This window comes from Halorussus aquaticus (genome assembly GCF_024218795.1).
GTDB classification, from domain to species: domain Archaea; phylum Halobacteriota; class Halobacteria; order Halobacteriales; family Haladaptataceae; genus Halorussus; species Halorussus aquaticus.
This window is the reverse complement of the sequence record NZ_CP100400.1, coordinates 166,549-275,004: the sequence shown is the minus strand read 5'-3', so window position 1 is coordinate 275,004 and position 108,456 is coordinate 166,549. Positions and strand designations below refer to the sequence as shown.

The window sequence follows — 108,456 nt, the reverse complement described above, 5'->3', positions numbered from 1 at the left end:
CCCACACCTACAATCCGGTTCCGTTCGTCTATCTGACGCCCGAGGGCGACGACGGTGGAACGCACGTCCGAGAGGGCGGGTCGCTCTGTGACGTAGCCCCGACGCTGCTGTCGCTCGTCGGCGTAGAACAACCCGAAGCGATGACCGGCGAGACCCTGTTGGAGTAGTCGAACACGTCGGCGGCGCGACAGCCCTCGGTCGGAGTCCGAACGCATTTGGGTCACCGACCTCGAAGAGTTCGGTATATTCTCGCCGTTTCACGTCGGTTTCGAGCATCCGAACCTGCTCTGGATAGTCGTCACCGGACTGCTGGCGTTCGTCGTCGGTCTCGGCGTCAACCTCTACCGTTCGACGGGCGACGCACCCGAGACCGAACTACGCGGTCCGGACGAAGACGCCGAGTAGTTCTATTCGCCGGTCCGGAACGAGAGGTCGAGCGCGTCGGCCGAGTGGGTCAGCGACCCCATCGAAATCACGTCGACGCCGGTCGCTGCGTACTCCGGCACGTCCTCGACTCCGATGCCGCCGCTGGCCTCCGCCAGCACGCCGTCCGAGAGCATCTCGACGCTCTCTCGGACCTCGTCGGGAGACATGTTGTCGAGCAGGACGATGTCGGCCCCTGCCTCTGCCGCCCGAACCCCGTCCGCCGGGCGCTCTACCTCCACCTCGATTTTAGTCGCGAACGACTTCTCCGCGCGGAAGCGGGCAATCGCGTCCTCCAGTCCCATCTCGGCGACGTGGTTGTCCTTGACCATCACCATCCCCGAGAGCGTAAGTCGGTGGGTGTCGCCGCCGCCCGCTGCAATCGCTCGCTTCTCGACGCCGCGAAGGCCCGGCGTGGTCTTCCGGGTCCCGGCAATCGCCACGTCGTCGCCGACTCCACGGGCCGCATCGACCGCCCGGCGGGTCTTCGTCGCGACGCCCGAGGCGTGGCCCGCGACGTTGACCGCGACGCGTTCGCCCCGGAGGACCGACTCCGCGGCCCCCTCGACTTCGAGGAGGGCGTCGCCCGGTTCGATTCGGTCGCCCGCCGCGACGGTCGCCTCGCACGCCACGCCGAGGTAGTCGAAGACGGCCGTCGCGGCGTCGAGTCCGGCGGCGACGCCCGACTGCTTGGCGACGAGTCGCCCCGTCGTCTCGCCGGGGACGTGGTTGGTCACGTCGCGGTGGCCCACGTCCTCCCGGAGCCACGCCTCGACTTTTCGGTCAGTCACTCGCACTGGCATCGACCTCCTCGTAGTCGCCTCCATCGTCGGCGTCGCTCTCTTCCAGTGCGTGGCACCCCACTGGTTCCGCCTCCGTCGCTCCGCGGGCCACCAGCAGGGCGACCACGCTGGCGTTCCGGAGTTCGTAGAGACTGCGACTCGTCCGGGTCCGGGTGTAGGCGTCCACCTCGCCCTTGAGTCGCCGGAGAACCGCGGTGGCCCGTCGGAGACCCTCGGGAGTCCGGCGCAGGCCGACGTACTCGTCCATCACCCGGCGGAGTCGGACGAACTTCTCGCGGGCGAACCCGGAGGGGAGGTCGGGGTCGCTGTCGCGCGGGTCGGGCGCTTCGACCTGCTCCGCATCGAACCCGGCCGCGGTCTCCCCGGCGCGCAGGCCCCAGACCAGTCCCTCCAGCAGACTCGTGGAGGCGAGGCGGTTCGCGCCGTGGACGCCGGTGCGGGCGCACTCGCCCACGGCGAACAGGCGGTCGAGGTCGGTCCGGCCGCGGTCGTCCACCGCGATACCGCCGCAGAGGAAGTGTTCGCTCGGTTCGACCGGAATCCCCTGACGCCAGTCCACGCCGCGGTCCTCGCACTTCGCCGCGAGGTCCGGGAACTCCTCGGCGAAGTCGAGCGGACTCACGTCCAGTCGGACCTCGCCGGTCGCCTCGCGTTCGTCGGCGACGGCGCGAGCGACCACGTCGCGGGGCGCGAGTTCGGCGTCCTCGTGGTAGTCGGGCATGAACCGCCCGCCGTCCGCGTTCCGCAGAACCGCGCCCTCCCCGCGGACCGCCTCGCTGACGAGGAAGGGGTCCTCGCCCGAGTAGGCCGTCGGGTGGAACTGGACGTAGGCCATGTCCTCGACGTCGGCCCCCGCGAGCGCGGCCATGGCGATGCCGTCTCCGGTCGCTGTCTCGGGGTTGGTCGAGTTCTCGTAGAGCGCGCCGATGCCGCCCGTGGCGAGGACCGTCGCGCCAGCGAAGACGGGTTCGGGGTCGGTTCCGTCGCCGTCTCCGTCTACGATTGCGCCGTGAACCCGGCCCTCGTCGGTGAGCAGGTCGAGCGCGGCGGTGTCGGACCGAACCGTCACGCGCTCGCGGTCGTCGAGGTAGTTCAGGAACGGGCCGAGGACGTGCTTACCGGTGCTGGCGTCCACGTGGAGGATGCGCTCCTCGGAGTGGGCGGCCTCCCGGCCGTAGTCCAACTCCCCGCCCTCGCGGTCGAAGGGCACGTCGAGGCTCTCGACCAGCACGTCCTCGACCGCGTCGCGCGACTCCTCGACCAGCGTCTCGACCGCTTCGGGGTCGGCGGTGTCGGCGCTGGCGGCCAGCACGTCGCGCGCGAACGACTCGGGGTCGCTCCGGGCGGTGGCGATGCCGCCCTGCGCCCAGTGGGAGGTCGTCTCCTCGGGGCGAGTCGCCTTCGTCACGACCAGCACGTCCGCGCCCTCGCGGGCCGCCGCGAGCGCGGCCGAGCAACCCGCGACGCCGCTCCCGACGACGAGCACGTCGGATTCGGCAGGGGCGTGGAGTTCGTCGGTCTCCGTCGCGGTGTCTGTCTCCCCGGTCATATCTCCAGCATGCGCTCCATCGCCACGTTCGCCAGTTCGGCCTCCCGCGGCGCGACCTCGATGACGTTGCGCTCGCGGCCCGCGACCAGTTCCTCCAGCACCCACGTCAGGTAGTTGGGGTCTATCTGGCGCATCGCGTTGCAGTCCATGCACGCCTCCCCGCAGAGGGGGACGACGTTCACCTCGGGGTGCCACCGCTGGAGGTGGTTCGTGAGGTGAATCTCCGTGCCGATAGCCCACGTCTCGCCGGGGTCCGCTTCCGCGACTGTCTCGCAGATGGTCGCGGTGCTCCCGGCCGCGTCGGCGGCCTCGACGACCTCTCGGCGGCACTCGGGGTGGACGATGACGTTGGCGTCGTCGTACTCCGCGCGGACCTGCTCGACGTGGTCGGTCCCGAACCGCTCGTGGACCTGACAGTAGCCGTCCCAGAGAATGATGTCGCTCCGGGCGACTTCCTCGGCGTCCTTCCCCTCGGGGTCCCACGGGTCCCACTCGGCGACGGACTCGGCCATCCCCAACCGATGGGCGGTGTTCTCGCCGAGGTGCTTGTCGGGGAGGAACAGGACCTTGTCGCCGCGCTCGAACGCCCACTCGAACACCTCGTGGGCGTTCGAGGAGGTGCAGACCGCTCCGCCCTGCTCGGCGCAGAACGCCTTCAGGTCGGCGTAGGAGTTCATGTACGTGACGGGTACGATGTCCGCGTCGGGCGCGGCCTCGGTGATTTCGGCCCACGCGGCGTCCACCTGCAGGGCCTCGGCCATCCCGGCCATCGGACACGACGCCTCCATCGAGGGCAGAATCACGGTCTGGTCGTCGTCGGTGATGATGTCCGCGGACTCGGCCATGAACGTCACGCCCCCGAAGACGACGTACTCGGCGTCGGCCTCGGCCGCCTCGACGCTGAGTTGGTAGGAGTCGCCGACGAAGTCGGCGTGTTCCACGATTTCCCGGCGCTGGTAGTTGTGGCCGAGGACGACGAGGTCGTCGCCCAACTCCTCTTTCGCGGCCTCGATTCGGTCCCGTCGCTCACCCTCCTCCAGTTCCCGGTACGCTTCGGGCAACTGTTCGAGGTTGTCGTATTTGAAGAGGCTCAGGTCGGTTTCGATGTCCGCCGTTTCCATTTTTGGCACAGTAAGCCACCTGCGGTTATCACAGACTTCGACCGCCAGTATTGAAAATAATTTCTCTTCATACGACCACTGTGAATCAGATACAGAGCTCTGAATAGCCCCCGTACAAAGAGAAAGCCGACGAAGCTCGCTACTGAATTTAAATCACTCCTATGTACCACCGTGTAGTGGAAAAGGAAGGGGAACAATCGAGGGTGAAAGTCATGGATTCAAAAACGAGGGCGCACTGCGAGAGCAGTTCCGAGCGTCGCGCACCCCCGCCGCCCCGGGAGCGAAAACAGTAACTGAATTGCTACGAAACCCCGGAGACATGAACGAGGTTCTCCCGCGTATCCGCGAACTGTGGGGTGACGAGGACGACTTTCAGGAGGGCGGCTTCGAGTACGTCACGTTCGTCATCGAGAACGACATCCGAGACATGGCCGCAGACGACTGGGACGAGGACGAATGCATCGAGGAGATGGCGGACATCGCCATCAACGCCCTCCGCGCCCTCGACGAACTCGGCGACGAAGCGCCGTCCGACGCCATCATGCAGCGACTCGGCGATAGGATGGAGGGAGAAGTAGACGAGATAATCGACGAGTACCGGACGATGTACGAGAACCGGGACGAGCGTGAACGGACTCTCGTAGACCGGTGACCGAGCACACCGTACCGCCTCGGCCCCGGACGGAGACCGAACTCAGTCTCGTCCGTCGTACACCACGTCGCCGTCCACCACGGTCAGCGCCACGTCGATGGTCTCGATGTCGTCGGAGTGGTCCCACGGCGACCGCTCCAGCACCGTGAAGTCCGCCTTCTTCCCGACCTCGACTGTCCCGAGTCGGTCCTCGTCGAACCCGGCGTAGGCCGCGCCGCGGGTGTACGCGCGGAGCGCCTCCGTCACGGAGAGGCGCTGGCTCTCCTCGGGTGCGTTGACCGTCTGGTGGACGCCGAACAGCGGGTCCAAGGGCATGCAGTCGCTCCCGAACGCGAGGTTCGCACCGGCGTCCACCAGGTCGGCGTAACGGTTCGACCGCTTGCGGCGTTCGGCCCCGAGTCGGTCGTCGTAGAGACCGCCCTCTCGCGCCCACTTGAGGAAGTTCGGCTGGACCGAGGCGACGACCCCGGTCTCGGCGAATCGCTCGACGTCCTCGTCGTCGGTCAGTTCGGCGTGTTCGATCCGGTGGCGCGCACCCGCCGGGTCGCCGGTCGCCTCGTAGGCCGAGAGGACTGCTTCGACCGCCTCGTCGCCGATGGCGTGGGCGGTCAACTGGAAGCCCTCGCCGTCGGCCTCGGCGACGAGTTCCCGGAGGTCCTCGGGCGAGACGACCCACTGGCCGGTCGCGTCCTCGGGGTCGCTCGTACCGTCTTCGTCCGCGCCCGCGGCGTCGGCGTAGGGTTCCGAGAGCTTCGCGGTCCGCCCGCCGAAACTCCCGTCGGTGAAGGTCTTGACGCCGCCGGTCCGGACGAACTCGCTCCCGTGGTTGGTCCGGAGACCGGTCTCCACCAGCGCGTCGAGGTGGTCCGACCAGTAGTTGAGTCGCACCCGGAGCGCGAGGTCACCGTCGAGTTCCATCCGGCGGTAGACCGCCGGGGCGCGCGACTGGCGGACCATGTCGTGGACGCCCGTGACGCCCTTCCGGTGGGCCTCGCGCTGGGCGGCGTCGAGCAGTTCGCGCATCTCCTCGGCGTCGGGTTCGATGGTCTCGTAGATTACGTCCACCGCCTCCTCCACGATGACGCCGGTGGGGTCGCCGCTCTCGGTCTGCACGTCGTCGTCGGGCATCTCGGCGGCGTGTCGGTCGAGCGCGACCGAGTTGACCGCCGCGATGTGCATGTCCTCGCGGAACGCCGCGACCGGGCGCTCCTCGGAGACGCGGTCGAGGTCCTCGCGAGTGAGGTACCGCGACTCCGCCCACGTGCTCTCGTCGTAGCCGAACCCCAGAACCCACTCGTCGGACGGTCCGTCGCGGTCGTCCCCGGACTCCCGGAGCGCGGCCACGCAGTCGGCGGGCGAGTCGGCCTCGGCGAGGTCGGCGTACACCAGCGAGCGCCCGAGGTGCTGGAGGTGGGTGTGGGCGTCGATGAAGCCCGGCAAGAGGACTCGGCCGCCGAGGTCCACCACCTCGGTCTCGACGCCCTCTAGGAATTCGACCTCGTAGGCGTCGGCCACTCGTACGATTTCGCCGTCCCGAACCGCCACCGCCTCGGCGACCTCGTCCGGGTCGCCGAGCGTGTGGAGTTCCGCGTTCGTGAAGATGTAGTCTGCCGCCGCGGTCATGTCCGAGACGTGCGCCGGAGAGGCGATAACCGTTGGGGAACCGGCGACCGAGTGGCCGACGACGGAGTTCGACTACGGGGCCGGGTCGAGTACCGTAACGGACCCGTCGCCGCTCACGACGACCTCGTACCCGAAGAAGGAGAACTGGGCGCGCCCGGCGTTTCGAGGCGTCCCGTCGTGGTGGTTCGCGAACAGGGCGTCCAGCGCGTCCGGGTCGATGGTCGCCGCCAGCGGGTCCATCTGCACCGGGTCGGCACCGGCGGCCGCCGCCACGGCCGCGACGACCCCTTCGCTCGTCCGTTCGTCCTCGTTCACTTCGTAATTCAGTACCGTCCCGCGACGTGCCGCTGATTGGTTCTCGCTCATGAATAACTCGGTCTCGCGGAGCAGGTCGATCTCCCGAGAGTTCGTTACTGGAACGACGGACTCCGGGGAGGTACCCTGTCCGGTTCGTTTCTGAACGGTTTTAAGTAGGGACTACTCTTCGCCGACGAGCGTCGCCGCGACCAGATTCCGAAGGCCGCGACGCATTCGCTTCGAGACCGCTCGCGGGGAGATGTCGAACTCCGCCGAGAGTTCTTCGAGTGTCGTCCCGCGGGGTTCGTCGAAGTACCCCGCCGCGAAGGCGGCGACGATCGTCCGGCGCTGCTCGTCGGTCAGGCCGTACTGGTCGCCCGCCTCGACCTCCGTGAGCGTGTGAATCCAGTCGAGTCGGAGGTCGATGTCGTTGTCGGCGGCGTACCGCTGGATACCCACGACCGCCTCCCGGTCGGGCGACCGGAGTTGGAACTTCCAGACGCCGTCGCGGCGGGCCACCTCCAGCAGCGTCGCCTCGGACTCGACGATGGCTTCGACGATTCCCGGTTCGTCGGTCCACGTCGCGCGAACGAGCGCCCCGTCGCTCACCCGGTCGAGCACTGCGACCTCGTCGATACCGCTCTCGTCCTCCAACTCCGAGACGAACGTCGCCACGTCGTCGCCCCAGACCCAGAAGAAGGGCAAGACACCGTCGCCCGTCGGGACGATTCTGTCGAGTTCGATCTCCATGTCGGGCGTCGCCGCGAGCGCCCGGCCGAGCGGGAACTCCTCGACGGGGACGGACAACTCCACGATGACGCTCATGCCGACTCGTGTTCGGCACCGACCAGTAAGGTCGTTGCGGTGTCGGGGGTTTCCGACCCCGAGTTTGCGGGCGACGAGGCGAGTCCGAACTCGACTCGTTCGTTCCGCAACCACTATGCGACGGGCGGTCAAACCGCGGCGCATGAACCGTATCATCGGTGAACGCGACCTCTCGGAGACGCCGTTCTCCGCCGACGACGCGCGAGCGACCTACCGCGAACTGGTCCGGGCGCGGGCGTTCGACGAGCGAGCGCTGGCGCTCCAGCGCAGGGGTTGGATGAGCAGTTGGCCGCCCTACCGCGGTCAGGAGGGTTCGCAGGTCGGGGCCGCGCTGGCGATGGCCGACGACGACTGGTTGTTCCCGACCTACCGGTCGAACGCGATGCAGATAGCCCGCGACGTGCCGATGAGCGACATCCTGCTGTTCCGGCGGGGCATGCCCGAGTTCCACTCGGGCCACGACGTGCCCAACTTCCCGCAGGCGGTCCCCATCGCCACGCAGATTCCCCACGCCGCGGGCGTCGGCATGGCGATGAACTACGAGAAGCGCGTCAAAGGAGACGACGCAGGCGACGAGGGCGCTGGCGACGATTCGGCCGTCCTCTGCTACTTCGGCGACGGCGCGACCAGCGAGGGCGACTTCCACGAGGGCCTGAACTTCGCGGGCGTGTTCGACGCGCCGACCGTCTTCTTCTGCGAGAACAACGAGTGGGCAATCAGTCTCCCCCGCGAGCGCCAGACCGCCTCGGACACCATCGCCCAGAAGGCCGACGCCTACGGGTTCGAGGGCGTGCAGGTGGACGGCAACGACCCGCTCGCGGTCCGAGAGACGGTCGCCGACGCGCTCGACTCGGCACGCGACGGCGACCCCGTGCTGGTCGAGAGTCTGACCTACCGGCAGGGTGCCCACACGACCAGCGACGACCCGAGCCAGTACGAGGATGCGGCCCGGGAGTTGCCCGACTGGCGGACCGCCGACCCCCTCGAACGCTACGAGGAGTACCTCCGCGAGCAGGACGTACTCGACGACGAGTTCGTCGCGGAAGTCGAAGACGAGGTGGACGCGCAACTCGACGAGGCCGTCGAGACCGCGGAGTCGGCCGACCCCGGCGACCCCCACGACGTGTTCGACCGGGTGTACGAGAACCTCCCGCCGAACCTCCGCGAGCAGAAGGCGTGGCTGGACTCGTTCCTCGCCGACCACGACGTGCAGGAAATCGACCACTGACGGCGTTCCCGGAGAATCGACTGCGGGCGCTCAGTCGAGCGCCATGTACGTCTTGGTGTCGGCGGCCCCGTCCATCCCCGAGATGTCCGACGAGGCGGCGTGAAGTACGTCGTACACCTCGTCGGCGTCGGCCTCCGCGATGACGTCGAACTCCCCCGCGACGATGTGTGCCTCCGTGATGCGGTCCAGTTTTCGGACCGCCTCTAACACGTCCTCGGAGCGTCCAGCGGCCGTTTTCACCATTATAAACGCGTGAACCATCGCACTGTGTGATATAGTACCATGCGAGAAAAACCTTTGGGGTGGAGAAAACTTATTCAAGTAGTGCCGCGTAAGCGTTACCATGCGATTCGTTATCATTGGGTCGGGGCGGGTCGGACTTCGCACGGCCCGCGTCCTGCGAGAGGAGGGCCACGAGGTCACGCTGGTCGAGCGCGACGCCAACAAGGTCGAGCGCGCTCGCAACGACGACTTCGAGGTCGTCAAGGGCGACGGCGGCCGCGAGGAGACGCTGAACCGGGCCGACGTCGAGTCCGCCGACGCCGTCGGTGCGCTCACGGGCGACCTCAACGTCAACTTCGCGGCGTGCATGGTCGCCAAGCACTACGGCTGTCGGACCGTCCTGCGCATCGACGAGGACTACCGCGAGGACATCTACCGGAAGTTCGCCAGCGACGTGGACGAGGTGGTCTACCCCGAGCGACTCGGGGCCATCGGCGCGAAGAACGCGCTCCTCGGCGGGAACATCCGCGCCATCGCCGACATCGCTCACAACCTGCAGGTCGTGGAACTCACCATCACCGACGACTCGCCGGTCGAGGGCTACTCCATCAGCGAACTCTCGATTCCGGCCGACTCGCGGATTCTGGCGTTCGGCAAGGCCGACGAACCGATGGGGATTCCGCTCCCGGACGACTCGCTGGCGGCAGGCGACCGGATGGCGGTGCTGGCCGACTTCGACGTGTTAGAGGACGTGCGACGGATTCTGGTCGGCGACGCCAGCAGAGCGAGCGCGGAAGCCATGACGGGGGGGAGCTAACGTGGTCACCGCGTACGTCATGGTCAAGGCGAACACCGGCGAGGCCGACAGGCTCAAGAACTCGATTATCGACCTCGACGGCGTGGTAGACGCCCACATCGTCGCGGGCGACGTGGACATCATCGCCAAACTCGACGTGGACTCGCCCGCCGACGTGAAGGGAATCGCGGCCAACGGGATTCAGAGCGTCGAGGGCGTCGAGGGAACCCAGACCTACATCGCGATGGACTAACGCGGCGGCCCGCCCGCGTCGCCCGGCCCACTCGCGCTACCGGGTCCGCCCGCGCCCTCCGCCCCTTCCACTCCGTTCTCGTCGTAGTTCTGTTGAGCGCGCTCGCGCAGGCCCGCGGCGGGTTCCCGGTACTCGTACCCGGGGATGATTCCCTGCACCCACGTCCCTTCGACGAATTCGGCTATCGCCAGCGCGTCCTCGACGGCCTGCTCTGGGTCCGCGGACTCGAACTCGACGGTGGCCACCGCCTCGTCGCCTTCGCGTTCGATTTCGGGCGGGGCGGCGTCGGCGTCGGCGACGGTGTGAGTGTCCTCCAGACGGAGTTCCAGCGTCTCGAACCAGCCGTCTTCCACCACGTCCGCGACCGTCTCGCCTTCGACCACGGCGTCGAGCATCGGCGTTCGGGCGACGACTTCGTAGCGGTGAGACCCTTCGTCGGCGTCGGCCACGGTGACGACGTTCTCGAAGGGTTTCTCGGAGGTCTCGAACTCGCCGTCTCCGGTTCGCTCGAAGTGCGGATGCTGTCGGAAGGCGCGTTCGACTCGCTCGTCGGTCATTGGACGGGCGTAGGGGGGTCGGAGGAATGTGGGTTTCGACTGTGTCCGGCGCATCCGGTATCGCGCCCGACTCGTCTCGGCCCGTGAACGACGAAACACCGTGAGCGAACGAGCGTAGTGACATAGCGAGCGCACGAGACGCTCGGAACGTCGTGCGCCGAGAGAAGTGCGAGGGATGGGATTCGAACCCATGGACTCCTACGAGAGCGGGTCTTAAGCCCGCCGCCGTTGGCCAGGCTGGGCAACCCTCGCCCACGAGGGAGTTGTCCGTTCGTACCGAAGTGGGTTTCGGTACGCGAGCCGGTGGGAGGTATTTTTCGGACCGCCGCGGATAATTCGCGTCCGGCGATACGTCGGTGATTAGCGTCGTCCCGACTCGCGTCGCGAAGGTTTACGGCCGAAGACGCGACGAACCTCGCCCGGACGCTTCGTGCGGTTGCGGGCAGATAGCTGGCGAGTCAGTCAGCACTGTCACTTCGGCGGTGCCGCGACGCGGCGGCACCGTCTCTACCCCGCGACCGCCAGTCCGACTACTCCGAGAGGACTGCGCCATCCGACTCCTCGATTCGGACACCTCGGTTCCGGGGTTCGGCGACCGACACCTCGCCGCCGACACCGACCGCCGAGAGCGCCTCGCGGGCCGCGTCGCGGGCCGCGGCCGCCGAACGCTCCCGGGTGACGGCGTACACCGCGGGTCCCCACGACGACTGGCCAGCACCGGCGACGGCCGCCGAGTCGCCGAGTTCCGAGACCAGTTCGCCGACCGGCGGGCGATAGACGCCGCCCTGCTCGTCGGCGTACCACGCGCCGTTGAGTCGGCCGACCTCTGCGACCGCCGCGCCGAACGCCTCGGCGTCGCCCGCCGCGACGGCGGGGAGGACGCGGCGAGTGACGACCCCGGCGATTTCGTCGCCGATAGCCGGGTCCGCGCGCTCGACGACCGACCGCATGCTCGCGTCCTCGTCGTCGCCGCTCCGGCCGGGGTCGGCGTCGGGGAGGACGACGACGAACCGCCAGTCGTCGGGGACCTCGTGACGGGCGACGACTTCCGGGACCGACCACTCCCCGCGCGGGGGTCGGTCGGTGGTGAACCGCTCGGTCGGGTGACCGGCATCGAAGACGAACCCGCCCGACTCGAAGGTGGCGACTCCCACGCCGCTCCGCCCGCCGCGGCCGAGTTTCGGTGCGCGCTGGCGGACCCGCGGGTCGCGGTCGTAGGCGCGTGCGACGGCGGCGAGGACCGCGAGCGCCAACTGCGTCCCGCTCCCGAGTCCGACGTGGCGGGGGAGCGTTCGCTCGACGGTCACGTCCGCGCCCGGAACGTCGAGCAGTTCGACCGCTCGCCGGGCGTGCCCTCGGGCGGTCTCGTGGTCGCAGCGAACCGTCTCCGCGGGGTCGGCGGTCACGACGACGCGCGGGGAGTCGAGCGCGACGCCGAGCGACCCGTAGAGTCGCTCGTGTGCCAACGCGAGATTCTGGAAGCCGAAGTGGAGTCGCGCTCCGGCCGAGACCCGAGCCATACCCGCGAGTTCGCGTGGAAGGGGGTTCGTCGTTCCGACAGTGGCAAAAACTGGTCAGGTCACGGCAGGTCGGCGAGGACGTGGTCCGCGACGCGCTCGACGCCGTTCTCGTGGCCGGGGTTCTCGGGAGGGTGCCGAACCGCACGGGCCACGTGCGCGACCGAGTGTTCGACCTGAAACCCTCGGACGCCCCGGCGTTCGAGGACGCGCGTCACGCCGTGTTGCTCGTCGGTGAACGGATACACCACGCAGGACGTGCCGCCCACCGCGGCCTCCATCACGGTGGAGTAGCCCGAGCAGACCACCACGTCGGCGGCCCGAATCCACGGCAGGAGCGCGGGGACCGCCTCCCAGCGGTCGTCGCCCACGAGCGTCACGTCGTGACCCTCGGTGCGCAGGGTCTCGGCGAGAACGTCGAAGTTCGTCGAGTAGACGCTCGGAACGACCAGCACCTCGACGTCGTTCTCGGGCGGCGGACACCCCTCGGGGTCGAGCGCGATGGGCGGGACGTGAGTCACGCCCGGCGGGTCGCCCTCGTCGGGCGGCCACACCGCCGGGTAGAGGAACGACTCGGCCGTGCGCAACTGATAGCGGTTGAGCAGCCACGTGAACACCTGTTCGACGGCCGCGTCGTAGTACGACGCCGCGTTGTGCGTGACCACGTAGAGCGGGGTTCCGGTCAGCGAGGCGGCCATCGCCCCGAACATGTCGTCGGTCACCAGCGCCGCGGGGTCCTCCCGGCGGAGCCATCTGACGAGGTCGATCACGCGCTTGGCGCTGTAGGGGAGACTCCGGGTGAGGACCCGGTAGAGCGACCCCTGCTGGTAATCGCCGATGTAGTCCACCGGCGCGGCCCGGAACACCTCGTACCCGTTGTGTTCGATGAATCGCGACCCGGGACCGCCGCCAGCGAGGACGATCTCCGCGCCCGCGTCTTCGAAGGCTTGAGCGACTGCCAGCATGCGAGTCGCGTGGCCAGCGCCTTCGGGATAGTGGGCGACGGCGACCGTCTGGTCCATGGCGTCCCTTCGACGGCCGCCCGAAAAGTATGTTCCTATTCTAGGATTTCGTCGGTTCGACGTGGGCTAGACTTCGAATCGCAGTCTGGCGTTGATCGGGTTCGTTCCCGATACGAGAAATCGGTAGCTGTGAACAGAGCTACATTAAACGAGCGGTAGATAACACGAGGTACGAGTCGTCGGGCGTCTGACCAACCGAGAGGTCAGCGTGCCGCGTCGAGAGTCGCCCCGCCGAGTCGGCGGTCCTCCTTCGCGGCGACGACGGCGTTCAGCGGCCGAACGTGTTCGAGTCAGACAGCAACGTTTGTTCGAGTGGGGGAACTTAAGCCCCTCCGGGGCTACCCCCGGATATGTCCGAGAAACCGGCCGACCTCCCGAGCAACGAGGTCACCGAAGGAGTCGAACGCGCTCCCCACCGCGCGATGTTCCGAGCGATGGGGTACGACGACGCAGACCTCTCGTCGCCGATGGTGGGCATCGCCAACCCGGCCGCCGACATCACGCCGTGTAACGTCCATCTGGACGACGTGGCCGCGTCGGCGTACGAGGGCGTCGATTCGGCGGGCGGCATGCCCATCGAGTTCGGGACCATCACCATCTCCGACGCCATCTCGATGGGGACCGAGGGGATGCGGGCCTCGCTGATTTCGCGGGAGGTCATCGCCGACTCGGTGGAACTGGTGGCGTTCGGCGAGCGCATGGACGGTCTCGTCACGATCGGCGGGTGCGACAAGAACCTGCCGGGGATGATGATGGCCGCGATTCGGACCGACCTGCCCTCGGTCTTCCTCTACGGCGGGTCCATCATGCCCGGCGAACACGACGGCCGCGAGGTCACCGTCCAGAACGTCTTCGAGGGCGTCGGTGCCGTCGCAGAGGGCGAGATGAGCGAGGAGGAGTTGGACGACTTGGAGCGCCACGCCTGCCCCGGCGCGGGGTCCTGCGGCGGGATGTTCACCGCGAACACGATGGCGTCGATTTCCGAGGCGCTCGGTCTCGCACCGCTCGGGAGCGCGGGCGCTCCCGCCGAGTCCGACGAGCGCTACGAGGTCGCCGAGCGCGCTGGCGAACTCGCGCTCGACGCCATCGAGAACGAGCGCCGCCCCTCCGACATCCTCGACAAGCGGTCGTTCGAGAACGCCATCGCGCTGCAGGTCGCAATCGGCGGGTCCACCAACGCCGTGCTCCACCTGCTCGCGCTGGCCGCCGAGGCGGGTATCGACCTCGACATCGAGGAGTTCGACGAGATATCCCGCCGCACGCCCAAAATAGCCAACCTCCAACCGGGCGGCCAGAAGACGATGCTCGACCTCTACGAGCAGGGCGGCGTCCCGGTCGTGATTCGGCGACTGGTCGAGGCGGGCCTGTTCGACGGCGACGCGCCGACCGTGACGGGTCGGACGATTTCCGAGGAGTTGGAGCGACTCGACCTGCCCGCGGACGACGACATCGACGCCGAGTTCATCCGCCCGGTCGAAGACCCCTTCCACGAGGAGGGAGCCATCAAGATTCTCACCGGCAACCTCGCGCCCGACGGCGGCGTCCTGAAGGTCACCGGCGAGGACGACTTCCACCACGAGGGACCGGCGCGGGTCTTCGAGACCGAGGAGGACGCGATGCGGTACGTCCAAGAGGGCCGCATCGAGTCGGACGACGTCATCGTCATCCGCAACGAGGGACCGCGGGGCGGTCCCGGCATGCGCGAGATGCTCGGCGTCACCTCGGCGGTCGTCGGCGCGGGCCACGAGGACGACGTGGCGATGGTGACCGACGGCCGGTTCTCGGGCGCGACCCGCGGACCGATGATCGGCCACGTCGCCCCGGAGTCGTTCGACGGCGGTCCCATCGGCGCGCTGGAGGACGGCGACCACGTCACCATCGACATCCCCGACCGGAACCTCGAAGCCGACCTCTCGGACGAGGAAATCGAGTCGCGACTCGACGACCGCGAGGAACCGGAACTGTCCTATCAGAACGGCGTGCTGGCGAAGTACGGCGCGACGTTCGGTTCCGCGGCGAACGGCGCGGTGACGAACCCGGGCGTGAAGCGCGACGACTGAGGCGTGATTCGCGACCGTTTTTGGTCGTTCGAGGCAGTCGAGTCACGAGCGCCTCCGCCGCTGAAACAGTCGAGGATTCGCGCTCGAAGTGGCAGTCGGACGGAACGACAGCCAGTCAGTCGGTCCTCTGAATCGGTTCGTCTGCCTCGCGGTTCCCGTCTGTCGCGGTTTCGCCGTCCTCCTGCGCCGCTGGCGACGCCTCGGAGTCGGCCGCGTCGCCGGACTGCTCGTCGGTCCCGTCGCGCGCCGGGGGCGACGGCGGTCGGTAGACGTAGCGGTAGCCGTCGTGGACGACCGCGAACTCCCCGGAGTCGGGGTGTTCGACCACCGCGTTGTCGGTGTCGATGGCGAAGTCCACGAGGTCGGCCAGCGTCTCGGCCTCGGCACGCGGGAGGTCCCCGGCCTGCTCGGGGAGTCGCATCGTCACTATCCACTCCTCGAAGTCCGAGCGGTCCGAACGGAACGCCAGCCACTCGCGTTCGGCGGTCGTCAGTCCGAGTCGGTCGCGGCGGCGGGCGGCGACCACCGCCGCGGCGCTTCCGACGGCGGCGACGAACAGCAGCGGTCCACCGACGCCGCCGAGTAGTCCCGGGTCGTCGCGCACGGTCACCGTACGGGTCTTCTCGTGGCGCTGGTCCAGCGGACCGGCGGACTCGACCTGATAGATCGGACCGTCGATACCGAGTCCCATCGAGTGTTCGACCGTCCTGTCGACTCGCTGGCCCTCGACGGTCCCCACGTACCTGACGCTCGCGCGAACGGTGGCCTTCGTCTCGCCCGGTCCGGCACCCAGTTCGCCCCGGATTCGGGACGTCCGGTTCCGGAGTTCGTTCGTATCGACTTCGAACGGGACCGTCACCGCCTCTCCCGGCGGGAGCGATTCGACCCGCTCGGTCGCCAGTTCGCGCTCGTCGCGCCAGTAGACGGTCGCGGAGTCGCCGCTCTCGCCGCCGACCGACCGCAGGACGAGCGTGACGGTGACCCGCGCCGAGAGGTTCCCCCGCGCGGCCCCCTCGTAGCGACTCCGGAACGTCCCGTCGAGGACCGGCGCGACCGACCGGAAGTACGTCGTCCGATTGGAGAGTCTCGTCCCGACCGAGAACACGGAGTTCTGCTCGGTGACGGTCGCTCCGTGGTCGAACTGTCCGGTCGTTCGCCACGACGAGACGATTCGTTCTTCGGCGTGCGTTCCCGGGGAGACGTACGCGCCGTACGTGACCCACCCGCCGAGCAGTGCGAGAACCACGAGTGCGCCCACGACGACGGCGTAGTTTCCGTCGAGCGACGCGCGTAGCCTGAGGGGCCAACGTGGCATCGAACCCCCGTTATCACTATCGTCACATAAGAGTACGGGGTAGTTTCGAAACGGGTTTTAGAGCCTCTTTTACTCGCTATCACGGGGCAGAACAGACCTCTCGAATTGTGTTTTAATTATTATATATTCTCCCAGGAATCCATTCTCCGGGGGTTACTCGGTCGGACTTCTGTACGCTGTTCGTGGGGTTGCACGCGACCCGACCGCGACACACTTCGTAACCGTCGGGGAGAGAGGCGTCGCTGCCATCACCGAAACGAGCGCCGGAGACGGGTCAGCATCGAAGTCGGCCGGTCGCGCGACCGGACGCGAATCCGGCCCGTGCCGACCACCGCGCGGCCGACGAGGTAGAACCCGCCGCCGAGCAGGAGGTCGATGACCGCTATCGGTGCCCACGGATGGGTCCGATAGAGCGCACCGAGAACCGACCGCGGGAGGACCGCGAGATAGCGGTGTTCGACCACGAATCGCCGGTAGTAACCGGTCTCGGGCGGTGCCGACAGGGTCACGCTGGCGTTGACGGTCGAACGTCGGCCCACGCGAGTCTCTCGAGGCGTGACCTCGACGCCCTCGCTGCCGGGTTCGAGGAAGACGACGACCGGAACCAGTCCGCCGTTCGGGACGCGGTAGGTCGCTTCCTCGGACCCGCCCTGCGCGATGACTCCGTGGCCGGGAGCGTCCCGCTCCGCGCTCACGACGCCGAACTTCTGGGGTCCGGCCGGAACGACCATACTCGCGGTGGCGGACGCGACGACGACGAGCGCGAGCGCTCCGACGACGAGACGCGTGTCGTAGCCGTCGGCGCGCGACCGGTCGCGGGTCCGCTCCGTCCGTCCGTCTCGCCTGAACGTCTCGACCACGTACGCGACGATACTCGCGCCCAACAGGAGATACGCGAGTCCCTGCGTACCGAGGAGCGACCGCGTTCCGAACAGCATCGCTACCCGTCGTTGGGCCGCGGAGAACGCGCCTCGCACGGTCTCTACGCCGGTCCCCAGTTGGGGTATCACGACGACGTGTCCGCCGACTTGCAGGGCCTCGGCGACGACTTGCGGTCGCTTCACCGGTGGTTCCTTCCCGTCCTGATCGGTGAAGGGGTTCGCGTCGCCGCGAGTGATGTAGCCGCGCTCGGTCACGTCCACGACGCGGTGGGTGGTGAGTCCGCCGCCGTGGAGTCGCTCGGCGCGGAAAACTATCACGTCGCCCTCCTCGGGCGGCCCCGCCAACTGCGAGGGGACGGCGACGAACCCGTCGCCGGGTTCCATCGTCGGTGCCATGCTGCCCGTCTCGACGTACCCGAGTAGCACGGGCTGGCCGAGAATCTGGCCCGCGACGAGCGCGACGATGAAGAGTGCGCCGAGGAGTTCGACGCCGACGGCGAGTAGGCGTTTACCCGACACGGTTCCCTACTTGTATTGAGAGGTACGTGGCAAAAACGTTCGGTCGGTCGCCGACGAGTTCGTCGTCCCCGGACAAACACCCGTAGTCGCCGTTGGTGCTCGTTTCATCTCTGGTCTCTCTCGGAGAGGACTCACCGATGGAGTCGAACCACCGCCGCCGGAGCCGATTCGCGTTTCGACTCCGCCGTGCCGTCGTGGGCCGGGTTACTGGTGGAGTACCGTCGCAGAGACGGATTACTCCTCGGGAGCCTCTGCGACGATGGTCAGCGTCGCTTCGTACTCTTCATCGCGGACGCCGACGCCATGGGTGTCGATCTCCAGTCCGCAGTAGAGCGAATCACCCACGCCGAGTAAGTCGGACGGGGTGCCCTCTGTCAATCGACGTCCCGTTTCTACGTCGAAGGCGGTTATCGACGGTTGTTCGTCCGTCGAGGACGCTTCACTGTAGACTTTGACGGCTTGGGTCCCCTGATTCTCGATTCTGAACAGGCCTTTATCGTCGCCTGCTGCATCCTTTCCGAACCGGTACACGGAGTCCGTCCCGAGTCCGTCCGGATCGGTCGGGGCTCCTTCCGGATACTCGTCTTCGTCCGGGCTTGGGATATCGAATCCGACTACATCCCCGTCCTTGTACGACCGTCTGCCCTCCCCCTGCTCGTACAGGGCGAGAAAGGCATTGTTGTCGTCGGCCGTTTTCACCGTCACCGTTCGCTCGCCAGACACGCTAGTGAACGCACTAGTGCTAAACGCGAGCGTCCCGCTCCCGGCGAGCGTTCCGAGTCCGACGAGGAGCCGTCGCCTTCTCATCTTCTGGAACCCTCAGTTAGACTCCACTACCGTCGGAGCTGTCACCGTCGGGACCCGCAAGTCCGTTCGTGGCGACGATAGTCATCGACTCGTCGCTGCTCGCGACCGACTGGGGGTCTCGCACGATGACTCCGACGTCTTCGAGCGTGTCGCCCGGACTCAGAACGGGCGCTTCGCTCGGGATGGTCTGATTGTTGTAGTTGAGGGTCCCGCCTTTTTCGCCGTCCTCCGAGTAGACGCTCATCCCGCTGGGGATGTTTTTGACGTACACCCGAACGTCTTGTGTACCCTGATTCGTGATGTCGAACAGGTCGTCGAAGATGGTCTCTGCGTTCTTGTTGAGACCCTGACCGCCGTTGTCGGTACTCGTCAGGTCGAGCTTGAGTCCGCCGCTGGAGAGGTTTTCGACGTAGTCTTTGGCGTTGGCTTTGACATTACCACTGTCGTCACGCGCCTTCGTAATCTGAAGGAAGGCACTGTTGTCGCTTGCCAGCGCGACGTCGACAGTGCGGTCCGCACTCACACTCGTGAACGCGCCCGTACCCATTGCGGCCGCCGAGCCGGCGGCGAGCGATCCTGCACCGATTAGGAATTTGCGTCGGTCCATGGTTGTGTCACCTGTGTTCGTGCGCGCCGCCGACGTCGAGTCACCGCGACCCTGTGCCCCGAGCCACTGCGGCCCGGAGGCCGAGTCACTGCGACTAGGTGTCGTCCGGCGCGCCCACTTCCAGCCTGAACCGCTACGGTATTCGTATTGATCTGTCAGACACGTCGCAGAGGAACTCAGACCGGTTTCGGGGGGTGCCTGTGGCCGGTTCTGAACACCCCAGAAACCGGTATCAGGACCAGTAACAGCCGATTAACTACGTCCTCGAAGTCGTTGGTAGGACTCGGGCAGAGGTATGTTAGGGAGCGCCATAAGTACGGAATCTGATACTGTAGAATCCGAAACGGTCTCGACCGAATCGCCGTCAGCGCTATCCGAGGAGGAGGTGTTCGAGGTGCTGTCGCACCGCCGGAGACGATACGCGCTTCACTATCTCGTCGAGTCGGGCGAGACCGAACTCGGGGACCTCGCAGAACACGTCGCCGCGTGGGAGAACGACAAGCGCATAGAGGACCTCTCGACCGGCGAGCGCAAGCGAGTCTACTGCGCGCTCCAGCAGTCTCACCTCCCGAAGATGGACACCGCCGGCGTCGTGGAGTTCGACAAACGTCGCGGCACTATCGACCCCTCGGACGCGGTCGAAGACCTCGACATCTACATGGACGTGGTACGAGGCGACGAGATTCCGTGGAGCAAGTACTACGTCGGCCTCTCCGCGGTGGCGGCCGCGCTGGTCGGCGCGCTCTGGGTCGGCGCGTATCCGTTCTCCCTACTCTCGGACACGGCGTGGGCGGCGTTCCTCACGACGATGTTCGGGGTCTCGGCGCTCGTCCACCACTACCACGCGAGGGAGATGAAACTCGGCGCGGGCGAGACACCCCCAGAGACCGACCGCGAATGACCCGGTCCCGCTTCCCGCTCGCACTGGCGCTGCTCGCAGTCGTCGTGCTGACCGCGAGTACCGGCGGGTTCAGTTCGGTGGGCGCCGACCGAAGCCTCGACGTCGCGGTCGCAGACGACGACCACGCGCTGCTCGAAATCGACCGCGGAAACGGGTCGCTCGCCAACGGCGTCCACCGGAACGTCCGCCTCCTGACGCTCCGAAACCAGTTCGGCGACGGACCGCTCGCCGTCCCGACGGTCCGCGTCGTCGGGAGCGGCGACCCGCAACCGCCGAGGGTCGGAAACGCGTCCGTCACGTCCGAGAGCGGCGGAACCGTGACGGTAGTCGTCGCGGACGTGACCTGCGCGAACAACTCGAACGACGCCGAAGTCTTCACCGTCCGAGTCCGTGCCTCCGCGAACGACGGCGACGTCTCCGTGCGTCTCTCTCGACGCGTCCGAATAGCGTGTACGGGCGACCCCGCCGGTGGGCGATCCAACCGAACCGCCGACCGGGACGGCTGACGACCGACCACTTCGGTCACGCGACGGTCGTCGTCGCGACGGTCGCCTCGTGACGCTCCGCCGCAGACTCCGCTATCGCTCGATGTCACGCCACTCGTCGGCCAGCAGTCCGAAGCGAATCACGTCCCGGAACTCGCCGCCGACGAACGCCTCTTCCCGGAAGACCCCCTCCTCGGCGAACCCCAACTTCTCCAGCACGCGAGCGGACGCCTCGTTCGAGGCGAACGCCTCGGCGGTCACCTTGTTGAGACCGAGGCGGTCGAACCCGTGGTCGAGGACAGTCCGAGCGGCGTCGGTGGCGTATCCGTTGCCCTGCTCGTCCGGCGCGACCCAGTACGCGAGTTCGGCGCGTCGATACGTCCGGTCGTTCGGTCGCTCGCGGAGGAGGTAGACGTGACCGACTCTGTCGGCGGCGGAGTCGTCCGGCGAGTCGGTCGCCTCGCTCTCGGGCGCGCCGTCGGCGTGGACGACGAGCGCGAGCGTATCGTCGTTCCTGCCGAGCGTTCCGCCGAACCGGCGGCGAACGTCGTCGGGACCCTTGGGGAGGGAGACGCTCCGGGTCGCGCGCACGTCGGGGTCGTTCTCGTGTTCGAGCAGGAAGGTCAGGTCGGTCTCGTCGGGGACGCGAAGCGTCACGCGGTCGCCTTCGAGGAAGGTCGGTCCGGGCATCGCGTTCGCACGACACAGCGCCCGCCAATAAACGTAAGGAATAGGATAGTATTCGGTCTCAGACGTCGATGCGCAGTAGTTCGTCGGCCCCCCGTTGGAACTCGAACGGGACCGACCGAATCTCGGTCTCGTACCCCTCGTCGGCCAGCGTCGCTCGCAGGTCGTCAAGTCGAGGGAAGCGTTTCCCGTCGAAGCGCACGAGGGGGTAGACGCGGACCTCCTCGCTCGCCACGCGGGCGAGTTCCAGCAGCGACCGCTCGTGGAACTCGTCGTCGAGTTCGTCCATGTACAGGAACAGGAGATGTGCCGAGAGGACCAACGAGAACGAGTCGGCGGCGAACGGCAGGTCCGGCAGTCGCGCCGCGACGTAGCGGTCGGTGTCGAACCGGTCGGCGTAGTCCGCGACGAATCGCTCGGAGGCGGCGGTCCAGTGGGCGCGCACGTCGGCCACGTCGTCGTAGAACTCCCAGACGAACTGGTCTTCGACCCCGTCGAACCCGGCGATAGCGGTGTCGATGTCCGCTTCGCACCGCGCGCGCAGTTCCTCTGGCGGGGTGTCGTACAGCATATCGACGCCGACCGCGTCGATGCCGCGCGCGTTGGCCTCGGCGACGAACGCACACGCTCCGCCCGGACAGTCGAGAACCGACTTCCCCTGCCACGCCGCGAGGTCGAGGTCGAACATGCGCCCGTACTCCTCCACCGTCCGACCGATGAAGGCCACGTCGTCGATCGCGTACCTGTCGGAGCCGTCCATGCCCATCAAGAACGTATTTTCCATTATAAAATTAATCTAGGAAAAGTGGCAAGCGTCGGGTTGGTGAACCAGTCGCGCGAGAAGCCGCGACGCAATAATATCAATCCTTTCTCCATACCAATTATCATAACTGATAAAAACATAACAGTAATAATAAGTGAAATAAACTCGAATGGGTGGCTATGCCTCAGTACGAAGCGTTCAATTCCGAAGCGGAAGTCAACGGACGGTCGGTTCGCTCGATCGTAGACGGCGTCGGACAGTTCTCCAGCACGTACGAACAGCGAGTCCTCGAAATCCTCGACAACCACGGCCTGCCCAACCCGACCGAGGGCGAGTGGTACTCGATGCAGTCGTACCTCGACGCCTTCGCCGAACTCGCCGAGACGGTCGGCCCGAAGACGGTGGCGAAGATCGGGTCCGAGATTCCGCAGGTCGTCGAGTGGCCACGGGAGGTCGAGACCGTCGAAGACGCGATGCACGCGCTCGACGACGTGTACCAGATGAACCACCGCGGCGGCGAAATCGGCTACTACGAGTTCGAGAAGACCGGCGATTCCGGCGGCGTGATGGAGTGCAAGAACCCCTACCCGCCGAACTCGACGAGGGACTGATTCAGGCGACCGCCGAGAAGTTCAGCGAGGACGGCGCGTTCGTCCGCGTCGAACAGACCAGCGAGGGGACGACCCGCACCTTCCAAGTTTCCTGGTGAGCGTCGGCCGCCGCGTCAGCGCGGCGACGTGTACTTCATGCCGAGGAACTCCCGCGCGCGGTCGGGGTCGGTGATGACCTCGCGGCCGAGCATCTCGGCGATTTCGACGGCCGTCTCGACGACCTCGGAGTTCTTCCGGACGAGTTCGTCCTCGTGGGGATACATCCAGTAGGCGTCCTCGATACCGACCCGGACGACGTTGGCCCCGGCGACGAGCCCCATCATCAGCATCGGAAGCCAGTTCCGCCCGCCGGGGTAGAGTCCGACCACGCTGTCCTCGACGGACTGGCGCACGTTGTATATCTCGGAGAGGACCTTGAAGTACGACCACGGGTCGTTGTTCGTGGTCTGGGAGTGGTGGGACCCGGCGCGCAGACACACGACGTACGGGTCCCACTCCAACTCGTCGTCCGCGATGAGGTGGTGTTTCAGGTCGCGCAGGACGTGCGTGTCGTACAGTTGGAAGATGGGTTTGACCCCGTTGTCCTCGTAGTAGCGGACGGCCTCCTTGATGGTCGAAATCGAGTGGAGCGACCCCGCGCCGAACAGTCCCGGCGGCAGGATTACCCCGCCCTGACAGTACTTGTTGCCGTCGCCGCGTTCCAGCAGGTCGCGGACGCCCGACACGTAGTCGGCGTGAGGGCTGGTCGTCCACCCCTGACTGAACGTCACCACGTCGCCGCACTCCTCGAACACCGGGTCGAGAATATCCACCAGGAGGTCGTTGTCGTTCCACTGCGGGCGGCCGTCCTCGTCGCGCGGGTGGACGTGAACCGCGGCGGCCCCCGCTTCGACGCTCTCGACGAGTTCCCGAATCTGTTCGTCTTTGGACTCGGGGACCGCCGGATAGTGGTCCCCGCCGGGTTGCCACCCCGGATACGCGCACTCGACGACGACCGGACTATCCATCGTGTCGATTCGGTCCTCCTCGTGGACCGGGAAGAACTGCTTGGCGGCCTCCTCGGTGAACGTCGGCGACGGCTCTAACTCGTCGAACGAGAGGTCGTCGTAGAGGTTCCTGTGGAGCGACTTCTCGTCCGGCCCACCGTTACCGGCGTCGGAATTCGACCTATGCGGAGACACTACATATCGACTTCCCGGACAATATACTTAAGTATTTTCTATAGTGAAAATAACTAGCCGATAGTCCGACGCGGTTCGCTCGTTTCGCGGCGAGCAGGTACGGGCCGACGAGCGACGCGAGGTTCGGTACCGAGCGTTCGCCGCTCGAAACCCGGACTCGTCACTTCTGGAATTTCCGGAAACGAGCCTTCTGCTTTAAGTCCCGTCGGCCTGATACCGGAACTAATGATAACCGATGCTCGCGTTCTCCGAACAGGCTTCGTCCCCCGAGAGGTCGAGCATCGAGACGCCGAAGTCACCCACCTCACCGAAATCCTCGCCCCGCTCACCGACGGCGACCCCGCCGATACCACCCTCCTGCTCGGCCCCTCGGGCGTCGGAAAGACGTGTCTCGCCAAGTACACCGCCGAACAACTCCGTCAGGAGGTCCTCGACGTGGAGTACCAGTACGTCAACTGCTGGCAGAACTTCTCGGAGTTCCGCACCCTCTACCGCATCCTCGAAGGACTCGGCAAGACCGTGGACATCCACCGCCAGTCCACGCCCCGCGACGAACTCTACGAGCGTCTCCGCCAGTACGACGGGCCGCCGTGCGTCGTCATCCTCGACGAGGCCGACCAACTCGAAGACAAGAGCCTGCTGTATCACCTCCACGAACTCCCGCAGTTCTCGATGCTGCTGGTCGCCAACCGCGAGCGAGAACTGTTCGGAAACGCCGACGAGCGCCTCACCAGTCGGCTGACGGGGTGCGAGCGCGTGCGCTTCGACCGCTACGACTCGGACGAACTCGTCTCCATCATGGACGCCCGCGTCAAGTCCGGACTCGAAGAGGGCGCTATCGACCGCGACCAACTCGCGACCATCGCCGACGCCGCCGGAGGCGACGCGCGGGTCGCGCTCAGTATCCTCCGAACCGCCGCGAGACAGGCCCACCAGAGCTACGAGTCGAGGATTACGGACGACATCGTGGCGGCGTCGATTCCGGAAGCGCGCGCGGAGCGCCACGAGAAGGACGTTGACACGCTGACGCCCCACCAGCGCACGCTCTACGAGATCATCGAAGAGCGCGACGCCGTCTCGCCGAGCGAGTTGTACGAGGAGTACCGCGACCGGATGGACGACCCCAAGACCGACCGCACGGTCCGCAACTACCTCTCGAAGATGGACCAGTACGACGTGATACGGGCCGAGGGGACGAGTCGAGACCGGACGTATCGGTCGGTCTCGGAGACGTTCGAGAACGTCGAGTAATCGAGGGAATCGCCGGAGAGTACCCACCCGTTCGTCGGCGCGATTTCGGGCGCGCCTCCTCACTCGACGCACGCGACGCCGGTAATCTCGAATCGCGCGCCGCCGTCGGCGCTCTCGGTGACGCGGACGTTCCAGCCGTGGGCCTCCGCAATCTGTTCGACGATGGCGAGACCGAACCCGGTGTTCTCCTTCGCGGTGGAGTACCCCCGCCGGAACACGTCGTCGTACTCGCTCTCGGGGATTCCTGACCCGTCGTCGGCCACGAAGAACCCGTCCTCTAATCCGCCGACCGTCACCCGCACGTCCGTCGAACAATGTTCGACGGCGCCATCGTCCCGTGGACGATTGCTCGTGGAGCCATGCTCCACGGCGTTCCGGAACAGGTTCTCCAGCAACTGCCCGAGGCGACTGCGGTCGGCCCGAACCGTCCGCGTCGCGTCGGTGACGAGCGTCGCCCCGTCCGTCGGGACGGTTCCCCAACAGGTGTCGGCTATCTCCCGGAGCGCGACCGGTTCCGTCTCGACGACCGAGTCTCCCTCGCGGGCGAGCATCAGCAGGTCGTCTATCAGCGTCTGCATCCGGTCGTGAGCGTCCGCCACCTCGTCGAGGTGGTCGCTGTCACACTCCGACCGGGCCAAGTCCAGTTGTCCGTTGGCCACGTTGAGCGGGTTGCGGAGGTCGTGGCTGACGACGCTGGCGAACTCGTCGAGTCGCTCGTGTTGGCGGGCCAGTTCCCGGCGGCCGTCGGCGCGAGTCAGCGCCGCCTCCACGTTCGTCGCGAGTATCCGGGCCAGCGAGACGTCCGTCTCGTCGAACGCGCCGACCGCGGTCGAACCGATGTTCATCACGCCGTGGTCGCCCAGCGGCAGGATGATTTCGCTGCGGATGGGCGTCTCGGGATTGTGCCGTCCCGGCTGTGAGGCGACGTCCTCGAACACCTCGCCCTCCCGAGATTGGAACACCTCCCACGAGAGGCTCTCGCCCGACTCGAAGACGGGCGGTTCGCCCACGAGGTCGCGGGCCTCGTCCGTCAGCGCTATCGGTTCGAGGGTGTCGTCGGTCTCGTCGTGGAGCCAGACCGCGTTGTTGGGCATGCCGAGTATCTCGCGGACGGTTTCGACCGCAGTCTCCGCGATGGCCTCGTGGGTGTCGGCCTGTATGAGGTCGCTCGTCGCGTCGTGGAGACGGTTGAGGTCTCGCTCGTGTTCCTTGCGCTCGGTGACGTCGATGTGGACGCCTACCATCCGTTGGGGGTCGTCGCTCTCGTCGTAGACGACGTATCCGCGCGTCCGGAGGAAGCCGTAGGTGCCGTCCTTCTTCCGGAAGCGGTACGTCTCGTCGTACGAAATCTCGGGATTCTCTACGGCCCGTTCGACCGCCGCGAAAACGCGGTCGCGGTCGTCGGGGTGGACTCGGTCGCGCCACCAGTCGGCGTCGGTCTCGATATCGGACGCGTCGTATCCGAACTGCGCGAGGTACTGCTCGTTGCGGGTGACCTCGTCCGTCCTCGGGTTCCAGTCGAAGAACGCGTCGGTCGAGGCTCGTACCACCAACTCGTGCTTCTGCTGTAACCCCTCGCAGTCGGACGTCTCGCGGATGGTACAGATGAGTTCCCCCCGGTCGGTCGTCGTGAGCGTGTGGTTCGCGACGAACGTACTGCCGTCGGCGCGCCGCCCGGTCGTCGTTCCCTGCCACGAACCCGTCTCCGTAATCGCCGGGAGAATCTCCTCACGAACTTGCGAGACGTCCTCGTCGCGGTATATCAACTCCCAGTGTTCGCCGACCAGTTCCTCGCACTCGTACCCGAACAGTCCCGCGTAGGCCTCGTTGACGTACAGGAAGTGCCCTCCCTCGTCGAGGATTCCGATTCCCTCCCGAGCGGTTTCGATGGCGTCGAGTTGGCGCTGGCGCTCCCACTCGGCGCGGGTCCGCTCGACGGCGTTCTGGATGCGATTGGCCAGCACCGTGTACTGGTCGGTTCCCCGCTCTTTCTGGAGGTAGTCGGTCACGCCCGCCGAGATAGCGTCGCTGGCGACTTCCTCGCTCCCCTTGCCGGTGAACAGGATGAACGGCAGGTCGGGGTGGTCCGCGCGGACGGCTTCGAGGAATTCCAGACCGTTCTTCCCCGGCATGTCGTAATCCGACACGATGCAATCGAACTCCCGTTCGGCGAGTCGTGCCACGCCCGCACCCGCGTTGCTCGCCGTCTCGACGGTGAACCGGTCGTCCTCGCGTTCGAGAAACTCGGCGGCCGTGTCCGCGAAGGCAGGTTCGTCGTCGACGTGGAGAACGCGGATCCTCCCTCCAGGTATCCGGCTCATTCGGTTTCTACACCGTGAGAGACGATCAGCAACCATAATTATGGTGGTAGGATTATCAGCAGTGAAAACGAAACGTCGGGGCGAACCCCCGCTCTCGGCCATCGCCGGTTCGCTCCTCCCCGCTGGCAGGAGTTCACAGAGCCGTATCTGGAAACGTTCGGAAGTAGCCGCGATTCCGCGTCTGACCGCTCACAGCGGTCGCCGATGGACGAACGATTCCGGTCCGGAACTTCCGGAAGACGCGCGCCGACGCTTATCGGGATACCCGAAGTAGTCGTGTGTATGCCAGCAAACCGACGGAGTGGTGGGAGACCAGAACCCGAACTGCCCGAGTTAGCGTCCGGGGTCCGACTCCTCGACGTGGCGGACGAAGAACGAGCGACCGGACCGCTGCACTCGCTCGTCCTCGACCACCTGCTGACGAACGGCGGAACCGCGGTGTGGGTGGACGCGGGCGGCCACGCGGTCTCGCAGTCGCTCGCCTCGCTCGCACCGAGTCCCCGGACCCTCGACCGGATTCGGGTCGCCCGCGGGTTCACCGCCCATCAGCACTACGACCTCGTCCGCGAACTTCCCGAACAGGTGGACGACGACACGTCGCTGGTCGTCTGTCCGGCGTTCGACCGGTTCTACCGCGGGACCGAGACGTACGCCGACGAAGGCGAGGACCTGTTACTCCGAGCGCTGGCGACGGTCGCGGGCGTCGCCGACCGCCACGACGTGCCGGTCCTCGTGACTCGCTCGACGCGCGACTCGTTCTCGGAACCGCTCGCCGCGGCCGCCGACGAGACGATTCGGTGCGAGCAGACGGAGTTCGGTCCGCGCTTCGTCGCCGACGAGTTCGAGACCCTCGTCTACCCGACGGGGAACGGCGCGGTGCAGACGACGCTCGCGTTCTGGAAACGAGTCCTGCAGGCCCGCGTGTCGGCCGCGGGGGCCGCCGAAACCCCGACGCCGGAGGTGACTGTCGATGGGGCGTACTAACCCGACGTTCCGCGACGTGCTTCGGTCGCTGGAGGACAGTTGGGCCGACTACCGGCGGGCGCTCCGGCGTCCCGACCGAGACCGGTTCGACCGACTCTGGGAGGACGCCCACGAACACGCCGACGCGGGCGGCTATCTGAACCACCAGAACCCGATGGTCGTGGTCCTGTTCTCGATGCTCCTCGCCCAGCAACAGCGCATCGAGGACCTCGAAGCGGAACTCGAAGGCGGTCGGCCCGCGGCGACGAGCGGCGACTCGGACGACTCCGACGACCGGCCCGCGACGTAGCGCCGCCCGATGCCCTACAAAATCGACTTCGTCGACGGTGCGGTCGTGGAGTGGTCGCTGACCGACGACGGCGCGACGAGCGAGCGGGTATCGGAGTACACGCCCACGTTCTACGTCGGCGTCGGCGAGGGCGACGACGAGTCGCTCGAAGACGCTCGGCGGACGCTGGAACAGTTCCCGACCGTCGCTCGGACGCGGTTCGAGGAGTGGCGACCGGGGTTCCGCCGCGAGGCCGAGCGAACGCTCCGCGTGGACTGCGCGAGTATCGAGGCGGTGACTCGCCTCGCGCGGTGGGTCCACGAGTGGGGCGACCCCGGCGAGTTCCGGTGTTTCAACGTGGACTTCTCGCGCGAGTTCCGGTACTGCCTCGAACGCGGTCGCTCGCCGACGCCCGCGAGGACTCCGACGACGCTCTCCGTCGAGGGCCGGGCGCACGAGTTCGGCGACGGGGAGGTCCCGCCGCTGACGGTCGGCGGCGAGCGGGTCGGGCGGTCGCCGGACGCGGCGCTCCCGCGCGTCGAGGAGATACTCGACCGCGAGGACCCGGACGTGCTGGTCGCGGACTCGGGGCGACTGCTGGCCGAGTTACGCGACCTCGCGGACCGACTGGGCTACGACCTCCGCCTCGGTCGGCGGCCCGGTTTCCAGCGACTCGCCCGGGAATCGACGTACACCAGTTACGGACGCGTCGGCCACTCGCCCGCCCGGTACAACGTGCCCGGCCGCGTCGTAATCGACCGCTCGAACACGTTCTTCTACGACGAGACGAACGTCGCCGGGTGCATCGACCTCGTCGAACGGTCGGGGAAACCCTTACAGGAACTGTCGTGGGCGTCCATCGGGAACGTCCTCACCGCGATACAGATACGCGAGGCCCTGTCTCGCGACGTGCTGGTGCCTTGGAAGGCGTGGCGGTCCGAGCGGTTCAAGACGACGCGCCAACTCCACGACGCCGACCGCGGCGGGTTCACCTTCGCGCCGGACGCGGGCGTTCACGAGGCGGTCCACGAACTCGACTTCTCGTCGCTCTACCCCAACATCATCTGCGAGTACAACGTCTCGCCCGAGACGGTTCGGTGCGACTGTCACGCCGACCGCGAGGACGTTCCCGGACTGGGCTACAGCATCTGCGACGAGCGCGGCTACCTGCCGGACGTCCTCCGACCGCTGGTGGACGACCGCGACGACATCAAGGCTCAGATGCGGGAGGCCGACGACCCCGAGCGCCGGACCGAGTTGGAGGGCCGGTCCGCGGCCATCAAGTGGATTCTCGTCTCGTGTTTCGGCTATCAGGGCTTCTCGAACGCGAAGTTCGGCCGCATCGAGTGCCACGAGGCCATCAACGCGTTCGCCCGGGAGATTCTGCTCGATGCGAAGGAGGCGCTGGAAGACGGCGGGTGGCGCGTCGTCCACGGCATCGTGGACAGCATCTGGGTGACGCCGCGCGAGGGCGTCGAACGGGAGTCGCTGGACGCGCTCGCCGAGGAGATTACCGCGGACACGGGGATTCGACTCGAACACGAGGCCGAGTACGACTGGGTGGCGTTCGTCCCTCGGCGAGACTCGGAGGTGGGCGCGCTGACGAAGTACTTCGGGTCGCTCGCCGGGGCGGACGAGTACAAGTATCGCGGCGTCGAGTGCCGCCAGCGGAGTACCCCGCCGTTCGTCGCCGACGTGCAGGAGACGCTCGTCGAGACCTTCGACGAGTATCGGTCCCCGGAGGCCGTCTGCGACCGTTTGGGACGGGCGCTGAAACGGTTACGGGCCGGTAGCGTGGACCCCGAGGAGTTGGTCGTCGAGCAGCGGGCCTCGAAGCGCGCCGACGAGTACGCCCGCTCGACGCGCACCGTCGCCGCCGCGGAACGCGCCGGTGAGACCGGCCGGGACCTCTCGCCCGGGCAGAAAATCGGCTACGTCGTCGCCGACGACTCGAAGCGGTCGCGCGACCGCGTCCGGTTGGTGAGCGAGGCCACCACGTACGACGCGGAGTTCTACGCCGACGCGTTGCTTCGGGCGGCCGAGAGCGTCCTCTCGCCGGTCGGATGGCGGCGCGACGATATCGCGCGGTACCTCGCCGACCGGACAGACGCGAGTCTCGCGGCCTACTCGGGGTCGTGACGGACCGTTTCGGGACTCCCGCGTCCCGAGTCGGACTCGTCTTCGACGTTCGGACGAACCGAGTTCGGCGGTCTCAGTTAGCGTTCCCACCAGTCGCTCTGGCGCTGGCCCCGACCGCCGTCGACGAACGGTTCTGGCAACTCGCCCTCGCCGAGACCCATCGCGTCCGACAGCCAGTAGCCGACGTGCCAGCCGACCGCGTCCACGTCGAGACCGCGCAACTTGATTCCGTAGTCCGAGAAGTACTCGGGCGCGTCGTCCGTGTCCGTATCGTACACCCACGGCAGTCCGCAGGACCCCTCGCGCATGCGCTCGCCCGCACAGTCGAACGGGTCGTCCGGGAAGCCAATCCGGACGTCCGCCGCCGACCGATTCGACGTCAGCACGAACGACACGTTGCTCGGGACCGCGCCCTCGGCACCCGACTCGTAGTAGTCGAGCGCGTGCTGAATCTGCTCGCGGGCGTCCTCGCGGTCGTGGCCCGGAAGCGTGGACACGTCCACGTGGACCGAGAGCGTGCTGTTGCGCCACGGGACCGTCCGGTCGGCGACGTCGGGTTGGGACAGGTACGTGTGTCGGGCTATCGCCTTCATCGTCGGCATCGGCTCTTCGCCGTGGTCGAGGCCGACGACGTGGCCGAACTCGTGTCGGAGAATCTGCCTCGTCGATTCGTTCGAGTAGCCAGCGACGATATCGACCCGGACGGGGTCGTCGGGCGTCTCCCACGAGTCGAGTTTCGGCGCACACCCGACCGTGGAGTCCGTCCCGCCGTCGCCGCACTCGGTAATCCGAGCGACGAGTCTGACGGTGACGTCCGCGTCGTACGCGTTCGACGCGCGGACGAACGTGACGTCGTACTCCGCGTACTCGCTCCCGTTACCGTTCCAGTACGCCAGCGTCCGGTTCACGAGCGGTTCGACGTTCCGGGACTGGTTGACGGTGTTCCACACCGCGACCGTCACCTTCCGCTTTCCCCACGGGTTCTCGACGCCCTCCGCTTCGGCGGTCGTCGTCGCGCCCGCGGTCGTCGCCGGTGCGGTCGGAGTCGCCGCCGTCTCGGTCGTCGTTGTATCGACCGGGGAAACAGTCGTCTCGCCCGTCGTGGGAGTCGGCGTCGTCTCCTGAAGCGCGCCGCTGCACCCGGCCAGAAGCACGAGACCGACCACGGCGACCACCCGCATATCGAACACGATTACGAGACGCTCGGGAGAGCGGACACATGAAAATGGCGGTCGGACGGAACGGACGCGCGCGGACACCTCGGCCCGTCGTCAACACCAAGAGCGAAGCGATAGACCGAGCGGCCGGGTTCTACATCACGATGGCCGGGGTCAGCGTGGCCGTCCCGAAAGTCGCGTTCGTCGAGTCGACGGCTACTGCCGAGCGGCGGGGGAACGTCACGTCCGAGGAGAGTGCCGAGATGCTGGCTACGGGAGAGTCGCCTGTCGAGGCGGAGTTGTCGTGGTCGGTGGGCGAGTAATCTAAGCCTCAATCGCGGGCGAGGAGATAGCCGACGAGAGCGCCGAGAATGATCGTCCCACCGTACGTCGGAATTAGGCCTATCGCGCCGAGTAAGAGTGGAGTCAAGAGAAACAGTAGGAGATCAGAGAGCAATCGAACGACTGGGGATGCTTCCGGTAGCGGCTCGAACAGATTCTCGCCAGTTACGACGAGGGCGATCTCGATTAGATAAAACGGAACGGGGAGCGCGAGTAAGCCGACGAGTGCTCCAGTCACGGTTCCACGGACCGACGACCGTTCCCCACCGAGAAGCTCCCACAGAAGCCACGCGAGAAGCGACCCGCCGAGGAAACCTCCGACGACGAGCAGCCAGAGGGAGCCGGTCGGCAGAGTAAACCCCCGCCCGGCGAGCCAACCCCGGATAGGCGCAGCCAGAACGAACAGTAGTCCAAATCCGCCACCTGTAACACCGAATGTCAACACGGGGTTCCGACGGACTTTCTTCACTAACGTCTGAGCCATAATAATCGAAAGATGAACGGAGCGGATAACTCTTGTCTCCCTACGCGTCCTCGGGTAGGTCCGAAGCTGTCTCTGTCGATGACGAAGGCGCAGAACTCGCAGATAGTGGTGTCAGAGCCGGACGCACGGCTCGCGCTAACCAGCTCGATTTCGTGAAAAAGCGGCGACGAGTGCCGCTAGCCTTTAATTTGGTATGGGACCGCCGAGATTCGAACTCAGGTCCAACCGACCCCATCGGCTGAGGATACCGCTACCCCACGGTCCCGTAGTGCACTCCGTGTGCATTTCCACAAAAGCCCGTCCCTGAGTTAAGCGCTTCGTTTCACGTCGAGCGATTTCGCTCCGAACAGGGTCCTCGATGCGCCCCCACCGACGCCCCTCTCGGGGCCAGCACTTCGACCCGTCACGCCAGACTGCCACTCCGAACCGTCAGTTCGTCTCGCACCCGTTCGGCCCGTCCTCGCTGGACTCGCGCGGGACCACGAGGTCGCCGTCGTCGCGGACCGCCATGCTCGCCAGCGCGTCGTTCTCGTAGACCGCGACGCCGTGCATCCGGCCGAGGACGTAGCCGTCGTGGTCGGCCTCGACCGCGGTCTTCCGGTCGCCGTGGGGCGTGCAGACGTCGGCGACGACGTCGCCCTCAGCCACCACGTCGCCCGCTTCGACGCGGTGACGCGCGATACCGGGCGCGTCGGTGTGAGGGTGGACCGCGCGCTTGACCGGGTACTCGACGGGTGCCTCGGGACCGACCGCGGACGGGTCGCCCGGGAGGACGCCGAGTTCGCGCATGACGTTCCGGACGCCCGCGACGCCCGCCTCGCGGGTGTCCTCCTCGACGACGGCGTGGCCGCCGAGTTCCGCGGTGAACGCCGGGATTCCGGCGTTGTTCAGCGCCGCGCCCGCGGTCGAGCGCTGGAGGTTCTGCTCAGTGTACTCCTCGGCGGCGTACTCGTTGACCACGGTCATTCCGAAGGCGTCCACGAGCGATTCGAGGTCGTCGGCGAGTTCGCGGGCCTCGTCCTCGGTCCGCTTCTCACCGTAGAGAACCCTGTCGCGAATGAGGAACGGCATCGACCCGACGTGGGCGGTGTGGAGGTCCACGAGGGCGTCCGCGGAGTCGGTGAACGCCTCGTAGACGCGCTCGTCCACGAGTTGTTGGACGCTCGGCGGGCGACTGCTCTCGGCGTCGGGGTCCGGGAAGTAGCGGTTGGGGTCCTCGTCGTCGTAGTAGGAGGTGCGGGTGTTGCGACGCAGGCCCGCGGGGTTGAGAGTCGGGACGCAGACCACGGTGCCCCGGATTTCGCCGGGCAGGTCGTCGGTCATCACGTCCTGCGCGACCGCGAGGCCCGTCACCTCGTTGCCGTGGATGGCGGCCGTAATCCAGAGCGTCGGGCCGTCCTCCTCGCCCTCCGCGACGAGGACGGGGAGTCGTTCGGGGGTGCCGGTCGGGAGGTCGGTCACGTCGAGCCACCCCGTGACGAGTTCGCCGGGGTCGGATTCGGCGGTGCCGAGTTGCATGTCGGGACGGTCACAGAGCGAGGGCAAAAAGATGGGTTTGGCGGCAGGAGAGAACCGGGGAGAGCGGACGCCGGTTCGGTACTCCGACCCGGCGCGTGCGGGCGCGTCGCCGCGGGCGACGCGCCCACCGCGCGAGAATCGAAACCCGGAGTCCCGACTACACCAGTACGCGTTCCAGTTCCACGACGACGCCTTCCTCGGCGTCCGCGTCGCCGACCATCGTCCCGAGACAGACCGCGGCCTCGTCCGGGGTGTAGCAGGCGACCAACTGCCCCTCGTCCGCCGGGTCCGCCGCGATGACCCCCGGCGCGTACACCTGCGCGCCCTGCGCTATCTGCTCGGCCGCGCTCGGCGCGACGGTGACCGCCGGGATGTGGGTCAGCGCGCGCTCGGCCGGACTGACGACCTCCCGGAGCCAGTCGTCTTCTCCGTCCTCGCGCCAGCGCGCCAGCGCGTCCGTGAGGTCCTCCATCGTCACCAGCGTCGAGTCGTCGAAGGGGTCGGTCCCGGTCCGGCGGAGGTGGCCCATGTGCGCGCCCGTCCCGAGCGCGAGACCGAGGTCGTGACAGAGCTTCCGGATGTAGGTCCCGCTCTCGCACCGAATGCGGAGGAGCGCCTGACGGTCTTTCACTTCCAACAGGTCCAAGTCGTAGATTTCCCGCACGCGGAGCTTGCGAGCCACCGCGCTCTTTCGCGGGGGCTTCTGGTAGAGCGGCCCCTCGAACTCCGAGACGATGGCCTCGACGTCGGCCGGTGGCTCGTCGTGGAGTTCCAGCACCGCGACGTACTCCTTCGCGCCCTCCAGAAACACCTGCGAGAGGCGGGTCGCCGCGCCGGTCAGCACCGGCAGACAGCCCGTGACCTTCGGGTCGAGCGTCCCGGCGTGGGCGGCTTGGTCTACCCTCGCTCGGTCGCGGACCCACGCCGCGACCTGATGGGCCGAGGGACCGGGCGGTTTGTCGAGGTTCACGACGCCGAAGGCGAGCAGTTCGTCGGGAGGTCGTTCGTCTGGAGGTCCGCGGAGCATGGCGTCAGAAGTCGTAGGTTGCGTCGACGGGATACTTCCCCTCGTCGGTGGCCGGGTCGTAGTCGCCCACGGCGGTCACGAGCATCTCCAGCACCGAGTCGGCGTTCCACCGCGCGGTGTTCACCGAGAGGTCGTAGATGGTGAGGTCGGTGATGTCGATGTCGTAGTACTCCCGATAGCGGTCGGCCTCGCTCCCCTGCCGCGCGGCGGTCTCCTCGCGGGTCTCCGCGACGGACTTGTCCTCGCGCTCGGCGATGCGCTCGGCCCGCACGTCCAGCGGCGCGTCGAGCCAGATGCGGAAGTCGGCGTGCTCGCCCGCCAACCAGCCCGCGAGTCGGGACTCCAGCACCACGTCCTCGCGCTCGGCCGCGATGGACCGGAGGCGTCGGTCGAGGTCGCGGTCTATCTGGTCGTCCTCCTCGGCGAGCTTGTTGAACTCCAGCGTGGTGTAGCCGCGTTCGTCCGCGAGTTCCCGGAAGATGTCGCCGCCGCTGACGTGGTCGAGGTCGAGCGCGTCCGCCAGTTTGGAGGCAGTCGTACTCTTCCCGCTGCCCGGCGGTCCGGAGACTGTAATTAGCATATCTCATCTCCGAGTGGAGGTATGAAAGAGGTTTTGAACTCGTCGCGTTCCCCGAATTCGCCGTCCCGCGACTGACGCCGCCGACGTGTCGGCCGCGCTTCGAGCGAGAGAGTGATGCGACTGGTCGATACAGTGTGGGACGAGCGGCGAGCGAAATGCTACTTCGGACCGGAAAATTCCGCGGAAGAAGGCCGCGCCGTCGAGCGACTCAGAAACGGAACGCGGGAGCAGTCGTCTACGTCGGCGTCGTCTGGATGTTCAGCGACTTCCGGATGAGCTGAGTGAAGCTCATCGAACAGAGGAAGTACCAGACGATCCAGAGCTGCATCGGGCCGAGTATCTTCGAGGTCCACCGCGCCTCGCCGATGAGCGGCGCGACGATGGTCCACTCGCCCGTGCTGACGTGGCCGTCCAGCACCATCCAGTAGATCCACAGGAACACCGGGATGGTGAAGAACATCGTCCAGACCATCGGGCGGAACTGCTCTTTGAACATGCCGAGCTGGTCGCCCATGGCGTCCATCTGCTCGTCGCGAATCTGTTCGAGCGCCTCGTCGTCGCCGCGCTCCTTGGCCTCCTTGCGCTTCTCTTGGATGGCCTTCATGCGCTCCTGATACTGGCTCATCTTGTCCATGTCCATCAGGTTCGCCTGCAACAGGGTGGTGAACAGCCCCGTCAGTAGCGCCACCGTCAGCACGACGAGGTAGAACGGTACCACCGCGTCGATGGGGCCGAGAACGACATCGACCGTCCCGCCGACGACGTTCCGGACCGACGTCTGCGAGTAGCCGAGGAACAGACCACCGGCCCCGACTGCCGCGAGTTTGTCCCACTTCGTCCACGACGACTCGTCGGCGTCCACGTCCGCAACGTCGGTGTCCACGTCGGTCGTCGTGACGGTGGTCGTCGGTTCGTCGTCGAGCGCCGCCTCGACCGCGTCGGGGTCCGAGAGTCGGAACTCGTCGCCCACGCTTTCGAGGACGTCCTTCTCGATGAGGCGACCCCACTGACCGCTCGTGAGTTCGTCGTTCACGTCGGCCCACGCGATTCGATCGGAGCCGGCGTCGGTGCGGTCGTAGACGACCGCTAAGGCGTCGGCCATCCCCGAATCGTCGGCGATGAGCGACTCTATCTTGTCCGCGGTCCGTGCCATTGTGACAGATTTGGAATCCCCCGGTTAATCAACTTTCGCTCTGTACCCGACTCGGACCGCCGACTCGCTGTCGGCCGAGAATCTTTCGCCGGTCGATGGCCAGTGGAATTATACGTCGGCTGTCAGACGTTGGCGTATGAACCGTCGGAACCTCCTGTCTCTCGTCGGTATGGCCGCTCTACCGTCTCTCGCAGGCTGTCAGGCGTTCGGCGGCGCGCTACGTCAAAGTCCTGTACAGTTCGAGGACGTTACGGTGTCGGGTCCGAACAACGTCGTGGTCGGCGAACGATTCTCGCTGTCGGTGTCGGTGACGAACGCGGGCGGACAGTCGGGCGAGTTCGCGGACGCGCTGACCGTCGGCGGCGACGCCGACGTTCCCGAGACGCGAATCCGAATCGCGGACGTGGCGTCGTCGGAGGCCAGAACGGTCGAGACCGGTCCGTTCTCGCTCGGGCACGCCGGAGATTACCGATTCGAACTCGCCGAAACTGGGGCGTCTCACGTCGTCTCGGTTTCGGGCCGGTCGCTGCGCGGCGGCGAGCAGTTCGCCCTCGACGACGGTCCCGCAGTCGGCCTCATGGGATTATCGCCGCACTCGGGCCTGTTCTACGATACTGCGAACGGTCGGGTCGTCCTCGCACCGGACCCCGACTCGGTGCTCGTGACCGTCGAAGCATCGGTGGAGAACCGAGGGAACAGTCAGGTTCGTGTCGCACCCGAGGACTTCTCGGTCGCGGAGGGCGAGGTACTCGCGGCACTCCCCCGGAACGAAGGCGATCTCACGGGTCTCGACGGCATCGACGGCGACCCGTTCGCCCGGGAGACGATAGAACCCGACGAGGCGCAAACGGGATGGCTCCTCGCGGAGGTTCCCCGCGAGCGAGCGACCGCGGGACCGGAGTTCGCGTGGAACCGAACGCGAACCGAGTCGGAAACCCGAAACGAGACGGTCTCGCCCGCGGGCGAGGACGCCGACGAGAGCGAGACGACCGTCGGGGGCGAAACGAACGCCGACAGCACGACCGCGGACGGCACGAGCGCGGACGGCGACTCGATTCCAGAGGCGCGGTGGCGGTTCGACCCCGTCGAACTCCCGCGATTCGAGGTCACTGAATTGCAGATGCTTGGCGAGGTGGAGTTCGGCGAGTCGGTCACCGTGACCGTGGCCGTCGAGAACACGGGGTCGGTCGCGGGGACGTACCGCGGCGGTCTCGAACACCGATACGCCGACGCGACCGACTGGCACCCGAGCGAGACGCTCGAACTGGACCTGTCCCCCGGATCGAGCGCGACGCGGACGACCGAAATCGAACCGCCGGAACCGGGCACGGCCCGGTATCGTCTCCGGCCGGGGTCGGCCGCGGCGAGCGTGGACGTTCACCCGGCGACGCGCACGCTGGCGGAGTCGTTCACGACGCCGGAGGGAGCGAGGCTCCGCGCAGAACTCGGAAACGACCACTTCGACGGACTGCTCGCCTCGTACATCTACGACGCGGGCGGGAACGAGACGTACCGCGCACCGCCGGGCAAGACGTTCGCGTTCGTCTCCGTGACGGCCGAGAACACCGCGACCGAGTCGGTCGAGTTCCCGGACGCGACCGCGTTCTCAGTCGCCGTCGACGGCGAGTCCTACTCGGTATTCCACCAGTCGTCCGACGACGGCGACGGACTCGCCTCGCCCGTCGACGGGCGATTCTACGCCCCCGAATCCGAGTCCGAACCGGGAGCGACCCACACCGGATGGCTGGTGTTTCAGGTCCCCGACGACGCGTCCACGGACGAACTCTCCGTGCGATGTTCGTCCGACGGCGACGCCTTCGTGTCGTGGTCGGCCTGACCGACTTCGGAGAGAGACCCGGGGTTCGGAGGAGATTCGACTGACTCCACTGCCGGGACACTCGAAGAAATGGATTCGAGGAAGTAGATATGAAGAACTGCGAGTGCAGAAGAGTGGCAACCGTGAAGTCGGGCGTTCTGCCGACGGACGTTCAGGCGTCGGCGTTCGCTTCGATGGCGTCTTTGACGTCCTCCCACACCTCGTCGGGCGTCTGGTCTCCGTCGATGCTGACCAGACTCCCCCGGTCGTCGTAGAACTCCACGACCGGCGCGGTGTTCTCCTCGTAGACGCGGATGCGTTCGCGGGCAGTCTCCTCGGTGTCGTCCTCTCGTTGGTAGAGGTCGCCGCCGCACGCGTCGCAGACGCCTTCCTCCTCGGGGGGACTGAACTCGACGTGATAGGTCGCACCGCACTCCTCGCAGACTCGGCGGCCGGTGAGTCGCTCGACCAGCACGTCCTCGTCCACGTCGAGGTAGAGTACCGCGTCGAGGTCGGTCATCTCCGAGAGGGTCTCGGCCTGATCGAGGTTGCGCGGGTAGCCGTCGAGCACGTAGCCGTCGGCCTCGTCGAGGGCCGTCTCGACGATTTCGTTGACGACCTCGTCGGGGACGAGTTCGCCGCGGTCCATGTACTCGCCCGGCGTGTCGTACTCCAGACCGAGGTGGCTGATGTCCATCTCCTTGTTCGCCCGGAGGGCGTCGCCGGTCGTGACGTGTTCGACGCCGAACTCCTCGACGATGTTGTCGCTCTGGGTTCCCTTGCCTGCGCCCGGCGCACCGAGTATCAGAATGTGCGGGTTCATACGTAAGGATGCATCGCCCACCCATAAAGGCTTAAAGAAAGCGGACGACCGTGACTTGGAAACTGTCAATGGGTACCACTCCCCGGCGCGGCCCGGCAGGTTTTTCATTTGGCCCTCACAATGCACGGTCATGCTTACGGTGCGGGCCCCGGCGACGAGCGCGAACCTCGGGAGCGGTTTCGACGTGTTCGGGGTGGCACTGACCCGCCCGGCCGACGTCGTCCGAGTCGAGCGCGCGAGCGAGACCACCATCGAGGTGACCGGCGCGGGCGCGGAGTTCGTCCCGACGGAACCCGCGGAGAACACCGCGGGAGTGGTCGCGCGCGAACTCGACGCCCCGGCCCACATCGAGATAGACAAGGGCGTCCGGCCGTCGTCCGGACTCGGCTCCTCGGCGTCGAGCGCTGCGGGCGCGGCGGTCGCACTCAACGAACTCTACGACCGAGGTCTCTCCCGCGAGGAACTAGTGTGGTTGGCCGCGGAGGGCGAGGCGGTCGTCTCGGGCGAGGCCCACGCCGACAACGTGGCCCCGTCGATTCTGGGCGGATTCACCATCGTCACCGACGAGGGCATCACGCGAATCGACGCCGACCTTCCGGTGGTCGTCTGCCTGCCCGAGACCGTCGTCTCGACCCGCGAGGCCCGCGGCGTCGTCCCCGAGTCGGTCGAGATGGACCAGATGGTCGAGACCGTCGGCAACGCCTCGACGCTGGTGGCGGGGATGTGCCGCGACGACCCGGAACTCGTCGGCAGAGGGCTGACCGACCCGGTCGTGACGCCCGCCCGCGCCGACCTCATCGAGGGTTACGACGCGGTGGCCGACGCCGCACGCGAGGCGGGCGCGACCGGCGTAACTGTCTCCGGGGCGGGTCCCGGCGTGCTGGCGGTCTGTCGCGACTGCGACCAGCGCCGGGCGGTCGCCTCCGCGATGGTCGGTGCCTTCGGCGAGGCTGGCGTGGACGCGCAAGCGTACCAGACGGGAATCGGGCGCGGTGCGGAGATACTCGGGGAGTGAGCAGGTCGCTATCGAGCGCGTACCGACAGTATCGTTCAGTACGTTTTCAGCCGGTCAGGCGTTATTCTGCGCCATCGCTCGCTTCAGTAGTTGCGGAACGAGGACGACTTCGAGGACCGCCATACCCAACACGAACCACCGAGTGATTCCGTCGAGGAACGAGAGCGCGACGAACACGAGCACTGCGGCACTGCTGAGACCCATCCCGTATCGGACGGCCGGGTTCTCGAACGGGGAATCCATGTGAGCACGAACACACCACGTATTTTTAACACTTTCTGTGATGGGTGATAGAGAAGAGTTGGTGCGGTTCCCACCGTTCGCCGCCCGCTCGGACGACGGTCCGGCGGTCGCTCAGTTCCCGCGACCCTGAAGCTTCTCTTCCTCGGGCAGGTCGGCGTTGGCCTCGCCTTTCATGCCCGACCCGATGTCCTTGCTGATGGCGGCGAGTCGCTCGGGGTCGTCCCAGTTGTTCGTCGCCTCCACGATGGCGTCGGCCATCGCCTCGGGGTCCTCCGCGCCGAAGATGCCCGACCCGACGAAGATGCCGTCACAGCCGTGGTGCATCATCAGCGCGGCGTCCGCGGGCGTGGCGATGCCGCCCGCCGCGAAGTTGACGACCGGGAGGCGCCCCTCCTCGGCGGTCTCGTGGACGAGCGGCGCGGGGGCCTCGATGTCGCGGGCGAAGGCCTCGCGCTCCTCGTGAGTCATCCCCTCGATTTTCCGAATCGCGCTCTTGATGTTGCGCTGGTGGTGGACCGCCTGATTCACGTCGCCCGTGCCCGCCTCGCCCTTCGTCCGAATCATCGCCGCGCCCTCTTCGATGCGGCGCAGGGCCTCACCGAGGTTGCGCGCGCCGCAGACGAACGGCGAAGTGAACTCGCGCTTGTCGATGTGGTACTTGTCGTCGGCGGGGGTGAGGACCTCCGACTCGTCTATCATGTCCACGCCGATGGCCCCCAGAATCTCGGCCTCCTTTGTGTGACCGATGCGGGACTTGCCCATCACCGGAATCGACACCTCGTCGATTATCTCCTCGACGTCCGCGGGGTCGGCCATCCGCGCGACGCCGCCGCGCTTGCGGATGTCGGCCGGGACGGCTTCCAGCGCCATCACCGCGACTGCGCCCGCGTCCTCGGCGATGCGGGCCTGTTCGCGGTTCACCACGTCCATGATGACGCCGCCCTTCTGCATCCGGGCGAACCCGCGCTTGACGAGTTCGCTTCCTCGCTTGAGTTCCTCGATGTCTGTCTCGTCGGCCATGTGTGAGACATCGGGACGCGTCCGGTTAATGCGTACCGATTACCAGTCCTTCTGCCGGTACCCCGCGAGTGCGCCCCGAGACCGCCAAAGCTTTGCGCCGGACGTGAGACGACTTCGGTATGCTCCCCGACCGGGCCGACCTTCCGGGCTACGTCGCGCCGCTCCCGGAGTCGCTGGAGGACCTCGCGCTCCGGTACGCGTGGGTCATCGTCGCGGTCAACCTCGCCGGGACCGCGTTCGGCTTCTGGTACTACGGCTTCCACCCACTCCCCCTGTCGGACCCGCTGATAACGCTACAGTTCGGGGTCGAACCGCCCGTGATGTGGCCGTTCGTCCCCGACAGTCCGGTCGCGACACTGTTCATCGCGGCCAGTCTCGCGCTCTGGAAACTCGGCCGGAACTCGGAGGTAGTCAACGCCCTCGCGTTCTTCGGCTGTCTCAAACTCGGCCTCTGGACCCCGTTCGTCCTACTGGCGTTCATGGACGGGTTCTCGTACAACTCGGTGCTGATGTACAACTTCCTGTTCTGGAGCCACCTCGGGATGGTCGCCGAGGCGTTCGTCATCCACCGCTACAGCGACTTCCCGGTCGGCGCGGTGCTGGTCGCGGTGGTCTGGTACGGCTTCAACGACGTGGTGGACTACTTCGTGCCGTTAGTCGGCACGCCCCACCACACGACCCTCCCCGGACAGGAGGTGCTGGCGAACGGGTTCTCCCACCCCTCGCCGACCCACGAAATCGCGGCGGCCGGAGCGGTCGTGATTACGATTAGCGCGACGTTTCTGGCGCTGGCGACGCGAGTGAAGAAGTTGGAAGCGCGGTGAGCGTCGTGGCTGTTACTCCTGATGGGTGAACAGCACCACGTCGTCACCGGCGGTGGTCACGCAGAGGTCGAGCAACCGGCTCAGTTCGAGGCTGTCGTACTCGCCCTCGCAGACGACCATGTCGTCGAACGACTCCTCGCAGGCCGGACAGGCGATGCTGACCGTGTTCCGGTACGTGTTGACGGTGCCGGCGGACTCGTACGGCGTCAGCGACGAGACGAGTTCCGAGAGTTCGCTCTGGTCCATGACTCGACTTCTCGGATGTTTGGAACCGTGATAGTTCTGTCGCTCGCTCCGCTCGCGTCTACTCCCCGTTCGCGGCTTCGCCGCTCACGTGTCCGAACCGCGTGGCGGCTCGCCGTTCGCGTGCGCCCGGACCCACAACTCCCCGATTCGGGACAGGCGCGTCCGGTAGGACTTCCCGTGTTCCTCCTGTTCGATGTACCCCTTGCCGCCCGGACCCAACCGGTCCACGTTGTAGATGACCTTCGACCGGAAGCTGTCGGTGTACTCCTCGTCGAGTTCGCTGGCCAGCGCCTCCGCGAGTTCCGAGACCGACTCGAACTCCCCCGCCTCGCCGAGTTGGAACAGGATGACCTCCTCGAAGGGCTTGACGTTGGAGAAGGAGGCGACCGGAATCTCCGCGATATGGCCGTCGCCGACGCGCTTCGCGCCGATGGTCGTGCCGCGCTCGTCGAACTCCGAGAGCAGGTCACGGGCGCTGTCGAGGCGGTGCTCGATGCGGTCGGTCTCGACTCCGTCGGCGGCCCCGGCGTCCCCGGAGAGGTCTTCGAGGAGGTCCGCCTGTCGCCGGAGTTCCTCGGCGAGTTCGGTTTCGAGGTACTTCTCCGGGGCGGTGTAGTAGGTGTGAATCTTCTCGCGGTCCTCCTCGCGTTCGACCATCACGGAGTGGGCCGCGGTGGCGAAGGCGAAGCTGACGGTCCGGGGCATCGCGGAGATGTTGACCCAGACCTCCCGATCCTCGTCGAGTTCCGCGTTTATCAGGTCGTAGGCCTGCTCGAAGGCGGCGTCGTAGTCGTACACGTCCGCGACGACCACGCGCTCGGTCGTCGCGCCGAGAAGGTTCTGGAAGTCCTGCTCCAACTTCTGAGAGAGGTTCCGGGAGTACTCGACGTTGGCCTCGCTCCCGACCGCACCCTCCAACAGGATGACGCGGTCCACGTCCAACTGGTCGCGCACGAGGGGCGCGATGAGCCGGTCGTAGTCGAACCCGACCGGGACGATGTGGGTCTGCATATGCTGTACTTAGCAGGGACGTTTATTAATCCCCTCAAGTGGTACACCGTTCGATTCAGGAGTAAGGGTTCGTAGAGTCGAAGAGAAACCGATAGGTAGTGACCGAGTGGCTGCTTACGTCTCGGTCGTCGTAGTCTCTGGCTCGGCAACGGTCGTTCCCTCGGCTGTCGCTGAGACGTTGACGAGGCCGATATCAGCGACGAGTTCTCCGGGGAACTCGTCGACTTCCATCGGCGTGTCGGCCTCTGGATCGAACCGCTCGTTAGCGTTGGTGTTGTTGTAGAGGACTGCGACGAGCACTTGGCTCTCCTCCAGCGGTTTGTCGAGAGCGACCGTCACGTTCTCGTGTGGTCCGGGACCTAGCAACGTCGAGTTACCCAGTCGATCACCGAGGCTCGAATTATTGACGGTTTCGGTCAGCGCACCGCCGAGCATGTCGGTCGCGTTCTCACCGACCACTGATTCGTTCACAGCGTGAATTACGACGAACCCGCCATTCGGCCGGAGGCGCTCGGCGATTACGACTTCACTTGCGACAACCGCACTCCCGTTCGATGTCTGATTCGTAAACGTCAAATTGGACGTCTGTGCTCCGTCTGCAACCGTCGTTGTTTCTTGGGCTGTGACAGCAGACTGGTCATCAACTGATTCGGCGCTAGGTATCATCAATCCCATCCCTATCGCGCTCATTACCACAATTGTGATTATCGTGACGGTGAGCCGTTTCTCTCTCATTCGGAACCCTCCTTTAAAGAGGAAGCTCCCCTGTTCTGTAAACCCACCAACTCGTTCCGGGCGTTATGAAACTATTTCTAAGAGAAATGGGGTAGTTCTCCGTCGGACTGAAGATTACATAACGGTAAGGGCCATATATATCAAACAGATGGATAATGGTCGATAGCACGCTGCGACGAGAAATTCACACCGCACTCATCGCCTCCACCTTGACCGGAGATACGATATCTTCCGGAGAAACCTCGTTCGGGTAGCATCTACACGAACAAAAAGTCCTATCTTCCTACACGCTACCCTACTGAGCAGAAAGAAACCCTTGTCTACGGCTTACTAGACGGACTGAACGGAGTCGCCCGCTCGCGGAACTTTTCGAAACCGCCCCGCGTCTTCGCGTAGGTCGGTCGTTACCTCGTTACTCTCCATCGGAGAACCGCCACCTTTACGCAGATCACCCGCACCCTTTCGAGCGATGAGTCTCCGGAGTGCAGTCGCCGCCCCGTTCCAGCAGAAGGGCACCGAGTCGATGCCCGAGAGCGAGTTCGTCGTCGCGCTGTCGTTGGACCGCGACTGGTTCTCGCCCGACCAGGCCGAGCGTCTCATCGACGTGGCGGCCGGGCAGGGACTGCTCGCGCACGACGACGGCGAGGTAGTCGCGGAGTTCGACGTCGCGGCGGTCGAAATCGCCGAGGAGTTCGTACCCGACGAGTCCATCCTGCAGGAGCAGTCCACCTTCGAGAAACTGCTCGACAAGGTGGTCTCGGCGGGGACCGACAAGCAGACCGCGGTGGCCGAAATCAACGACCTCCAGAGTCGCCTCGGCGTGACCATCGAGGCCGCCGCGGTCGTGTACGCCCGGCGGCGCGGCGTGGACGTCGGCCGCGAGGCCGCCGAGGCCCGCGAGGAACTGAAGGCCGACGACTGAGTCCGCGGGCCGACCGCGAACGCTCGAAAGCCGAAGGCTGATTCGGTCCCGCGCCAATCGTCGGGTATGGTCGAGGAGCGAACTACCGACGGCAAGCGCATCGCCCAACTGCTCTCTTCGGAGGTGTCGAGTCGCAAGGACTCCGGACTCGACGCCCTCGAAGTCGTCAACGCCGACGCCGACGTGGAGGGGTCGGCCGACGGCGAACTGGCCTACGAGGTCGCCCGCGAGTCGGGCGGGGAGTCCGACGTTCTGGCGGAGGTCTACGTCCACGAGGACCGGGTCCGCGTCGAGTTCCGCGAGGAGGCCGACGCCGCGGCCGAGAGCGCGGAGTCGGTGGGCCTGCGCGTCCGACCGAAGGCGGTTCGGCCCCCGCGGACGCTGGTCTTCGTCGAGGACGGCGCGGAGGTCAAGCGGGCGACCGACGTGTTCGTCTCGACGGTGGAAGCCGCCGAGAACGCGGCGTGAGTCGGTCGCGGTCCCGAGGAGAGAGAACGGTGAGCGGTCCGAACGACGGGGAGAGTCGAGCGGTCCGAACGACGGGAGGATCGGTCAGAGGTCGCGGACGATTCCGGGGAGGTCGGCCGCCAGCGAGTCGCGTTCGACGTAGGCGTGGGCGTCCGGATGGCGGTCGGGACTGCCCTCGTAGAGGACCTGCACGGCGTACAGTCCGGCGTTCCGCGCGCCCTCCACGTCGGCCTCGGGGTCGTCGCCGACGTAGACCGCCTCGTCGGGTTCGACGCCGAGGTCGTCGAGGACGGCCTCGAACGCGCGCACGTCGGGTTTCCCAGCGGCGAGGTCGCCCGTAATCGCGGTGGCGTCGAAGCGGTCTATCCAGTCGAACTGGTCGAGTTTGCTCCACTGTGCCTTCGACGGACCGTTGGTGAGGAGTCCGAGCGCGTACTCCTCGCGGAGGTCCGCCAGCAGGCCGGGTACGCCCTCGACCGGGCGGAGCGACTCGGCGACCTTCTGGCGGTAGGCGTCGGCGAGTTCCTCGGGGTCTACGTCGCTGTCCTCGGGCAGCATCTCGGCGAAGATGGGCGTCCGACTCTCGCTGTCGAGGTGCTTCGCGTGTGCTTCGAGGTACGCCTCGCGCGACAGGTCGGGCGCACCGACCGCCTCGGTACTCTCGGCCAGCACCGCCTCGCGCGAGCGAGCGGGCACGGCCAGCGTCTCGTCGAAGTCGAAGATGACGGCAGAGATGGTCACGCACGTCCCTTGGCCCAACGGCCTCTTGAGACCTACGGGAGCGACCGAACCGACGCGGTCGCCGACGGGGTATCCCCGGCGGTATCGCGGAGATATCGCCGAGACGGCGGAACTCGCGAAGGCAAGAACCTTGTCGGACCCATCGCAACGCTCGGTATGACCTTCTTCGACCGCCTCCGCGAGCGAATCCGGACGACCGGCGGCGTCCTCGCTGTGGGCCTGAACCCCGACCCCGCACGCCTCCCCGACGACTGCCGGGAGTACGACTACCCCCGACGGGCGTTCAACCGCCGAATCGTGGACGCGACCTACGAGCGCGTCGCGGCGTACTCGGTCGCGCCAGCGTACTACGCCGACCCGAAGGGGTGGACCGCGCTGGCCGAGACCGTCGCGTACGCCCGCGGTCGGGGCGTTCCGGTCGTCCTCGACGCGAAGTACGCCGAAATCCCGAACCCGGACGCCGACCTGCTCGACAGCGTGGACGCCGTGACGGTCTCGCCGTACCTCGGCCGGGACGCGCTCGCGCCCGTCCTCGACCGCGACCTCGGCGTCTTCGTGACCTGCCGGACGCCGAACGCGGGCGCGACGGACCTGCAGGACCGCGAGGTGACTGATGACTCGGAGACGGGAGACAGGATGACGAACCACAACGACGAGGGCGAGAAGACGGACGACGAGGACGAGAAACCGACAATCGCCGGGCGCGCGGCCGAACTCGGGGCGTCGTGGGCCGCCGACGCCGCGGCAGACGTTGGCCTGCTGGTCGGCGGCGACGGCGACACGGTCGAGACCCTCCGCGAGCGCGCGCCCAACCGGCCCTTCTTCGTGGTCGGCGGCGCGAGAAACGACCCGGAGGTCGCCGCGCACGCCGGTCCCGCGAGCGGCGAGAACGAGGGCGTCGGACTGGTGGAGACCTCGCGGGAGGTCCTCTACGCCGGTGAGACCGCCGGACGCGGGCGTCGGCGCGGGCAGGACGACTACGCCGCGGCGGCCCGGCAGTCCGCCGGGCGACTCGTGGGGCAACTGAACCGCCACCGCTGACCGACGAGGTCAGAATCGCATCACTTCGTCGTCGTCGAGGTCGTCGGGCCGGACCGCGCTCTCGTCTCCGCCGCTGCGCTCGACGGCGGCGGCACACTGCGCGCAGAGGCCGGTCGCCTCGCTCCAGTGCTTCTCGCAGGCCAGCGTCCCGCAGTTGGGACACGAGTGCTCGGCGTCGTTCTGCTCGCAAATCTGGCAGAGACCTGTGACGCTCATCGGTACTCGACTAGGCCGCGAACGTGTATGAGTCTAGGGGCGGGCAGAATCGAGGACGGGAAAATGGACGCCAGTTCGACCGGTCAGTCGTCGGCGAGTTCCTCGCGGAGCGCCCGGACTTCGGCGACGCGTTCGGCGTGGGCGTTGTGCTGGTGGATGGACTCGTCGTTGCTCTGTTTCATCGTCACCACGGCGTCGTCGGGCAGGTCCGGGAACTCGGTGACGACGCCCTCGGCCATGTCGCGCACGCAGTCCTCCACGAACTTGGCATTCGCGTGGGCCTCGAAGGTCATGTGGTCCTCGTCGGGGCGCTTGGCGAGGTTGTAGATGCGGGCGCTCATCGAGTCACGCGCCACCTCGATGAGGTCCATCAGGTCGGCCTCGGGCGCGCCGTCGCTCTCGACCGTGAGCGTGGCGTGGCCGCGCTGGGAGTGGCCCGCCTGCGGGACCTCCTGCAGGAACTCCGTGACCTCCTCGTCGCCGACCCCGAGGTCTTCGAGTTTCTCGCGGGCGGTCTGGCTCATCATCCCCTGCGAGCAGGGACAGACCGTCATGCCGGTCACGCGCGCACCGATCTCCTCGCGGGTGCCGTCCTCGGTCGCCGTCGCGCTGGCGATGATGTCCGCGGTGGCCTGCGTCGGGCGGTCGCTCTCGGGCGTCCGGTCCTTTATCATGTACTCGGCTTCCATCTTGACCTCGGCCTTCGAGGTGTAGTCGTGTTTGTCGAGCAGTTGCTCGGCCACCTCTCCGCAGAGGTCCTCGACGGAGTAGGTGGGTTCGCTCACGGCGTCTTCCAGAATCTCGTCCACGACCTCCATGTTGCGACTCATGTCCGCGCCTTTCCGCCAACTCGGCAGGTCCACCAGCACCTCGAACTCCGCGGTCAGCACGATGGGCCGCTTGTCGGGGCGGGCCAGTTCCACTAACTTCGTGACGCCGGTCACGCCGACGCGGTTCAGCCCCACGGTCACGTCCGGTTCGGAGGCTTGTACGTCCGGCAGTTGCTTTTCCATTACCTGAGCGTAGCGAACCCGCAGGATTAGGACTTTCCCTTTCGGCAGAATCAGGGGGTCGGATGCAAGTTCATCACAGTCTGGCGGGGCGTCGGACTGTGTCGCGCGCGATACGCAGTCGGTGGCGGCCCAGTGCTGAACGGAGTTACGACCGACCCTCTCAATCGAGTTTCCCGAGCGCTTGGAAGAAGTCGCTGGAGGGTTCGGCGATGCGGGTCGGGTCCGGGTCCGCCCGGACCGTGACCGTCTCCGGCGTCTCGAATCGCTCGCGCGTGCTGTCGCTGCTGACGTAGCCGAACGCCGCGCCGTCGGCCCGAATCTCGACCACGCTGTCGCTGGGAACCGCCAGCGGCGGCATCGACTCCGCGGCGCACATCTCGGTGATCACGAGCGCGTCGGCGTCGGGGTGGACCAGCGGTCCGCCCTCGCTCAGGTTGTACGCGGTGCTCCCGGTCGGCGTCGAAACCAGCACGCCGTCACCGCGTCCCGCGGTGAAAACGCGGTCGTCCACCCGGACCTCGTAGTCCAATCCGTTTCCGTGACCGCGCTGGGGTCCCTGCACGACGATTTCGTTGAGTGCCGGGTGGACCGACCAGTCGCCCTCGCCGGTGGCCCGGAGTCGGGGAACATCCCGCGAGGGAATCGTGTCGGTCTCGCGATAGCCAGCCACGACCGCTTCGACGGTTTCGACCGCGTCCTCGGGTGCGACGCCGTTGAGGAATCCGACTTCGCCGAGGTTGACGCCCAGAATCGGCGTCGGCCCGGCGCCGCGGGCCGCGAAGAGGAACGTCCCGTCGCCCCCGATGGAGACCACGAGGTCGCAGGCGTCCATCTGCTCGACCGGGTGGCCCTCGTCGTCCAAGTGGCGGGCGGTCGCGTCGTCCAGTCTGACGGTCACCTCCTCGGGGAGTGTTTCGCGTATCCGTTCGGCCAGAACCGCGGCGCGGGAGTTCCCTTTCTGGGCGACGATGCCGACTCTCATCGTTGGCCCTTCTCGCCCGCCCGTCAAAAGTCCGCCGACGCGGCGGCGAGAAACATTGAAATGCGGTCGGTCCGAGGTGCCCGGTATGCGCCGCGCTCGACCGACGAGGAGGTGGCTCTCGTGACCGAGGACGACGACTGGTTCGAGCGCGCACTCCACGAAGACGACGAAGACGGCGGGGAGGGAGACGAGTCCCCGACCGCCGACGCCGAAACCGAGGAGACGGACCGCCCAGATGCCGAAGCCGACGACGCCGACCTCGCAGACTCCGAGGCGGACGAGACCGGCGGCCCCGGCGGGGGCGACCCCCCGGACTTCGGCGGGAAACGGAGCGACGACTCGGACGCGCTCGCGGACAACTCTAACGCGACGACCGAACCGTCCGAGAGCGCCCCCTCCGGCGGATTCGCGGACGCCGACCCGTACGACGCCGAGCAGGAGGACGGCGACCTCTTCGACGAGGACTTCGCCAGCGCGTTCGAGAACGCGCCCGGCGGCGGCGGTGCAGGTTCGGCAGGGGGCGGCACGGGGCCAGCGGGAGGCGGGGGAGGGCCGTCAGGAGGCGGACCCGCCGACGCGACCGGCGGCGACGCGGACGGCGGTTTCGGCGGCGGCGGCGAGTTCGGCATGGGGTCCGGCGACGGGGAGGGGTTCGGCGGCGGATTCGGCGGCGGCGAACCCTTCGAGAGCGAGGAGTTCGACGACGAGGAGTTCGAGTCCGACATCCCCCGCATCGACGTCGGCATCGAAGGTCTCGACAGCATGATTCAGGGCGGGGTCCCCCAGCGGTCGCTCATGACGACCGTCGGGTCGGCCGGGACCGGGAAGACGACCTTCGGTCTCCAGTTCCTCCACGAGGCCCTCGAACAGGGCGAGAACGCGGTGTTCATCACCCTCGAAGAGAGCCACGACCGCATCGTCAGCACGGCGACCGAGAAAGGCTGGGAGTTCGACGAGTACGAGGAGGAGGGCAGTCTCGCGGTCATCGACCTCGACCCCATCGAGATGGCGAACAGTCTGACCTCCATCCGCAACGACCTGCCGCGACTGGTCGAGGAGTTCGGCGCGACCCGTCTCGTGCTGGACTCGGTGTCGCTGCTGGAGATGATGTACGACGACCAGGCCACCCGCCGGAACGAGATTTACGACTTCACCAAGAGCCTGAAGGAGGCCGGGGTGACGACGATGCTCACCAGCGAGGCCAGCGAGGACAACGCCTACGCCTCCCGCCACGGCATCATCGAGTACCTCGTGGACGCGGTGTTCATCCTGCGGTACATCCGGAGTTCCGACGACTTCCGCGAGACGAGGCTGGCGGTCGAGATTCAGAAGATACGCGACGCCAATCACTCCCGCGAAATCAAGCCCTACTCCATCACGAACGAGGGCATCAGCGTCTACCGGCAGGCGAACATCTTCTGAAACGGGGGTTTACTCCGCCGGGCGTCTCGGTTCGGTCTCGTTGAACTCAGAAGTCCGAAACGAGTTCACGACGTGACTGTTCTCCGTGGCCGCGGACTCCTCGGCGAACGCGGTACCCCGAACCCGGGATAACCGACGAGTGCGGCCGGCAGTTCCCCGCCGGGTCTCACAGCTGTCAGTTACGTTCCGTTTCGGACGGGTCGGTACGGAGGCCCGCGGTAAGTTTCCTGAAAGTACCACGATGGAGTCGATTGAGCGGCGTCCTTCGAGTGGGCTATCACTCCCGTCCGAGTATCAGCCCTCGTTTCTCCGATTCGGCCGCCTACGTTCCGGATTACCGACGCGGGTATCAGTTTATAACAAAGTGGAATGCCGGATAATCGGCGTCCGGCGACGGGCGATTTCCACCGTCGCCGAAGGAGGAACCTATGTCAGAGGACACGAACACGTCACGTCGGTCGATTCTGCGAGCGGCTGGCGGCGCTATCGTCGCGGGTAGCAGTGCAGCCGGAACGGCCGCTGCAGGTGGTAAAGGTGGGAAAGGCAGGAAGAAGAAGAAAATCTGCCACTGCCCGCCGGGTCGAGAGGGAAGCAACTGTAAGACGCTCTACCTGCCGAAGAAGGCCGCGAAGAAACACGTCGAGAAACACCCCTACGACCACTGGGGCGCGTGCACAGAACACGAGAAGAAAAAGAAGAAGCGGAGGAAGGGCAAGAAGAAGCGAAAGAAGGGCAAGAAGAAGGAAAAGAAAGACGACCGGTGAGCGACTCCTCGGGAGTCACTATTTGTCGGTTCCACGGACGGACCGCCGACGGAGTCGAGCGGTGCGGAGAACTGCCTGCATCGACCGCTCCGAGGGCGTCCGTCTACCGAACCACGGTCACCGGCATCGTCGCGCGTCGGACCACCGTCTCGGCGACGCTCCCGAGCAGGATGCGCGAGACGCCCGAGCGCCCGTGGCTCCCCATCACTATCTGGTCGAAGCCCTCGTCGTCCGCGTACTCCACGATGGTCCGGGCGGGGCGTCCGGGTTCGGTGGCGGTGTCGAGGGTGACGCCGTACTCGTCGGCGACCGCTTGGGCGTCCTCGAACAGTTCCTCGCTCTCCTTCTTGGCGTTCTCGTACCACTCCTCGGACCCGCCGGGGATGCCGACCGGGCCGCTGTACCCCGTATCGACGGGGTCGATGACGTGGAGGACCGTGAGGTCGTGGTCGCCGAACTCCGCCAGTGCGTGTTCGAGGGCGTCGTCGGACTGGGTCGAACCGTCGATGGGAACGAGAATGCGCTTGGCCATACCGGATATTCGACCGGCGTCGCGTTAAACTTTCAGGACGCCGACGGTGTCGGACGCGTGACCACGCCCGGTAGCCTGACGGAAACGGTGGTGCCGCCGTCGCGCTCGAACGACACGTCGCCGCCGAGCGCGCTCGCGCTCCACTCGACCACCCAGAGACCGAGACCGCTGCCGTGTTCGAGGTCGTTCTCGCCGCCCTCGGTCAGGACCGCCACCTCGTGGTCGGGGATGCCCGGTCCGTCGTCGCGGACTTCGAGTACCGCCGAGCGCGGGGTCGCCTCGGCGTCGGCGAGAGCGATTTCGACGCGAGGGTCGTCCCCGCCGTGTTCGAGCGCGTTCTCCACGAGGTTCGAGAGCAGGAGTCGGACGATCGCGGGGTCGGTCTCCAGTTCGAGTCCCTCGGGAACGTCGGTCTCGATTCTGCCGTCGGGGTACTCCGTCCGAAAGTCGTTGGCCACCTCCGCGACGAGCGCGTGCAGTTCGACGCGCTTGCGGTGGCGCTCGCCCTCCATCGCTCGCTCGAACTCCCGGGCCTTGTCGCCGAGTTCGGCCAGTCCGCGGCCGTTCCTCAGCACCGTCTCGGCGTGGCCTTCGATGGCGGGGTCGTCGGTCCCGTCCCGAATCAACTCGGCGTAGCCGTTTATCTTCGAGAGGTCGTTGCGGAGGTTGTGTCGCAGGACGCGGTTGAGGACTTCGAGGCGCTGTTTGCGCCGCCTGTCCGCGGTCACGTCCTGAAAGACGAGCGTGTAGCCGACGCGAGTCCCCGTCGAGTCCGCCACCGGCGAACTGGTGACGCTGTACTCGCGACGCTCGCCGTCGGTGCGGACGGTCGCGGACTGCTCGTGCGCCGACAGGTCGAGTTGCGCGCCCACGAGGCTGTCGAGCGTGTCGCCGACCCCGGCAGTCGCGTCGGGGTCGAACACGCGCTCGGCCTCCTCGTTGACGTCGATGACCCGGCCCTCGCTGTCCGCGATGACGACCGGCGTGCCGAGGTCGTGGATGGCCGCGCGCTCGCCGATGCGTCTGGCCGCGGGCGTCTGCTCGAACATGTTCCGGCGGAAGAACGCGTAGAAGTCGAACCCGAGGTGAACGGCCAGCGCGGAGGTAGTCAGGTCCAAGGCCGGAACGGGACCTATCTCGAACAGCCACGCCAGATTCGCCGCGAACGGCGCGATGAGCGAGAGCGCCACCGCGATGGTCTGGCCGCGGTAGAGTTCGCCGTAACTGACGAACGCGTCCACGAGGACGACCATCGCGCCACCGCCGAGGAAGTAGAACGTGAGCATGGTCACGAACAGCCACGGTTGGTGGGTGTAGGCGACCGTGGCCGCACCGAACACCGGTTCGACGTGGTAGTTGCTCCACGCGAGGTGGTGGAGCGGATTGGTCGCGACTAGCAGGACCGACGTGGTCTGCATCGCGGCGACGAGACCCATCCACTTCGAGCGCACGAGTTCGCCCCGCCCGGTGTATTCGAGGACGAACGCGAGGAAGAACACCGTGATGAAACTCTTGCCGAACCAGATGGGAATCTCGAACACCCACCGGAGCGTCGGGTCGTGAACCGTGAGCGCGACGCCGTACGCGCCGGTCCAGATGGCCTCGCAGACTATGGTGGCGATGAACAGCCACCCGCCGGGTTCCGCGCGGTAGGGCCAGAGGTGTCGCAGGAAGTACAGCGACATGGCGAACGCCGCGAGGGGGCCGAGCGCCAGCCACGTCGGTGACAGGTCCATCTCGGTTGCTACGAGAGACCCGACCGACAAAAAGGTAGGCCGGAGGCGTCGGGCGGGCGGAGTGCGACAGAGACAACCCGAGAGGTACGAGACCGGACGTGGGGGTCAGTCCCGCCCGTGCTTCGTCACGCACTTCGAGAGACCGATTATCTCGACGGGTTCGGAGTTGTCGGGCGAGTAGACGACCATCTGGCCCTTCTCCATGTAGGGGACCTTCCCTTCGAGTTCGGCGGGGATGTTGACGCTCTTGATGGCGTCCTCGTCGCCCAGATTCAGGACGACGGTGGTGTTTATCTGCTTGAAGACGGCGTCGTCGATGTCCTGTGGGTCCTGCGTGATGAGGAACAGGCCGAGGCGCTCCTTGCGGCCCTGCTTTGCGGCCTCCGTGAACTTCGTGATGACCTTCCGGGACTGCACGCTGTCGGCGTCGGTCAGGAAGTTGTGGGCCTCGTCCATCCCGACCACGAGCGGCGTCTCCTTGATGCGGGTGTAGGTCGGGTCGTTCGAGAGTTTCTCGTCCACGAGCAGGCTGGCGAGCGCCAGCACGACCACCTCGGTCGCCCGCGAGTCGTTGAGGTGGTAGGTCGGCACGACGCTCAACTGACCGGGTTTGACGAACTGCTGTATCTGGTCGGTGATGGGCCGGGCATCTTGGTCGAACACGCTGTAGAACGCCGAGCTGATGGCCCGGCGCTTCACCGCGTCGTAGGTCGCCTCGTGGACCCGACCGCTCTCGTCGAGTTCCTCGCGGAGCGCGGGGTCGTCGATGTAGTCCACGAAGTCCTCGTAGGTGCCAGCCTCGCCGTACTGGTCGAAGAACCGGTCGAGCAACAGTCGCAGGGCGTTGTACTGGTTGTCGTTGAGGCTCGCGCCCGCGACCAGCCACGGGCGGCGCGCGACCATCGAGAACGGAATCGTGAACGCGACCTGCTCGGCCCGGTGGTGGTCGGCGGCGTAGGACCCGCCCCCGACCTTCGGGACGAACGCCTTCGTCTCGTCGTGGCCGCCGTGAGCGACGTTCTCGGACTCCCACCGGCGCTCGTCCTCGGCGGTCACGTCCGGGTTGTCGTCGTGCATCTGGGCGTACTCGTCCTGCGGGTCGAACTGGACGACTGCGGCCCGGCGGTCCGCGCCGTCCTCCATCTCGTAGCGGCGCTCGTCGGCGAGGAACTGCCGGAGGACGTTCTTCGCGCCGTGGGTCTTCCCGGACCCGGTGCCTCCGGCGACGAGGGTGTGCCGGAAGACGAGGGGGTCGCCGTCCTCGTAGTCGTCCTTCAGGCGGTAGTCGATGGTCGGCGGTTCGGCCGCGGTCCGGACCTTCTCGCCGCCGACCGAGAGGTGGCCGAGGAAGACGCCGTCGCCCGGCATCTTGAGACCGGTCTTGATTTCGGCCTTGTCGCTGGCCTCCCGGACGACAGATTTGGGCTTGGGCACCCGGTCGGTCATCCGGCGCTTGAGGTCGGCGTCCGGTCCCTCGCCGTCTCGCGGCCCGTCGCCGCTCGATTGTTCCGAGGCGCTCTGCGCCTCGCCGTCCTCGTAGAGAATCGCGACGGGTTCGAGGTCCGCCATCAGTTTGTAGTCGGTCTCCTCGATGTCCTCGCGGCGCATCGCGCGCTTGGAGTGGATTTCGGTCGCGTCGTCCACCCGGTACTCCTGTCGGTACTCCAGCGCGCAGATGCGACAGAACAGTTTCTCGCCGTCGGGGTAGCCCACGAGCAGGTACTTGCCGACCCGCACGTCCTCGCGGTTGTCGGCGGTCACGTACGCCTGCAGGTGGGTCTCGTCCTCCTCCTCGCCGATTCGCAGGCCCTCGGCCGCCGAGAGGGTGCCGATGCCGCGGTCGGTTCCCACGGGGTCGGTGGCCATCGAGTCGAAGCGGTCGTCGCTCCGCGTCGCGGCGCTCGACGTGCCGGTGTCGAAGTCGCCCACGCCGTCGAGGTCGGTCTCGGGACCGTCCGAGTCCGGGTCGTCGGACTCGAAGTCCGAGAACCCGGCGTTCGCGTCGTCGGAGGGGTCCGTCTCGAAGTCGTCGGTCTCGGGGGTGTCGGACTCGGAGGCGTCCGAGTCGTCCCTACTGAAGTCGCCGAGGTCGGTCATCGTTCCCCGGCAATGGGCGCATGGGACAAACAGGTTTCCCTCCGGCGCGGGCCGCCGGTCGTCGCGGCGTCCGACTACAGTCGGGGTAACACGCACCACAGGGCATACTTCGCGGAGGCGGACCGCTTTTATCTGCCCGCGCCCTACGTCCGGTCATGCTACTCATCCGTGGCGACGCCGGGGGCACGACGCTGACTGGCACGCTGTACGAGCGAGGCGAGCGAGCGCCGCGGTTCAAGGGTGCGCCCGACGAGGACGCCCCCTACGTCTGGGTCTGCGACGAGTTCTATCAGGTCGAGAGCGGCGGGACGGTCCAGCAAGTGGACGGCGAGGACGTCAACGTGGCCTTCGAGTCGCCGATGCCCCGCGGGTTCGACACGCGCGAGCAGGCGACCGATGCCGCCCGCGAACACGTCAAGACCCAGTTCGCCCGCATCGGGATCGACCCCGAGGACGTCGAGGTGACCGTCGAGAAGCAGGAAATCGAGACGGCCGAACCGCAGTAACTCTCTCTTCGGTTTCAGTAACCGCGTCCCCACCGGACCGCGTTGTAGTTCTCGTCGAGTTCGGTGTCGAGCGAGCGCTCGAACGACGTGACCAGCGAATCGACGCTCCCGCGGTCGATGGCCGCGAGGTCGTCGGCCTTCGAGATGGCACGGGGCGGTCCGCGATGGACCGCGATTTCCCCGAGAATCTGGCGCTCGATGGCCTCGCGGAGTTCGGGGTCGTCGGTGAACACTCTCGGGGCTTCGACCTTGAACACGAGGTCCCTGCGGGGGTCGTACACCACGCAGAACGTGACCTGATACTGCTCGGGGTCGAGACGCCGGTCGATATCGTGGCCGCCTTCCGCCGCGAAGAACTCGTCCATGCCGCCCGTCGAGACGAACCAGTTGGTCAGCGTCAGGTCGTCGGTCAGGCGCTCGAACTCGCCGTCCACGAGTTCGCGGCGTTCGAGAATCTGGGCGAACAGACCGGCGTCGTGCGCCCACGGCACTGGCCCGAAGTCGGTCTCGCGCTTGAGCGTGCGGACCACCGACTTCGACGAGACGTTCTTGACGAACCCGGCCAGCGGGACGCCCCGGTCGGCGAACGTCTCGACCAGTTCGACGTAGTTGTCCAGAATCTGCCGGACGAGCGGCGACTCCTCGAACAGGTCGGTCAGGACCGAACTCCGGTACTTCCACCGGAGGACGCCCTTCGGGTAGATTGGACCGTCGAGCAGGAGAAACTCCGAGACGCGCTCGGCGTGTTCGAGGGCGTGACTGCTCTCGGCGAGGTAGAGCGCGAGGGCGTGAACCACGTCCTCCTCGTACTGGTTCTGGGGCAGGTGCGTGTGGACGATTCGGCGCTGACTCCCGTCGTCGTACTCCTCCCACTCGGTGCCGAAGTTCTTCGAGGTGTCGTTCGAGTGGAGCGCCTTCACCACGGTCCGGGAGTCGTGGAGGTCGAGGTCCGACGGCGTCGCGCTCATCGCGGCGTGGGCCACGTCGAGGACCAGTCCGTTCTTGAACGGCTTGGGGTTGAGCGTCCCGGCGTCGAGACCGTGGGTCGTCTCGAACGGAGCGTCTTCGAGGGCTATCTCCTCGGTATCCACCTGTCGGCGGGCCAGTTCGTCGACGGGTTCGAGAATCGCTCCGTCGTCGCCGACCAGCGGGTCGAGGAAGTTCTCCCAGACCGTCTCGGCGGCGTCCCGGTGGTCCTGGTCCTCGGCGTCGTAGTCGATGCGGTCGGCCAACCCCGCGATGCCGTCGAAGTGCACCGGGTCGAGCGTCATACCATCCGCATGCGATTGCAGCGGCAAAAACCCCCGCCGTTCGGGTGGCCTTTTTCAGGGCCGACCGCGTACCAGGGGGCATGACCAGATTCGACGCCGCGACGCCGGAGGAGCGACAGCGACTGTTCGCGGAGGCCATCACCGCCCACCGCGAGCGCGGGAGCGCCTTCGCCACCTTCGAGGCCGACGCGGACGCGTCCGCGCTCGACGCCGACGCGGGCGAAACCGGGGACGCGGACGCCGACGAACCGGCGGACGCCGACGACCCCGAGCGAGCGCCGCCGTGGGTTCAGTTCGGCGACGGGACGCTCAACCTCGACTGCACCGACGCGGAGTTGGACGCCCTCAAGTCCGTCCTCGGGGAGTTCCCGGCCTTCAAAATCGACGACCTCGTCCGGCCCGAGGAGACCGAAGGCGTCAACGTCCGGGTGTCGGCGCTCGCCGACCCGAACCGAGTCGCCCAGTGCGTCGAACGCATCTTCCGCGAGGTGTACGACCAACCCGAGTCGTTCCGGGCGTGGGTCGGCGCGGTCTGACTCGCTTCACGGGATTTATCTCCGCCGCGTCACACGGAAATCAGTATGACTGTCTGCGAGGACATGTGTTCGATTACGCTCGACCACGCGGGCGACAAACTCCGCTACTTCGTCCGCACAGACCCCGAGGCGGGCGAGACCGACGACGTCGAACTCCTCCACCTCCGGGACGACCTCGACTGGACCGACCGCCGCCAGCGCGAGGTCGAGTCCGAACTCCTCGAACTCGTCGCCAGCGAGAGCTACGAGGAACTGATGAACGCCGACAACGTGAACCAGATAATCAAGGTCGCCGACACCAAGATACTGTTCACGGGATTCGTGGACGACGAGGTAGTGATAGCGAGTTTCGAGCGCGGGATTCTCCCGGTTCTGCCCGACGTGGTGGCCGATTTCCGGGAGTACATGCTGCGGCGCGACGTGTCGTTCATCTCGCTCGACGGGTAGTCTCAGTCCAGTTGGACGTACGTCCGGGTGGTCCCGACGCCCTCCACCTCGTGAATCCCGCCGGTGACGATTCGCTGGAGGTCTCGCACCGTCTCGCCCTCGATTTCGGCCACGATATCGAAGTCGCCCGAGACGACGTGGGCCAACGTAACTCCCGAGAGGTCGCGGACGGCGGCCGCGGCGTCCTCCGACGCTCCCGTTCCGGTGATTATCGCTACGTAGGCGCGAACCATGCCACCGATACGGCGAGTGCGACCAAAGTACTGTTGCCGGTTCGCACGGGCCAGCGCGGCGGTCGGAACTGAACCAGTCGCGGTCGGCATCGTCGCGGGAGTCCGGGTAATCGAGGTGCCATCGCGCCCACCGCGCGAGGGTCGCCGACCTGCCACACGAGGTTTCCGTCCGCGGGTCCAATTCTGATAACATGAGTTTCATCGCGGAGTTCTCGATTCCGGCCGACGACTTCGCGCTCCGGACGGCCCTCGACGCCGCTCCGGATATGCGGGTCGAGGTGGAGCGTCTCGCCACCCACAGCAGGGAGTGGGTGATGCCGTTCCTCTGGGCGTCGGGCGGCGACCTCGATAGGTTCGAGGCGGCGATGGCGGACGACGAGACCGTCTCGGAGGTGGCGACGCTCGACCGACTCGACGGGACGGCCCTCTACATGATAGAGTGGAGCGAACCCGTCGAGCGACAGGTGGACGCGATGATAGACGAACACGCCATCGTGCAGGAGGCGGTCGCTGACGACGAGTGGTTCCTCAAACTCCGGTTCGCCGACGAGGACAGACTCTCGGGGTTCTACGACGAACTGGAGTCGGACTTCGAACTCCACCGGAAGTACCGGACGACCGGACCCAAGGAGGGCGAGTTCGGCCTGACGCCCGAGCAGCGCGAGACGCTAGTGCTGGCGTCGGAGTTGGGCTACTTCTCGGTGCCGCGCGAGGCCACGGTCGAGGACATCGCCGACCGCCTCGGTATCTCGACGAACTCGGTGTCCCAGCGCCTCCGACGGGGTCACGACGCGCTGGTCCGCAACACCCTACTCGTCAACGGGTAGCGACGCGCCGACCGATCGGGGCATTAATATCGAGTCCGAGTTCTTTTACTAGCGTTCTGTCAACCGTTGGGACGATGAGAGTGATGCCATCAGTCGAGTCGCGAGCGTCGAGTCGTCGTTCGAGGGGTGACGGGGGTTCCGGAGACACATGGGCGTAGCGACCGCGTTCGAGATAACCGTTCCCGCATCGACGCTCGCGCTGGCGGAGACGTTCGAGCGCGCTCCCGACGCGGCGTTGCGGATGGAGCGAACCGTCGGCGAGGCGGGCGACCGAACCGCGTCGTTCGCGTGGGTCTCGGGCGTCGAGTCCGACCGCCTCCCCGACCTGTTCGCGACCGACTCGTCGGTCGCCGACGCGCGGCGACTCGGCGAGGACGGCGACGCCGACCTGTTCGAGATTCGGTTCGACGCGGCCATCTGCCGGTTCGCCGAGCGCATCTTCGACCGCGACGGCGTGATACTCCGCGCGACCGCCACCGACGGCGTCTGGCGGTTCCAACTCAGGTTCGCCGACCACGGCGACGTGGGCGAGGTGTTCGACGACGAGTTCCGCCGGGAGTACGAGGCGACCGTCACTCGACTCTACGGGTCGGGCGAGGCGCCGACCGCCGGACACGGCCTGACGGACAAACAGCGACGGGCGCTCTCGACCGCCTTCGAGATGGGCTACTACAGCGTGCCGCGGAGCGTGGACCTCGAAGCGGTCGGCGAGCGACTCGACATCTCGCGGCAGGCGGTCTCGGAGCGACTCCGCCGCGGTCACGAGCAACTGGTCGCGGACTTCCTCGGAAAAGGTCGGGAGTAGGACGGAGCCTTCAGGACTGCCAGTACGCCGGGGTCAGCAGGACCAGCACCGGCAGGATTTCGAGCCGTCCGATCCACATCAGAAACACCATGAACAGCTTCGAGGTCCGCGGGAACCGGAGGTAGCTCTCCATCGGCCCGACGATGCCGAACCCCGGACCCACGTTGCCGAGCGTCGCCGCGACCGCACTCATCGCGTCGAGCGCGACGAGGTCCAGTCCCGTGCGCGCGGCGTCGAAGTAGACGAGCATCGCCGCGACGAAGAAGATGACGAGATACAGCAGCGTGAACGCGTAGATGCCCCGGACCGCGCGTTCGTCCAGCGCCCGGTCGCCGAGTCGGACCGGCCGGACCGCCTCGGGGTGGACCGTGGTGAACAGTTCGCGCTTGAGCGACTTGAGGACGACCAGCCAGCGCACGATTTTGACGGCGCCGCCGGTCGAACCCGCCGACCCGCCGACGAACAGCATGACGAACAGCACGTACTGGGCCGGAGTCCCCCACTGGGCGAAGTCCATGCTGGCGTACCCCGTGGTCGTCACGAGCGAGACGACCTGAAAGACGGCGTGACGGAGCGCCTTCTCGGCGTTTCCGGAGAGCGGTCCGACGGCGGTGAGTTCGGGCGTGCCGCCGGTGAACAGGAGAATCGCCACGAGTCCGGAGAAGACCGCCAACACGCTGGCGTAGAACCGGAACTCGGTGTCCTCGCGGAACGTGTCGAAGTCGCCGTTGAGCAGGTGCCAGAACAGCGCGAAGTTGGTCCCCGCGGCCACCATGAACGGGATGATGAGCCACTGGACCGCGGCCGAGAACGCCTCGATGCTCCGGGCCGCGGGAGAGAACCCGCCGGTCGGCATCGTCGTCAGCGCGTGGGCGACCGCGTTGTACAGGGTCATGTTCGGCGCGAGGTCCGCGAGGTGGAGCGAGTACAGCAGGACCATCTCCAGCACGGTGATGGCGAAGTAGATGCCCCAGAGTGCGCGGGCGGTCTCGGCGATGCGTGGCGTGAGCTTCTGGATTCCCGGGCCGGGCGCTTCCGCGTCCATCAGTTGCGCGCCCCCGACCGAGAGTTCGGGCAGGATGGCGACCGCCAGCACCACGATGCCCATCCCGCCGAGCCACTGGGTCTGCTGTCGCCACATCATCAGCGCCCGCGAGTGCCTCTCGAAGCCGATGGACCCCATCACGGTCGCTCCGGTGGTGGTGAACCCGCTCATCGACTCGAAGAGCGCGTTGACCGGTTGGCCGACGGTCCCCTGCCCGGCAATGACGTACGGCGACGCGCCGACGAACGACACTACGAGCCACGTCAGCGCGACCATCAGGAACCCCTCGCGCGCTCCGAGGTCGGGGTCGTCGTCCAAGCGTTCGAGGCTCCAGCCGATACCGACCGCCAGCGCCATCGACGCGAGGAACGTCACCACCCCCTCGCCGTAGAACACTGCGAGCGCGAGCGGGAACACCATCGCCACCGCCAACCACTTGACGACGGTGCCGACCAGACTGCAACTCGCCCGCCAGTCCACGCGTACGTTCATCGGCGACTCACCCGTAGCGTAGACGCAGGCCCGCGAGTCCCCGTCGTTCCCCGCGTCATAGCTGTTCGGTCACGGCTTCCAGCGCGTCTCGCTCCACGAAGACGACCACGTGGTCGCCCGACTCGACGACGGTGTCGCCCCGCGGAACGACGAACTGGTCGTCGCGGGTGATGGCACCGACGACGAACCCCTCCGGGAGGTCGGCGACCGATTCGCGTATCGGTCTGCCCACGAGAATCGAGTCGTCGTCCACCTCGATTTCGATGACCTCTGCCCTGTCGTCCTCGATGAGCGAGACGTTCTCGGTGTGGAGTTCGCGGGTGAACCGGGTTATCTCCTCGGCGGTGACCTCGCGGGGGTTGACGCCCACGTCCACGCCCACCGTCTCGAAGAGACTGACGTACTCGGTGGTCTCGACCACCGCGACGGTCCGGCGCGCACCGAGTTGCTTGGCCAGCACCGAGACCAGCAGGTTCTTCTCGTCGCTCTCGAGGGCCGCGACCACGGCGTCGGCCTCGTCCACGTGTTCGCGCGCGAGGAACTCGGCGTCGGTCGCGTCGCTCTCCATGACGACCGTGTTGGGCAACTTTTCGGCGAGTTCGCGGGCGCGGTCGGCGTCCCGCTCGATGAGTCGCGGGCTGAGACCGCGCTCCTCCAGCAGCCGGGCGACGTGGTAGCCGATGTCGCTCCCGCCGATGATGACGAGGTCCTCGTTGCTGGAGGGCGTCTCGCGCGGCGCGATTTCGCGGGCGAACTCCTGCACGCTCTCGGGGTTCCCGATGACGACCACCTTGTCGTCGGCCCGGATGCGGGTTCCCCCGCGCGGTATCTCCACGTCGCCGTTTCGGAGGATGGCGGCGAACGTCAGCGAGTCGAACCGGTCGGCCTCGCTGACGGTCTGGTCGGCCAGCGGACTGTCGGCGCTGACCCCGAACTCGGCCATCTGGACGGTCCCCCCGGCGAACGGGTCCACGTCGCGCGCGGCGGGCAGGCCGATGACGCGGACGATGTCCTGCGCCGTGAGCAGGTTCGTACACACCATGAAGTCCACGCCGAACGCGGTCCGGTCGGCCGCGTGCTGCCACGTTTCGAGGTAATCGACGTTCTTGACCCGCGCGATGGTGAACGGGTCGTCCACCGTCTTCGCGGTGCCGCAGGCGACCAGATTCGTCTCGTCGTCGTCGGTGCTGGCTATCATCATGTCGGCCTCCTCGATGCCCGCCTCTCGGAGCGTCGAAATCGACGTGCCGTCGCCCTGAATGGCGAGGACGTCCTCCGAGTAGGTCAGCGCGTCCACTCGCTCGCCGTCCACGTCCACGACCACGACCTCGTGGGTGCCCGCGAGACTCGACGCGATGGAAGACCCGACCTCGCCCGCTCCGACGATGATAACACGCATCAGTAGCTAACTCCAGTTGTTGAAATCCTTTACAAGCCCCACCGTATGATTATTTCCTTTCTCGAACGGGGCCGAGAACCGACGGGTCGGCGTAGAACCGCGATCGCCCCGAAACGTCCGCGGCGCGTCTCCCCTCAGAAGGGCGGCGGGTGCGCCGTCCGTTTCGTCACCGAGACCGGGAACCGCTTGGTCGTCCCGTCCACCACGAGGTTGTCGTAGTAGAGGTCGAGGGTGGCGGGATTGACCGCGTTCCCGTGGCCGACCCCGACCCGGACGAGTCTGGCGTCCTCGCCGAACCGCGCGACGACGTCGTCGAAGGTCCGGCCGTCGTAGCCCGACTCGACAGCGGTGTACTCGAACCAGCGACTCGTCCCGCCGGTGTCGCCCCGCATCCGGGCCAGCACGTCGAACGTCGCCCACTCCTCGGCGGGGTCGCCGCCCGCGTCGTAGGTGAGGTACATCCCGTGTCGCCCGTCGCCGTTCTCGACCACCAGAAACGTCTCGTCGGGCGCGAGTCCGCCGGAGTCGTCCGGGTTGACGTTGTTCGGCCCCTCGTAGTAGTCGTAGCTGAGACTGCCGAGACCCCCGAGCGTCGTCTCGGCGCTCGGTGCGGCTATCGACGCCGCGTAATCGACGGTGGAGTTGCCGTCCGAGGTGACGTGTATCGGGCGGGGGTGGGCGTCGTCGCGCATCGACTCGGCCGCCGCCTCCACCGTCGCGGTGTACGCGCCGTCGCCGTTCAGGTCGAACAGCGTGACACCCGGCGAGAGCGACGTGTCCACCTCTTGGCGGGCCGTCCGGTCGTTCGGACCGCTATCGCCGGTCGTCGCCGCGTCGGCCGTCGAGTCGCTCCCGACCGCGGTTTCACTCCCGACCGCCGCTCCGCTCCCGACTGCCCCACCGCTTCCGACCGCTGCTCCCGTCAGGGCGGCCACCCCTCGCAGGACCGCCCGTCGCTCCCGATTCATGGTGTCTGGCACGACGTGCGTCGGTTTATGCTTTCGTCCTGAGTCGTCGCGCGTCCCCGTTTCGACGCGACCCCCCACGCTCTCTCAGTCCGGGTTCACGTCCAGCGTCACGGTCACCGGGCCGTCGGCCTCGTCGAACGCGATGGCGCCCGAGTAGCGGAACACGTCGGACCCGGAGTTGACCGCGCCCCTGACGGCGCTATCGGACACCTCGTCGCTCGACTCGATGCTGTCGTCCGGTTCGACGCGGCCGCTCACTCTGAACTTGTACTCCGCTCTCGTATCCTCCCCTTGGATGGTTATCTTGTTCGGGAGTGTCTCCTCGTCGTCGGTCGTGTCCTCCAAGAGGTCGCCGTCCACGAACACCTTCCCCGGCCCGTTGAGCTTCACGTTCCCGACGTCCCCGGTGAACGCGAAGCTGTCGCACCGCTCGGCGCTGACCGCGCCCTCTGCGAAGTCATCGCCCACCGCGTCGTACTCGTCGCTCTCGTACGTCCCGCCGCGTTCGAGGCTGCCGGACACGCGCACGAAGTAGCTGAACGTCTCCTCTCCGGCCGCACAGAACGTTATCTCGCGCTGGTCGTCGTCGCTCGCGCTCGCGGTTCCGGCCAGTCCGGTCCCCGCGACTCCGGCGGCCGCAGTTCCTTTCAGGACGGTTCGTCGGTCGATTCTCGCGTCGGTCGATTCGTCGTCTCTCTCCGCGTCGGTCATTGGTTCCACACCCCATCTGGACGTGGGGTCGCCATCGGTTTCAAGCCGGACGCTCCTCAACCCAGATTTCGCCGCCTTGAGACCGACTTTACCGGAATTCAATCGAGAAACGTCCTGTTTCCGAACGCAACGCGCGATGGAACCGCCGTCACGGCGGATTTCCGGGCGCAACAGGTCGAAGACTCCGCTGACCGAAGGGAACTCCGTAACCGAAGGAGACTTCACCAACCGAATTTCGGTCGGTGGCTATGCGGAGGTCGAGTGGCTACGGGAGTTCGCTAACGGCGACAGTTGCGGACTCGAACCGCAGGTCGCGCGACCGACGATGGAACCGAATCGGGCCATCACATTAGTGAGCACACGTCGAGTACAGTCTTCGAGGGTACGGGATGGCGGAACACACTCGGACACTCGGATTCAGGGTCGCGTTCGCGCTGGGACTGGGGACGATGATAGCGGCGGGTATCTTCTCGCTGTCGGGGACCGCGGTGGCGGTCGTGGGGAGCAGCGCGGTCATCTCGTTCGTCCTCGCGGCGGTCATCGCGGGCATCACCGCCGCGTCGTACTCCGAGTTCGCGTCAATCTACAGCGAGAACGGCGGCGGCTACCTCTTCTCGTCGCGCACCTTCGAGGACGACAGACTCCTGTTCGCGGTCGGCGCGTCGCTGTTCATGGGCTACTGCGCGACCACGGCGTTCTACCTCGCCACGATGGGCGAGTGGTTCCACCAGTTCATCATCCCGCACGGGATTCCGATTCCGCACGGGGCGGTCGCAATCACGACCGCGGTCCTGCTCGGCTACCTCAACGCGCAGGGGACCGAGGAGAGCGGGACGTTTCAGGTCATCGTGACCGCCGCGAAGGTGGCGGTCCTGCTGGTGTTCATCGGCGGCGCGTTCGCGTTTCAGGGGCCGACCGAGGCGGTCGGCACCTTCGCCGGGGAGTTCAAGACGAACGCGGGCGGCATTGTCTCCATCGCTGCGGTCGCGTTCATCACCTTCTTCGGGTTCTCGGCCATCGCGGCCAGCGCGGGCGAGATAATCGACCCGCGCAGGGTCGTCCCGAAAGCCATCGGCGCGAGCATCCTGACGGTGACGATACTCTACATCTTCGTCATCGTGGCGATGGTCAACTCGCCGATTCCCGCGGAGGTCGTCGCCCGGCAGGGCGAGACCGCGATGGGGAAGGTCGCCGCGGCGTTCCTCGGGAGTTTCGGCAAGTGGCTCATCGTCGCCGGGGCCGTCTTCAGTATGGTGTCGGCGTCGAACGCCTCGATTCTGGCGGCGTCCGGCATCGGGTCGCTGATGGGCCGACAGGGCCAAGCGCCTCGCCGATTCAACCGCATCCACCCCGAGTACGGGACGCCGTTCTGGAGCGTCGTCACGGTGACGGGCACGATTTCGGTCCTCATCCTCGTGTTCATGTCGCTGTTCCCGGCGGAGGGCGGACTCGGCCTGCTCCACCTCGGTCTCGACGCGCTGACGGGGTTCGCCAACCTCAACCTGCTCGCTCCGCTCGCCGTCGTCAACGTCGCGCTCATCGTCTCTCGGCGTCGGTTCCCCGACATGGACCGACCGCTGGAGGTGCCGCTGACGCCGTGGGTCCCGATTGTCGGTATCCTCGCTAACCTCGCGCTCATCACGAACCTCCCGCCGAGGGGCATCGTCATCGGTCTCGGCGTCGAACTCGCGCTCGTCGGCGGGTACCTCGCGTGGGGTGGCGCGCCCGACGTGGAGGAACTCACCAAGGAGGCCGTGGGGAGACATCAACCCGTCCGGACCAGCGGCGGCGAGTCGGTCAACCGGGGCGGCGGGTCGGTGGCCCAAGGCAGCGAACCCGAGGAGACCGACCCCACCGAATCTGGGGAGACCGAAGCCGTCGAGTCCGAAGGAGTCTCCGATACCGAGGACCGCTACCGAGTTCTCGTTCCGGTGGCCCGCATCGAGCGCGCGCCGGTCCACGTCGCACTGGCCGCGGCGCTGGCGAACGCGCGTGCCGAGAATCCGATACTACAGGTCGTCAACGTCACCCACATCCCCGAGCAGACGCCCTACGAGATGGTCCAAGAGGACGCCGAGAAGCGCGCCGACAGACTCGTCGAACGCCTCGAATCCGCGGACGTGGACGCCGAGTACACGGTCGAGGGGCACATCTCGCGCGACATCGGTTTCGACATCAACAAGACCGCCCGCGAGGACGACGCGGAACTCATCCTGATGGGCTATCCCGAGGAACACTACGAGGTCACCGAGACCGTGGAGTACGACGCTCCCTGCGACGTGGTGTTCGTCCAAGGCTTCGAGGTCGAGGACCTCGACGACATGGAGACCGTCACAATCGGCGCGGGCGGCGGTCCGCACCACGACTCGATGGTCGCGCTGGTGAGCGCGCTCGGCGAACGAGGCGCGAACGTCCACGTCGCCACGGTCACTCCCCGCGGCGGCGGCGGGACCGCCGAGGACGTCCAGCGGACCCTCGACGCGTTTCCGGCGGACCTTCCGGTCGAAGTCCACGAGGTCGAGGCCGACACCGTGGCCGAGGGACTGGTCACGACGGCCGCCGAGAACGGCGGACCGCTGTTCATCGGGGCGTCCCGTACCCGACTCCTCAGACGGTGGGTCCTCGGTTCGACGCCCGACCGGGTCATCGACCGGGCCGACGACCTCGGGGTCCCGGTGGTCGTCTACGCCAAGCCGACCGGTCTCAGAGACCGGGTCAGCGAGACGCTGTTCCCGGTGAGTCGGTACGTGCGGAAGGTCTTCGGATAGGACTTCGTCGGTTGTCAGGGCCGACGGCCGACCGGTCTCGGGGCCGAGATACCGTAAGACCGAGTCGCTCAGCGACTGTCGAACGAGAGGGGTTCGGCCGACTCCCACCGGGGCGCGAACTTCTCGCGGACGCCCGCCGCGAACTCGGGGTCCTTCATGTCTATCATGGCGAACGCCTCGCCCGGATTCAGGGGGTTGGCCACCTCGATGCACACTTCCACGTCGTCGATGAAGTTGAACGTCCCCTGCAGGCCCTCGGCGGTTCGGACCGCGAACTTCGGATGGTCCGAGAGGGTCTCGGTGTAACGCTTGCCCACGCTCGGCGGGAGCGTCTCCACGAGTTCGGGCGACATGAGCAGCGACACCTCCACGCCCCGGTCGAGCGCCGCTTCGAGGTGCTGGGAGACGAGTTCGCCCACGTCGCCGAGGTCGAACTGGGCCGAGGAGGTCCCGGCGACCATCGCGATACGGTCGTCGGCCGCGTCGAGGCGTTCGACCAGCAGGTCCACCGACTCCTCGGCACCGACCGCGGCGGTCCAGAACCCCTCCTCGACGTGTTCGGTCGCGTCGAGTTCGTCGGTGAGGTCGTCCACGATGTCCTCGTACTGCTGGGCCTGCTCTTCGAGTTCGGCGAGTTTGTCCTCCAGCAGGCGGTTCAGCGCGGTGTCGGGTTCGACCGCGACGTACTTCTTGGGCCGACTCGCGTTCTGAGAGCGCGCGAGATTGTGGGTCTCCAGACTGCTCAGCACGTCGTAGATGCGACCCATCGGCACGTCGCTCGCGCGAGACAACTCTTTGGCCGTGGTCGGCCCCGCGTCCAACAGCGCCCGATACGCCCGCGCCTCGTACTCCGAGAGACCGAGGTCTCGTAGGCTTGCCATGTGAGTGGCCAGACGCTCTGCCCCTATAAACTCTCGTGTCGTTTTCAGTTTAAACGTACTCACACGTTCCACGCCGCGGACTCGTTCGGCGACGGCGAGACGCGAACGCAGGACTACCCTTCGGCCGTACCGTTGCCGTCGAGTTCGGGGTCGAACAGGTCCTCGATTCGGCAGTCGAAGTGGCGGGCCAGTTTGAACGCGAGTTCGATGGAGGGGTCGTAGCGCTCGCGCTCGATGGCGTTTATCGTCTGGCGGGTGACCCCGACGGCCTCGGCGAGGTCGGCCTGACTGATGCCTTCGGCGTCCCGCCGGTCTCGAATCTCGTTCTTCATGAGCGAGAGCGAAGGACGCCGTAGATGACCGCGAACAGGACGTAGACGCCGATGAAGCCGTAGAGAGCGGGCCAGACCGCGTCCGGGAGGGCGTAGTCGCTGACCCGCGGGAGGAGTCGGCCCACCGACGCGGTAATCGCTAATACGGGTGCGAGTATCGTGAGCGTCCACCTGCTCGCCCGCTCTTCGAGTGCCCTGTCGCGCTCGTCGAACAGCGTCATCGAGGAACCGAACAGGACGGCGAAGAACCCGAGGACGGCGACCCAGTAGACGACTTCGCTGACTAGCGGGTAGCCCAGTACCTCCCTCAGCAGGAGCGCGACGGCGACGCCGCCGAACAAGACGCCGAACATCAGGCGACGGTACTTGCGTTGCTTCGCGAGCGGACTTCCTCGAGACGTCGTAGTTCGTGTCATGGCTGGTGCAGTGTAAAGCGGGCCTGTCGTAAAGCGTGCTTTACAGTAAAGGATGCTTTACACTCATACTTAGTTCTAGGGGTGACACGTCGCTCGCCGGAAGACGCTCCGGAGAAGGGCCGAACCGAGAGACTTCGCACTAACGGGCCGCGGCGGACGCCCTACTCGGTCAGTTCGGCGACCGTCTCGCTCAGTTCCTCGGGCGTGGTCACGGGGTCCGAGCGCTCGCCATCGACGACCACGTAGGCGCTACCGCGCTCGTACTCCTCGCCCTCGACGCCCGGAATCACGACCTTCTCGTGGTCGGCGACGCGCATCGCGGCGCGGTGGAGGTCCGACCCGGCGTCGTCGGTGACTTCCACGACGAGGGGGTCCCGGCAGAGGCGGGCCGCGGCGGTGGCGTAGGCAGCGACCTGCACGCCGAAGCGGTCGGCCGCGTCGGCGAACGCCGCGACGGCACCCTCGGCGGCCTCCCGGTAGCGGTCCTCGCCGGTCAGGATTGCGAGGTCCACGAGCGCGTCGGCGATTTCGGCGTTGTGGTCGAGCGGTCGCAGCGGCCGGTCGAGCAGGCCCGGTCCCTCGCGGGGACCGTCCACGAACGCGCCCGACTCGCCGTCTTCGCGGAGTTCGTCGAGCGCGTAGTCGGCCACGTCGCGCGCCGCGTCGAGGTACGTCTCGTCGCCGGTGACCTGCCGGGCGGTCGTGAGCGCCGAGAGGAGGTGGGCGTGGTCGGCGAGGAGGCCCGACTCGCTCCGCTCGCTCGAATCGCTCCCGGTGGCGTCGAAGTGGGTCACCTCGCCGTCATCGACCAGTTCGGACGTGAGGTAGTCGAGCGCGCGTTCGGCGTACGTGCGTGCGCGTTCGTCGTCCGTGTAGGCGTGGTAGGTCAGCAGGGCGTCGGCGGCCATCGCGTTCGAGTCCGCGAAGGCGGTCGGGTCTACCGCGGGCGCGTCGGCCGCCTCGCGGTCGCTCGGTTCGAGTGCGTAGTAGTCGGGGCCGTCGGACTCGGAGTCGGCGGCGTGCGCCTCCTCCGCGCTAGTTTCGTCGGTACCGTCCCCGTCTTCGCCGATACCGCCGTCGCCCCCGCTATCGGGGACGTCCGGCGAGTCGCCCGGCGCTTGGCTTCCTGCGAAGGCACCCCCGTCCGCGGAACTCCGTTCCGCGCTATTCCACAGGGTCGTCGTCAGGTACTCGACGGTCCGCTCGGCCGGGTCGCGGTAGTCGTCGTCGCCCGTGTAGAGGTAGGCGTTGGCGAACGCCCGGACCAGCGCGGCGTTGGTCGAGAGCAGTTTCTCGTGGTGAACGTCGGTCCAGTCGCGGCCCTCGGCGAACCGGAAGAACCCGCCGTCGTAGTCGTCGTAGAGGTACTGGGTGACGGCCTGAAGCGTTGCGAGGGCCTGTTCGCGCTCGCGCTTGAGCGCGAACTCCACGGTCCGAGGCAGGGGGAACTTCTCGCTGTCGCCCCACCCGCCGAACTGGTCGTCGAACTTGTCGCCCAACTGCCCGGCGATGAGGCGCTCGATTTCGGGCGAGAGTTCCCCGGCGGGCGGGTCCTCGCGGAGGCTCCGCGGGATGCGGGCGGCGTCCTCGCCCTTGTGGGTCCAGAGGTCCCGGACGCGCTGGACGACCTGCCGCGTGGCGTCAACGTCGAGGTACGTCGCGCCGGTGAGCAGGTCGCCGTCGGGCGTGGTGAACACCGTCGAGGGGAACCCGCCCATGTTGTACCGCTCCCGGACGCGGGGTTGTCGGTCGATGTCCACCCGGACCGGGACGAACGAGTCGTTGACGTTCGCGGCGACCATGGGGTTGCTGTACGCCTCGCGGTCCATCTCGTGGCACCACGAACACCACGTCGCCGACAGCGAGAGCAGGACGGGTCGGTCGGTCTCGCGGGCCTCCTCGAAGGCCGCCTCGCCCCACTCGCGCCACTCGACTTTGGTCTCCTCGGCGCTTTCGTTCATGATGGATGGAGGTTGGGAACGGGCCGGGATGGGTCTTGCTATGTCGGCGAGAACGCGAGGAGGCGACGAGACGCGCGGAGTCGCTGCTACGGCCTCGCGGTCCTCGGAGTTACGAAAGGGCAAAAGAGCAGAAGGACCGTGGAGACGCGGCCAGCGCGGACGCGCCGGAACGGTCGCCGAAGTCCTCCCGCGAACGCAACAGCAGGGTGCCCTCCGCCGGACGGCATCATCGGGCCGACCCCGCGGTCCGTGAAGTCGCGACCGTCGGGCGGTACGCCGCCAGACACGTGCACGACTAACACCGCCCGCAGAAGCTCAGACGGATGTTCCGTCTTCCCGTACTTAAAGGTGCTGTCGTGGCCGGGACGCGACGGTCGGTCGTTCGACCCCCGTACGCCTCCCGTTCGAGACGTGAGTTCCGACACGGACGCTCGCCCTAGCGGGACGCTTACAATCCCGTACCACGAAGGACGACTCGTGCAGCAAGACCGGCTCCTGTTCGGACTGGCGGCGGTCCTCGCGGGCATCGCCACGCTCGAATTCGTGCTGGCGTTCGTCTACACCCCCGCGCTGTTCGCCATCGCCGTCCCGTTCGCGGTGGCCGCCTACCTCGTGTGGTACCACGCCAGCGGTCGGCTACGCGAACAGGTCGTGAGCGGCCGGGCCAGAGAGTACCGCCGGGCCGAGTCCGAGACCGGCGGGTTCGGTGCGGGACCCCGCGACTCGTTCTCCGGCCGTCGAGGCGGGTTCGACGACGGCCGCGGCGGGTTCGGGGCGCGAGGGTCCCGCGAGCGGCGGCGCGCTCGTGGCGCGCGAGGCGCTCGCGGCCAACGGGCGGGCGGCGCGCGCACGGTCGGCGACACCGGACCGAGCGCGGCCGAGGCCTATCGCGTCCTCGGACTCGACGCCGACGCCGACAGCGAGGAGGTCCGTCGGGCCTACCGCGAGAAGGTCAAGGCGGTCCATCCCGACCGCGAGTCCGGCGACGAGGAGGAGTTCAAGCGCGTCAAGGAGGCCTACGAGGTGCTGGACGCCCGGAGCTGACCCGAGGTCGGTCCGAGCGAAGGGCGTCGAGCAGGGAGCGGTCCGACCGACGAGGAGGCGGATTCACGTCGTGACTGGCGCGGACGCTGTCCCCGACTCTCACCAATCGGATTTATTACGGATGGGTCATAACACCTCGCTAACTTTCACCCCGCCATGTCAGCGAGACCCCCGAAGTACCGTCCCGTCGCCGTCGTGACGCTCCTGCTCGCGGCGGCAGTCGCCCCGTCGCTCGGCGCGGGTTCGGCCGCGGCGACCGCCGAGAGCAGTGCCTCGTTCGAGAAGACCGTCGTCTACGAACAGCGCGGCGACGTGGCGAACATCACCATCGAAACGTCACAGTCGGCGACGGTGAATCTGGGGTCGGCCGAGGACAGTTTCTGGATGCAGTTACGGGTGGGGAAGGGGACGACCAGACTTCGACTCAACACCTACAAAGCCGGTGAGTCCACGAAGTACCCCCTCTCGGAGATGGTGTGGGCGGCCAAAGGTTCGATTCAGAGTCGTGTACTGCGGACCGCCCCGATAGACGCGCCCCTCGACACCGCCGAGTACCAGATGAACGTCACCATACAGGGACAGGAACGGGCGCTCGGCACGTTCGTGGTCGAGGAACGCTCGACGAACGGCGTGACCGCGCGCATCGCACCCCGGCAGGTAAGCATGGCCGAACGGAACTCGAGGGCCGCGCTACAGGAGGTGTCGGTGCCGCCGTGGAACGAGTCGGTCGCGCACGACGACTGGTTGCTCGTGCACGTAGACGCCACCGGCGTCCGCGGTGCGCTGAAGCGACCGCGATTGGACGGTGACGGCGAGGCGGCCCTCAGAGTCGATTTCACCCAGACGAACCCGCCGATGAACGGCGACGGGAACGAGTTCACCGGTGCGTCCGTCGAGCGACTCGTCACCGGCAACGACCACGAGGGGTTCTATCTCGTCGTGGACACCGGAGACGAGGGCATCGAACCCGGTGACAGGTATCGCGTCTCGTTCGTCGTCCCGGCAAAGAGTCCGCTCGCGGAGAAACGCCAGAACGTCTCGACGGAGTTCCGGGTGGCGGAACGGCGGGTGAACGTCGCGCGAAACGGTCCCGGAGAGAAGGTCATCGTGGAGAACGAGACCACTATCACCGGGAAGACGACGCTGACGCCCGGCACGACCATCAACATCTCGGCCCGCGACACGGGCACGGACCCCTTCCTCTACCCCCGGACCGTCACGGTCGGGAAGGACAGGACCTTCCGGACCACGTTCGACTTCTCGGAGTTGGAACCCGGACGGAACTTCGAGATTCGACTCGTCGACCAGAAACGGACCATCCGGGCGATGGTCGCGAAGAAGGAGACGACCACACCGCCACCGACAACGACGACGACAACCACGACGACGGTGACGACGACGGTGACGACGACGCCCACGACTACCACTACCGCAGAGGGTCTCACACAGGCGGCGATGCGCGGTACCGAGCGACCGCTGAGCCAGCAGGCCGAGCGGGAGTCCGCTGACGAGGGCGATAGCGGCGGTCTCGTTCCGGTCCCCGGATTCGGCGCGGCGACGGGCGTCGTCGCGGCGTTGGCGGCCGCCCTGTTGGCGGCCCGGAGGAGCTAGGGCCGATGTTTTTTATACGGGGACTGAGGATATGAACCCGAATACGGTGTCCCCGCGGTGAAATCATGTTGCAGGGATTGGACCAGTCGGAGTTCGGCGAGTTCGTGGCGGCCCTCTGGGAGCGGCAGGGCTGGCAAACACAGGTCAAGCGCGACGACGGACGGGTGTTCGTCGCGGTCCAGCGACCCGCGACCGGCGAGGAGGGCCTGCTGTGGGCCATCCCCGACAGCGAAATCGGCGGCCAACAGGTCCAGCAGTTCGCCTCGCTCTGCCAGCAGTACGAGGTGGACGAGTCGGCTATCGTCACCGCGGGCAGCATCTCCGACCACGCCAGCAAGGTCTCGGAGGGGTCGGGCGTCGAACTGCTCGACGGCGACGGAATCGCACAGATACTCCAGCGCAAGGAGTGGACGGACCTCGCAGAGCAGTACGGCGAGAGCGCCGAGACGACCGACTCGTCCAGCGAGAGCGGGGGCGACGACGACTCGCCGATAGACCGAGTACGGGCGGTCGGGACGCGCGCGTCGTCGTTCGTCTCCGGGGCGCTGGGCGGCGGAATCCCGACGAAACCCGTACTCGCCGTCGTGGTCGTCGTCGGCCTGTTGGCCACGGGCGTCCTCTTCGGTCCGTCGCTGCCCTTCCTCGGCGGCGGCGGTGGCGGTCCCGTCTCGGCCGAGTCGGTCGCGCCTGCCAACAGCACGACCACACTCAGCGTCACGTGGAACGCGAAAGTCGTGAACGAAATCGACCCCAACGAGAGCGACGGCAAAGCCTACTACCCGCCGGAGGGCGAGCAGTTCGTCCTCGTGAAGATGAGCATCAACAACACCGGCGAGCAGAAGGTGACGGTGAAACAGTCCGGGTTCAGACTCCGAACCGACGAGCGGACCTACCGCCATCAGCCACTCCACGACCTCGACGGCTTCGTGGACTTCCCCATCTCGCCGGGGAACCGCTACCCCGGATGGACGGTCTTCTCGGTCCCGGAGGGGACGACGGCCACCTTGACCTACGACTACAACGTCACCGACGACCCCGTCACGGTCGAGTTCTCCCGGGATTCGAGCATGCCCATCAACGTGACGCGCCGGTAATCCGCAGAACCGCAGCAGACTCTATTTGCGACCGGTTAACGCGACAATGGGCGGCAAGCTTTTGATGTCGCCGCCCCAATCCGGTCGTATGTGCCCTAACCGGGCCGTATTGCAAAGCGCCCTCGAACGCGGCGAACAGGAGGGCGGCAGCGTCGAGTTCAAAGAGCGACTCACCAAGGAACTCCACCTCGCCGAGGGCCGGATGGAGAGTCTCGCGGCCCAACTCCGCCATCGAGTGCTGTCCGGCGACGGCGAGGCCACGTACGTCGTGGGCGTGACCGACGACGGCGGTATCGCCGGAATCAGCCACGAGGACTTCTCGGAGTCGATGGACGTGCTGAGCCTGCTCGCCGAGGAGGCGGGCGCGCACATCGAGGACGTCCAGACGTGGGGCATCGCCGACGACGGGTCCGCGACCGAGCGCGACGAACTGTTCGTGAGCAACCGCAGCGAGGGCCACGACGCCGACGGACTGGTCGGCGTCGCCACCGTCCGCGAGGGCGCGATGCTCGACACCGACAGCGAACACATCGTGGTGGGGACGGCGGGCCACGTGGACCACGGCAAATCGACGCTGGTCGGCACGCTCGTGACCGGCCAACCCGACGACGGCGAGGGCGGCACGCGGGGCTACCTCGACGTGCAACCGCACGAAGTCGAGCGCGGCCTGTCGGCCGACCTCTCCTACGGCGTCTACGGTTTCGACGGCGAGGGACCGGTCCGGATGGACAACCCCCACCGGAAGTCCGACCGCGCTCGCGTGGTCGAGGAGAGCGACCGACTGGTCTCGTTCGTGGACACGGTGGGCCACGAACCGTGGCTCCGGACCACGATTCGGGGACTCGTTGGCCAGAAACTCGACTACGGCCTACTGACCGTCGCCGCCGACGACGGGCCGACCAAGACGACCCGCGAGCACCTCGGGGTCCTGCTCGCCACCGAACTCCCGACCATGGTGGCCATCACGAAGGCCGACATCGTGGACGACGAGCGCGTGGCCGAGGTCGAGCGCGAAGTCGAGCGCCTGCTGCGGGACGTCGGCAAGACGCCGCTCCGCGTCGAGCGCCACGGCGTGGACGCGGCGGTCGAGGAGATAGACGAGAACGTCGTGCCGGTCGTCACGACCAGCGCGGTCACGATGGAGGGACTCGACGCGCTCGACGAACTGTTCGAGCGCCTGCCGAAGACGACCGCCGACTCGGGCGAGTTCCGGATGTACATCGACCGGACCTACTCGGTGACGGGGGTCGGCGCGGTGGCCTCCGGGACCATCATGTCGGGCGAAGTCGAGGCGGGCGACGAACTCCTGCTCGGCCCGATGGCCGACGGCGCGTTCCGCGAGGTCGAAGTCCGGTCCATCGAGATGCACTACCACCGGGTGGACAAGGCCAAGGCGGGCCGCATCGTCGGCATCGCGCTGAAGGGCGTCCGCGAGGCCGACGTGGAGCGCGGGATGGTCCTGCTCCCCGCGGACGCCGACCCCCAGCCCGTCCGGGAGTTCGAGGCCGAGGTCGTGGTGTTGAATCACCCGACCCGCATCGGCGACGGCTACGAACCCGTCGTCCACCTCGAAACCATCAGCGAGGCCGCGGAGTTCCACCCCCGAGGCGGCCAACTCCTGCCGGGCGACTCGGGCGCTACCACGGTCCGGTTCAAGTTCCGGCCCTACCTCGTCGAGGAGGGTCAGCGGTTCGTCTTCCGCGAGGGCCAGAGCAAGGGCGTCGGCACCGTGACGGGACTGAATCCGGGCGACGACGCCGACGACTGACCCGTGGACCGAGACCGCGCCGTCGAACTGGCCACGATACTTCTCGCTGGCGTCCTGTTCGTCCTGAGTGCGATCGGTCTCGTCGTCGCGGTCCGCGGCGGCGACGGAGTCGTCTCGGCGCTGTTCGGGGTCTACCTCACGGGGCTCCTGCTCGCGGGCGTCCTCCGGGACGCGACGAACGCGCGGGGCTGGCAACTCGCGTTCTTCGGCGGCGTCGCGGTCTGGGGCGGCTACGAGTACGCGACTGCGGGCGACCTGTTCTCGCTGTTGCTCGCGGTGGTCGGAGTCGCGATGGTCGCCGCGAACCTGCGCGACCTCCGATAACACTGAGACACCGACGCTTTTTACGTCAGCGTTCGCACACTCCGGCATGGCCCGACGCCCTCCCGAACGAGCGCAGCTCGACGTCACGGCGCTCTCGAAAGTTCTCGTGAGTCTGCTCTTTCTGGCCGCGCTGGCGGCCGCGGTCTCGCAGGTTCTGGCCGGAGACTTCGATACCGATTCACTGCTGACCAACGTGGCCTCGCTCTACGTCACCGGGACGCTCGCAGTCGGTGTCTTCCGCGGCGCGACGGACGCCCGGCGCTGGCAGGCCGCCTTCTTCGGCGGACTGGCCGCCTTCGGTCTGGTCCAGTACCTCGCGTCTGGCGACCGATTCCACCTGCTGTCTATGGTCGCAGGTGGGGCGATGATTCTGGGCCTCCTGTTCGACGTTTTCCCGGAGTAACTACCGCCACGGCACCTCTCGGAGTTCCGCGAGCGACGGCAGCGAGTAGTGCGGTGCAGGGTCCGGTTCCGCGTCCGCCTCGGCGGGCACCCAGACCGACTGCAGTCCCGCCGCGTGCGCCCCGGCCACGTCCGACGACAGGGAGTTGCCGACGTGGACCGCGCGGTCGGCCGCGGAGTCCAACTCCGTCAGCGCGACCTCGAAGGGTTCGGGGTCGGGTTTCGCGGCGGCGTCGTGGCCCGCGAACACCACCGTCTCGAAGCGGTCGGCCAGTCCCGCGGCCTCCAGTTTCGTGGTCTGCATCTCCGGCGGACCGTTGGTCACGACGCCGAGCGCGTGGTCGTCGGCCAGCGCGTCCACGACTTCGACCGCGCCCGGCAGGCACTCGACCCGCGACTGGTCGCGCTCCGCGGCGAAGGCGTCGGCGACCCGGCGGCCGAGGTCGGGGTCGCGCCCGTGACCCTCGGCGATTTCCGCGAAGCAGTTCGCCCGGCCCTCGACGATGGAGACGCCGGGACCGAGGTGGTCGCCGAATCGGTCGAGGTACTCCGTCACGTCGAAGAACGGTTCGACGCCCGCGGACTCGAAGGCGAGGTCGAGCAGTCGCTCGGTCGAGCGCTCGTACTCCACCAGCGTCCCGTCGAGGTCGAAGAGGACCGCGTCCACCTCGCCGGACGTTCGGTCGGCGGCGACTCGGTCGCCGGACGCGGAGTCGTCCGAGGTGGAATCGTCGGTAAGCGCGGATTCGTCGTCGGAGGTATGGTCGTCCGCGGACATGTCGTCTATCGGCTGTCAGACCGCACGGTGAAAAATCGTGTCGATAGCCGACCGCACGGGTTCCGAAAGAGGCCAACCATTAAGTCGAGGCTGTGATAACTGAAACCGAATGGCTGGCGAAGATGTCGGCGAGTCGTCGGATGCGCCCGGCGATTCGCTGGAGGGGTGGCTCGACCGGAAGGCCGAGGAGTTGGGCGTGAGCCGAAGGGAACTGCTCGCGCGCCTCCGCGACGGCGACGCCGAGGGCGACGACGGCGAGGCGTTCGCCGCGCTGCGCCGGGAGTTCGGCGAGCGCCTCTCGGCCACGCAGGAGGAGTTCGAGACCCAACTGACCGAGGTGGAGACGGACCTCGCCGACGCCGAGAGCGACTTCGAGGAGAAGATTCAGGACGTGCGCGAGCGGGTGGTGCAGGTCAAACGCGAGACCGACGGGAAGGCCCCCGCCGACCACGACCACGACGACCTCCGCGAGCGGACCGAGGCGGTGGCCGACCGGGCCGACCGCCTCGCCGACGAACTCGACGCGCTGTCCGAGACGGTCTGGGACCTCGACGAGCGGGTCGAGAACGGGTTCGAGAACTACGAGGACGTGCTGGAGTACCTGACCGACGCGACCGACGACATCGAGACCAAACTCGCGACGCTGGCGGAGGTGACCGTCGAGTTGCGCGACCAGACCGAGACGCTGACCGCGCGTCACGCCGCGCGGGCGGCGGCCGACGAACTCGCCCACCTCGCCAACCGCCGGGGCGTCGAGAGCGCGAAGTGTGGCCACTGCAAGGAGACGGTCCACGTCGGCCTGCTGGCCGAACCGAAGTGCCCCCACTGTGCGAGTACGTTCAACGACGTGGAACCCAAGCAGGGGCTGTTCGGGTCGGCCAAACTCGTGGTAGGCGACCCGCCCGCGCTGGAGGGCGAGCGCGCCGACTGGGACCTCGGGAGCGTGACGGACGCCGACGGCCCGGACGTCGGCGACGAACTCGACGACATCCTCGGGGAGGACGGCGACGAATGAGCGACGACGACCAGAGCGACGATGGTGAGAGCGAACAGCGCCGTGACCGCGACGAGCGCGACCGCCCCGACGAACCGCTCGGCGACCTCGCCGCGGAGGTCCGGAAGCGAACCGGAAATCGGCGACCGGCCGACCGTCACTCGGAAGACCGGCCCTCGAACGACCGTCTCCCAATCGACAGCGCCTCGACCGACTCGCCCGAGTCGGCGGACGGCGCCGACAGGGACGGCCCGCTCGCCGACGTGGCCGCGGAAGTGGACGAACGGCGGCGCGAGGGTACGGACGAGGCCGACGCCTTCGAGTCGGTCGAAGTCGGGGCGTTGGACGGCGAGGAACTCTGGGACCGGTTGGCCGAGGCCGAGGACGACGCCGACGGGCCGACGGTGACGGTCGCGTCCGACGCCGCCGACCCGACCGAACCCGCCGCCGACCGCGACGTGCGGACGATTCCCAAGGCGACGTGTCACGGCTGTCCGCACTTCGGCGACCCGCCGGAACTCGCCTGCACCCACGAGGGGACCGAGATTCTGGCGATGCCCGACACCGACCACTTCCGAGTGGCCGACTGCCCGGTGGTGGTCGAGGGCGAGGAGGACATCGGCGACATCACCGCCGGGAACGCGGACGGCGGGGAGTGACGGCCGACCGGATTATCCCGACCGAGCGCCAACTCGGACCGTGTTCCAGAATCTCGGCGAGGTGGCACTGAATCTGGTCGAGCAGTACGGCTACCTCGCGGTGGCGCTGTTCACGTTTCTGGAGGCGTCGCTGCTGTTTCCGCTCCTGCCGAGCGAGGTCGTCGTGCCGGGCGCGGCGGCGCTCCTCGTCGGCGGTCCCGCGACGTTCGCGCTGTTCGTCGCGTCGGTCTGCGTCGGCACGACGGCGGGGAGTCTGTTCGCGTTCCACGTCTTCGGCGAGCGCGGGCGCTCTGCGCTCTCGGGCCGGGGCGGTCACCTCCGGATGTCGGAGGAGCGACTGGAGCGCGCGACGGGGTGGTTCCGGCGGTGGGGCGAGAGTTCGGTCCTCTGGGGCCGCCTGCTCCCGATTCTGCGGTCGGTGGTCTCGGTTCCCGCGGGTCTCGCCGGGATGGCCCGCTGGAAGTTCACGCTCTACTCGGCGACGGGCGCGCTGGCGTTCGGGGCACTCGTGGCGATAGCGGTGGAGACCGGACTGAGTCTGGTCGGCATCGCGTGACGGGGAAATCGCTCCACCCGGCCAGCGCAACGGACGCACAAAGTTCCGGAGAGCGCCCGAGCGTGTCGCTTATCAGGAACCGACCGCTACACTCGGTCATGCAATTCTGCGACGAGTGCGGTTCCATGATGAAGTCCATGGGGTCCAAGATGGTCTGTACGAACGACGACTGTCAGGACACCACCGACAAGGACGAGGAGAAGGCCGCGGAGTTCGTCTCGACCGAGGAACAGGGCGACTCCGAGGTGATAGAGACCTCAGAGGACGCCAACTTCGAGGGCAAGCCCACCGCCGACGACGTGATTTGCGACGAGTGCGGCCACGGGAAGGCGTGGTACACCATCAAGCAGACCGGGGCGGCCGACGAACCGCCGACGCGCTTCTTCAAGTGTCAGGAGTGCGGTTACCGCTGGCGCGAATACAGCTAGACGCGCCGTACTGACCGAACAGTCGGAACAGTCGTGTACTCGCGGGCGTTCTCCCCGGCGAAATACTCACCCCACTGCGACCGTAACGAACGATAATGGCGCTCATCGGCAGGGTCGAAACCGACTCTCAGCCCGGACAGGGGGCACTTCAGACCGTCCCGGAGATGGTACTGCGACTCGAAGACATCCGCTCGGACCACGACAGCGAGTGGCGAGTCATCTTCTGGGCGTCCGGCGACGACTTCGAGGCGTACGAGGCCGCGTTCGCCGACGACCCCGACGTGGCGGACTACGAACTCCTGACCGAACTGCCGAACCGGCGCCTCTATCGCGTCACGCTCGCCGAGGAGACCAACCAGCGAGCGCTCCACCCGATAGTGGTCGAACAGGACATCACGATTCTCGACCTCACGATGACGGCCGAGAAACTGCGCCTCCTCGCTCGCTTTCCGTCGCGCGAGGCGCTGGCCGCGTTCCGCGACGCCTGCCACGAGCGCGACATGGAGTTCCACCTCGAACAGCTCTACGACGAGGAGTCGGTCACGAACGACGGAGGCGTCGAGAGTCAGTACGGCGTCACGGAACCCCAGCGCGACGCGCTACTGCGCGCGCTGGAGGCAGGCTACTTCGACGTGCCGCGCGGGACGAAGATGGCGGCGATAGCCGACGAGATGGGCGTCTCGACCACGGCGCTGTCGAGGCGACTCCGACGCGGCCAGCGCAACCTCCTTCGGAACACTCTCGCTCAACAGACGAATACTTAAACCGTTGACTGGGTGAACGCCGCGGTGTTCGGTCGTCGGAACCGTACGCTATCCCATGACATCTACGAGTAACGCCAGCGACGGATGGCAGACCGAGGATACGTACTACTACCGAGCGTCGGGCGGCGAACCGCTTTCGGAGGCGGTCGTCGCCGCGGTCGCGGCGTTCTCCGACCGGAGTTCCGTGGGGAGCGACGCCGACGAGGCGCTCGAACCGCTCTACGGGACGATAGACCCAGACGCGCTCGACGTAATCTTCCGTGATACGACCGACGAACCCCGGTCGGGCACGGTCGAGTTCGCGTACAGCGGCCACGACGTGACCGTCAGAAGCGACGGACTCGTAACAGTCACCGAACAGTAGTGGCGTCGTCGCTCGACCGGTGACGCGGACGCATTGACGCCGCTGGGGTCAGCCTCGGCCGTCCGACCGCGACCCACGACCGCTGTCGTCTCGTTACTTCGTTCGCCCCTACGTCCCTCACCGTCGTCTACCATCGCTGGGAGTTCACCTCGCTCGCGGAGAAGTCGGAGACGGGGCACTGGTGGAACCGCGAGCGCGTCGGGGGCTACGTCCGACCTGCCCCGGCAGACGACCTGCGGACCGGACGCCGGATGCGTCGGCGCGGCGGTCGTTAATCGCGCCGGTCGGACTCCCCGCTCGCTGGCGGCGTCTTCGAGACGACCTGTCCGAGGAGGCCGCGGTGGTCCGCGACCTGCCGGTAGACGTTCTCTCGGAGGCGGTCGTAGTCCTCGAAGTTGCGGAGGAATCGGACGACTTGCGTCAGGTCGTCGCGGACCTCCGACCGGACTAACGCCTGTTCGAGCGACTCCCCGCAGGAGTACACTTCGCCGTCGGCCAGCAGGTGCGAACACTCCTCGTAGTCGTCGGGCAGTCGCTCGCGCTGTTCGTCGGTGAGTTGCGAGAACCCGACGATTCGGAGGTCCGACCGCCGCTCGAAGAAGTCGGCCCACCACGTGCAGAACCCGCAGTCGTCGTCGTAGACGAGCGTCGCGTCACTCATGGGCGAGCGAACGGGCGTCGGGAACTAATTCCTGCTGGAATCGTCCCTCGGCAGTCGTCGGCGTCGCGCGCAAGTTACCTATCGTCAGTGTTTCGAGAACCGCGTCTTCAGGTCGAAGCCCGAATTCAAGTTACAGCAAACGCCAAGGTATAAATATCGGCGCTGAATGTCTGACAGTGGAACAATGGGAGCGGACGTGACGGACCTCGTGGAGACAGTAACCTCGTCCGAGGAACCTACCGAAGTCGAGAGCATCTCGAACCACGAGTTGCCCGCCGAGATTCGAGCGCTGATAGACGAGTACGACGCCTTCGAGGGAAGCCGAGACCCGTTCCTCTGGAAGTGGGTCCACCGACTGACGCCCCACTTCACGTTCTCGTTCGTTCCCGACGACCGCGTCACCGAGGTGCGGACCGCCAAGACCCTCGGCACCGTCTTTATCACGATTCTCGACGACTTTCTGGAGAAAGACCGCGACCAAGAGACGTTCGACGAGGCGGCCAAGATTCCCCGCTCGGCCTACGAGATGGACCCCGACAGGGAAGGGGTCCAGTCCGAGCAGTTGCGATTCGCGAAGCGAGTCTGGGACGACCTCCGAGACGTTCTCGACGACGCGCCCCGGTCGGAGTTCTACCTGCCGCTGTTCCGGTTCGACACCCAGCAGGCGGTGGACGCGATACGGTACTCCTATCTACTCGGGCGGTATCCCGAACTCGCCAACTACCGGGAGTTGACCCTCCACGAGTCGCACAACGTCATGATGTTCGCGTACGCCGACATCGACCTGATGTTCTCGCCGGTGCTCCCGACCGACGACTTGGCGCAACTCCGGCGCATGGTGTGGCAGGCCCAGATGATGGCCCGCATCGGCAACTGGGTGGCGACGTGGGAGCGCGAGATTCGGGAGACCGACTTCAGTTCGGGTCCCGTCGTCCACGCGCTCGAAGAGGGACTGCTGACCTACGACGAACTCGACCGACTCAGAGACGACCCCGAGTACCGCGAGGAGGTCGTCGAGCGACTCAGAGACGCCGACGTGGACGCGGCCTTCTTCGAGCGATGGCAGCGCCACTACGAGGAACTCGAACGACTCGCCGCGGACCTCTCGACCGTCGACGCCACGTCGTACGTCGAGGGGATGGAGACGGTCCTCCGGTACTTCATCTGGGGCAAAGGTCGGGTGTGAGGTCGGCGGCCAGAGTCACTCCGTCGGACGCGTGACCTCCACGTAGGGCGCGGTCTCGACGTGGTTGACGACGCCCATCGACTTCGTGGTCCCGGCGATGGACTTCTCGGCCTCGATGTACTGGATGTCGTTCTCGTGCTTCCACGTCCGGTACATGTGCTGGGCGTCGTAGACGAAGAACTCCGCGAGGTTCGTCTCCATGGTCTCGGGGTTGTGGATGTACGTCACGGTGTCCTCCTCGAACGAGACGTTCTCGCGCGCCCAGTAGTAGAGTTCCCGGACCTGCGGCGCGTCGAACCACCGGAGGAACGCCTCGGTGTACACCAGCGCGAGGACGGGCCGGTCGCGCCGGTTCGTGATGTCCCGCAGCACGCGCTTGACGAACGCCATCGACGCGGTCGTGCTCTTGCTCATGAGTCGACTGAGCAGGCCGCTGGACGACGCCGCGTAGACGTTCCGGTGGTCGGCGTAGGCGCCCCAAGCGTTGAACGAGTCGAGGACGAACAGCGAGTCCGAGTCGAGCAGGGCCGGAATTTCGTCCTCGTCGGCCGGGAGCATCGACTCGAACCGGGTCGGCGCGAGCGACGGCGACGGAACCAGCCAGATGCCCATGCCCGAGTCGATGGCGCTGGCGGCCATGCCGACGACCAGTCCGTCCACGAACGCCCGGCCGTCGTGTTCGAAGAGGACTCCGCTCCCCTTGGTGAGACCGCCGCTTATCTCGTCGAGACCGTCGAACCCGGTCGATATCACGTCGTTTCCGATGCCGAAGTCGTGGGTCCGGTTCTGGGGCGTCAGGAACACGCCGTCGTCGCCGATGCCGAGTTCGTACTCGCGGGTGTCGTGGTCCACGCCGCGCATCTTCACGACCCGGAGGAACCGGCGCGGGTTCCCCTCGACCGGACTCCGCCGGAGGCGAACGACGCCGTGCGTCGAGAACTCCAGAACCGTTCCCGGCGCGAGTCTGTCGTCCGAGTCGTCGCCGGAGACCAGCGATTCGGCCGTGAGTAGCGACGTCGCCCCGAACTCGTCGGTGAACAGTCGAACGAGGTCGAGGATGGCGCGCTGGAAGAAGTGCGAATCGTCGCGGATACCCGCGAGACTCGCCGTGCTGTCGAAGACGACCCGGTCGCAGGGCGCGAACCGCGAGAGGTACTCCTCGACGTACTGCATCTCGAACGGCGCGGAGTACCCCTCGCCCAGAACCTCGTCGCCGTCCGTGGTCTGCATCGTCAGGTTCTGCTCGCCCTCCTCGATGGTTCGCCCGGTCCGGGCGTGGACGTGGACGATGGTCAGGTTCGGATGGTCGAGTTCGAAGTCGAACCCCTCGAACGACGACCGGAGTTCCTCGGCCGTCTGCTCGGTCGAGACGTAGAGACATCGGTCGCCGTCTGCCAGTCCCGCTTGGAGGAACTGCATCCCCAGCGTACTCTTCCCGACGCCCGGCCCGCCCGAAATCAGTATCGACCGATTTTCCGGAAAACCGCCGTCGAGGATTCGATCTAGAACGTCGCTCCCGGTAGAGACGGACATTTCTCGTTCGCTTCGGTACCGCGGCTTGAACTTAACACTTTACTTCGGTGGATTCACCGAAGAACACTAGTTAAAATAGCTTTTGGCCGATACACCCTCGGCCGAGATACGGGCACACATTAACTCGGATTCGAGTGGCAATTTTCACGGGTTCCCGACGTTTTAGCCCCACCGGCACGAACAGCGTGGTATGCAACTTCACGCCAGAGACGTGGGTCGAGACGTCCGCGAACTCGGCGCACTTCTCGGAGACGTACTGGAAGCCCAGACCTCGGCCGAGGCGTTCGACGTGGTCGAGTCGGTGCGCACCGAAGCCATCGACTACCGGCGCGAAAACGTCGAGAGCCGCGACGCGCTACGGGCCGAACTCGCCGACTTACCGCCCGAGCGCGCCGGTATCGTCGCCCGCGCGTTCGCCACGTACTTCGAACTCATCAACCTCGCCGAGGAACGCGAACGGGTGCGGGCCATCCGGGAGGGGTCCCAGAACGGAACCTTAGCCGACAGCGTCGCCGACACCGCAGAGACGCTGGCCGAGGCGGGCGCGGACGAGGCGGAGGTCCAACAGGTACTCGACGACGTGCTGGTCGAACCGACCTTCACCGCCCACCCGACCGAGGCCCGGCGCAAGACGGTGAAGGCGAAACTCCGCGCGGTCGCCGACGACATCGAGACGCTGGACGAGCGACGACTCACCGACCGCGAGGAGTCGGCCGTCGAGCGCGACCTCGAAGCCGAGGTCACGAGTCTGTGGCAGACGCCACAGGTCCGCGAGCGCAGGCCGGAGGTCACCGACGAGGCGCTCAACGTCCAGTGGTACCTCGAAAATACGCTGTTCGACGTGGTGGGCGAGGTGTACGACGAACTGGAGCGCGAACTGGGCGAGGAGTTCGACTCGCTGGACATTCCCAAGCTCTTCGAGTTCCGGTCGTGGGCCGGGAGCGACCGGGACGGCAATCCGTTCGTCACTCCCGACGTGACCGCCGAGACGCTCGAACGCCAGCGCGAGGTCGTGGTGTCGCGCTACCGCGAGGAGTGCAAGCGCCTCTCGGGCGTCCTCAGTCAGGACGACGGGAGCATCGCCGTCAGCGAGGAGTTCGAGGCGCGCCTCGACGCCGACCGCGAGCGCCTGCCCGGCGTCGCCGCGGAGGCCGAGGAACGCTACCCCCACGAACCCTACCGCCAGAAGCTGAAACTGATGCGCGAGCGCCTCGACCGGGTGGGCGACGTGCGGCCCGGCGGCTACGACCACAGCGACGAACTGCTGGCCGACGTGGACGCCATCGCCGAGAGCCTTCGGGAGAACGGCGCGGGGGTCGTCGCCGAGGACAAGGTGGACCCCTTCCGGCGGCGGGTCGCCACGTTCGGTCTCTCGCTGGCGAGTCTCGACCTGCGCGACCATCAGAAGAACCACACCGAGGCGGTCGGCGAGGCGCTGGCGCGGGAGGGCGTCGAGTACGAGGCGATGGACGAGGACGAGCGCGTCGAGACCCTGACGGAGGCCATCCTTCAGGACGACCCGATTATCGACGTGTCGGACACCGACAACCTCTCGGACACCGCGAGTCGCGTCCTCACGCTGTTCGACCGGACCGCCGACTGGCAGGCCGAGTACGGCGTCGAGGCCATCGACACCTACTGCATCAGCATGACCGAGGAGCCGAGTCACGTCCTCGAAGTCCTGTTTCTGGCCGACCAAGCCGGAGTCGTGGACCTCCCGGGGTACTCGGGACTCGACGTGGTACCCCTGCTGGAAACCGAGTCGGCGCTGTCGGGCGCGCGCCGAATCATGGGCACGCTGTTCGAGAACGACGCGTACGCGGCCGCGGTCGAAGCCCGCGGCGGAACGCAGGAAATCATGCTCGGGTACTCGGACTCCAACAAGGAGAACGGCTTCCTCGCGGCCAACTGGAGCCTCTACCGCAACCAGAAGCGCCTCGCGGCCATCTGCGACGACTACGACGTGCGCATGCGCCTGTTCCACGGCCGCGGCGGGTCCATCTCTCGGGGCGGCGGTCCGATGAACGACGCCCTGCTCGCGCTCCCCAACGAGACGGTGACCGGCGAGGTCAAGTTCACCGAGCAGGGCGAGGCCATCGCCGAGAAGTACGCCAACCCCCGCATCGCCGAGCGCAACCTCGAACAGATGCTCGACGCTCAGTTGCGCGCCCGCCACGAGGCCATCCGCGACCCCGTCGAGGAGGTGCCCGACGAGTGGGTCGAGGCGATGGAGACCGCGGCCGACGCCGCGCGCGACGGCTACCGGGACCTGCTCGAAACCGAGGGGTTCGTCTCGTACTTCGAGGACGCGACGCCCATCGAGGTCATCGAGGAACTCAATCTCGGGTCGCGCCCGGCCTCCCGGTCGGGCGAGCGCACGGTCGAAGACCTCCGGGCGATTCCGTGGGTGTTCTCGTGGACGCAGGCCCGGTGCATCCTCCCCGGGTGGTACGCGCTGGCGGAGGGGCTAGACGCCTACCTCGACGACGGGGGTGACGTGGCGACGCTCCGAGAGATGTACGCCGAGTGGCCGTTCTTCCGGACGACGCTCGACAACGCCGCGTTGGCGCTGGCCCGGACCGACCTCGAAATCGCGAGCGAGTACGCCCGACTCGCGCCCGCCGACCGCCGGGAGGCGTTCTTCCCCCGAATCGAGTCCGAGTACGACCGCGCGGTCGAACTGGTGACCGAGATCACGGACCGGGACAGTCTGCTCAAGCGCGAGTGGCTCGAAGGGAGTCTGGAGCGGCGCAACCCCTACGTGGACCCGCTCAACCTGCTCCAGACTCAGTTGCTCTCACAGTCGCACCTGACGCCCGAGGAGGAGCGCACGCTGCGACTGACCGTCAAGGGAATCGCGGCCGGGATGAAGAACACGGGGTAGCGTCGCGCGCGCCCAAACCGACCGTCCTCAGAGCTTCGAGACCGTCTCGTCGAGTTCGGATATCATCATCACCTGTTCCTCGGTCGCGGCGGCGATGGTGTCCACCTCCTCGGACACCCGGTCGGCCTTCGCGGCGGCGTCGTCTATCATGCTCGCGACCTCCTCGGTGCTGGCGGCCTGCTGGTCGGTCGCGTCGGTGATTTCGCCCATCCCGGTCGCGGTCTCGGTCGCGGCGTCCACGATGCGCTCTAACTTGTCGCCGGTCTGCTCGACCGCGTCCACCGTGTCGGCGATGGACCGCTCGCTCTCGCCGAGACTGTCGAGGGTGCTCTGGGCGCGGTCCTCGATGCGCTCGACCATCGACTCGATTTCGGCGGCGCGGTCCTGTGACTCCTCGGCGAGCGTCTTGACCTCCTCGGCGACCACCGCGAACCCGTCTCCGGCCTCGCCCGCGCGGGCGGCCTCGATGGAGGCGTTGAGCGCGAGCAGGTTGGTCTGGTCGGCCACGTCGTTTATCATGTCCACGGCGTCGCCGATCTCCTCGACCGCGTCTTGAAGGGCCTGAGCGTCCTCCACGATGCTCTCGCGGGTCTCGTCGGTCTCTCTGGTCGCCTCGATGGCGCGCTGGCCGAGTCGCTGGCCCTCCTCGGCGAGTTGCTGGGCCTCGCGACTCTGCTCGCCGACCTCCTCGGCGCTGGCCGCTATCTCCTCGATGGTGGCGCTCTGCTTGGACACCTCGCTGGCGATCTGGCTCATCTGGTCGGACTGCTCGTCGGTGAGTTGGCTTATCTCTTGGGCGCTCGCGTTGACCTCCGCGGTCGAGTCGTCGAGGTCCGCCACGGTCGCGCGGGTCCGGTCGCCGATGGCGTCGGCGCGTTCGAGGTCCTGCTCCAGTTGTTCGGCGTCCTCGCGTAACGCCTCGACTTCCGAGCGCGTCTCGGCGTCGCCGAGTTCGTAGGCGTCGAGACCGACGCTCACGTCGAGCGCGAACAGTCGCGCTAACGACGTGACCTGTTCGAACGTCTCGCCGACGCGAGCGTCCACCTGCTCGACCAGCGCGTCGATGCTGTCGCCTTCCGAGTCGTCGCCGACGACCGCGCCGCCGTCGGTCTCCGCCTCGGTCTCGCTCGGCGCGAGTTCTCTGACGGTCTGCTCGACCTCCGCCCGCAACGTCTCTCGCAGCGCGGGCAGGACCGCCTCGAACCACCGGGCGTGACCGCAGAGATACGCCGACGGCGGAAGGTCGAGTTCGTCGTGGGCCGCGCCGAACCGTCCCCGCTCGGCGAAGAAGTCGGCATCGTACGTCTCTCCGGCCGTGCGGCCGATTCTGGAGTCGGCCGAACCCGTGCCGAGGTCGGTCAGCGACGCGCCGAGGTCGGCCAGCGCCGCGGCCTGCTCGTCGTCCACGTCTTCGCGGGGCGCGTACGCATCCCGGAGTCGGTCGGCGACTGCACCGTCTCGCTCGTCGAACGGGAGCGACGAGAGCGCGTCGGCGTCGGCCGCGTCGAAGCCGACCAGCGATTTTCGGGCGTCGAGTTCCGCCGACGAGACGGCCACGGTCGGTGCCGCCTCCTCGAATATTCCAGACATTTTGTTGCTTGCTTAGTGTACACGATTGTATTTAAATTATTCCCGTCTCCGACGACGGCGACAACCGTTACGAACGTCGATACTGTGACTCCCAACGGTGGGAAAATGAGCGACGAACACGACACGAATCTCGACCGGCGGAGTTTCCTGAAGAACAGCGCAGTGGGAGCGTTCGGCTTCACAGGGTGGGCCGTGCAGGACGGAGACGGACAGGACGGAGAGAACGGTAGTGGTGACCGACCGCTCTACGTCCGCCGGATGGTGTTCCCGTTCCCGGAGCGACTCGACGGGGACCTCCGGCGGAAGATAATCATCATGACCGACCGGAAGGACACCCGCCCGGACTCGCTAGAGGACGTGAACGTGGACGCGGTGGACAACTGCAACTTCAGCGGCGACTGGCCGCCCGCGGAACTCAACGTCTGGGAGGGAATCATCGTGGACTGGAAGAACGCCGGAAGGATGGTGGGGTTCTACGGCGGGAACCCGACCGTGGAGGCGACGCAGTTGGTCGAGCGCAACACCATCTTCGTCGAGAACCAGCCGACGAACATCCCGCTCGGGACGCCGTTCATCGTCGACACCGTGGACAAGTGTCCCGGCGACCTCGTGGGCGTCGAAGCCACCAAGGTGCCGGGAATCGAGGTCCAGACCGGCCCGGGCGAGAGCACGGGCGAGGCCACGAACGACAGATAAGTCGCTGTCAGACCGGCTCCAGTCCGGACTGCCAGTCGTCCGGTCGTTTTCTCCGGCGGTCGTCGAGGCACTCCGGGAAGCGAACGCTTTTAGCGCGCCGCGGACCGAACCGGAACCGTGCGCGAGCGACCGAACCGACGCGCCCGCCCGGAGGTGCGACGATGAGCGCGGACGACGCGAGCGAGACGCGAGTCGAGGTGTACCCCGGACGGGAAGCTATCGTGGAGTTCGACCTCGACCTCACCTTCGAGTGCGTCGAGGAGTGTACGTGGTGCTGTCGCCACGGCGTCCTGCTGTACGACGAGGACTTCTTGGAACTGGCCGAACGCGCGGACCTGAGCGCGGCGACGACCCAGTTCCGAGGGGAAGACTTCGTGATTCGGGAGGAGAAAGACCGCGACGACCACGTCGCCGACGACGGCGCGGCCTGCTACTTCCTCCGGGAGGACGGTCTCTGCGAACTCCACGCCGAACACGACTGGAAGCCGACGCGATGCTCGGTGTTCCCGCTGGCGGTGTCTCTCGAAGACGGCGAGATTCACGTCACCACCCGCGACGAGGCGTGGGAACACTGCGAAGGGATGAACGTGAGCGAGCGCCGGGTCGTCGAGAATCTGGACGCGTTCCTGCCGGAGTACCTCTGGGAACTGGACGACCCGGACACGAAGCGCGAACTCTGACCGGCGACTTCGTTCGCACTCGACCCGTGTCACCGCGTCCGGGTATCTGGCTCACTCCGCCGCTTCGTCTATCTCCTGATGGACGACCCAGAATCCGATGAGGAGGCCCAGCAGCAGGACGACGTAGACGCCAGCGATGGTGATGGCCTCCGTGGGACCGTAATCGTCGGGCTTGAAGGTGATAATCTGGCGCACGACCGCGATGAGACCCGCGTGTATCACCGCCATGACGACGCTCTGGGATTCCACGTACGCGACGACCGTCTGGTAGAGTTCGACGATGACGAACAGGTAGAGCACGATGTCGATGCTCGACCGGACGAGCGAGAGCGTCGCCGTCGTGTCGGTCACGTCGCGGACGAGTATCGACCGACCGATGACGAAGCCGAGGTTGACGACGCCGAGCAGGAGTAAGAGGGCCAGAAACGCCGCTATCACCGTCTGAAGAATCGTGATACCGCGTTCGAGCAGCCCCGTAAATCGGGTCGCCTCTATCCGGTCCATTCTGATGTAAGCGTCTCGGTCGCCCGGCGGAAGTCAGTTCCGCCCGGAAACCGCTCGAAGTCCGCGGGAGCGCTCGATACGCTTCCGAGAGACGTACCGTCCCGACGGGTCCCTCGCCGCTGGTCTCGTCCCGTAGACTCCCCTGCCAAGGTTCAAATACGGAGGCGCGACCAGTCCCGCCCGGACGCCTCGCGCGGTCGTCCGGAACCCGGCCCGGGGACCGCCAGTCCGACTACCCCGAGAGGGCTGAGCTAGACACCGAGTAGACGGGATCTGTGCGCCACTAACAACGTAGAATCGAGGTCGCGCGCTCCCAACCCGTCTGACTGCGTAGCGTGCCGTCTCGGCTGTCGGACGTATCCCACTCGGTCGAGCGTCAAGACGGGAGCGGACACAGACTCGCGGTCAGCACCGCGGTTTCGTCGGTCTCGTTGCGCGCGCCGTGGACCGCCCCGCGTTCGTGGAGGACCACGCCCGGGGCCTCGACGACTTCCTCGTCGTCGCCCTGTATCACGGTCACCGTACCGTCGAGGACGTGGAAGACGTTGGTCGCGTCGGCGTGGTCGTGGGCCGAGAGTTCCGCGCCGGGACCGAGCGCGAACGCCTTGACCAGCACGTCGTCTGTCACGGCCAATTCCGCGTCGAGAACCTCGCCCTCGTCGGGGTCGAGGTCGGGATAGCGGTCGAGTGCCATGCCGCGGCAAACGCGTCGGCGGCCCTTAAAAGTCGGTCCGGCGAGTCGGTTGCGGAGTCGGATAGCGGCAGCGTCGAACGCGATAAGTCCCGTACGTAGTCTGTAGCAAAGCGTGGGACGCAACCGAGAGGCCGGGTAGAGTCGAGTCTGAGCTATCGGTCGAATCGAAGTCGGCCGGGGCCGGGTCTGCCCGGCCGGGCGGTCGCCCCGAGAAAAGCGGGACGACCGCGTGGTTCGCAAGGGATAGCGCAGTCCGGCGGTCGATGGGTGCGGACGTGTGCCTCTGACGCGGCCAGATAGGAACGACGAGCGGACGCCGAGGCGGTCGGCCGTGGCGCTGACGGAAACCGGGCCGGTGGGCGGGTCCGGCCCGGCCGGGTGTGTGCGTCGTCGCTCGTCGCGCCGGGATGTGCGGTTGCGGTCGGACGCGCACCGCCGGGAGCGGAAACGACAGTGCGCCGGTCGCTACGACCGCATCAGTTCCAACGGTCGCGTCCCACTTCAACCGCGGCGACCGTCCAGATGGTTCAGGTCCGTTCACTGCCGGGATGAACGGTTGTGAACAGTTTAACTGCCGCGTAGGGGACCCGGCGGAGACTCAAGCACGGACTGAACCGAGAGAAGCCGGACGTACGGTTCGCGGTCTCGTTACGTTCGGTGTTCGCCCACGAACCCGGTCGAGAAGGCGATCCACGCCAACACGCTCACGAACAGAATCGGCGGCAGGATAGCGAACCCCCAGAGCGGATCGACGCCCCACGCGAGCAACAGTACGACGTCCGCCAGTCCCAGCGCCAAGAACGGCAGGACGGCCAACGCCGCCCGCGTCCGGTTTATCGACCCCGAGGACGGGAAACGGTTCTCCATGTTCGGAACAGTGGTCCGGACGGACAAAAAGTGCCCGCTCGCCAGTAGGGAGACCGCGTCCGCATCACGCCTCGTGAGGACCGTCTGTCGGAGCGGGTTCGCGGGGAACAGTGCTTTGACGAATGGTAACGTACGACTCGGTATGGCAACTGCGACCCAACTCGAAGCCGACCCCGGCACCGAAATGGGCGTCTGGTGGCTCGACCTCGGCGGCGTCAACGCCTACCTCGCAGACGACCACGGCGACCTCGTGTTGGTCGACGCCGGAACGCCGCGGAACGCCGACCAGATTCGGGACGGCATCCACGAGGCGGGCTATCGAGTCGCGGACGTGGCGCGCGTCCTCGTCACGCACTACGACTTGGACCACGTCGGCGCGCTGTCGAAACTCGGTCTCGACGCGCCGGTGTACGTCGGCCGGGCCGACGCCGAGATACTGGTCGGACGCCGGAAACCCGACTGGCGGAACCACAAGGGACTGCTCCAGCGGGTGAGCGACGCCCTCGTCTCGGTGCCCGACCTCCCCATCAGACCGGTCGAGGACGGCGACGAAATCGGGAGTTTCACCGCCTACCACACGCCGGGCCACTCGCCCGGCCACACGGTCTACGTCTCGGAGGACCCGAGCGTGGCGTTTCTGGGCGACCTCGTTCGCGAGAGCGACGGCCGACTGGAGGCCTCGCCGTGGGCGATGAGCTACGACACCGACGCGGTAAATCGGAGCGTTCGGCGGTTGGCCAGCGGCGTGCCCGACTTCGAGATGGCCGCGATGGGGCACGGGACGCCCATCATGCGCGGAGGCAGCGAGCGACTGCGGGAGTTGTCCGAGCGAGTGTAGCGAGTTGGGGACGGTTCCACACCTCCCCGAGACTTACGTGCGAGTGACGAGTGACTCGAACCGATGAGCGACAGAGACGCAGTTCGTCGCGCCTACGACGAGATGGCAGAGACGTACGCCGCCGAGCGGTCCGAGCGGGGACGGGGAGTGGAGATTCTGACGGCGTTCCTCGACGACCTACCGGATCGCCCTCGCGTGCTGGACGCCGGGTGCGGTCAAGGGACGCCGGTCCTGCGGCGACTCGCCGGGTCGGCCGACCCTGTCGGTCTCGACTTCTCGCGCGAGCAGCTCGGACTCGCGCGCGAGAACGTCCCCGGCGCACCGCTCGTCCGTGGCGACATGACCGCGCTCCCGTTCCGCGACGACGCCTTCGACGCCGTGACCGCCTACCACTCGCTGATTCACGTGCCGCTCGACGACCACGCGACGGTCGTCGAGGAGTTCGCGCGCGTCCTCCGGCCCGGCGGGCGCGTGCTGTTGACCGAAGGCGTCGAGGAGTGGTCCGGGAAGAACCCCGACTGGTTGGACAGCGGCGTCGAGATGCGGTGGGACATCGCCGGAGCGGAGGCGACGAAGTCGCAGTTGAGAGACGCCGGATTCGCCGTCGTCGGGGAGTGGCGCGCGACCGACAGACTGGCCGACGACGAGGCGGAGAAGCCGCTGTTCGAGGCTCGGTTGGAAGAAGAACCGCAAGAGTAGAGCGGGGTCGCGGGCGTCTCAGGCGGCCAGTTCCTCGGCCACCGCCTCGGCCGACAGCAAGGCGGGGTCCACGATGAGGTCTGCCTGTCCGCGCGCGAAGTCGGGCAGGTCGTCGTCGGTGTAGACGACCACCTGCACGCCCTCGTTGAGGTCCTTGGCGACGGGGATGACGGTCGCGCCCTCCGTCTCGGTCAGGACGAGGGCGTCGGCGTCGGTGATTCCGGCCTCTTCGAGCGCGGGCCGGTTCGCCACGGTCTCGATTCGCGTCAGTTCGACGCCCTCGGCTTCGAGGGCGTCGCCCAGTCCGTCTTCGTCCGGTCCGACGAGGATTGCCTTCATCGTCTCTGAATCACTCGTACTCGATGGTCGCGGGCGGTTTGTGGGTCACGTCGTAGACGACTCGCGAGACGTTGTCGTTCTGCCCGGTGATACGGCTCTGGATGCGCTGGAGGGTCTCCCAGTCGATTTCTTGGGCGCGAGCGGTCATGCCGTCGCGGCTCTCGACGGAGCGGACCGAGACCACGTAGCCGTGGACGCGGTTGTCGCCCTTGACGCCCGTGGCCTTGCCGAGGACCGCGGCGAACGCCTGCCACGGGTCGTACTCCGCCAACTCCTCTTCGACGACGTGAGTCGCCTCGCGGGCGACCTCCAACTTCTCGTCGGTGATCTCCCCGAGGATGCGGACCGCGAGACCCGGACCCGGGAACGGCATGCGCTCGGAGATTATCTCTTCGAGGTCGAGTTCGCGGGCGACCTCGCGGACCTCGTCCTTGTAGAGGTCCCGCATCGGTTCCACGATGCCCTCGAAGTCCACGACCTCGGGCAGGCCGCCGACGTTGTGGTGGGACTTGATGGTCCCCTCGCTCTCGATGCGGTCGGGGTAGATGGTCCCCTGCACGAGGAACTCCGCGCCCGTCTCCTCGGCGACCGTCTCGAACTCCCGGATGAACTGCTCGCCGATGACGTGGCGCTTCTCCTCGGGGTCGGTGACGCCGGCGAGCGCGTCGAGGAAGCGGTCTTTCGCGTCCACGATGCGGAGACTGTCCATGTAGGAGAACGTCTCGCGAATCTCGTTGGTCTCGCCCTTCCGCATCAGGCCGGTGTCCACGTAGACCGGGGTGAGCTGGTCGCCGACCGCCTCGTAGGCCAGCGCGGCCGCCGTCGAGGAGTCCACGCCGCCCGACAGCGCGATGACGGCGTCGGCGTCGCCGACCTGTTCGCGAATCTCTGCTATCTTCTCGTCGATGAATTCGTCCGTGTTGACCATCAGGCTTCGACCTCCTCGGGGTTGTTCGCGTCGGCTTCGGAATCCGTTTCGTCGTCAGTGCGCCCGTCGCGCCGGTCGAGGACCGCGTCGAGCAGTCCGACGAACGGCGGACTCGCGCGAGTCGGTCGCGACCGGAACTCGGGGTGGAACTGGGTGCCGAAGAAGTACGGGTGGCCCTCCAGTTCGAGTATCTCCATCCGGTTGCCCGACTCGCCGGAGAACACGAGGTCCGAGTCCTCGAACTCGTCGAAGTACTCGGGGTTGACCTCGTAGCGGTGGCGGTGGCGTTCGGTGCAGGAAGTGCCGCCGTAGACCTGCTCGGCCAGCGTCCCCGCCTCGATGTCGGTCTCGTGAGCGCCGAGTCGCATCGTCCCGCCGAGGTCTTCGAGGTCGTACTGCTCGGGCAGCAGGTCGATGACCGGGTGGGGCGTGTCTTCCTCGATTTCCGCGGAGTGAGCGCCCTCCAGTCCGAGGACGTTCCGGGCGTACTCCACGACCGCTAGCTGGAAGCCCAGACAGAGACCGAGGTAGGGCACGCCGTTCTCGCGGGCGTACCGGATGGCCTCGATTTTGCCCTCCGTGCCGCGGGAACCGAATCCGCCGGGCACGACGATGCCGTCGGCACCGTGGAGGCGCTCCTCGTGGTCCTCGGCCATCTTCTCGGAATCGACCCACCGGACGTTCACGTCGACGCTCTTCTCCAGTCCGGCGTGCTTGAGCGCCTCGTTGACGGACATGTAGGCGTCTTCGAGGTCGTACTTGCCGACGAGCGCGATGTCCACCTCGCCGTGGGTGTCCTGCGTGACGAGGTCACGCCACGTGTTGTCGCGTTCTTCGGGCGGGAGCGCCTCGTCGGAGAGGTCGAACCGGTCCATCACGTACTCGTCCAGTCCTTCCTCTTCGACCATCAGCGGGACGTGGTAGATGTCCTCCACGTCGGGGTTCGAGAACACCGCGTCGGTCGGCACGTCGCAGAACAGCGCTATCTTCTCCTTGGTCGAGGGGTCGAGTTCGTCCTCGCACCGGCCGACCAAGATGTCCGGTTGGAGACCGATGGACCGCAGTTCCTTCACGGAGTGCTGGGTCGGCTTGGTCTTCTGCTCGCCGTTCTTCGAGTAGGGGACGAGCGTGACGTGCGTGAGGAGGAAGTCTTCCTCGTCCTCCTCGTGGGCGAACTGCCGGAGGGCTTCGAGGAACGGCATGCCCTCGATGTCGCCCACCGTGCCGCCGACTTCCACGATGCAGACGTCGTGGCCCTCGGCGGCCTCGCGGACGCGGCGCTTGATGTCGTCGGTGACGTGCGGGATTATCTGGACCGTCTTCCCGAGGTAGTCCCCGGCGCGCTCTTTCTCGATGACGTGCTGGTAGGTCTTCCCCGTCGTGACGTTGTGGTCGAACGTCATGTCGATGTCGAGGAATCGCTCGTAGTTCCCCAGGTCGAGGTCCACCTCGCCGCCGTCTTTGAGGACGTACACTTCACCGTGTTGGAAGGGGTTCATCGTCCCCGCGTCCACGTTGAGATAGGGGTCTATCTTGACCGCGGTCACGTCGAACCCGGCGTTGGCGAGCAGACGGCCGGTGCTGGCGGCCGTGATGCCCTTGCCGAGTCCCGACATGACGCCCCCGGTGACGAAAATGAACTTGTTCCCGAGAGAAGGGTCGTAATCTGTTTCCGGTTCGGTCGGCATACCGAGTGTCGGCGTGCGTCGTTCAAAACGATTTCGGAGCGTCCAAGGGGCGTCAGACGGTAGCACGGTCGGAGACCGGGACACCGCGTTCTATCCCCAAGCTTCTTTGCGGGATAGTCGGGACGGTCAACTAATGCCAACGGAGTCTACGCGCCGGACCTTCCTCGGCGCGCTCGCGGCCGCGGCGACGGGAAGCGTCGCCGGTTGCTCGAACAACTCTCCGCCGTCCCGTAACGAGACGCGGTATCCGGTGAACCAGTCCCACGAGACGACTCTCCCGGCGCGCGACGCGTCGGACTCGACCGTCTCCGACTCGGAGAGCGTCTACACTCGGGTGTACCGGAAGACTTCCGACGCCGTCGCGTTGATTCGCACGCCCGACGGCTCGCAGGGGTCGGGGTTCCTCTACGACGCCACCCACTTCGTCACTAACTACCACGTCGTCGGCGAGGCCGACCGCGCGAGCGTCCAACTCAACGAGACCACCTCCCGAATCGGGCGAGTCGTCGGCCGCGACCCGCGGAGCGACCTCGCGGTCGTCGAACTCGGAAGTACGACCCAGACGGACCCCCTCTCGCTCATCGAATCCGAACCGACCATCGGGACCAGAGTCGCCGTCGTCGGGAGTCCGTACGGTCTCCGCGGGTCGCTCACCTCCGGCATCGTCAGCGGTATCGACCGACAGGTGCCGAGTCCGGCGGGCGACTACCAGATTCCGAACGCCATCCAGACCGACGCGCCGGTCAACCCCGGCAACTCCGGCGGTCCGCTGGTAGACCTCTCGGGGCGGGTACTCGGCGTCGTCAACTCCGGCGGCGGCGACAACATCGCGTTCGCCATCTCGGCGTCGCTGGTCCGTCGCGTGGTCCCGGCGCTGATCGAGGACGGCGAGTACGACCACCCCTATCTCGGAGCGCAGACCACGTCCGTGACCGAACTGGTCGCGCGGGCGAACGAGTTCCCCAACCCGAAGGGCGTTCTCGTCGTGGACGTTCCGTCGGGCGCTCCGGCCGAGGGGCAACTCAGACCCTGCACGGGCGTCCGTCGCGTCGAGGGGTTCCGCGTCCCGGTCGGCGGCGACGCCGTGCTCGCCATCGACGGCGAAGCGGTTCGCACCCCGAAGGCCCTCCACGCGTATCTCGCGCTCAACGCGAGTCCGGGCGAGACGCTGTCGGTTCGCGTCCGCCGCGACGGGTCGATTACGACCGTCCCGGTCGAAATCGGCGAGCGGCCCGAACTCGTCGTGTGACTGCTCTCGGTTACTCCTCGTCGTCCCAAAGGTAGGTCTGCCCGCCGCCCTCGTACGGTTCGTTCTTGGGATGAGTCGGCCCACCGCCGATTTTCTTGGCGTTGGCCCGGAGTTGGAGGACGAACGCGAGCAGGAAACAGACGTTCGCGGCGCTCCGGTACGGGAACTGCTCGAAGAACGTCGGGCAGTTCGGAGCGCACCGGTAATTGTTCGCCACGGCGAACGGGACCATCCCGAGGAAGACCAACGGATACGCGATTTCCTCCTCCAGTTTCAGCGAGTCACCCATCCGCACCGACGGGATTCCGAGCAGGAACCCGAGGCCCGACACGAGGAGGACGAGATTGACCGCCGGGAGCAGTTCCATACCGAAGCGTGACACTTCGCCGATATATCCTTATCGTTCTCCGAGTTCCTCGGCGAGGAACCCGCCGACGGCGTCGGCCACCTTCGCGTGCTGGCCGACGAAGAAGTGGTCCGCGCTCAGTTCGACCACGTCGTACTCCAACTCCCGCGCTCGCTCGACGACTGGTTTCCAGTTCACGGTGTCGTCGCGCGTCCCGTAGACGACCTGTACCGGCGCTTCGATGTCGTCGAGCGCGGCCACGGTGTCGAGGTCCTCGGCCAGTCGGTCCGTGGGCGCGAGCAGCGAGACGGCGTCGGGTTGCGGTTCGACGGTCGAGGCCGCGAGCGCGGCGACGGCAGTCCCGAAACTGAATCCGAAGATACCCACTCGGTCGTACCGGTCGCGCGCCCACCGGAGCGCGTTTCGGGCGTCCTCGCGCTCGCCGTACCCCTCGTCCCAGTCGCCGTAGTCGAAGCGGAGACAGGCGACGCCGCGGTCGGTGAGGAACTCGCTCACGGCGGTCAGGCGCGCGTCGCCGCGGTGACCTCGATGTTGGGGATGAGGCGGGCAGGCGACTACTACCGCGTCGGCGTCGTCGGACGCTGGGGTGTCGAGGGTCGCGCGCACGTCCCGGCCGCCGGGAATCGGCAGGTCCTCGGAGTTCATGCCCGAGTGTTGGGGAACGACTCGGAAAAGCGTTCTACTCCGGTCTCGGTCTCGCGCGCGGGTCGGTTGAGTCGGGACCCGGCGACCGCCACAGGAGTTCGAAACGGCACGCGTCCGTCTGACGACTGTTGGGGAGGTGAGGATTTTAAGGGTCAGGTCACGAAAGGGAGTTATATGGGAGTGCTTTCACGCCTGTCGTACGTCGTTCGGTCGAAGATAAACGCCGCGCTCAATCGGGCCGAGGACCCCTCCGAGACGCTCGATTACTCCTACGAACAGATGCGCGACGAGTTACAGGAGGTCAAACAGGGTATCGCGGACCTGACCACCCAGAAGAAGCGCTTGGAGATGCAGAAGCGCCGACTCGAAGAGAACGTCGAGAAACACAACGAGCAGGCCCGCGAGGCCGTGAATCAGGACCGCGAGGACCTCGCCCGGCGCGCGCTGGAGAAGAAGAAGCAGAAGATGAACCAGATAGAGGACCTCGAAGGTCAGATAGCCAGCCTCCAGAACACGCAGGACAACCTCGTCGAGAAGAAAGACCAACTCCAGAACCGCATCGAGGAGTTCCGCACCAAGAAGGAGAGCATGAAGGCCCGCTACGAGGCCGCCGAGGCCCAGACGCGCGTCTCGGAGGCCATGACCGGTGCGGGCGACGAGATGGAGGACGTGGGCCGCGCCATCGAACGCGCCGAGGAACGCACCGAGGACATGGAGGCCCGCTCGGAGGCGATGGACGAGTTACAGGAGTCGGGCGTCTTCGAGGACGCGCTCTCGGACAAGGACTCGCTCGACCGCGAACTCGAAGAGGTCCGAACCTCGGGCGAGGTGGACGCCGAACTCGAAACGCTCAAAACCGAGATGGGCAAGGGTTCGACCGACGCCGCCGACGCCGCCGACGCCGAGACCGCCGACGTCGAGACCGAAGTCGAAACCGAGAGCGCGGACGAGGACATCGAAGCCGAACTAGAGGAACTCAAGGACGACGAGGAGAACTAGCGCCGCTACGCCCGGTCGTCTCCGTCTTCCTCGTTCCCGTACTCGCCGTCTCCGTCCTCGTTCGTCCCGGTCACAGACTCGGCGAGGCGCTCCGCGGTGTCGGCCCGACCGGCCGCCGTGATTCGGACCGTCGCGCCGTCGCGCTCGACGACGTAGTGGACGCTGGGCGCGTGGTCACTCGCCGGGACGAACAGCGTCTCGTCCGCCGAGCGCGCGCCACGTTCGTCCAGCATCGCTCGCCACGCGTCGGCGAACTCGCGGGCCTCGCGTTCGCTCTCCCAGACCGTCACCCAGTGAGTCGCCGGTCCCGCCGCACCGGCGGCGGCGTAGTAGTACATCCGGTCGTTGGCCCACCCCTCGGCGACGCGGGCCGCCCGGTCGAACGACAGACCGTTCATCCGGAGCGAGTGACGCACGACCAGTTCGCCGACGGTGTCGGTGTGGTACTGGGTCAGCTTCTCGGACTCGGGAATCTCCGGAGCGTCGGGAAGCGGCGCGCGCTCGTCTCCCTCCGTCGGATGGAGCAGTTCGGCCGTCGAGTCGGGCGGGCGCTCGATGGCCGCCGTCCGGTCCGCGGGTGAACTGCCGGTCCGCTCGTAGAACTCGTAGCCGTAGTAGTAGGGCGTCCCCGCGACGCTGTGCGGCCACGCCGCCCGGTCCAGCGTCCGGTTGTAGTTCGCGACCGAGTAGTTGCCCCCGCCGTGGCGGCGGACGTACTGCTCGGTCACCCACATGGCGTCACCCTCGACCATCGCGGTGGTGACGAGGCGGGAATCGGTCGTCCAGCGCGAGAACTGCGCCCGGAACTGCGAACGCGAGGGCGTCAGCAGTTCGTGCTGGAACTGGAGGGCGTGGACGAACTCGTGGGCCAGCACCACGTCCTGCGTGAGACCGTACTCGGTCAACTGCGAGTCGTTCAGCAGGTAGATGTGGACGGCGGCCTCCCGTTCGACCGTGTAGCCGAGGGGACTCCGGCGCTCGGTGGACGCGTTCGAGTACAACTGGAGCGCCTCGGCTCCGACCGGTCGAATGGACCCGAACGCGTCGCGCATGTCGTACCCCTCGCCGTTCTCGGGGTCGTACTCGTGGAGCGTGATTCCCTGCGTCGCGTCGAGGCCGCGGAGTCGCTCGACCCGGTTCAACACCGTCGCCGGGTCGTAGTCCGGGGTGAACCCCTCCGTCTCGATTTCGACTGTCCCGTCGCTCGACTCCTCGTCGGTAAGGCGTCCGTCCGCCACTCGTTCGCCGGGTGGCCCGACCCGGTCCGATGCGGTTCCCGCGCTCTCCACTCCCGAGGTCTGGTCGGCCGCCGCCGGGGTCGCGCCCGCGAGTGCGAGCAGGACCGCCAACGCGAGGGCCACCCTGACTCCCCCTGCCATGCACCCACGCACGTGCCGAGACGGCAAAAGGCCCGCGGGTATTTCCGTCGTCCTCCCGTATCCGAGCGCACATGTCCGCCAGCGGAACGTCTGGGGCGATACCGTGACGGGGCGTGACGAGACGAGAACGGACGGGTCGGGCGACGACTCGCAACCGAACGACACGATGCGCGAGCGGGCCGACGAGAGTCGGGTGAAACTCTGGCTACTGTTGGGGGCCAATCGGTGGAGCGTCGCCGGTGCGTTGCTCGCGGTACTGTTCGTCGCGATGGTCGCGCTCGGCGTCCTCGACCCCTCGCCGCTCCAGCGGTCGGTCGCGGTCTCCGACCCCACCGAGACGCTGTTTCAGGCGTACGTCACCGCCATCGTGACGGGAGTGACGCTCGTCGTAACGCTGAACCAGTTGGTCCTCTCGCAGGAACTCGGCCCGGTCGGCGACCAGCGAAACCGGATGCAGGACGCGATGGCGTTCCGAGAGGATGTGGAGGACGTTCTCGACGCGCCCGTGACGCCGCCCGAACCTTCGGCGTTCATGCGGGAACTGGTCGAGGAGACCCGCTCGCGCGCCACGGCCCTCCGTGACGACATTGCCGACAACCCCGACGCGGACCTGCGAGACCAGACGACGGACTTCGTCGGCGAACTGCAGGCGAACGCCGACGCCGTCAGCGACCGACTGGCCGACGCCGAGTTCGGGAGCTACGACATGCTGTCGGCGGTGCTGGACTTCAACTACTCGTGGAAGATTTTCCGCACGCGGAGCCTCCGCAACCGCCACGCCGACTCGCTGACCGACGACGCCGAGGCCTCCTTTGAGGACCTCGAAGAGGTACTGCGGTTCTTCGCTCCCGCGCGCGAACACTTCAAGACGCTCTACTTCCAGTGGGAACTGGTCGACCTGTCGCGGGGGATGCTCTACTCGGCGGTCCCGGCGCTGGTCGTGGCCTCGTCGATGATCATCTACTACGACGCGCGGGCGGTCCCCGGCGCGACGCTCGGCGTGAGCAACGACGTGTTACTGACCAGTCTCGCCGTCACCGTCTCGGCGGTCCCGTTCATGCTACTGCTGTCGTACATCCTCCGCATCGCCACCGTGGCGAAGCGAACGCTGGCTATCGGGCCGTTCGTCCTCCGCGAGGTGGACCAAGACGACCGACCCGACGCCGATTGAGAGCGTCGGGGGACCGGGAACCAGCACTTATCCCGTCGAGCCACGAACCGTAAACCCAGAAGCCCCGTGCCGACAGACGAGTCCGACTCACCCACCGTCGTCGTCCCCCGGTCCGTCCGCGAGGAGATTCTCGCACGCGCGCGAGAGGGCGCACCCGAGGAGGTCTGTGGTATCCTCGCGGGGACTCGGGACGAGACCGACCACCGCGTCGAGACCAGCCATCCGGCCGAGAACGTCGCGGAGACGCCCCGGACGCGATACGAAATCGGCCCGCGTGAGCAGTTGGCACTGATGGAGGAAATCGAAGACGCGGGCCGGGAAGTGGTGGGGTTCTACCACTCGCATCCGCGAGGTCCGTCGCGGCCGAGCGCCACCGACGCCGCGCAGGCGACGTGGCCCGACCGGTCGTACCTCGTCGTCTCGCTCGGGAACGACGCGGGGGAGTCCGCGGTGTCCGTAGAGTCGTGGCGCTGGACCGGCGAAGAGTTCGTCGCGGAGTCAGTTCGCGTGGAAACTGCGGAGTCGTAGGTTCTCTGGGGTACGTTTGGCCTCGTAACCGAACCACCGGCCGTGGACGAACCCCCGTAGTCGCATCGCTGCGTTCTTCGAGCAGATCGAATACACGAGATAACGATATATAGAATCCGAGGTCGGGCGAGAAGAGCGCGAGCGCTCAGTCACTCCGCTGGGCCGACCAGACCGCGGTCGCACCGAGCAGAATCGCCGGAATCATCGGCAGGACGAGGTAGGCGAACTTGTACGGGCGGACCGGCGGCAGGAACAGCATCGTCGCCGGAATCACCAGAAAGCAGACGACGATGACGCCGACCAGCACCCACCCGCGCCAGTCCCACTCCTCGCGGCCGCGCTCGACCGGCGCGGTGGGGTCCGAGAGGTCGGTCTCCTCGTCGGTCTCGCGGCCGCCGCGGCCCTCGTCCACGTCGCCCGGGCGGTGCGTGTAGGTGTCTTCGGTCATCCGTCGTACTCGCTGTCGGGCACGACGACGACCTTGCCGAAGCCCTCGCGCTCTTCGAGCAGTTCGTGGGCACTGGCCGTCTCGCTCATCGGCAGGGTCTCCCGGATTCGCGGCTCGAAGGTGCCGTCCCAGACGAGTTCGAGGACGTCGTCCACCTCGCCGGGGTTCGCCATGGTCGAACCGATGACCGAGAGCTGGTTCCAGAAGATGCGGTTCAGACTCGCGCCGGGGTTCGGTCCGGTGGTCGCGCCGCAGGTGACGACGCGCCCGCCCTTGGCGAGACTCTTGATGGAGTCCGGGTAGGTCGCCGCGCCGACGTGGTCCACGACCATGTCCACGCCGCGCTTCCCGGTCAACTCCCGGATTTCGGCGGCGAAGTCGTTCGCGTCGTAGTTGATGGTGTAGTCCGCGCCGACCTCTTCGGCGTACGACAGTTTCTCGTCCGAGGAGGCGGTGGCGTACACCTCGGCCCCGGCGTAGTCGGCAATCTGGACCGCGGCGTGGCCGACGCCGCCCGACGCGCCGAGGACCAGCACCTTCTCGCCCGCGTCGAGGTCGCCGCGGTTCAGCAGCATCCGCCACGCCGTCTGGAAGACCAGCGGCGCGGCCGCCGCCGTCTCCCACTCGACGCCCGTGGGGACTTCCACGAGGTTGTCCTCGGGAACCGCGGCGCGCTCGCCGTGGACGCCCCGGACGTGTTCGCCGATGATGTGGTAGTTCACGCACAGCGAGTACTCGCCGTCGCGGCAGAACTCGCACTTCCCGCAGTAGACGCCCGCCGAGACCGCCACTCGGTCGCCCGGTTCGAACCGGGTCACGTCCTCGCCGACTTCGAGGACGACGCCCGCCGCGTCGCTTCCGGGGACGTGGGGCATGTCGAGGTCCAATCCGGGCAGGCCCTTGCGCGTCCACACGTCGAGGTGGTTGAGCGCGCCCGCCTTCACGTCTACCAGTACCTCGTCGCGGTCCGGCGTCGGGTCCGGAAACTCGTCGTACTCGATGACGTCACGGTCTCCGTGTTCGCTGAACTGGACAGCCTTCATACCTACGACGTGGGTTTCGCGGGGTAAAACTGTACCTCAAGCGGCCGAGGTTTCGGGGTCTGTCCGGACGACTTCGCAGTATTCCCGGCGTCGGCGTTTTCGAGAGGAGTTAGAAGAGCGACAGGAGAGGCGCTCACGGCGTTGATTTAAGGGGCTGTCTGTCAAATACTCACGCATGGTCGATTTCCAATCGCGCGACACGCGGCGCGGACACGACGAGGACGACCGAGACCCGGCCGAATCGTCCGAGGGTGCCCGCGACGACGAGGAGGGCGCTCGGGGCGAGGACGGCCACGGGGACGGCGGTCACGGAGACGACGCCGACAGCGCGGACCACGACCATCACGCCCACGACGTGGACTCGCTCGGCGTGGCGGTCGTCACCGTCTCGTCCTCGCGGAGTCTCTCGGACGACCCCGCGGGCGATGCAATCGTCGAGGTACTCGAAGACGAGGGTCACAAAGTGGTCAGCCGCGACCTCATCGGCGACAGCTACGACGGGGTGCAGGGGTCGCTCGACGGACTGGTCTCCCGGGACGACGTGGACGTCGTCGTCACGACCGGTGGGACCGGCGTGACACCCGACGACGTGACCATCGAGGCGGCGCGCCAACTGTTCGACAAGGAGTTGCCCGGGTTCGGCGAACTGTTCCGGTCGCTCTCGTTCGAGGACATCGGCACGAAGATCGTCGGCACGCGCGCCACTGCGGGAGTCGCCGACGGCGTGGTCGTCTTCTGCCTGCCGGGGAGCGAGAACGCCGCGAAGTTGGGTGCCGAGCGGATAATCGTGGAAGAGGCCGGGCATCTGGCCGGACTGGCTTCACGAGACGAATAATCGCACCGACACCCGGCGAATAGCTGACTCCCGCTCGACGAGTGACCGATTTCACATCCGGCGGCGAGTAACCGACAGAACGTCGAAGAACTGCAGTTCTACTCGAAGTCCCGCCGCATCGCGATCTGGAACCACGGGCAGAGTCGCAGTTGGCGGTACCACTCGGGATGCTCGTGGAGGCGCTCGTAGGGGACCCACATCAGCCCGGCGACCTCCTCCTCGTCGGGGTCGAGCGAGAGGTCGTCCAGCGTGAGTTTGAGGACCGCACAGACCTCGTGTTCCACGCCCGCGTTCTCGAAGTAGCGCTTGTACTCGAACCGGTCGGTGACGCGCAGGTCGTCGTACTGGTCGGGGGTGACGCCCAGTTCCTCTTCGAGGCGCTGGCGGGTGGCCTCCTCCTGACTCTGTCCCTGCACGGGATGGGAGGCCACGGTGCCGTCCCACCACGTGCCCCAGAGGCGTTTGTCGGGGGCGCGCTGGGCCAGCAGGATGTTGCCGTCACCGTCGAACACGAGCGACGTGAACGCTCGGTGGCGGATTCCGTCGCCCGTGTGGGCTTCGAGTCGGTTGACCGTCTCCTGTGCCTCGTCGTCCGCGTTCACCGCGACGACGTGCTGGCGCGCGTTCTCGTGGTCCTCCGGCGTGGGCGTGCTGGCGTCGGATGCCGTGTCGTCCGTACTCATTGGTTGGGAATTGCGGGGGGTAGGTAAAACCGTCTTCGATAGTTCGCCGCAGTTCGCGCAGCGTGACGCCGGGCGAACCGACCGTCAGTCGTCAGTCAGTCGTCGCCCGGGGCGGGTCCGGGTCCGCGAGTGAGGTCGGCGTCGCGCCACGTCCCGCGCTGGAACCAGACGTACGCGACCGACGCGCCCACGACGTTCGTGAGGGCGAACGAGAGCCAGATGCCGTCGGACCCGAGCGCTCGCGCGCCGAACCACGCCAGCGGGAGGCGGAGGACGCCGAACGCCCCCACCGAGATGGCGGCGGCAGTGAGCGTCTTGCCCGCGCCGCGGAAACTCCCGTTG

General features: G+C 66.9%; 116 protein-coding genes and 2 tRNA genes (2 of these 118 cut by a window edge). 52 read left to right on the top strand and 66 right to left on the bottom strand.

Going from position 1 to position 108,456, the window contains the following annotated elements; genetic code table 11:
* A protein-coding gene (gpmI, locus tag NGM06_RS01405) for a 2,3-bisphosphoglycerate-independent phosphoglycerate mutase (RefSeq protein WP_254268594.1) crosses the window boundary here: on the top strand, positions 1-167 show its 3' portion. Its footprint begins 1,456 nt before the window's first position; 167 of the gene's 1,623 nt are visible here — the last part of the coding sequence; the start codon falls outside the window, past its left edge; it ends in the stop codon at positions 165-167.
* Between the two features lie 240 nt (positions 168-407).
* Here the strand turns inward: gpmI and nadC are convergent, their stop codons facing one another.
* From nadC to nadA, 3 genes are read right to left on the bottom strand one after another with little or no spacing between them, the layout of a single operon-like run.
* Positions 408-1,226, bottom strand: a complete 819-nt coding sequence (nadC, locus tag NGM06_RS01400; protein WP_254268593.1) for a carboxylating nicotinate-nucleotide diphosphorylase — start codon at positions 1,224-1,226, stop codon at positions 408-410.
* Complete coding sequence (locus NGM06_RS01395; RefSeq protein WP_254268592.1) at positions 1,207-2,775, bottom strand: L-aspartate oxidase; 1,569 nt, start codon at positions 2,773-2,775, stop codon at positions 1,207-1,209. The genes nadC and NGM06_RS01395 overlap by 20 nt, the downstream gene beginning before the upstream one ends.
* Entirely contained in the window at positions 2,772-3,905 is a 1,134-nt protein-coding gene (gene nadA, locus NGM06_RS01390; RefSeq protein WP_368410459.1) for a quinolinate synthase NadA, read from the bottom strand. The genes NGM06_RS01395 and nadA overlap by 4 nt, the downstream gene beginning before the upstream one ends.
* 310 nt (positions 3,906-4,215) lie before the next feature.
* Here nadA and NGM06_RS01385 point away from each other — a divergent pair, with 310 nt between their 5' ends.
* Complete coding sequence (locus NGM06_RS01385) at positions 4,216-4,548, top strand: hypothetical protein (protein WP_254268590.1); 333 nt, start codon at positions 4,216-4,218, stop codon at positions 4,546-4,548.
* Between the two features lie 42 nt (positions 4,549-4,590).
* Here the strand turns inward: NGM06_RS01385 and NGM06_RS01380 are convergent, their stop codons facing one another.
* From NGM06_RS01380 to NGM06_RS01370, 3 genes are all read right to left on the bottom strand, one after another.
* On the bottom strand, positions 4,591-6,171 hold the full coding sequence (locus NGM06_RS01380) for an amidohydrolase (protein WP_254268589.1): 1,581 nt from the start codon (positions 6,169-6,171) through the stop codon (positions 4,591-4,593).
* A 72-nt stretch (positions 6,172-6,243) separates the two neighbouring features.
* Positions 6,244-6,537, bottom strand: a complete 294-nt coding sequence (ddfA, locus tag NGM06_RS01375) for a DdfA family disk-determining factor (RefSeq protein ID WP_254268588.1) — start codon at positions 6,535-6,537, stop codon at positions 6,244-6,246.
* Positions 6,538-6,648: 111 nt separating this feature from the next.
* The gene (locus tag NGM06_RS01370; RefSeq protein ID WP_254268587.1) at positions 6,649-7,293 is read right to left on the bottom strand and encodes a bacterio-opsin activator domain-containing protein; all 645 of its coding nucleotides are present in this window, start codon (positions 7,291-7,293) and stop codon (positions 6,649-6,651) included.
* A gap of 142 nt (positions 7,294-7,435) precedes the next feature.
* Between NGM06_RS01370 and NGM06_RS01365 the strand changes: the two genes are divergently transcribed.
* Positions 7,436-8,521, top strand: coding sequence for a thiamine pyrophosphate-dependent enzyme (locus NGM06_RS01365; protein WP_254268586.1), 1,086 nt, complete (start codon positions 7,436-7,438; stop codon positions 8,519-8,521).
* 30 nt (positions 8,522-8,551) lie between these two features.
* Here the strand turns inward: NGM06_RS01365 and NGM06_RS01360 are convergent, their stop codons facing one another.
* Positions 8,552-8,782: an Lrp/AsnC ligand binding domain-containing protein gene (locus NGM06_RS01360; RefSeq protein WP_163520161.1), complete on the bottom strand. Its 231-nt coding sequence runs from the start codon at positions 8,780-8,782 to the stop codon at positions 8,552-8,554.
* Between the two features lie 82 nt (positions 8,783-8,864).
* Here NGM06_RS01360 and NGM06_RS01355 point away from each other — a divergent pair, with 82 nt between their 5' ends.
* Together NGM06_RS01355 and NGM06_RS01350 are read left to right on the top strand one after the other, a co-directional pair.
* The gene (locus NGM06_RS01355; RefSeq protein WP_254268585.1) at positions 8,865-9,560 is read left to right on the top strand and encodes a potassium channel family protein; all 696 of its coding nucleotides are present in this window, start codon (positions 8,865-8,867) and stop codon (positions 9,558-9,560) included.
* Position 9,561: 1 nt separating this feature from the next.
* Positions 9,562-9,792, top strand: coding sequence for an Lrp/AsnC family transcriptional regulator (locus NGM06_RS01350; protein WP_254268584.1), 231 nt, complete (start codon positions 9,562-9,564; stop codon positions 9,790-9,792).
* Here NGM06_RS01350 and NGM06_RS01345 read toward each other — a convergent pair.
* From NGM06_RS01345 to NGM06_RS01330, 4 genes are all read right to left on the bottom strand, one after another.
* Entirely contained in the window at positions 9,789-10,349 is a 561-nt protein-coding gene (locus tag NGM06_RS01345) for a DUF5813 family protein (RefSeq protein ID WP_254268583.1), read from the bottom strand. The two genes, NGM06_RS01350 and NGM06_RS01345, sit on opposite strands and share 4 nt — an antisense overlap.
* 167 nt (positions 10,350-10,516) lie before the next feature.
* A tRNA-Leu gene (locus tag NGM06_RS01340) sits at positions 10,517-10,601 on the bottom strand.
* A gap of 278 nt (positions 10,602-10,879) precedes the next feature.
* Positions 10,880-11,869: a beta-ribofuranosylaminobenzene 5'-phosphate synthase family protein gene (locus NGM06_RS01335; RefSeq protein ID WP_254268582.1), complete on the bottom strand. Its 990-nt coding sequence runs from the start codon at positions 11,867-11,869 to the stop codon at positions 10,880-10,882.
* A 59-nt stretch (positions 11,870-11,928) separates the two neighbouring features.
* Positions 11,929-12,888 (bottom strand): glycosyltransferase, encoded by a 960-nt coding sequence (locus tag NGM06_RS01330; protein ID WP_254268581.1) that lies wholly within the window; start codon positions 12,886-12,888, stop codon positions 11,929-11,931.
* A gap of 350 nt (positions 12,889-13,238) precedes the next feature.
* Between NGM06_RS01330 and ilvD the strand changes: the two genes are divergently transcribed.
* Complete coding sequence (ilvD, locus tag NGM06_RS01325) at positions 13,239-14,948, top strand: dihydroxy-acid dehydratase (protein WP_254268580.1); 1,710 nt, start codon at positions 13,239-13,241, stop codon at positions 14,946-14,948.
* Positions 14,949-15,063: 115 nt separating this feature from the next.
* Here ilvD and NGM06_RS01320 read toward each other — a convergent pair whose 3' ends face one another.
* From NGM06_RS01320 to NGM06_RS01305, 4 genes are all read right to left on the bottom strand, one after another.
* Positions 15,064-16,263 carry a DUF5305 domain-containing protein gene (locus tag NGM06_RS01320; RefSeq protein WP_254268579.1) on the bottom strand — a complete coding sequence of 400 codons (1,200 nt, stop codon included), beginning with the start codon at positions 16,261-16,263 and terminating at the stop codon, positions 15,064-15,066.
* A 248-nt stretch (positions 16,264-16,511) separates the two neighbouring features.
* Complete coding sequence (locus NGM06_RS01315) at positions 16,512-17,663, bottom strand: signal peptidase I (RefSeq protein WP_254268578.1); 1,152 nt, start codon at positions 17,661-17,663, stop codon at positions 16,512-16,514.
* A gap of 234 nt (positions 17,664-17,897) precedes the next feature.
* On the bottom strand, positions 17,898-18,470 hold the full coding sequence (locus tag NGM06_RS01310; RefSeq protein ID WP_254268577.1) for a hypothetical protein: 573 nt from the start codon (positions 18,468-18,470) through the stop codon (positions 17,898-17,900).
* Positions 18,471-18,486: 16 nt separating this feature from the next.
* Complete coding sequence (locus tag NGM06_RS01305; protein ID WP_254268576.1) at positions 18,487-19,077, bottom strand: hypothetical protein; 591 nt, start codon at positions 19,075-19,077, stop codon at positions 18,487-18,489.
* Positions 19,078-19,372: 295 nt separating this feature from the next.
* On the opposite strand from NGM06_RS01305, the gene NGM06_RS01300 reads away from it, so the two are divergent.
* Both NGM06_RS01300 and NGM06_RS01295 read left to right on the top strand, forming a co-directional pair.
* On the top strand, positions 19,373-19,978 hold the full coding sequence (locus tag NGM06_RS01300; protein ID WP_254268575.1) for a DUF7344 domain-containing protein: 606 nt from the start codon (positions 19,373-19,375) through the stop codon (positions 19,976-19,978).
* Positions 19,975-20,484: a hypothetical protein gene (locus NGM06_RS01295; protein WP_254268574.1), complete on the top strand. Its 510-nt coding sequence runs from the start codon at positions 19,975-19,977 to the stop codon at positions 20,482-20,484. The genes NGM06_RS01300 and NGM06_RS01295 overlap by 4 nt, the downstream gene beginning before the upstream one ends.
* A 72-nt stretch (positions 20,485-20,556) precedes the next feature.
* Here the strand turns inward: NGM06_RS01295 and NGM06_RS01290 are convergent, their stop codons facing one another.
* Positions 20,557-21,153 carry a GNAT family N-acetyltransferase gene (locus NGM06_RS01290; RefSeq protein WP_254268573.1) on the bottom strand — a complete coding sequence of 199 codons (597 nt, stop codon included), beginning with the start codon at positions 21,151-21,153 and terminating at the stop codon, positions 20,557-20,559.
* A 58-nt stretch (positions 21,154-21,211) separates the two neighbouring features.
* On the bottom strand, positions 21,212-21,910 hold the full coding sequence (locus NGM06_RS01285; protein WP_254268572.1) for a hypothetical protein: 699 nt from the start codon (positions 21,908-21,910) through the stop codon (positions 21,212-21,214).
* Between the two features lie 182 nt (positions 21,911-22,092).
* Between NGM06_RS01285 and NGM06_RS01280 the strand changes: the two genes are divergently transcribed.
* Both NGM06_RS01280 and NGM06_RS01275 read left to right on the top strand, forming a co-directional pair.
* Complete coding sequence (locus NGM06_RS01280) at positions 22,093-22,524, top strand: hypothetical protein (protein ID WP_254268571.1); 432 nt, start codon at positions 22,093-22,095, stop codon at positions 22,522-22,524.
* Positions 22,485-22,622 (top strand): hypothetical protein, encoded by a 138-nt coding sequence (locus NGM06_RS01275; RefSeq protein ID WP_254268570.1) that lies wholly within the window; start codon positions 22,485-22,487, stop codon positions 22,620-22,622. The genes NGM06_RS01280 and NGM06_RS01275 overlap by 40 nt, the downstream gene beginning before the upstream one ends.
* A 15-nt stretch (positions 22,623-22,637) precedes the next feature.
* Here the strand turns inward: NGM06_RS01275 and NGM06_RS01270 are convergent, their stop codons facing one another.
* On the bottom strand, positions 22,638-23,705 hold the full coding sequence (locus NGM06_RS01270; protein WP_254268569.1) for a beta-keto acid cleavage family enzyme: 1,068 nt from the start codon (positions 23,703-23,705) through the stop codon (positions 22,638-22,640).
* Positions 23,706-23,930: 225 nt separating this feature from the next.
* Here NGM06_RS01270 and NGM06_RS01265 point away from each other — a divergent pair, with 225 nt between their 5' ends.
* The gene (locus tag NGM06_RS01265) at positions 23,931-24,956 is read left to right on the top strand and encodes a Cdc6/Cdc18 family protein (RefSeq protein WP_254268568.1); all 1,026 of its coding nucleotides are present in this window, start codon (positions 23,931-23,933) and stop codon (positions 24,954-24,956) included.
* A gap of 59 nt (positions 24,957-25,015) precedes the next feature.
* Here the strand turns inward: NGM06_RS01265 and NGM06_RS01260 are convergent, their stop codons facing one another.
* Positions 25,016-27,277 carry a hybrid sensor histidine kinase/response regulator gene (locus NGM06_RS01260; RefSeq protein ID WP_254268567.1) on the bottom strand — a complete coding sequence of 754 codons (2,262 nt, stop codon included), beginning with the start codon at positions 27,275-27,277 and terminating at the stop codon, positions 25,016-25,018.
* Between the two features lie 282 nt (positions 27,278-27,559).
* Here NGM06_RS01260 and NGM06_RS01255 point away from each other — a divergent pair, with 282 nt between their 5' ends.
* Genes NGM06_RS01255 through NGM06_RS01245 form a run of 3 tightly spaced genes read left to right on the top strand, consistent with a single transcriptional unit; the run spans position 27,560 to position 30,668 of the window.
* The gene (locus tag NGM06_RS01255) at positions 27,560-28,261 is read left to right on the top strand and encodes a P-loop NTPase family protein (protein WP_254268566.1); all 702 of its coding nucleotides are present in this window, start codon (positions 27,560-27,562) and stop codon (positions 28,259-28,261) included.
* Entirely contained in the window at positions 28,248-28,550 is a 303-nt protein-coding gene (locus NGM06_RS01250) for a DUF8156 family protein (protein WP_254268565.1), read from the top strand. Before NGM06_RS01255 ends, NGM06_RS01250 begins: the two co-directional genes overlap by 14 nt.
* 9 nt (positions 28,551-28,559) lie before the next feature.
* On the top strand, positions 28,560-30,668 hold the full coding sequence (locus tag NGM06_RS01245; protein WP_254268564.1) for a type B DNA-directed DNA polymerase: 2,109 nt from the start codon (positions 28,560-28,562) through the stop codon (positions 30,666-30,668).
* Positions 30,669-30,745: 77 nt separating this feature from the next.
* Here NGM06_RS01245 and NGM06_RS01240 read toward each other — a convergent pair whose 3' ends face one another.
* Positions 30,746-31,858 (bottom strand): zinc metalloprotease, encoded by a 1,113-nt coding sequence (locus NGM06_RS01240; RefSeq protein WP_254268563.1) that lies wholly within the window; start codon positions 31,856-31,858, stop codon positions 30,746-30,748.
* A 29-nt stretch (positions 31,859-31,887) separates the two neighbouring features.
* Here NGM06_RS01240 and NGM06_RS01235 point away from each other — a divergent pair, with 29 nt between their 5' ends.
* Complete coding sequence (locus NGM06_RS01235) at positions 31,888-32,148, top strand: hypothetical protein (protein WP_254268562.1); 261 nt, start codon at positions 31,888-31,890, stop codon at positions 32,146-32,148.
* A gap of 8 nt (positions 32,149-32,156) precedes the next feature.
* Here the strand turns inward: NGM06_RS01235 and NGM06_RS01230 are convergent, their stop codons facing one another.
* The 6 genes from NGM06_RS01230 to NGM06_RS01205 all read right to left on the bottom strand — a co-directional run bounded on the left by NGM06_RS01230 (position 32,157) and on the right by NGM06_RS01205 (position 36,929).
* Positions 32,157-32,651 carry a hypothetical protein gene (locus NGM06_RS01230; RefSeq protein WP_254268561.1) on the bottom strand — a complete coding sequence of 165 codons (495 nt, stop codon included), beginning with the start codon at positions 32,649-32,651 and terminating at the stop codon, positions 32,157-32,159.
* A 194-nt stretch (positions 32,652-32,845) separates the two neighbouring features.
* Positions 32,846-32,916, bottom strand: a tRNA-Pro gene (locus NGM06_RS01225).
* A gap of 164 nt (positions 32,917-33,080) precedes the next feature.
* Positions 33,081-34,169, bottom strand: a complete 1,089-nt coding sequence (locus NGM06_RS01220) for a succinylglutamate desuccinylase/aspartoacylase family protein (RefSeq protein WP_254268560.1) — start codon at positions 34,167-34,169, stop codon at positions 33,081-33,083.
* A gap of 157 nt (positions 34,170-34,326) precedes the next feature.
* Entirely contained in the window at positions 34,327-35,196 is an 870-nt protein-coding gene (locus NGM06_RS01215) for an RNA-guided pseudouridylation complex pseudouridine synthase subunit Cbf5 (protein ID WP_254268559.1), read from the bottom strand.
* 4 nt (positions 35,197-35,200) lie between these two features.
* Positions 35,201-35,776 carry a (d)CMP kinase gene (cmk, locus tag NGM06_RS01210; protein WP_254268558.1) on the bottom strand — a complete coding sequence of 192 codons (576 nt, stop codon included), beginning with the start codon at positions 35,774-35,776 and terminating at the stop codon, positions 35,201-35,203.
* Positions 35,777-36,011: 235 nt separating this feature from the next.
* A complete protein-coding gene (locus NGM06_RS01205; RefSeq protein WP_254268557.1) occupies positions 36,012-36,929 on the bottom strand; it encodes a DUF106 domain-containing protein in 918 nt (305 codons plus the stop codon).
* Between the two features lie 253 nt (positions 36,930-37,182).
* On the opposite strand from NGM06_RS01205, the gene NGM06_RS01200 reads away from it, so the two are divergent.
* Positions 37,183-38,766 (top strand): DUF4352 domain-containing protein, encoded by a 1,584-nt coding sequence (locus NGM06_RS01200; RefSeq protein WP_254268556.1) that lies wholly within the window; start codon positions 37,183-37,185, stop codon positions 38,764-38,766.
* Positions 38,767-38,917: 151 nt separating this feature from the next.
* Here NGM06_RS01200 and NGM06_RS01195 read toward each other — a convergent pair whose 3' ends face one another.
* Positions 38,918-39,568, bottom strand: a complete 651-nt coding sequence (locus tag NGM06_RS01195; RefSeq protein ID WP_254268555.1) for an adenylate kinase — start codon at positions 39,566-39,568, stop codon at positions 38,918-38,920.
* A 130-nt stretch (positions 39,569-39,698) separates the two neighbouring features.
* On the opposite strand from NGM06_RS01195, the gene NGM06_RS01190 reads away from it, so the two are divergent.
* On the top strand, positions 39,699-40,583 hold the full coding sequence (locus NGM06_RS01190; protein ID WP_254268554.1) for a homoserine kinase: 885 nt from the start codon (positions 39,699-39,701) through the stop codon (positions 40,581-40,583).
* 54 nt (positions 40,584-40,637) lie between these two features.
* Here the strand turns inward: NGM06_RS01190 and NGM06_RS01185 are convergent, their stop codons facing one another.
* Together NGM06_RS01185 and pdxS are read right to left on the bottom strand one after the other, a co-directional pair.
* Positions 40,638-40,826: a hypothetical protein gene (locus NGM06_RS01185; protein WP_254268553.1), complete on the bottom strand. Its 189-nt coding sequence runs from the start codon at positions 40,824-40,826 to the stop codon at positions 40,638-40,640.
* Positions 40,827-40,937: 111 nt separating this feature from the next.
* The gene (gene pdxS / locus NGM06_RS01180; protein ID WP_254268552.1) at positions 40,938-41,846 is read right to left on the bottom strand and encodes a pyridoxal 5'-phosphate synthase lyase subunit PdxS; all 909 of its coding nucleotides are present in this window, start codon (positions 41,844-41,846) and stop codon (positions 40,938-40,940) included.
* A gap of 119 nt (positions 41,847-41,965) precedes the next feature.
* On the opposite strand from pdxS, the gene NGM06_RS01175 reads away from it, so the two are divergent.
* Positions 41,966-42,670, top strand: a complete 705-nt coding sequence (locus NGM06_RS01175) for a DUF1405 domain-containing protein (protein WP_254268551.1) — start codon at positions 41,966-41,968, stop codon at positions 42,668-42,670.
* A gap of 12 nt (positions 42,671-42,682) precedes the next feature.
* Here NGM06_RS01175 and NGM06_RS01170 read toward each other — a convergent pair whose 3' ends face one another.
* The 3 genes from NGM06_RS01170 to NGM06_RS01160 form a co-directional block, all read right to left on the bottom strand.
* Positions 42,683-42,916 (bottom strand): DUF7385 family protein, encoded by a 234-nt coding sequence (locus NGM06_RS01170; protein ID WP_163520135.1) that lies wholly within the window; start codon positions 42,914-42,916, stop codon positions 42,683-42,685.
* 84 nt (positions 42,917-43,000) lie between these two features.
* Positions 43,001-43,927, bottom strand: coding sequence for an HFX_2341 family transcriptional regulator (locus NGM06_RS01165; RefSeq protein WP_254268550.1), 927 nt, complete (start codon positions 43,925-43,927; stop codon positions 43,001-43,003).
* A 114-nt stretch (positions 43,928-44,041) separates the two neighbouring features.
* Positions 44,042-44,662 (bottom strand): DUF7282 domain-containing protein, encoded by a 621-nt coding sequence (locus NGM06_RS01160; RefSeq protein ID WP_254268549.1) that lies wholly within the window; start codon positions 44,660-44,662, stop codon positions 44,042-44,044.
* 469 nt (positions 44,663-45,131) lie between these two features.
* On the opposite strand from NGM06_RS01160, the gene NGM06_RS01155 reads away from it, so the two are divergent.
* Positions 45,132-45,584, top strand: coding sequence for a DUF2240 family protein (locus NGM06_RS01155; RefSeq protein WP_254268548.1), 453 nt, complete (start codon positions 45,132-45,134; stop codon positions 45,582-45,584).
* Positions 45,585-45,650: 66 nt separating this feature from the next.
* Complete coding sequence (locus NGM06_RS01150) at positions 45,651-46,052, top strand: DUF7993 family protein (RefSeq protein ID WP_254268547.1); 402 nt, start codon at positions 45,651-45,653, stop codon at positions 46,050-46,052.
* A gap of 84 nt (positions 46,053-46,136) precedes the next feature.
* Here NGM06_RS01150 and NGM06_RS01145 read toward each other — a convergent pair whose 3' ends face one another.
* On the bottom strand, positions 46,137-46,793 hold the full coding sequence (locus tag NGM06_RS01145; protein WP_254268546.1) for an HAD family hydrolase: 657 nt from the start codon (positions 46,791-46,793) through the stop codon (positions 46,137-46,139).
* 156 nt (positions 46,794-46,949) lie between these two features.
* Here NGM06_RS01145 and pyrF point away from each other — a divergent pair, with 156 nt between their 5' ends.
* Complete coding sequence (gene pyrF / locus NGM06_RS01140) at positions 46,950-47,834, top strand: orotidine-5'-phosphate decarboxylase (protein WP_254268545.1); 885 nt, start codon at positions 46,950-46,952, stop codon at positions 47,832-47,834.
* 9 nt (positions 47,835-47,843) lie between these two features.
* On the opposite strand, the gene NGM06_RS01135 is transcribed toward pyrF, so the two are convergent.
* From NGM06_RS01135 to NGM06_RS01125, 3 genes are all read right to left on the bottom strand, one after another.
* The gene (locus tag NGM06_RS01135; protein WP_254268544.1) at positions 47,844-48,050 is read right to left on the bottom strand and encodes a hypothetical protein; all 207 of its coding nucleotides are present in this window, start codon (positions 48,048-48,050) and stop codon (positions 47,844-47,846) included.
* Between the two features lie 83 nt (positions 48,051-48,133).
* On the bottom strand, positions 48,134-49,063 hold the full coding sequence (gene mptA / locus NGM06_RS01130) for a GTP cyclohydrolase MptA (RefSeq protein WP_254268543.1): 930 nt from the start codon (positions 49,061-49,063) through the stop codon (positions 48,134-48,136).
* 160 nt (positions 49,064-49,223) lie between these two features.
* A complete protein-coding gene (locus tag NGM06_RS01125) occupies positions 49,224-50,045 on the bottom strand; it encodes an NAD(+)/NADH kinase (protein ID WP_254268542.1) in 822 nt (273 codons plus the stop codon).
* A gap of 60 nt (positions 50,046-50,105) precedes the next feature.
* On the opposite strand from NGM06_RS01125, the gene NGM06_RS01120 reads away from it, so the two are divergent.
* Entirely contained in the window at positions 50,106-51,467 is a 1,362-nt protein-coding gene (locus NGM06_RS01120; protein ID WP_254268541.1) for a KaiC domain-containing protein, read from the top strand.
* A gap of 428 nt (positions 51,468-51,895) precedes the next feature.
* Entirely contained in the window at positions 51,896-52,231 is a 336-nt protein-coding gene (locus NGM06_RS01115) for a hypothetical protein (protein ID WP_254268540.1), read from the top strand.
* A gap of 103 nt (positions 52,232-52,334) precedes the next feature.
* On the opposite strand, the gene NGM06_RS01110 is transcribed toward NGM06_RS01115, so the two are convergent.
* The 3 genes from NGM06_RS01110 to NGM06_RS01100 form a co-directional block, all read right to left on the bottom strand.
* Positions 52,335-52,763 (bottom strand): universal stress protein, encoded by a 429-nt coding sequence (locus NGM06_RS01110; protein WP_254268539.1) that lies wholly within the window; start codon positions 52,761-52,763, stop codon positions 52,335-52,337.
* Positions 52,764-52,795: 32 nt separating this feature from the next.
* Positions 52,796-54,499, bottom strand: coding sequence for a sensor histidine kinase (locus NGM06_RS01105; RefSeq protein WP_254268538.1), 1,704 nt, complete (start codon positions 54,497-54,499; stop codon positions 52,796-52,798).
* A 105-nt stretch (positions 54,500-54,604) separates the two neighbouring features.
* A complete protein-coding gene (locus tag NGM06_RS01100; protein WP_254268537.1) occupies positions 54,605-56,596 on the bottom strand; it encodes an ATP-binding protein in 1,992 nt (663 codons plus the stop codon).
* Positions 56,597-56,751: 155 nt separating this feature from the next.
* On the opposite strand from NGM06_RS01100, the gene NGM06_RS01095 reads away from it, so the two are divergent.
* Positions 56,752-57,102, top strand: a complete 351-nt coding sequence (locus tag NGM06_RS01095) for a DUF7113 family protein (RefSeq protein ID WP_254268536.1) — start codon at positions 56,752-56,754, stop codon at positions 57,100-57,102.
* A 14-nt stretch (positions 57,103-57,116) separates the two neighbouring features.
* Here the strand turns inward: NGM06_RS01095 and NGM06_RS01090 are convergent, their stop codons facing one another.
* The gene (locus NGM06_RS01090) at positions 57,117-58,373 is read right to left on the bottom strand and encodes a DNA double-strand break repair nuclease NurA (RefSeq protein WP_254268535.1); all 1,257 of its coding nucleotides are present in this window, start codon (positions 58,371-58,373) and stop codon (positions 57,117-57,119) included.
* Between the two features lie 80 nt (positions 58,374-58,453).
* On the opposite strand from NGM06_RS01090, the gene NGM06_RS01085 reads away from it, so the two are divergent.
* Together NGM06_RS01085 and NGM06_RS01080 are read left to right on the top strand one after the other, a co-directional pair.
* Entirely contained in the window at positions 58,454-58,909 is a 456-nt protein-coding gene (locus tag NGM06_RS01085; RefSeq protein WP_254268534.1) for a DUF7975 family protein, read from the top strand.
* Positions 58,910-58,954: 45 nt separating this feature from the next.
* Positions 58,955-59,356 carry a hypothetical protein gene (locus tag NGM06_RS01080; protein ID WP_254268533.1) on the top strand — a complete coding sequence of 134 codons (402 nt, stop codon included), beginning with the start codon at positions 58,955-58,957 and terminating at the stop codon, positions 59,354-59,356.
* Between the two features lie 2 nt (positions 59,357-59,358).
* On the opposite strand, the gene NGM06_RS01075 is transcribed toward NGM06_RS01080, so the two are convergent.
* Positions 59,359-59,589, bottom strand: a complete 231-nt coding sequence (locus NGM06_RS01075) for an Lrp/AsnC family transcriptional regulator (protein WP_254268532.1) — start codon at positions 59,587-59,589, stop codon at positions 59,359-59,361.
* A gap of 191 nt (positions 59,590-59,780) precedes the next feature.
* Here NGM06_RS01075 and NGM06_RS01070 point away from each other — a divergent pair, with 191 nt between their 5' ends.
* Together NGM06_RS01070 and NGM06_RS01065 are read left to right on the top strand one after the other, a co-directional pair.
* The gene (locus NGM06_RS01070) at positions 59,781-60,416 is read left to right on the top strand and encodes a helix-turn-helix domain-containing protein (protein WP_254268531.1); all 636 of its coding nucleotides are present in this window, start codon (positions 59,781-59,783) and stop codon (positions 60,414-60,416) included.
* Positions 60,417-60,564: 148 nt separating this feature from the next.
* Positions 60,565-61,221 (top strand): helix-turn-helix domain-containing protein, encoded by a 657-nt coding sequence (locus NGM06_RS01065; RefSeq protein ID WP_254268530.1) that lies wholly within the window; start codon positions 60,565-60,567, stop codon positions 61,219-61,221.
* A 10-nt stretch (positions 61,222-61,231) separates the two neighbouring features.
* Here NGM06_RS01065 and NGM06_RS01060 read toward each other — a convergent pair whose 3' ends face one another.
* The 4 genes from NGM06_RS01060 to NGM06_RS01045 form a co-directional block, all read right to left on the bottom strand.
* On the bottom strand, positions 61,232-62,758 hold the full coding sequence (locus NGM06_RS01060; RefSeq protein ID WP_254268529.1) for a TrkH family potassium uptake protein: 1,527 nt from the start codon (positions 62,756-62,758) through the stop codon (positions 61,232-61,234).
* A gap of 55 nt (positions 62,759-62,813) precedes the next feature.
* Positions 62,814-64,157: a Trk system potassium transporter TrkA gene (gene trkA, locus NGM06_RS01055; protein WP_254268528.1), complete on the bottom strand. Its 1,344-nt coding sequence runs from the start codon at positions 64,155-64,157 to the stop codon at positions 62,814-62,816.
* A 134-nt stretch (positions 64,158-64,291) separates the two neighbouring features.
* Positions 64,292-65,125, bottom strand: coding sequence for a hypothetical protein (locus tag NGM06_RS01050; protein ID WP_254268527.1), 834 nt, complete (start codon positions 65,123-65,125; stop codon positions 64,292-64,294).
* 84 nt (positions 65,126-65,209) lie between these two features.
* Positions 65,210-65,836 carry a twin-arginine translocation signal domain-containing protein gene (locus tag NGM06_RS01045; protein ID WP_254268526.1) on the bottom strand — a complete coding sequence of 209 codons (627 nt, stop codon included), beginning with the start codon at positions 65,834-65,836 and terminating at the stop codon, positions 65,210-65,212.
* 389 nt (positions 65,837-66,225) lie between these two features.
* Here NGM06_RS01045 and NGM06_RS01040 point away from each other — a divergent pair, with 389 nt between their 5' ends.
* Positions 66,226-68,604, top strand: coding sequence for an amino acid permease (locus NGM06_RS01040; protein WP_254268525.1), 2,379 nt, complete (start codon positions 66,226-66,228; stop codon positions 68,602-68,604).
* 68 nt (positions 68,605-68,672) lie between these two features.
* Here the strand turns inward: NGM06_RS01040 and NGM06_RS01035 are convergent, their stop codons facing one another.
* The 4 genes from NGM06_RS01035 to NGM06_RS01020 all read right to left on the bottom strand — a co-directional run bounded on the left by NGM06_RS01035 (position 68,673) and on the right by NGM06_RS01020 (position 72,194).
* Positions 68,673-69,485: a TrmB family transcriptional regulator gene (locus NGM06_RS01035; protein ID WP_254268524.1), complete on the bottom strand. Its 813-nt coding sequence runs from the start codon at positions 69,483-69,485 to the stop codon at positions 68,673-68,675.
* Positions 69,486-69,598: 113 nt separating this feature from the next.
* Positions 69,599-69,817: a helix-turn-helix transcriptional regulator gene (locus NGM06_RS01030; protein WP_254268523.1), complete on the bottom strand. Its 219-nt coding sequence runs from the start codon at positions 69,815-69,817 to the stop codon at positions 69,599-69,601.
* On the bottom strand, positions 69,814-70,233 hold the full coding sequence (locus NGM06_RS01025) for a DUF2178 domain-containing protein (protein WP_254268522.1): 420 nt from the start codon (positions 70,231-70,233) through the stop codon (positions 69,814-69,816). The genes NGM06_RS01030 and NGM06_RS01025 overlap by 4 nt, the downstream gene beginning before the upstream one ends.
* A 161-nt stretch (positions 70,234-70,394) precedes the next feature.
* The gene (locus NGM06_RS01020; RefSeq protein ID WP_254268521.1) at positions 70,395-72,194 is read right to left on the bottom strand and encodes a DUF255 domain-containing protein; all 1,800 of its coding nucleotides are present in this window, start codon (positions 72,192-72,194) and stop codon (positions 70,395-70,397) included.
* Positions 72,195-72,671: 477 nt separating this feature from the next.
* On the opposite strand from NGM06_RS01020, the gene NGM06_RS01015 reads away from it, so the two are divergent.
* The 6 genes from NGM06_RS01015 (at position 72,672) to NGM06_RS00990 (ending at position 78,438) form a co-directional block, all read left to right on the top strand.
* A complete protein-coding gene (locus NGM06_RS01015; RefSeq protein WP_254268520.1) occupies positions 72,672-73,238 on the top strand; it encodes a J domain-containing protein in 567 nt (188 codons plus the stop codon).
* Positions 73,239-73,394: 156 nt separating this feature from the next.
* A complete protein-coding gene (locus tag NGM06_RS01010; protein WP_254268519.1) occupies positions 73,395-74,849 on the top strand; it encodes a BGTF surface domain-containing protein in 1,455 nt (484 codons plus the stop codon).
* Between the two features lie 65 nt (positions 74,850-74,914).
* Complete coding sequence (locus tag NGM06_RS01005) at positions 74,915-75,943, top strand: DUF4352 domain-containing protein (protein ID WP_254268518.1); 1,029 nt, start codon at positions 74,915-74,917, stop codon at positions 75,941-75,943.
* 88 nt (positions 75,944-76,031) lie between these two features.
* Positions 76,032-77,711 (top strand): GTPBP1 family GTP-binding protein, encoded by a 1,680-nt coding sequence (locus NGM06_RS01000; RefSeq protein ID WP_254268517.1) that lies wholly within the window; start codon positions 76,032-76,034, stop codon positions 77,709-77,711.
* Between the two features lie 3 nt (positions 77,712-77,714).
* On the top strand, positions 77,715-78,035 hold the full coding sequence (locus NGM06_RS00995) for a hypothetical protein (protein WP_254268516.1): 321 nt from the start codon (positions 77,715-77,717) through the stop codon (positions 78,033-78,035).
* A 46-nt stretch (positions 78,036-78,081) separates the two neighbouring features.
* Positions 78,082-78,438 (top strand): hypothetical protein, encoded by a 357-nt coding sequence (locus NGM06_RS00990; protein ID WP_254268515.1) that lies wholly within the window; start codon positions 78,082-78,084, stop codon positions 78,436-78,438.
* On the opposite strand, the gene NGM06_RS00985 is transcribed toward NGM06_RS00990, so the two are convergent.
* Entirely contained in the window at positions 78,439-79,215 is a 777-nt protein-coding gene (locus tag NGM06_RS00985) for an HAD family hydrolase (protein WP_254268514.1), read from the bottom strand. It lies immediately after the preceding gene.
* A gap of 109 nt (positions 79,216-79,324) precedes the next feature.
* On the opposite strand from NGM06_RS00985, the gene NGM06_RS00980 reads away from it, so the two are divergent.
* The 6 genes from NGM06_RS00980 (at position 79,325) to NGM06_RS00955 (ending at position 82,980) form a co-directional block, all read left to right on the top strand.
* On the top strand, positions 79,325-80,230 hold the full coding sequence (locus NGM06_RS00980; protein ID WP_254268513.1) for a magnesium transporter CorA family protein: 906 nt from the start codon (positions 79,325-79,327) through the stop codon (positions 80,228-80,230).
* The gene (locus NGM06_RS00975) at positions 80,227-80,868 is read left to right on the top strand and encodes a DUF8135 domain-containing protein (protein WP_254268512.1); all 642 of its coding nucleotides are present in this window, start codon (positions 80,227-80,229) and stop codon (positions 80,866-80,868) included. Before NGM06_RS00980 ends, NGM06_RS00975 begins: the two co-directional genes overlap by 4 nt.
* Positions 80,869-80,908: 40 nt before the next feature.
* On the top strand, positions 80,909-81,424 hold the full coding sequence (locus NGM06_RS00970) for a DedA family protein (protein ID WP_254268511.1): 516 nt from the start codon (positions 80,909-80,911) through the stop codon (positions 81,422-81,424).
* 98 nt (positions 81,425-81,522) lie between these two features.
* Positions 81,523-81,852 carry a transcription factor S gene (locus NGM06_RS00965; RefSeq protein WP_254268510.1) on the top strand — a complete coding sequence of 110 codons (330 nt, stop codon included), beginning with the start codon at positions 81,523-81,525 and terminating at the stop codon, positions 81,850-81,852.
* A gap of 95 nt (positions 81,853-81,947) precedes the next feature.
* Entirely contained in the window at positions 81,948-82,616 is a 669-nt protein-coding gene (locus NGM06_RS00960; RefSeq protein WP_254268509.1) for a helix-turn-helix domain-containing protein, read from the top strand.
* Between the two features lie 55 nt (positions 82,617-82,671).
* Positions 82,672-82,980 carry a HalOD1 output domain-containing protein gene (locus tag NGM06_RS00955; RefSeq protein WP_254268508.1) on the top strand — a complete coding sequence of 103 codons (309 nt, stop codon included), beginning with the start codon at positions 82,672-82,674 and terminating at the stop codon, positions 82,978-82,980.
* A gap of 271 nt (positions 82,981-83,251) precedes the next feature.
* On the opposite strand, the gene NGM06_RS00950 is transcribed toward NGM06_RS00955, so the two are convergent.
* Positions 83,252-83,641 (bottom strand): DCC1-like thiol-disulfide oxidoreductase family protein, encoded by a 390-nt coding sequence (locus NGM06_RS00950; protein ID WP_254268507.1) that lies wholly within the window; start codon positions 83,639-83,641, stop codon positions 83,252-83,254.
* Between the two features lie 184 nt (positions 83,642-83,825).
* Here NGM06_RS00950 and NGM06_RS00945 point away from each other — a divergent pair, with 184 nt between their 5' ends.
* On the top strand, positions 83,826-84,827 hold the full coding sequence (locus NGM06_RS00945; RefSeq protein ID WP_254268506.1) for a hypothetical protein: 1,002 nt from the start codon (positions 83,826-83,828) through the stop codon (positions 84,825-84,827).
* A gap of 15 nt (positions 84,828-84,842) precedes the next feature.
* On the opposite strand, the gene NGM06_RS00940 is transcribed toward NGM06_RS00945, so the two are convergent.
* Positions 84,843-86,360 (bottom strand): RAD55 family ATPase, encoded by a 1,518-nt coding sequence (locus tag NGM06_RS00940; RefSeq protein WP_254268505.1) that lies wholly within the window; start codon positions 86,358-86,360, stop codon positions 84,843-84,845.
* A 190-nt stretch (positions 86,361-86,550) separates the two neighbouring features.
* Here NGM06_RS00940 and ppc point away from each other — a divergent pair, with 190 nt between their 5' ends.
* Positions 86,551-89,244: a phosphoenolpyruvate carboxylase gene (gene ppc, locus NGM06_RS00935; RefSeq protein ID WP_254268504.1), complete on the top strand. Its 2,694-nt coding sequence runs from the start codon at positions 86,551-86,553 to the stop codon at positions 89,242-89,244.
* Between the two features lie 27 nt (positions 89,245-89,271).
* Here the strand turns inward: ppc and NGM06_RS00930 are convergent, their stop codons facing one another.
* Entirely contained in the window at positions 89,272-90,834 is a 1,563-nt protein-coding gene (locus tag NGM06_RS00930; RefSeq protein WP_254268503.1) for a methyl-accepting chemotaxis protein, read from the bottom strand.
* Between the two features lie 105 nt (positions 90,835-90,939).
* Between NGM06_RS00930 and NGM06_RS00925 the strand changes: the two genes are divergently transcribed.
* Both NGM06_RS00925 and NGM06_RS00920 read left to right on the top strand, forming a co-directional pair.
* The gene (locus tag NGM06_RS00925) at positions 90,940-91,530 is read left to right on the top strand and encodes a hypothetical protein (protein WP_254268502.1); all 591 of its coding nucleotides are present in this window, start codon (positions 90,940-90,942) and stop codon (positions 91,528-91,530) included.
* 161 nt (positions 91,531-91,691) lie between these two features.
* Positions 91,692-92,210: a hypothetical protein gene (locus NGM06_RS00920; protein WP_254268501.1), complete on the top strand. Its 519-nt coding sequence runs from the start codon at positions 91,692-91,694 to the stop codon at positions 92,208-92,210.
* A 51-nt stretch (positions 92,211-92,261) separates the two neighbouring features.
* Here the strand turns inward: NGM06_RS00920 and NGM06_RS00915 are convergent, their stop codons facing one another.
* The 3 genes from NGM06_RS00915 to NGM06_RS00905 all read right to left on the bottom strand — a co-directional run bounded on the left by NGM06_RS00915 (position 92,262) and on the right by NGM06_RS00905 (position 94,275).
* A complete protein-coding gene (locus NGM06_RS00915; protein ID WP_254268500.1) occupies positions 92,262-92,714 on the bottom strand; it encodes a phosphate-starvation-inducible PsiE family protein in 453 nt (150 codons plus the stop codon).
* Positions 92,715-93,090: 376 nt separating this feature from the next.
* Entirely contained in the window at positions 93,091-93,408 is a 318-nt protein-coding gene (locus NGM06_RS00910; RefSeq protein ID WP_254268499.1) for a cupin domain-containing protein, read from the bottom strand.
* A gap of 648 nt (positions 93,409-94,056) precedes the next feature.
* A complete protein-coding gene (locus NGM06_RS00905; protein ID WP_163520087.1) occupies positions 94,057-94,275 on the bottom strand; it encodes a DUF8142 family protein in 219 nt (72 codons plus the stop codon).
* 142 nt (positions 94,276-94,417) lie between these two features.
* Between NGM06_RS00905 and NGM06_RS00900 the strand changes: the two genes are divergently transcribed.
* Together NGM06_RS00900 and NGM06_RS00895 are read left to right on the top strand one after the other, a co-directional pair.
* Positions 94,418-95,113: an MBL fold metallo-hydrolase gene (locus tag NGM06_RS00900; RefSeq protein ID WP_254268498.1), complete on the top strand. Its 696-nt coding sequence runs from the start codon at positions 94,418-94,420 to the stop codon at positions 95,111-95,113.
* A 63-nt stretch (positions 95,114-95,176) separates the two neighbouring features.
* Complete coding sequence (locus tag NGM06_RS00895; protein ID WP_254268497.1) at positions 95,177-95,812, top strand: class I SAM-dependent methyltransferase; 636 nt, start codon at positions 95,177-95,179, stop codon at positions 95,810-95,812.
* Positions 95,813-95,830: 18 nt separating this feature from the next.
* Here the strand turns inward: NGM06_RS00895 and NGM06_RS00890 are convergent, their stop codons facing one another.
* Genes NGM06_RS00890 through pyrG form a run of 3 tightly spaced genes read right to left on the bottom strand, consistent with a single transcriptional unit; the run spans position 95,831 to position 98,767 of the window.
* Positions 95,831-96,151, bottom strand: a complete 321-nt coding sequence (locus NGM06_RS00890) for a DUF7126 family protein (protein ID WP_254268496.1) — start codon at positions 96,149-96,151, stop codon at positions 95,831-95,833.
* Between the two features lie 10 nt (positions 96,152-96,161).
* Positions 96,162-97,079, bottom strand: a complete 918-nt coding sequence (gene guaA, locus NGM06_RS00885; protein WP_254268495.1) for a glutamine-hydrolyzing GMP synthase — start codon at positions 97,077-97,079, stop codon at positions 96,162-96,164.
* Positions 97,079-98,767 (bottom strand): glutamine hydrolyzing CTP synthase, encoded by a 1,689-nt coding sequence (gene pyrG, locus NGM06_RS00880; RefSeq protein WP_254268494.1) that lies wholly within the window; start codon positions 98,765-98,767, stop codon positions 97,079-97,081. The genes guaA and pyrG overlap by 1 nt, the downstream gene beginning before the upstream one ends.
* Before the next feature lie 133 nt (positions 98,768-98,900).
* Here pyrG and NGM06_RS00875 point away from each other — a divergent pair, with 133 nt between their 5' ends.
* Positions 98,901-100,016, top strand: coding sequence for a S1C family serine protease (locus NGM06_RS00875; protein WP_254268493.1), 1,116 nt, complete (start codon positions 98,901-98,903; stop codon positions 100,014-100,016).
* A gap of 10 nt (positions 100,017-100,026) precedes the next feature.
* Here NGM06_RS00875 and NGM06_RS00870 read toward each other — a convergent pair whose 3' ends face one another.
* Together NGM06_RS00870 and NGM06_RS00865 are read right to left on the bottom strand one after the other, a co-directional pair.
* Positions 100,027-100,383 carry a hypothetical protein gene (locus tag NGM06_RS00870; protein ID WP_254268492.1) on the bottom strand — a complete coding sequence of 119 codons (357 nt, stop codon included), beginning with the start codon at positions 100,381-100,383 and terminating at the stop codon, positions 100,027-100,029.
* A gap of 30 nt (positions 100,384-100,413) precedes the next feature.
* Entirely contained in the window at positions 100,414-101,028 is a 615-nt protein-coding gene (locus NGM06_RS00865; RefSeq protein ID WP_254268491.1) for an alpha/beta hydrolase, read from the bottom strand.
* A gap of 174 nt (positions 101,029-101,202) precedes the next feature.
* Here NGM06_RS00865 and NGM06_RS00860 point away from each other — a divergent pair, with 174 nt between their 5' ends.
* Positions 101,203-102,027: a PspA/IM30 family protein gene (locus NGM06_RS00860; protein ID WP_254268490.1), complete on the top strand. Its 825-nt coding sequence runs from the start codon at positions 101,203-101,205 to the stop codon at positions 102,025-102,027.
* 5 nt (positions 102,028-102,032) lie between these two features.
* On the opposite strand, the gene NGM06_RS00855 is transcribed toward NGM06_RS00860, so the two are convergent.
* A complete protein-coding gene (locus tag NGM06_RS00855; RefSeq protein ID WP_254268489.1) occupies positions 102,033-103,406 on the bottom strand; it encodes a hypothetical protein in 1,374 nt (457 codons plus the stop codon).
* A gap of 166 nt (positions 103,407-103,572) precedes the next feature.
* Between NGM06_RS00855 and NGM06_RS00850 the strand changes: the two genes are divergently transcribed.
* Both NGM06_RS00850 and NGM06_RS00845 read left to right on the top strand, forming a co-directional pair.
* The gene (locus tag NGM06_RS00850; RefSeq protein ID WP_254270057.1) at positions 103,573-104,577 is read left to right on the top strand and encodes a DUF7972 family membrane protein; all 1,005 of its coding nucleotides are present in this window, start codon (positions 103,573-103,575) and stop codon (positions 104,575-104,577) included.
* 66 nt (positions 104,578-104,643) lie between these two features.
* Complete coding sequence (locus NGM06_RS00845; RefSeq protein WP_254268488.1) at positions 104,644-105,105, top strand: desampylase; 462 nt, start codon at positions 104,644-104,646, stop codon at positions 105,103-105,105.
* Positions 105,106-105,250: 145 nt separating this feature from the next.
* Here NGM06_RS00845 and NGM06_RS00840 read toward each other — a convergent pair whose 3' ends face one another.
* Both NGM06_RS00840 and NGM06_RS00835 read right to left on the bottom strand, forming a co-directional pair.
* Complete coding sequence (locus NGM06_RS00840; RefSeq protein ID WP_254268487.1) at positions 105,251-105,553, bottom strand: DUF7977 family protein; 303 nt, start codon at positions 105,551-105,553, stop codon at positions 105,251-105,253.
* Positions 105,550-106,596, bottom strand: coding sequence for a zinc-binding dehydrogenase (locus NGM06_RS00835; RefSeq protein ID WP_254268486.1), 1,047 nt, complete (start codon positions 106,594-106,596; stop codon positions 105,550-105,552). Before NGM06_RS00835 ends, NGM06_RS00840 begins: the two co-directional genes overlap by 4 nt.
* A 175-nt stretch (positions 106,597-106,771) precedes the next feature.
* Between NGM06_RS00835 and NGM06_RS00830 the strand changes: the two genes are divergently transcribed.
* Positions 106,772-107,431 carry a MogA/MoaB family molybdenum cofactor biosynthesis protein gene (locus NGM06_RS00830; protein ID WP_254268485.1) on the top strand — a complete coding sequence of 220 codons (660 nt, stop codon included), beginning with the start codon at positions 106,772-106,774 and terminating at the stop codon, positions 107,429-107,431.
* Positions 107,432-107,529: 98 nt separating this feature from the next.
* Here NGM06_RS00830 and NGM06_RS00825 read toward each other — a convergent pair whose 3' ends face one another.
* The gene (locus NGM06_RS00825) at positions 107,530-108,114 is read right to left on the bottom strand and encodes an NUDIX hydrolase (protein ID WP_254268484.1); all 585 of its coding nucleotides are present in this window, start codon (positions 108,112-108,114) and stop codon (positions 107,530-107,532) included.
* A gap of 95 nt (positions 108,115-108,209) precedes the next feature.
* On the bottom strand, positions 108,210-108,456 hold the final stretch of the coding sequence (locus tag NGM06_RS00820; RefSeq protein WP_254268483.1) for an MATE family efflux transporter. The gene runs 1,184 nt beyond the window's last position; 247 of the gene's 1,431 nt are visible here — the last part of the coding sequence; the start codon falls outside the window, past its right edge; it ends in the stop codon at positions 108,210-108,212.

Coding starts and splice junctions, on each gene's coding strand:
- nadC (WP_254268593.1), bottom strand. CDS start 1,226: ATGCCAGTGCGAGTGACTGACCGAAAAGTCGAGGCGTGGCTCCGGGAG.
- NGM06_RS01395 (WP_254268592.1), bottom strand. CDS start 2,775: ATGACCGGGGAGACAGACACCGCGACGGAGACCGACGAACTCCACGCC.
- NGM06_RS01385 (WP_254268590.1), top strand. CDS start 4,216: ATGAACGAGGTTCTCCCGCGTATCCGCGAACTGTGGGGTGACGAGGAC.
- NGM06_RS01380 (WP_254268589.1), bottom strand. CDS start 6,171: ATGACCGCGGCGGCAGACTACATCTTCACGAACGCGGAACTCCACACG.
- ddfA (WP_254268588.1), bottom strand. CDS start 6,537: ATGAGCGAGAACCAATCAGCGGCACGTCGCGGGACGGTACTGAATTAC.
- NGM06_RS01370 (WP_254268587.1), bottom strand. CDS start 7,293: ATGAGCGTCATCGTGGAGTTGTCCGTCCCCGTCGAGGAGTTCCCGCTC.
- NGM06_RS01365 (WP_254268586.1), top strand. CDS start 7,436: ATGAACCGTATCATCGGTGAACGCGACCTCTCGGAGACGCCGTTCTCC.
- NGM06_RS01360 (WP_163520161.1), bottom strand. CDS start 8,782: ATGGTTCACGCGTTTATAATGGTGAAAACGGCCGCTGGACGCTCCGAG.
- NGM06_RS01355 (WP_254268585.1), top strand. CDS start 8,865: ATGCGATTCGTTATCATTGGGTCGGGGCGGGTCGGACTTCGCACGGCC.
- NGM06_RS01345 (WP_254268583.1), bottom strand. CDS start 10,349: ATGACCGACGAGCGAGTCGAACGCGCCTTCCGACAGCATCCGCACTTC.
- NGM06_RS01335 (WP_254268582.1), bottom strand. CDS start 11,869: ATGGCTCGGGTCTCGGCCGGAGCGCGACTCCACTTCGGCTTCCAGAAT.
- NGM06_RS01330 (WP_254268581.1), bottom strand. CDS start 12,888: ATGGACCAGACGGTCGCCGTCGCCCACTATCCCGAAGGCGCTGGCCAC.
- ilvD (WP_254268580.1), top strand. CDS start 13,239: ATGTCCGAGAAACCGGCCGACCTCCCGAGCAACGAGGTCACCGAAGGA.
- NGM06_RS01320 (WP_254268579.1), bottom strand. CDS start 16,263: ATGCCACGTTGGCCCCTCAGGCTACGCGCGTCGCTCGACGGAAACTAC.
- NGM06_RS01310 (WP_254268577.1), bottom strand. CDS start 18,470: ATGAGAAGGCGACGGCTCCTCGTCGGACTCGGAACGCTCGCCGGGAGC.
- NGM06_RS01305 (WP_254268576.1), bottom strand. CDS start 19,077: ATGGACCGACGCAAATTCCTAATCGGTGCAGGATCGCTCGCCGCCGGC.
- NGM06_RS01300 (WP_254268575.1), top strand. CDS start 19,373: ATGTTAGGGAGCGCCATAAGTACGGAATCTGATACTGTAGAATCCGAA.
- NGM06_RS01295 (WP_254268574.1), top strand. CDS start 19,975: ATGACCCGGTCCCGCTTCCCGCTCGCACTGGCGCTGCTCGCAGTCGTC.
- NGM06_RS01290 (WP_254268573.1), bottom strand. CDS start 21,153: ATGCCCGGACCGACCTTCCTCGAAGGCGACCGCGTGACGCTTCGCGTC.
- NGM06_RS01285 (WP_254268572.1), bottom strand. CDS start 21,910: ATGGACGGCTCCGACAGGTACGCGATCGACGACGTGGCCTTCATCGGT.
- NGM06_RS01280 (WP_254268571.1), top strand. CDS start 22,093: ATGCCTCAGTACGAAGCGTTCAATTCCGAAGCGGAAGTCAACGGACGG.
- NGM06_RS01265 (WP_254268568.1), top strand. CDS start 23,931: ATGATAACCGATGCTCGCGTTCTCCGAACAGGCTTCGTCCCCCGAGAG.
- NGM06_RS01260 (WP_254268567.1), bottom strand. CDS start 27,277: ATGAGCCGGATACCTGGAGGGAGGATCCGCGTTCTCCACGTCGACGAC.
- NGM06_RS01255 (WP_254268566.1), top strand. CDS start 27,560: ATGCCAGCAAACCGACGGAGTGGTGGGAGACCAGAACCCGAACTGCCC.
- NGM06_RS01250 (WP_254268565.1), top strand. CDS start 28,248: ATGGGGCGTACTAACCCGACGTTCCGCGACGTGCTTCGGTCGCTGGAG.
- NGM06_RS01245 (WP_254268564.1), top strand. CDS start 28,560: ATGCCCTACAAAATCGACTTCGTCGACGGTGCGGTCGTGGAGTGGTCG.
- NGM06_RS01235 (WP_254268562.1), top strand. CDS start 31,888: ATGAAAATGGCGGTCGGACGGAACGGACGCGCGCGGACACCTCGGCCC.
- NGM06_RS01230 (WP_254268561.1), bottom strand. CDS start 32,651: ATGGCTCAGACGTTAGTGAAGAAAGTCCGTCGGAACCCCGTGTTGACA.
- NGM06_RS01220 (WP_254268560.1), bottom strand. CDS start 34,169: ATGCAACTCGGCACCGCCGAATCCGACCCCGGCGAACTCGTCACGGGG.
- NGM06_RS01215 (WP_254268559.1), bottom strand. CDS start 35,196: ATGCTCCGCGGACCTCCAGACGAACGACCTCCCGACGAACTGCTCGCC.
- cmk (WP_254268558.1), bottom strand. CDS start 35,776: ATGCTAATTACAGTCTCCGGACCGCCGGGCAGCGGGAAGAGTACGACT.
- NGM06_RS01205 (WP_254268557.1), bottom strand. CDS start 36,929: ATGGCACGGACCGCGGACAAGATAGAGTCGCTCATCGCCGACGATTCG.
- NGM06_RS01195 (WP_254268555.1), bottom strand. CDS start 39,568: ATGAACCCGCACATTCTGATACTCGGTGCGCCGGGCGCAGGCAAGGGA.
- NGM06_RS01190 (WP_254268554.1), top strand. CDS start 39,699: ATGCTTACGGTGCGGGCCCCGGCGACGAGCGCGAACCTCGGGAGCGGT.
- NGM06_RS01185 (WP_254268553.1), bottom strand. CDS start 40,826: ATGGATTCCCCGTTCGAGAACCCGGCCGTCCGATACGGGATGGGTCTC.
- pdxS (WP_254268552.1), bottom strand. CDS start 41,846: ATGGCCGACGAGACAGACATCGAGGAACTCAAGCGAGGAAGCGAACTC.
- NGM06_RS01175 (WP_254268551.1), top strand. CDS start 41,966: ATGCTCCCCGACCGGGCCGACCTTCCGGGCTACGTCGCGCCGCTCCCG.
- NGM06_RS01170 (WP_163520135.1), bottom strand. CDS start 42,916: ATGGACCAGAGCGAACTCTCGGAACTCGTCTCGTCGCTGACGCCGTAC.
- NGM06_RS01165 (WP_254268550.1), bottom strand. CDS start 43,927: ATGCAGACCCACATCGTCCCGGTCGGGTTCGACTACGACCGGCTCATC.
- NGM06_RS01160 (WP_254268549.1), bottom strand. CDS start 44,662: ATGAGAGAGAAACGGCTCACCGTCACGATAATCACAATTGTGGTAATG.
- NGM06_RS01155 (WP_254268548.1), top strand. CDS start 45,132: ATGAGTCTCCGGAGTGCAGTCGCCGCCCCGTTCCAGCAGAAGGGCACC.
- NGM06_RS01150 (WP_254268547.1), top strand. CDS start 45,651: ATGGTCGAGGAGCGAACTACCGACGGCAAGCGCATCGCCCAACTGCTC.
- pyrF (WP_254268545.1), top strand. CDS start 46,950: ATGACCTTCTTCGACCGCCTCCGCGAGCGAATCCGGACGACCGGCGGC.
- NGM06_RS01135 (WP_254268544.1), bottom strand. CDS start 48,050: ATGAGCGTCACAGGTCTCTGCCAGATTTGCGAGCAGAACGACGCCGAG.
- mptA (WP_254268543.1), bottom strand. CDS start 49,063: ATGGAAAAGCAACTGCCGGACGTACAAGCCTCCGAACCGGACGTGACC.
- NGM06_RS01125 (WP_254268542.1), bottom strand. CDS start 50,045: ATGAGAGTCGGCATCGTCGCCCAGAAAGGGAACTCCCGCGCCGCGGTT.
- NGM06_RS01120 (WP_254268541.1), top strand. CDS start 50,106: ATGCGGTCGGTCCGAGGTGCCCGGTATGCGCCGCGCTCGACCGACGAG.
- NGM06_RS01115 (WP_254268540.1), top strand. CDS start 51,896: ATGTCAGAGGACACGAACACGTCACGTCGGTCGATTCTGCGAGCGGCT.
- NGM06_RS01110 (WP_254268539.1), bottom strand. CDS start 52,763: ATGGCCAAGCGCATTCTCGTTCCCATCGACGGTTCGACCCAGTCCGAC.
- NGM06_RS01105 (WP_254268538.1), bottom strand. CDS start 54,499: ATGGACCTGTCACCGACGTGGCTGGCGCTCGGCCCCCTCGCGGCGTTC.
- NGM06_RS01100 (WP_254268537.1), bottom strand. CDS start 56,596: ATGACCGACCTCGGCGACTTCAGTAGGGACGACTCGGACGCCTCCGAG.
- NGM06_RS01095 (WP_254268536.1), top strand. CDS start 56,752: ATGCTACTCATCCGTGGCGACGCCGGGGGCACGACGCTGACTGGCACG.
- NGM06_RS01090 (WP_254268535.1), bottom strand. CDS start 58,373: ATGACGCTCGACCCGGTGCACTTCGACGGCATCGCGGGGTTGGCCGAC.
- NGM06_RS01085 (WP_254268534.1), top strand. CDS start 58,454: ATGACCAGATTCGACGCCGCGACGCCGGAGGAGCGACAGCGACTGTTC.
- NGM06_RS01080 (WP_254268533.1), top strand. CDS start 58,955: ATGACTGTCTGCGAGGACATGTGTTCGATTACGCTCGACCACGCGGGC.
- NGM06_RS01075 (WP_254268532.1), bottom strand. CDS start 59,589: ATGGTTCGCGCCTACGTAGCGATAATCACCGGAACGGGAGCGTCGGAG.
- NGM06_RS01070 (WP_254268531.1), top strand. CDS start 59,781: ATGAGTTTCATCGCGGAGTTCTCGATTCCGGCCGACGACTTCGCGCTC.
- NGM06_RS01065 (WP_254268530.1), top strand. CDS start 60,565: ATGGGCGTAGCGACCGCGTTCGAGATAACCGTTCCCGCATCGACGCTC.
- NGM06_RS01060 (WP_254268529.1), bottom strand. CDS start 62,758: ATGAACGTACGCGTGGACTGGCGGGCGAGTTGCAGTCTGGTCGGCACC.
- trkA (WP_254268528.1), bottom strand. CDS start 64,157: ATGCGTGTTATCATCGTCGGAGCGGGCGAGGTCGGGTCTTCCATCGCG.
- NGM06_RS01050 (WP_254268527.1), bottom strand. CDS start 65,125: ATGAATCGGGAGCGACGGGCGGTCCTGCGAGGGGTGGCCGCCCTGACG.
- NGM06_RS01045 (WP_254268526.1), bottom strand. CDS start 65,836: ATGACCGACGCGGAGAGAGACGACGAATCGACCGACGCGAGAATCGAC.
- NGM06_RS01040 (WP_254268525.1), top strand. CDS start 66,226: ATGGCGGAACACACTCGGACACTCGGATTCAGGGTCGCGTTCGCGCTG.
- NGM06_RS01035 (WP_254268524.1), bottom strand. CDS start 69,485: ATGGCAAGCCTACGAGACCTCGGTCTCTCGGAGTACGAGGCGCGGGCG.
- NGM06_RS01030 (WP_254268523.1), bottom strand. CDS start 69,817: ATGAAGAACGAGATTCGAGACCGGCGGGACGCCGAAGGCATCAGTCAG.
- NGM06_RS01025 (WP_254268522.1), bottom strand. CDS start 70,233: ATGACACGAACTACGACGTCTCGAGGAAGTCCGCTCGCGAAGCAACGC.
- NGM06_RS01020 (WP_254268521.1), bottom strand. CDS start 72,194: ATGAACGAAAGCGCCGAGGAGACCAAAGTCGAGTGGCGCGAGTGGGGC.
- NGM06_RS01010 (WP_254268519.1), top strand. CDS start 73,395: ATGTCAGCGAGACCCCCGAAGTACCGTCCCGTCGCCGTCGTGACGCTC.
- NGM06_RS01005 (WP_254268518.1), top strand. CDS start 74,915: ATGTTGCAGGGATTGGACCAGTCGGAGTTCGGCGAGTTCGTGGCGGCC.
- NGM06_RS01000 (WP_254268517.1), top strand. CDS start 76,032: ATGTGCCCTAACCGGGCCGTATTGCAAAGCGCCCTCGAACGCGGCGAA.
- NGM06_RS00990 (WP_254268515.1), top strand. CDS start 78,082: ATGGCCCGACGCCCTCCCGAACGAGCGCAGCTCGACGTCACGGCGCTC.
- NGM06_RS00985 (WP_254268514.1), bottom strand. CDS start 79,215: ATGTCCGCGGACGACCATACCTCCGACGACGAATCCGCGCTTACCGAC.
- NGM06_RS00980 (WP_254268513.1), top strand. CDS start 79,325: ATGGCTGGCGAAGATGTCGGCGAGTCGTCGGATGCGCCCGGCGATTCG.
- NGM06_RS00975 (WP_254268512.1), top strand. CDS start 80,227: ATGAGCGACGACGACCAGAGCGACGATGGTGAGAGCGAACAGCGCCGT.
- NGM06_RS00965 (WP_254268510.1), top strand. CDS start 81,523: ATGCAATTCTGCGACGAGTGCGGTTCCATGATGAAGTCCATGGGGTCC.
- NGM06_RS00960 (WP_254268509.1), top strand. CDS start 81,948: ATGGCGCTCATCGGCAGGGTCGAAACCGACTCTCAGCCCGGACAGGGG.
- NGM06_RS00955 (WP_254268508.1), top strand. CDS start 82,672: ATGACATCTACGAGTAACGCCAGCGACGGATGGCAGACCGAGGATACG.
- NGM06_RS00950 (WP_254268507.1), bottom strand. CDS start 83,641: ATGAGTGACGCGACGCTCGTCTACGACGACGACTGCGGGTTCTGCACG.
- NGM06_RS00945 (WP_254268506.1), top strand. CDS start 83,826: ATGGGAGCGGACGTGACGGACCTCGTGGAGACAGTAACCTCGTCCGAG.
- NGM06_RS00940 (WP_254268505.1), bottom strand. CDS start 86,360: ATGTCCGTCTCTACCGGGAGCGACGTTCTAGATCGAATCCTCGACGGC.
- ppc (WP_254268504.1), top strand. CDS start 86,551: ATGCAACTTCACGCCAGAGACGTGGGTCGAGACGTCCGCGAACTCGGC.
- NGM06_RS00930 (WP_254268503.1), bottom strand. CDS start 90,834: ATGTCTGGAATATTCGAGGAGGCGGCACCGACCGTGGCCGTCTCGTCG.
- NGM06_RS00925 (WP_254268502.1), top strand. CDS start 90,940: ATGAGCGACGAACACGACACGAATCTCGACCGGCGGAGTTTCCTGAAG.
- NGM06_RS00920 (WP_254268501.1), top strand. CDS start 91,692: ATGAGCGCGGACGACGCGAGCGAGACGCGAGTCGAGGTGTACCCCGGA.
- NGM06_RS00915 (WP_254268500.1), bottom strand. CDS start 92,714: ATGGACCGGATAGAGGCGACCCGATTTACGGGGCTGCTCGAACGCGGT.
- NGM06_RS00910 (WP_254268499.1), bottom strand. CDS start 93,408: ATGGCACTCGACCGCTATCCCGACCTCGACCCCGACGAGGGCGAGGTT.
- NGM06_RS00905 (WP_163520087.1), bottom strand. CDS start 94,275: ATGGAGAACCGTTTCCCGTCCTCGGGGTCGATAAACCGGACGCGGGCG.
- NGM06_RS00900 (WP_254268498.1), top strand. CDS start 94,418: ATGGCAACTGCGACCCAACTCGAAGCCGACCCCGGCACCGAAATGGGC.
- NGM06_RS00895 (WP_254268497.1), top strand. CDS start 95,177: ATGAGCGACAGAGACGCAGTTCGTCGCGCCTACGACGAGATGGCAGAG.
- NGM06_RS00890 (WP_254268496.1), bottom strand. CDS start 96,151: ATGAAGGCAATCCTCGTCGGACCGGACGAAGACGGACTGGGCGACGCC.
- guaA (WP_254268495.1), bottom strand. CDS start 97,079: ATGGTCAACACGGACGAATTCATCGACGAGAAGATAGCAGAGATTCGC.
- pyrG (WP_254268494.1), bottom strand. CDS start 98,767: ATGCCGACCGAACCGGAAACAGATTACGACCCTTCTCTCGGGAACAAG.
- NGM06_RS00875 (WP_254268493.1), top strand. CDS start 98,901: ATGCCAACGGAGTCTACGCGCCGGACCTTCCTCGGCGCGCTCGCGGCC.
- NGM06_RS00870 (WP_254268492.1), bottom strand. CDS start 100,383: ATGGAACTGCTCCCGGCGGTCAATCTCGTCCTCCTCGTGTCGGGCCTC.
- NGM06_RS00865 (WP_254268491.1), bottom strand. CDS start 101,028: ATGAACTCCGAGGACCTGCCGATTCCCGGCGGCCGGGACGTGCGCGCG.
- NGM06_RS00860 (WP_254268490.1), top strand. CDS start 101,203: ATGGGAGTGCTTTCACGCCTGTCGTACGTCGTTCGGTCGAAGATAAAC.
- NGM06_RS00855 (WP_254268489.1), bottom strand. CDS start 103,406: ATGGCAGGGGGAGTCAGGGTGGCCCTCGCGTTGGCGGTCCTGCTCGCA.
- NGM06_RS00850 (WP_254270057.1), top strand. CDS start 103,573: ATGCGCGAGCGGGCCGACGAGAGTCGGGTGAAACTCTGGCTACTGTTG.
- NGM06_RS00840 (WP_254268487.1), bottom strand. CDS start 105,553: ATGACCGAAGACACCTACACGCACCGCCCGGGCGACGTGGACGAGGGC.
- NGM06_RS00835 (WP_254268486.1), bottom strand. CDS start 106,596: ATGAAGGCTGTCCAGTTCAGCGAACACGGAGACCGTGACGTCATCGAG.
- NGM06_RS00830 (WP_254268485.1), top strand. CDS start 106,772: ATGGTCGATTTCCAATCGCGCGACACGCGGCGCGGACACGACGAGGAC.
- NGM06_RS00825 (WP_254268484.1), bottom strand. CDS start 108,114: ATGAGTACGGACGACACGGCATCCGACGCCAGCACGCCCACGCCGGAG.